The following is a 104,984-nucleotide window of genomic DNA, read 5'->3' on the forward strand; positions in this document are numbered from 1 at the left end:
ATATTACTTGTATAATTATGTATCATAGGAATCATCCTTTTTTGTACAGATTATACCAGAGATTCTAAACAGGTTCTAAGGCAATAGTTTTTCTGTCCTTTTCTTACATATACAAATTCTTGCAACATTAGACAGGGAAACGAAAATAATCAAAGAATATGTTATATAGAAAGAATAAGGAAAAGAGGGAAAAAGATGTGGAAAACTACCGATCTATGTGATGAGTTTGAAAAGGAATTACAAATATGTCGCCAGTTTTTTCGGTCGTTTGGGAAGAAAGAACAGTTTTACGGGAAAATTGCAACGGTAAAGGTGAAGGATGATAATGTACTAGTGAAGGAAGGATTGCAAACACTACCAGAAGGAACGGTATTAGTTGTTGATGGCGGAGCGTCTACGAATTGTGCGTTACTTGGTGATAACTTGGCAGCTATTGCGGAGGAAAGAAAGCTGGCAGGAATTATTGTAAATGGATATGTTCGAGATTCTAGTGAACTAAAGAATATTAATATTGGTATTTTAGCGTTAGGTACAATGCCAAATAGAAGTGTAAAAGAGGGAAAAGGCGAGCGGAATATTTCGTTGCAATTTGGACGAGTAGAATGGAAACCGAATGAATATGTGTATGCGGATGAAGATGGCGTCATTATTAGTGAAAAGAGTTTGCATCGTTAAAGGCTAGTAAGTTACTATTCTTAGAAAATAAATCCGATAAAGCATGGACAAAATTCTTTGTCAATAGTAAAATAATACAGAAATTTAAAATTAACAGAATGTATAGGTTTATCGTTTTACGATAACTGAAATGGAAGTAAGTAGTGCCTAGAAAAGTGAATGTTATCACAATGATACGTTCATAAACAAAATTATTTTTCCTATACAAATATAGCCGCGAATGATGCGGGTCGGAGGTGTTGCACAGTTTGTTCGACACTTACAAAAAAAGAGTGTCAATTGCACGCCCTTGAGGGGCCTTTTTTTGTGTAAATAGTAATAAGGGAGGAAATTTTGGGATGGCAATGTTGAAAAAATGGCTGCTTACGTCGTTAATGGCAGTTACACTTGTATTTGTTTCTTTTGCGAATACAGTACATATTACGTTTGCTGAAGGAAATACAGCAAAACTTGCAATTATTGGTGAATCACAAAAGGGCATTATGTTATGTCCGAAAGAAGAGCAGATTACAGATGGGGAAACAGCTTTAAGTTTGCTGCAAAAAGTCATGGGGGACAAAGTAACAGCAGAGACGATGTCTTTTGGAACGTATGTTAAAGGCATTGATGGTTTAATGGCCGGGGACACAAGTGGCTGGTTGTATGATGTAAATGATAAATCTGCAGAAGTTGGAGCAGATAGTTATAAATTAAATGCTGGAGATGTTGTTGTCTTTCGTTTTGTTGCAGACTGGAGCAATATGAGCCAGGAAACATTACAGCAAACATTAGATAAATTTGGTACGTGTAAAACTGTAGAAGAACCAAAGACAGATGATCCAAAACAAGAAAAACCAGAAGAACCAAAAACGGATGATCCAAAACAAGAAAAACCAGAAGAACCAAAAACAGATGATCCAAAACAAGAAAAACCAGAAGAACCAAAAACAGATGATCCAAAACAAGAAAAACCAGAACAACCAAAGCAAGAGAACGTTCAAATTCCAGCAGCGCAAGTAAATGAAGCGATCTCTAAGACGTCTGAAAAGATGTTACAAGATGGAATTGAAAGTGATTGGGTAGCTTTAGGACTTTCTCGTTCTGGAAAGAACATACCAATTGAGGCGAAATTAAATTATGTTAAGTCTGTAACTGAAAAAGTAGAAAAACGCATTAACCGTTTTTCAGCGACAGATTTAGCTAGAACGATTATTATGATGAATGCAATGCATGCAGACCCTACAAAGGTAGGCGAACATAATTTAGTTCAAAAATTGTACGAATCAGATAAAGTGAATTCTGTTACAGGTTATACATTTGCTTTACTTGCATTTGATACGAAGAAATATGAAGTTCCAGTGAATTCAAAATGGAATCGAGTTGCTTTAGTTGATGCGCTTTTAAACGCACAACATACAGATGGCGGCTGGACTTACGATAGCGCAAGCAGTAAAGACAGTGCTAGTAGCGTTGATGTAACAGGTATGGTTTTATCAGCATTAGCTCCTTATCAAGATCGACCAGATGTGAAGCCAGCTGTAGAAAAAGCTGTTGCCTATTTATATAACGAACAACTAGAAAATGGTGGTTTTTCTGCTGATGGACAAGAGAATTCTAATAGTGTTGCGCAAGCGATTATTGGATTATCACTTGTTAAAGATGCAGATCAACATCGTCTGCATAAGGCAATGCAAAATCTACTATCATACCAACTTCCAAATGGTGAATTCAAATGGTTACCAAGTGATCAAAACGGTAGCGGAATGGCTACAGAGCAAGCATTCTTAGCTTTACTTCAGTTTAAAGACCTTGGGAAATCGATTTATAACTGGTCAAATGTATCGGTTCCTGAAATCGATAAGAAACCAAATGTGGATTCAGAAAATGTTGTAGTAGAAAAAGAAGTTACTGAACAACCACAACCACAAGAACAAAAACAAGTACAAGAAGAAACGAAAGATGACACGCTAAAAGTTGTTGTCGATAATGAACCGGTTAAAAATAAAAAATCCGGAAACGGTAGCACGTTACCACAAACAGGAGCATCTTCTCATAGTGCAGCTACAGAAGTAGGTATGGGTGTATTATGTATTGCTTCTGCATATGTATTATGGAGACGTAAAGCAGCTTAACAAAAATTAGGAGCAATCATTTGCTCCTAATTTTTAATATGAAAGGTGAGAGACAACATGGGTAAGATGAAGTGGTTTATTTCTTTCATGCTTTCACTTGGGCTACTTGCCGGATGTGAAGAGGCAGCTGTAAAGCCTGAGAAGAAAGTAGAACCAAAGCAAGAAGAGGTAGCAAAGCAAGAAGAGAAAAAAGATGAAGTGAAACCGGAAGAAAAGCCGGAAGAAAAACCGGCTGAACAAGAGCAAAAGCAGAAAGAGAAGCAAGAACAAAAAGTAGAAGAGAAGCCAAAAGAAGAAAAGCCACAGGCACAACCGGAAGTAAAGAAAGAAGAGAAACCTCAGGAACAGCCTGCTGTTAATAAACAACCAGAACAACAAAAAGCACAAGAAGAGAAACAACAAGAGCAACTAAAAACGCAAGAAGTAAAAGAAGAAGCGAAGGTTGTGAATCAGCCGAAAGAAACACCGAAGCAGGAGCAGAAGGTTGATCCGAACAAAGAGCAACAAGCAACTGTACCAACGCCACCAACACCGGTACCAGATCCAGTACCGCCAGTGCCAGATCCAGTAATACCAAAACCAAAACAAGTTACTATCTCAGTAAAAGGTAATGAAGGATACTTATTAGGTGCGAAAAAGGTTGATGTACAAGAAGGCGATACAGTTTATAAAGTATTACAACGTACCGGATTAGATGTGGATGCGAGTGGCTCTAAAGGTGATATTTACGTAAAAGGGATTAATGATTTATATGAAAAAGATGTTACAGCTACTAGTGGATGGAAATATCGTGTGAACGGTTCGTTTCCAAATCATAGTGCAGGTGTAGTAACAATTAAACCAGGAGATACAATCGAGTGGGTGTATGTATTAAATTAAGAAAGGCATTCGGTAAAGGACTATGAAAATAAATTTTTCTTCTTTACATCCTTTTGTGAATTTTTTCTATTATATCGGGGTGATGATACTTTGTATGATGTGTCTTCATCCTCTTTTTTTAATTGGAGCAATACTATTAATCGTTATAATAAATATAATGCAAGGGAATAGCGAAAAGATTAGAAAGATGTTACCGAGCACAATCGTTTTCTTTTTTATGGTCATTTTATTTAATTCGTTATTAACGCATAGAGGTCGAACTACGTTATTTTGGTTAGGTGATAGCCGTATTAAGCTTGAGGCGATTATGTTTGGAGTAGTAATGGGGTTATTACTAGTTGCGATTATGTTTACGTTTGCTTCGTATAATGATATTATTTCAAGTCATAAATTTTTATATTTGTTTTCTAGAATTTCACCGAAAGTAGCATTGTTAACGATGATTACAGTGAGGTTTGTTCCTTTGTTTATGAGGCGATTACAGAAAATAACACTCGTCCAAAAAACGAAAGGTGTACAAGTAGATGCAGGTTCAATTGTGGAACGAGTGAAAAATGGTATGCAATTGCTGCAAGTATTATTAATTTGTTCGTTAGAAGATGCGCTGCAAACAGCAGATTCTATGCAAGCTCGTGGATTTGGTGTGACGAAGCGTACGACATATATTCGGTATAGAATGGAAAGACGAGATTGGTATACGCTCAGTTATTTAAGCATTCTACTTATCATTGCTATTGTATGTAGTACGTATGGCGGAGGAAAGTTAATCATTTATCCGAAAGTCGAATCTATTCTATTTCAGCAATACGATGGAATGATGTTCGGAGTATTTACGATGTTTATTAGTTTACCAATTATAATGGAAGGAAGGGAGTGGATATGGTGGCGCATGCAGAAATAAACAATTTATCATTTGTATATGCTGATGAAAACGAATATGCGTTACAGCATATTTCTCTTTCTATTCAAAAAGGAGAGTTTATTACACTTGCTGGAGGATCAGGTTCTGGGAAGACGACTTTATTAAAACATTTTAAAAAAGAGTTACTTCCGATCGGTACACGTTCAGGAGAAATTTTTTATGATGACGTTTTATTAGAGGAAGTACCAGATCTATTATCTGCACAAGAAATTGGTATGGTATTTCAAAATCCGGAAAATCAGCTCGTAATGGATACAGTGATTCAAGAATTAGCATTTTCTTTAGAGAATGTTGGATTACCATCACATATTATTCAAAAACGAATAGCAGAGCTCATTAGTTTCTTAGGATTTCAGGATTTATTGCACCAATCTGTTCATACGTTATCTGGCGGGCAAAAGCAGCTTGTCAATTTAGCGGCTGTACTAGTTATGCAGCCGAAATTATTATTATTGGATGAACCAACGGCGCAGTTAGATCCAATTGCAGCGAAAGAATTTTTAGGATTGTTAAAACGTATTAACGAAGAACTTGGCATTACGATCGTTTTAAGTGAACATCGTTTAGATGAAGTGATACCACTTGCTACGCGCGTTATTTGTATGAATAATGGCCAAATCGTGTATGATGGAAATCCTAAAATGGTTATTGCGAACATGTGGGAAGTTGAAAAGTTCCGTCCATTTATTCCGCAAATTCCAAGATTGTTTTTAGAGTGGAATGTAAGAGATATTCCATTTACAGTGCGAGAAGCGCAAATGAAACTGAATAACTTGTCAGCGATATCATATGTGAATGAGCCAATCAAACAAAGTGAAAAGCACGAAGTTATTTTAAGTGCAGAGCATATTTCGTTTCAATATGAAAAAAATAGTCCACTTATTTTACGAGATTTAACCGTATCGATTGAAAAAGGAAAATGGGTAGCTCTCGTTGGAAAAAATGGTACAGGTAAATCTACACTGTTAACGATTTTAGCGGGATTGCAAAAAGCGAGAAGAGGGAAAGTAAAGTGGAATGGGAAAGTGATACATAAAATTGATTCGAAAGAACGATTTAAAAGGATCGGGTATGTATCGCAGCATCCGTATTATCATTTTACATTTGATACCGTGTGGGAAGAAGTGTATGAACGTGCACGTGAATTATACGGAGAACAAGGAAGAGAAGTAGCAGAAGATATGCTAAAACGGTTTTGGTTGTATTCGCTTAAAGAACGCCATCCGCATGATTGTAGCGGGGGAGAGCAACAACTACTTGCGTTATGTACAACGTTATTATCAAAGCCGACTTTATTATTACTTGATGAACCGACAAAGGGACTAGATCCGTGGAAGAAGGAAAGAGTAGGAGAGCTATTTAGGAAATTGCAAAAAGAAGGTACAACAATTGTAATGGCAACGCATGATATTGAATTTGCAGCGAAATACGTTGATCAATGTATGATGTTATTTGACGGAGCAGTTATTATGAACGATGCACCGAAAGAGTTTTTTAGTGGAAACTTCTTTTATACAACATCTATCAATCGATTCATTCGAAAAGAATTGCCATATGCATTAACGTGGGAGGATGTGTACGAAGCGTGTCCAAGCGATATGTTGCATTCATAATAGGTATTTTTGCAGTTATTATAGGCACATTACTCTTTACTACACTTATCATGGATGGTTATTACATGTTAAGTAGTTTGTTTTTATTAGTTGTTATTATGTTACCTTTCTATATCCGCTTTGAAAGAAAGGTGTTTGTTTCACGTGAAATTGTTCTCGTTGCTGTGTTAGCGGCAATTGCAGCAGTTAGCCGCGTACCATTCTCTATTTTACCAAGCGTACAACCAACTTCTTTTGTCATTATCGTTTCTGCGATTGTGTTTGGGAGTGAAACGGGTTTTATGATCGGTGCAACTGCAGCTATCGTATCTAACATCTTTTTAGGGCAAGGTCCGTGGACGCCGTGGCAAATGTTTTCGTGGGGGATGATTGGTTTTATAGCTGGATTATTACGTAATACATTTTTAATGAAAAAGCTATGGGGAAGACTACTATACGGATTGTTTGTTGGATTTTTATTTGGTTGGATTATGAACTTCTGGGGACTTCTCGGTTTTATACAGGAAGCAACGTGGGAAACAGTTGTCGCATACTATGTTGCAAGTTTTTATTTCGATTTGAGCCATGCGATTTCAAATGTTATTTTCTTACTACTATTTAGTACGTCTTGGATTACAATTCTTACGAGATTCAAAAAGAAATATGGCATATTAGATAAGCATAACATGGCATAGAAAAGCATACTCATATAAGGTAGGGTCGCGACTTACATATTCGTTTGCCTCTTTCATGCTTCTTACATATTGTAAGGAGCATTTTTTATTGTCAAAAAATTGATTCAATATATGTCCGTTATTATATGAAATTATTTGTATAATAGTAGGTGAGAACTATTTTCAAAAGGGAGGTGTATAGTTAATGAAGTTAGTTATTCCGAAGCAACACGGTGCATGGGCCATGCTCGTTATACCATTTCTATTAAGTGTCATACTTGGGAAACCTACTATGTATCATATTCCATTGTTTTTAGCTTGGTTCTTTATCTATTTAGCTACGTATCCATTTCTCACGTACATAAAGCAAAGGCGAAAAAAAGAGTTTTTACATGCTGCAATTGTATACTTTATCATAGCTTTCGTATTTGGGATGATTTCTCTATTATATGAATGGCGTATTCTTTTATTCGTAGCAGTAATGATTCCATTATTTATAGTAAATATGTATTACGCTCGTCAAAAAAATGAAAGAGCATTACTAAATGACATGAGTGCGCTTATTGTTTTCTGTATTGGCGGTTTAGTTAGTTATTATTTTTCAATGAAACTTATAGATAAAACAGCATTATTTATTGCGCTTATTTCATTTTTATATTTTTTAGGAAGTACATTTTATGTGAAAACGATGATACGTGAGAAAAATAACCCAAAGTATCGTTTCATATCATGGGGGTATCATATTCTATTAACAATCATCGTATTTACTATCAATCCGTGGTGCTCTTTTATTTTTATACCGAGTGTCATTCGGGCAATTATGTTGTATGGTAAAAAGATTTCTATTATAAAAGTAGGTATTTTAGAAATTGCTAATTCTGTATATTTTTTAATTATAACGGTAATAATTATGAAGTATGCCATTTGAAAAAGCTTCCCACCTTAGGATGGGAAGCTTTTTCAATCTTGTTCTAAAATGTGAACCGTGTAATCACAACGTTGAATAGCTTGTTCGATCGCATAAAGGGATTGTTCAATACGTGCGCGATTAAAATCTTTTTCCACAGTCTGTAGTGCTGCTTCTAAACAATGTTTTGCTTCTTGTAATGATTGAAATGAATCTTGTACATATCCGCGAGCATTTTCGTGCATTTCATAATCCTCCTTGCATATTCATATATGTATAGTATGAGCAGTAAAGAAGAAAATATTATTTGTTATATTTGTTTGACAATTAAAATGAAATTACGTATAGTAAGAATTAAGTGAATATTTTCTTATCCAGAGAGGTGGAGGGACTGGCCCGATGAAACCCAGCAACCGCGATGCAGGTGCTAATTCCAGCAGAACATATTTGTTCTGGGAGATAAGACGAAGATATATACGTAACTTCTTCTTATCGGAGAGGTTTTTTTGTTGCAAAAAAACCGATTACGAAAATTTATATTAAGAAGAAAGGGGTTGCGAAGTACTGTGACACTCGAAAAATACGTAAAACTGCGTAGTACAGTTTATGAATATATGATAGAGCAAGATAAGCCAATATCATTGTTAGATATTCAAGAACATATCGTTTCGCATCATGAAGGAAAATTCACGAAAAAGATGTTACATCAATTTTACTTATCAAGACTATTAGATGAACTGAAACTGGATGGGAAAATTACATTAGCTGATGAATATCTCTATACTGAAAAAGGGGTATTTTATAAGGCGGGAAAAGGGAGCTAAGCTCTCTTTTTTTTGAAGTATGTAGAGTAAAAGACTGCTTAAGCAGCCTGATACAAGGGAATGGTGTTGAGTGTGTAGTGTCAAAGATTGAATGTGCCTGAAAGAGGCACTTCATATCGGCTGCAAATGAAAAGAGACACCTCCGCCGAATAGGTGTCAGTCGTTTTGTCATATAGACTTGCTATTTGACAGTTATTAGAATAACATGCGCAGGTTATGGAAGTCAAAAGGGAATTAAAGGAAGAGGTGTTGTTATGTACGCTTACTTATTACATGATATAACGAAATGGATTCCTAAGTACATTTTGGATAAAGGTTATGAATATTATGAAGAGGGACATGTAGAAGATGTTGAAATACAAGACAAGAAAATATTTGCTTTCGTTACTGGAAATGCAGGAAACTATGAAGTGATTATTGATCTTGAAGATTTTACAGAAAGTAGCTGCGAATGTCCATATGAAAACTATTGTAAGCATATGGCCGCAGTTGTTTATGATATTCAAGGTGCTGGTGAAAGTACGGTGAAAGAGAAACTGAAAGATTTAGACAAGGAAGAGTTACTTACCGTATTAAATCGTTTATTACAAAGTTCGAAAAACGTGCAAATTGTAGAGAAGATGTTAAAGAAGGAGAAACTTTAACTATAGAGGGAGTTGTTTTGTAGTGAATATACTAATTGTATACGCTCATCCTAGTCCTTCCAGTTTTAACGCGGCGATTTTAAAGCATGTGCAAAAAGGATTACAAGAAACTAATCATTCGGTTACGGTACTTGATTTATATAAGGAGCAATTTGATCCAGTCCTTGTATTTAATGAAGAGAAGAAAAGACGTGATTTAGTAAATGAAGAAGAAACAGCTCGGTACAGAATGTTAGTGGAAGAAGCAGATACGCTTCTCTTTATATATCCAGTATGGTGGTGGGGGATGCCTGCTATTTTAAAAGGGTTTATTGATCGCATTTTCGTTGCTGGTTTTGCTTATAAATATGAAGGGGCTCTGCCGAAAGGCTTATTGAAAGGTAAGAAGGCATGGGTAATTAATACGTTAGATTCACCGTTATGGTACGTCGCATTATTATATCGATCAGCAGATTGGATTATGATGAAAAGAGGGGTTTTACGTTTTTGCGGCATTCGTGATATAAAACGATCTGTTTTTCAATCTGTGAAAACGAGTAAACGAGAGAAGCGGGAAAAGTGGTTATTACAAATGGAAGAAAAGGCTCGTACGTTATGAATGAAATGGAACATATAATAAAGTGTTGCAATTATGATAACGAACTTTTTCGTACATATATTAATTGTTTAATCCAATTGAAGAAATGTAGTGAAATGTTTCAACAAATACAGATTCAATTAAGAAATGATTATTTAATAAGAGGAATCTGTGAAAGAGAAGTTGATGGGGTAATAAGAGGAAGTAAAGAATACGAAACGTATTTTCTTCCCAAAGCGTTACAGTGGAATTTCCTTAAAAACAATCCACATTTAATTGAAAAAGTATGTGTAGATTTTTTTTTCATTTGAGGTATTACATCTTACGGAGATAGGGGCAAGGGTTATAAATTGCATGGGAAATAAATAATTTATTATGTAAAAAAGCTAGTATAAAACTAGCTTTTCGTTTAAATAAATAAGAAACATAGACTAATGATGAATCCTGCATATAGTAAGTTAACAACGCAAAATCCCATAATATCACGAGCACCTAAACCAGCTATCGCTAATGCCGGTAATGCCCAGAAAGGCTGAATTAAATTTGTCCAAGCATCACCCCACGCAATTGCCATTGCTGTTTTTGCAGCAGGTACACCAAGTTCAGCGCCAGCTGGAATCATAATGGGTGCTTGTACAGCCCATTGGCCACCACCAGATGGAACGAAAATATTAACGATGCCAGCACTTAAAAAAGTAAAGAGCGGGAAAGTCGTTTCGTTTGAAATGCTAATAAAGAAATTCGAAATAGCTCCTCCAAGTGAAAGTCCTTCACTATTTGCTCCAATCATCATCCCCATAATTCCAGCATAAAACGGAAATTGAAGTAAAATGCCAGAAGCACTTTTCGTAGAGTCTGAAAAAGCACGAATATATTGAATCGGAGTACGGTGGAAAATAAGTCCAGCAATTAATAACATAAAAATAACGATGTCTAGCGTAAGGTTAAAGCCTTTTGTATAAAAGTAATTGAAAATATAAATGAGACCTAACAATCCAACACAAAGTGTAATAATGATGCTATTTTCCATTTTCTCAGCGAATGTATTGTTTCCTATTTCTTGAGCGGCAGCTTCTTCATGAAATACGCTAGGATCTACCGTTATCGTATGTTTTTCATCTGGGTGCATCGCTTTATTAATGAGAGGCATTGTAACGAGAAAAATAATAACTGGTACAAGTGCGTATGGTGAGAATAGCGTTTCTGTTATTGGAATCGCTTCTTTAATACTTCCTGCTGTCGTTTTAATTAACGTTTCGCCGCCAGTTGCTAACGTAAGCGGAATAGAAGCAGAAAGCCCCGCATGCCAAATGAGAAATCCAGAGTAAGAAGAAGCAATTGCAAGTCTATAATCTAATCCTTCCAGCTGCCTTGCCACTTCTTTTGCATATAAAACAGATACAACAATACCAAATCCCCAGTTTATGTATGCTCCTAGTAAACTTACGATTGAAATAGCAATAATACCTTGTCCATTCGTTTTCGGTAACCGTGCAGCTCTCGTTAATCCTTTTTTAATAAGAGGTGCGTTTGCTAAAGCAGAGCCTGTCACGAGTACAAGTGCCATTTGCATAGAAAAGGCGAGTAGTCCCCAAATTCCATTACCCCAGTGATTAATCATTTCCACAGGTGTTTGGTGCGTTGCAAACATGCCGAAGAAAATAACAAAAACAGTTAATAAACATGATAAAATAAACGGTTCTGGCAAGAAGCGTTGCACTAAGGCGACGCAACCATTTGTAAAAGAACGAAACAAAATAAACCAACCTCCTTATGTATATGTATTACAATTATTCGAGGTTGTTTTTTGGATCACCTTCAAAATATAGAAAATTCAGATATTTAAAGTGGTTTTCATTTGTAGATAGGTATTATACGAAGTTGGATAGAGGGAATAAGAGTTGTTACTAAAAAGGGTACTTTTGAACAATTGTGATGAGGCGAGGGGATTTTCAAATCTGGAGTAATATAATTGATTCAAATAAAACACCCCAACAAGAAAAAGCTTCCACTATTGTGGAAGCTTCTCTAAATGATGTGCAATATCAATATACATATTTGAGTAAACTGAATGGATTTCATTACTTGGTGTAGCGTTAGAAGAGAAGTGGACAATGATCAAATTTGCTGTCGGATCGATGTAAAGGGTTTGTCCGTAACTACCTAACACTTCAAAAGCATCTTGTTCATTGTGCGGAATCCACCATTGATTATGATAAGAAATGGAAGCTCCAGGGCCAACTGCAAGTTCACCTTCTTGAACATTTTTTATATCTTCAGAAATAGAAGAAGGGAGAATTTGTTTTCCGTTATATTCCCCGTTGTTTAATAGTAATTGCCCGAATCTCGCCATATCTCTAGCAGTTGCATTTAAGCCTGCGCTTGCTTGTTCTACTTTTGTTTCATCTGTAACGTAATACGCGTTTTCTTCCATACCAATTTGAGACCATATTCGTTCGCTAACATTTTCCGCCAATGATTTACCAGTGATCGATCGAATCACCCAAGCGAGTGTTTCAGCTGATCCGTTATCGTAAGAAAAATCGGAACCAGGCGGTGCAGTTTCTTCTACTTCTCGTAACATATCATAAATTTTCATCGGGCCGTCGTAGTTTTTACCTCGAGGCAAAATATTGCTCGCTAAATATAGTTGTGCATCTTGATTTTCTAACGCTGGATGTTCATATCCGTGAGTAGGATATTCTACAGAAACTTGCATGTCCATTAATTGCTGTAGTGTGGCATTACCGAACGGTGTATTTTTTAATTCTTTTATATATGTGTCAGCTGTTTTTTCTAAGTCAATACGTTTTTCTTCAGCGAGAGATTGTATCATTGCCCCGGTAAAGACCTTCGCTAATGATGCCATGCCATGAGGTTCGCTCTCTTTATATCCATTGAAATATCGTTCATATACAAGTTGTCCATTGTGTACAACGACAAAAGCATCCGTTTTATTATCGTCTAAAAGTTTTTTTAGAGGAGTCGTTCCAAATCTACGCTCTACAGCAAAATCGTCTAAGTTTTGCAATGCAGTAGAGAAGTGGGATACTTGATCCGGGTTATTTTTCACCTCGTTAATTAAAGTGAATTCTTTCATATGTGTATACGACCAACGTAAGTACGGGTCATCTAACCAATTTTTCTTCGTCACGTTATTTTTCGAGGGGATTGTTTTATTATGTTTGAAGTATGTAAAACCGAGCCCTGTAATTACAAATATAAATGTGATTATGAGTAAGAGTAGGGGAGATTTTTTAAGTTTCATAGAGGTCCCTCCTTTTTATTTCTACTATTAGTATACGCGTCTGTTGAAAGAAATACAAAATAAGGAAAGTAAACGGGGAAGTTTACTTTCCTTATTCATGTTAAGCGGAAACTTTTCCATCTGTATGTTGTTTCTTGTATTTTTGTTTTCGTCCGTGTAATCCATAATAGAGAAGTAAAGTGAATGCAACGATAATAGCTGCGATAAAATACATATTATGGTAACTTGATTTCGCTGCGACGATACCTAAAATGAAAGAACCAAAACCGAGACCACTATCAAAGAATGAGAAGTACGTAGCTGTCGCAGAACCACGTCGATGGTTTGCAGCGGCAGAGATCGCAATCGTTTGGAAACTTGGAATTAATGTTCCATAACCTAAACCGATTAACATACCTGCACCAAGGAACCAAAACGGAGTTTGCGCTTGGCTTAAAATGAACATCCCAATTGTGAAAATAATAATAGCTGGGTAAACAAGTACATTTTCACCGAAGCGATCAAAAATCTTTCCTGTAAATGGACGAGAAATTACAACAACGAGTGCATATAAAATAAAGAAGTAACTAGCAACTTCTCCTAAGCCGAGCTCTTTCGCATAAATAGGAATAAAGGATAAAATACCACTATAAGAAAAGGCTAAAACAAATCCTGTTAGAGCGATCGGAATAGAGGCTGGTTCAATTAAGTCCTTCCATTTCATTTTTTCTCGTTTTTGTTTGCTCACTGGTACTTCATGCGGAATATTTACAAGTAGTCCTAATAAAAATGCAAGCAATGAAAATACGGAACAAACGATAAATAGTACAGTAAATGAAAAATGTGAAATAATAGTTAAACCTAAAAAAGGACCAATTACCATCGGCAAACTCATAAATACGCCGAAATAGGCAAGTGCTTCGCCTCGTCTGTGAGCTGGTGCAACATCAGTTACAATTGTTCCTGTGGCTGTTGTCGCCATACCGAACCCAATACCATGTAAGAAGCGAAGGGCAAGTAATAAAAATAAACTTTGCGCACCGAAATACATAACGGTAGCAGCTAAAAATAATGAAAGTGAAATAAATAAAATTTTCTTTCTCCCTAATTCATCGAGCCATTTTCCTGTAAATGGTCTACATAAAACAGATGAAATAAGAAAAACAGTTGCAACTAAACCAATTTCCTCAGGTTTTCCTTTTAGGCCGTCTATTACATAGATAGGTAAAGTAGTCATAAGCATATAGAATGTTAAGAAGAGAAATAGACTACTAAAACAAGTTCCGAGGAAATCCTTCGTCCAAAGTTTCTCACTTTGCATCGTCATCCCTCCAATTTAATCTAAGTTTTTAATGATTTGTTGTAACACTTGAAATGCTTGATGTAACTCATCTTCGTTAATACTTTCTAGTGTCTTTTCTTCAAAAGTATCAACTTCTTCTTGCCATATCGGAATCATTTTTATCGCTGTTTCTGATAAAGAAATGAGCTTCTCACGGCGATCTTTTCCTTCAGTACGAATAATCCACCCCATCGTCTCCATACGTGTTAACGTACGAGTCATCGTTGGTGATTCAACATTTAAATACTGACATAATTCTGTTTGCGTACAAGAACCGGTTTGATTAATGCGGAAAATAACAGCCCATTGCGCACTAAATAGCCCAGTTGGAGATACGCGTTCATTAAATTTCTTTGTGAATTTTCGAGAAGTCTGGCTGACAATGTGAAAAAAATGTTGTTTTTCGTCCATATAGTTAGATCCTTTCAAATTAGTTACCTAGCTAACTATATACTTTTTTATTATAATTGTCTAGTAATAGACATGTTGATTTATGTAAAAATTTCGTATAAGCTTTATATTGAGAACATACATTCTATATGCTATTCTTTAAGTAAGTAAAGAATTTTCTTTCTATTAAAAAGAATGGGGGAACTTGTGATGATTAAGCCTGCAACAATGGAGTTTGTTTCACTATCAAACGGAGAAACGATTGCGTATCAGGAAGTTGGAAGGCAAAATACAGAAATTCTTGTACTCATTCACGGGAACATGACATCGTCACAACACTGGGATTTAGTTATTGAAAAGCTGCAAGATCAATACCATATTTACGCTCTTGATTTAAGAGGATTTGGCCAATCAACATATAATCAATCGATAGATTCATTACAAGATTTTGCAAGAGATGTAAAACTATTTATTGATCAATTAAAACTAGAGAAATTTTCATTAATGGGCTGGTCAATGGGCGGTGGCGTTGCGATGCAATTTACAGCGAATCATCCAACGTTTGTCGAAAAGTTAATTTTAGTAGAATCAGTAGGTATGAAGGGATATCCAATTTTTAAAAAAGATATTAACGGGCAGCCAATCGTATCAAGTTTAGTAAAGACGAAGGAAGAGGTTGCACAAGATCCCGTACAAATAGCTCCAGTGCTAGATGCGATAAGAAATATGAATAAATTATATTACCGTACAGTATGGAATTTATTAATATATACACATAATCAACCTGAACCGGATCGTTATGAAAAGTATTTAGACGACATGTTAACGCAGCGTAATTTCGTAGATGTAAATTATGCGCTCATTACATTTAATATTTCGGATGAACATAACGGGGTTATAGAGGGAAATAAACAAATTCATCATATTAAAGCTCCAACACTCGTCATACAAGGCGACAGAGATTACGTCGTACCACAAGTAGTCGGTGAGGAATTAGCAAAACATTTGCCAAATGCGGAGTTGAAGATATTAGAAGATTGCGGACACTCACCGTTTATAGATTGCTTAGATGTTTTTATAAAACATGTTGAGGATTGGTTAGAATAGAAATAATCCCCGAAAGTAAAAGTCTTGCATATACTATAACATTTGTATGCAAAAGGGGAGAATATCAATGCATCACCCATTTTTAGTCGCGTATTCGCCATATAATCATTATGCATATACAAAAATGGTGATAGATCCGCTGTATATGCAAGTTTCACCAGTTGTAGTTCCTTTACAAATGCAACATACGCAGCCACCAATTGCTAGTGCACAGCAATACTTATATGGATCATCATTTTATGGGAATCCATATTATAAGCACTTTCATCACAATGTGAAAGCACAAGTTTGGGAAGGATAAGAAGCTAAAAGATTCATTCTTTTAGCTTCTTTTTAATTGTGAATATTCGTACACGCATTTGAAGAAACAGTTTATAATGAAAAGGGGAAAGTGCGAGAAGGAGAGGGAAGAGGATGTCGATGCGTTTTACTTTTTGGATTATGGTTGGAATTGTAGCGATCTCAGGTTTGTCACAAGGGATGCTATTACCGGCCATTGCAATGATTTTTGAACAAGAAGGGGTTAGTTCAAGTATAAATGGTATTCATGCGACGGCATTATATATTGGGATATTAGTTATTTCACCGTTTCTTGAAAAACCGATGCAAAAGTTTGGAATGAAGCCAATTATCGTTATTGGTGGGTTTCTCGTTATTATTTCATTATTCTTCTTTACACAAACTTTTTCATTTTGGGTATGGTTTATTCTTAGATTTCTAGTTGGAGTCGGAGATCATATGCTTCATGTCGGAACACAAACATGGATTACGACAACATCAGACCCGAGTAAAATTGGTAGACAAGTATCGATATACGGTGTATTCTTCGGAATTGGTTTTGCTGTTGGCCCGTATTTAGCAAGCACTGTTCAGTACGGTCTTGCAACACCATTTATTATATCTACTATACTTTGCTTAATAGGTTGGCTTTTACTACTGCCAACGAAAAATGCATTCCCAGCGCAAGATGAAAGAGAAGTGAAGAGTGAATCATCATTTTCTCGTTATAAACAAGTTGTTGGATTAGGATGGATTGCGTTACTAGGACCACTTGCATATGGCGTACTGGAAGCGATGTTAAATAGTAACTTACCAGTATATGCGCTTCGTAAAGGATGGTCTGTTTCAGATGTATCCTTTTTATTACCAGCGTTTGCAGTTGGGGGCATTATTACACAAATTCCACTTGGTATATTAAGTGATAAATACGGAAGAGATCGTATTTTAACGTGGACGTTCAGCGTAAGTACGGGCATTTTCCTACTCGCAGCAGTATTTGATCAATATTACTGGATCGTCTTTGCTTGTATGCTGTTAGCTGGTATGGTCATTGGATCGTGCTTCTCATTAGGTCTTGGATTTATGACAGATTTATTACCGAGACACTTACTACCAGCGGGTAATATATTATCTGGAATCGCCTTTAGTTTAGGAAGTATACTGGGGCCTGTATTAGGAGGCGTATTTATAGAAAAAATACAGTATACAAGCTTTTTTATTGCGGTTATGATTATAATGGGAATTCTCGCAATGGTATATATGGTCTACATGAAGAATCAATTCGCATCAAGAAAAATAGAAAGTAGGTTAGGGCATGACAAAACAACCTAATAAAAAGAAATTTGAAGTACTCGAAAATGAAACAATTACAGACTGCTTAGCACGTATGGAACAAGAAGGCTACGCACCATCACGTCGCATGGAAGAGCCAATCTTTCATGAAGTGAAGAAAAACGGCAAAACAGAAGTTGAACCGTGCGGTAGAAAGATTGTTTTTGAGGGGAAATTGAAGTAATCTAATAAAAGTTCTTCTTTGTGGTATAGAGCCCTCCAAATCGTTTGAGTTGGAGGGTTTGTTTAAATTGGACGGAGAAAAGATTGCTACTTTTTCCGTATATTGCTAAAATAAGTTCTTGGGGCTTACTTGTTGTTAACGGTATAATAATTGTCGCTCAACTTAAAGAAATTAGTTACACAGATTTCGCACTAACTAAAGAGGGGACGGCAGCAATCCCTTATTTTTGGAACCACTCATAAACGTAAAGTAAGAGGGGAGGATACATGAACTATTCGCCTCTCTTGTTTAGATTAACCAGCTATTACAATTGGAACTGGTATATCAAATTCAACATCCTATTGGATAATGTTTTTATAGCTATCTATTCATGCTGATAGAAATAATAGATTGTTAGAAAGTGAAAAAGATTATCCGTATATTCCGAAGCAAATTTAATAGAGTGTTTTCAAAAATTAAGTGTAAAACCAAAATACGCTGTTTTAAAAGTTATTTGTTAGAATTGGTTATTAGTAATAAGACAGAAAAGAGGATTACATGTTAGATAATTTACAGAGAAATAAAAAGTTTTTTTTATTATGTTTTATTTTTTTATTGATTTTAACCGCTTGTGACAATACAGATATTAAGACATCTAAAGCTTCATTACCACCGGCTCAATCAAAGGCAGATAAATCATTAAAAACACCCAATTGGGTCGATAAAAGTCCTATTCAAAAATCCCCTAATTTTATTGAAGATAAAAAAGTAAAATCGGTAGTGAATTTAATAGCAACGGGTGATAATTTATATCATGACGCAGTAATTAAAGATGGCAAACAAAAAGATGGTTCATATGATTATAATTATATTTATAAAAATATAAAAAAAGCTGTTCAATCAAGTGATCTTGCTATTGTGAACCAGGAGACTCCAATTGCAGGAAATCATCTAAAAGTACAGGGATATCCTACTTTCAATACACCTGAAGAAGTAGGTCAATCTTTAGTGGACACTGGATTCAATATAGTGACTCAAGCGACAAATCACACTATGGATATGGGTATTAAAGGTGTGATGAATACAAGAGAATACTGGAAGAAATATCAGGATGTTATCCCAGTAGGCATTAATGAGAGTCAAAATGAACGCAATGAAATAAAAACGATTACCAAAAATGGTATTCGCTTTGGGCTACTTAATTATACATATGGTACGAATGGGAATAAAATTCCAGGTGATAAGTCTTGGGCATTAAATTTAATTGATAAAAAAGCGATACAAAATGATGTGGAAAAGGCAAAGAATAATTCTGATATGGTGATTGTTATGGTGCATTGGGGAGTAGAATATACCTTTACGCCTTCAAAGCAACAAAAAGAAATTGCTCAATATTTAACAGATTTAGGCGTAGATGTAGTAATTGGAAATCATCCACATGTAATCCAACCAATTGAGTGGAAAGAAAATAAAGATGGACATCAGACGCTAATCTATTATTCTCTTGGAAATCTTATTTCTGCTCAAGAAAAATTAGAAACATTGATTGGAGGACTATCATATATACAATTTGTTAAGTATGAAGATGAAACTTTTGGTATACGACAAGCTGCAGTTGTACCGACAGTAACCGACTATGCTGATGATAAGAAGCATTTTAAAATTCAATTTTTAAAAGATTATTCAGATGAAAATTCTAAAAAACATGGGGTTAAAGAATTTGTCGGTCCTGTTTCTTTGAAGGATTTTAAGGATATTCCTAAAGAAGTGTTGGGAAATTGGTATAAAGACTAATAAACAAAAAGGGAATGAGATACAATTAAAAAAATTATAATTTTAGCATTGGTATTGGCATTGGGATCGAGCTTTGCTGCTTGTAGTGGAAAACAAACATCTCAGGAAACTACTAATCATAATGATAAAAATAAAGTTGATATAAAAGCGAATAAAAAAGATGCTTTACCTATTTCTGATCTTAATGATTGGAGAATTATTCTTGTAAATAGAGAACATATGTTATCAAAGGAACTAGGGATTGAATTAACAAGTATCACCCAAAATGCTAAGCCAAATATGAAAATAGATAGCAGAATTGCAACTTCCTATCAGGATATGGTAACAGCTGCAAAAAAAGAGGGCATTAACCTTTATTTAAGGTCAGGTTATCGAGCTATAAAATTACAACAAACTTATTATGATGCTTCAGTTAAAAGCTATAAATCTCAAGGTTTGTCGGATACAGAGGCTAGTGCTAAGGCATTGGAATATCTTCAGTATCCTGGCGCAAGTGAACATCATACTGGATTAGCGTTAGACATTATTTCAGTTGAATGGCAGAATACTGTAGAAGACTTAAATGCAAAGTTTGAAACTACCGATGCATTTAAATGGTTAGATAAGAATGCTGCAGAGTATGGTTTTATTCTTCGCTATCCAAAAGATAAAGAGGGGATTACTGGAATTAAGTATGAGCCATGGCACTATCGTTATGTAGGAAAAGAAGTTGCTATATATCTAAAAGAAAAGAGATTAACTTTAGAAGAGTATTTCGAAAAAATTAAGTCCGACAAATAAAAGTACACTTTGATTCTATTAAAAAGTTAATAGACATATTTCTCTTCAGTAAAGGAGATAAATTATGCATTGTTACTGGAAAAGTTGGATCTGAAGGATGTCTCCATCTTCCTCTTAGTATTGCGAAAACTGTGTATGATAATGTAAGTACGTATGAACCTATGTATGTATCAAGAACTTAAAGTTATAAAAGAAGCAGTGAAAAAGGATCTGATATTCATATCAGATCCTTTTTCATTCGTAATATGGAATACTTGCTTACATGGGTTAGGTATCCCTAGTCTTACCTTCATAGAAGGAGCTGAAAAACTAAAAGACGAATACAGGTTTATTGTATTATATGCATCAGGTCATGGGAAAATGGATTCACTAGATTTAACTGAAGAATATGAGATGCCAAATATAATAGATTGGTTGAATGAAATAGTAGATATTCTTAAGATTGAACAATTTTCTCCTTGCTAGCATTCTTTTAGGAGTTTTACAATAGATATAAAGCATAAAAAATCCCTCAAGAAAAAGCATGTTCTTGAAGGATTTTTTATGCTTTATATATTTTATATTGCTTGTAACTTATTAATTAAATTTATTTTTAGATATTTCAGCGCGTTGAATATAACCATCAGAGAAGCTGAAATAAAGAGAATAGCTTCCTCGATTATATATGAAGCCTTCACTAGTCATATCTTCTCCGATTCCATCTGGTTCACCAAACCACTCTTTTAATTCGTTAATAGTGATATCCATTTTCACTGATATATATCTAGCGTCCAAAGGATACATGTCAATATTATAATTGCCGTATACCGCTATATTAGGTGCATCACATTCTGTACATGGTGCTTTCTTCCAAACATCAGGTGCTCCATATTCTTTTTTTACGTCAGATAGATCTTTACCTAATACATCTAATTTAAATGGACCAAACGTTCCATTATCTAAAGCTGTTGTTAACATTTGTTTTAATTCTTCTTTTGAATTGATGTTGAAATTATAATCTCTGTTTTTTGCTATTGCATTATAGAAAAATTGTGCATACTGCTCACGCTTCACAATCATATTTCCATTAAAATTACCTGACTCGTCACCTTGTGCTATACGGTTACTACGCACTGCATTTACAGATTTATAGGCCCAATGACCTTTTGGTACATCTTTAAAGTTCCCTTGTACTTTTGATTCTAAATGAAACGCTTTTTGTAATACTTCTGCCATTTCATACCGAGTTAATACGTCATCTGGACGAAATGTACCTGATCCATCACCTGTCATAATTCCAGCTTGTGCAATGGCTTTAATATCCTTTTCAAACATATGATTTGTAATGTCACTAAACATATTCGCCTGTTTATCGTCTGCTATTAAACCTAAATGTCGATTGACTAAAGAAGCTACCTGTCCTCTAGTAACATTGTCTCCAAAACCAAATTTTCCATTGCCATATCCTTTATAAATCCCTGCTGATGCTAAGTAATCAATAGCTTCTTTTGACCAGTGGTCCTTTGGTACATCTGTAAATACAGTGTCAGTATTGCTAACTACCTTATAGCTATTTGCATTACCGTTTGTTTTCGTATTTGTTTCTGCATTTACTGTGCCTACCATCGTTGTAGTTGCTAGTGCTGCGGTTAGTACGAATCCAAAAAACTTTTTAACTTTACTTGTTTTTCTGCTCATTTGTGAGCCCCCTTGTTATAGTAAATGTATTGCATAACCTTAGTAAACATTTAATATAATTAAATGTTTATATCGTGATTATAACATATAAATGATAAATTTTTACCGTGAATTTCCATGGAATAAATATCTATTTTTAAAATCTACATGAAACTTAACCATAATATCTATAAATATTCATCTCTATTTAAAAAATAGCAATCATAAATTCATTCGAAAAAATGATCTAAATACCTTTTCGTTATTTATGAACAGTAAAACGCTCCTTTTTTCAATCTACGATAGAAGATAGAATATATATTTGGTATAATCAAAACATACTATATGAAACGATGTACATGAGTTTGAGATTTATGTAATAAGGTAAGGAATACATAACAATAACTACGCTATAAGATTCAGTTCATGTTATACAAATCGATCGTTAGAAAGGAAAAGAAGTAATGAATCAAATTTCATTTGAAGATTTATTTGAAGAAGAAAACGAGAAAGAAAAGGTGGAGGTAGCTGAAATACCAGTACCTTTATCGCCATTGCAAAAAGATATATTGGAATTAATGGATTCTGAAGAAATAAGTGCTCTTGAGCTATGCGAACAATTAATACGATCTGGCAAAATATCAGATGAAAGATTCACAACGAATAAGCCTAAAGCATATGGAGAAGTATGCTTACTATTAGAAGGTTTTGTTAAAGAAGGAAAGCTTATTTTTGTCAAAAGTGATGAGAAAAGAGATAGGGTTTATAAATTGAATGAAGAAATGTTTAACGTATAAGGTGTACAGGGGGAAATGAAAAATTTCCTAGGGGAGTTCATTCATTTAGATTATCAAAAAGGTGTCAATCTTGCTTAGATTGACACCTTTTTTTGATAATCTAACATCTTACATACTTACGTTTGAAACCAAGTCTGCCTCTATCAAGTTCTTTCTGAATACTCTCTGTAGCATTTAACAAACTGCTTTTTTTATTATCACGTTTGATTTCAACTATACCAACTTCTTTTGCGATTTCGACTGCTTTTTCATGTAGTGGTACATATGAAATTGCTACCGTGTTTAGGAAATTATTCATAGCGGATTTTGTTCGTTCTGGCGAATCATGGATTGTATTTTTCACCATTTCAAGCATAGCGGCAATTTTGCTTTCGGCAAATTCGTTGTCTTTGCGATTTCCTAAAAGCCAACAGTAGCAACTCCAGCCTGCAGACATTTTAAGTTCGTCCCCACTTGCAATCCATGTATCAGCAACATCTTGTGCAATATTTGATTCGGATAAAGTTACTGCTACTACATAATCGGACAACATATAAAAATACGCTCCGTCTATCCAGCGATCAAAATCAGACTCATTCATAGCTTTTGGATCGGCAATAATGCCTGCAAAGTACATAGCATCGTAGTTGCCTGTGGCATAAAGTTCTTCAGCTAATTCTTGATTTATTTTTATTTTTTTCGCGATTGGTTTCATCGCACCTGTAGCTACGCCGAAAACTGGCTCGTGTGCACCGTTAGATATGTATATTTTTTTCGTTCTTTCTTTACCAAGGGCTTCAAGTTCTTGCATAACTGTTTTAAAATCCATAGCTGTGCACTTCCTTTCTTAATATAAAGACCATTTTAATTGTGAGTATCTAGCCTATGTTTTTTATCATGTCTTTCATATTTCTTAATTTTAAATCTTAAGTGAGTAGGATGTCTACTTTCTGTAATTTATCGATAACTCAGTTAGTTATTTTGAAAGTCTAGCTTTTTATAATTGTGAGGGTATTATATGAAAGTAAACGGGAAGAAAATACAGAGATATAGCTTTTTACATAGATTTTTGGGATGAGGAGATGATATCTTTGGCTCTTTTTTGGTATTATCATGTTATTATTTGGTAAGTTGATAAATGGAATTTAAATGTAAGTATGAGGAGTTGCTTATAAATGATAAAGAGATTTACTAGAGTGGTACTAATTACGGTGATGCCAATCAGTTTAATTATGGGTTGTGGGAATGCTGAAAAAACTAAAGCACAAGAGACAAAAGCGGTGCAATCTGAGAAAAAAGACTATATGGATTATTCATATGGTAGCAAAGGTATATTAGTAAGCAGCAAAGCGAAAGAACGTCAACAATACGAGGTTGGATTTATAGATGACAACAAGTTAATAGGGATTGATGAAAATATTGAGGACTGTATTATTTTAGATAATAAAGATGAAGCAGGTTACATTTGGAAACAAGTAGAGCGGGGAGCTATTATTGAAGTGCAATTTGGTAAGGACCGCAACGATATCGTAGGCGTACAACTAGTAGGAGATCGTGAGCCATATGAAATTAGTGATAAGTTTGATCGAAATACGATAAATGAGATTGTCGAAAATGTTAAAGTGAATTTGTAATAGACGTATTTCGATAGTATAGGATATATTATTAAAAAATGATAAATCGCATACATAAAAGCTTGGAATCAACTGCATTTTTAATATGAAAATGCAGTTGATTTATGTTGAGAAGTACATGCTATTCTATAGTCTTGTAGAAAAATACGTAACCATAAATGAATTATTCCTCTTTCAGCTGTTATGATCGCCGTAAGGTTATTATCCAAAATAAAAGAGCACAAGCACTAACAGATATACCTAATATGCATACTCCATCCCAACCATATTTTGCATACGTATTTGTTGAAAGAATTGCACCTGTTGCACTACCAATAGAATAAAAAATCATGTAACTGGCAGTGAGTCGACTTCTTGCTTCGGGACGCACTGTGAACAGCATACTTTGATTGGTGACATGTACAGCTTGCACAGCTAAATCTAAAAGGATAATGCCGAAAATTAGTAATAATAGAGAGTGGTTAATAGATTTAATTAGGAGCCATGAAAGTACTAATAATGATAAGGCTATGCCAGTTGTTCTTTGTCCTAATCCTTTATCAGCTAGTCGTCCAGCTTTAGTAGCAGCTAATGCACCCGCCACTCCAGCAAGACCGAACGCACCAATAGCTGTATGCGAAAGGTTATGTGGTGTAGCACTTAGAGGCAATACTAAAGAAGTCCATAAAATACTGAATGAAGTGAAAATAAGCAATGCTAATATTCCGCGAATGCGTAAAAGTCTTTCTTCTATAAATAATAAGAAAACAGAGTATATTAATTTTCGGTAAGACATAGTTGTTACTTTTTTATGTTCAAGAGTAGGCAAATTTCGGTGTAACAAAAAAGTTACGAAGAGTAAAAGGATAGCAGAGGTGAGATAAACGGACCGCCATCCAGCTAAATCCGTTAATATACCTGCAAATGTACGAGCAAGGAGTATACCTATTACAACGCCACTTGTAACGAAACCTACTATGCGTCCACGTTCTGCTGTATTAGCTAAAATTGATGCATATGCGACAAGTGTTTGCGTAACAGTTGCAAAAATTCCTACTAAGGCCATACCTATAAAAAGTACGATGGTTGAGGGAGCGACACCAATTATTATTAAAGCGATAACGGATAAAAGCATGTGAGCAATAATAAGTTTCTTTTGGTTTAATAAGTCACCAAGTGGAACGAATAAAAGTAATCCAAGTGCATAACAAACTTGAGTAATAGTAATTACAATACCGATAGTTGAATGGCTAATCTTAAATTCATTTGATAAAGAATCAAGTAGTGGATGAGCGAAGTATATATTTGCTACCGCCATCCCGCAAGCAATGGAGAACAATAGAGTCATATAGCGGGACATGATTGGACTAGCAGATGAATGTAACTGAGTATGATTGTCTTTTAGAGCGGCCATCATTTTTTCTTTACTATTCATAAAAAAACAGCTCCTTTTTGTATTATTAGAAATAACGTACCGAACGGTATGTTATTTTGTAAGTAAAATATAATCTCGAAGAAATATATATGTCAAGTTTATTTTGATTTAATTATGATTTTTTTGACACTTCGATTATAATCTAATACGATATATAATATACTGATTGGTACATAAACGGTGATATGTAATTTAAATAATTAGATGTAGAAAGGAGATGGTTTTAAATGGCACGACTACGCGAATTTGATGAAGAAAAAGCTTTGGATGCTGCAATGCAACTTTTTTGGGAGAAGGGATACGCAGCTACCTCATTAAGCGATTTAACTGCTAAAATGGAAATACAAAAGCCAAGTTTATATTCAGCTTTTGGTGATAAAGAGGGTTTATTTGAAGCGGCATTAAGGAGATACACAAATTTACATGCGGCTAATATACGAACAAAACTTCAAAACGAACAATCTGTAAAAGAAGCAATTCGGACGTTTTTTGAAAATATGGTGGAAGAGGAATATAAAAAAGAGTTCAGTAAAGGTTGTTTTTGTATTAACACAATGGTTGAACTTGCTCCTCATAATGAAAAATTTGAAGTACTGACTAGAGAACATCAAATGTATCTTACAGTTATTTTTCAAGAATTAATTACGAAAGGAATTCGATCAGGAGAACTCCAAAGTGATTTGAACGCTAAAGCAGTAGCACAAACATTAGTCACGTCTTTAATTGGATTAACAGTGTTAATGAAATCACGTCCAGAACGTTCCGTTATAGATAATTCGGTATCTATCATAGTGTCGTTACTAAAATGACTTTTGCAGAAATGTATTTCAATGTTAGTGAGTAAAATATGAGTGATCTTTTCCATATAATAACTCCTTTCAATGTGAAAATGTTGATATTTAAAAATGGGAAAGTATACAGAAATAGGATTGATTAATAGATACATAATAGTTATGAAAAATTATAAAGGTCCTTCTTGTTGAAGAATTAGTAAAAGGTATCCTAATTTATTTTTTGAGAAGTAGTGGAGTGTAAGGTGGATAAGTGCTTTTGACGGAAATTACAATTGGTTTTAAAATAATGTCTGTTAAGGAATTTTATAGAAACTATCATTCACCTGCTGAGGAAAGTATGTATAAAAGGGTGGAATAAACATAGTTTTATACATACATAGTAGATTTATAGTCTTTCACGAATGAGAAAATTAAGGGAGGTTAGGATACTTATACGAACTGTGTAGGTATTTCATACAGCAATGAATATTAAAAAACGAGTAATCACACTATCAACAAGTCTAGTAATGTTAGGGAGCGCACCTTTAGCGATATCAGCAGAAGAGAGTAAAAACCTTCAAACTGATCAACTTCGTATCGCGCAAGGGGAGAGTGGAACGAGCGGATTAAGTTATTCTGATTTCAATCTAGAAACTCCAGATCACATGCAAATTAACGAAGCGGAAGTATCAGAGAACGAGAAAATTCTTTTAGAAGAATATAAACATAAACATGATGAAACAGAAGAGTTACATAAAATGAAAGAAGCGAAAACAGGTCAAGTAGCGGAAGATGAAGCTATTTCAAACATTGAAAAGGCATTTGAACATGTAGACGGTCGAAATGATGGTTCTACTCGCGAAATGAAGCCGGTTGAAAAGCCAAGAGCTATTCAGTATAGTGCATCGATGACTACAAAGAAATATGGAACACTTGCAGGTGCCCCTTTTGTAGAGTGGATTGTTCCAGCAGGAAATCCTGATATTCGCCCAGCCAATCCGATGAAAGCACGTTATATTACAATTCATGAGACTGCAAACACAGCTCGCGGTGCGAATGCTGAAAATCATGCGAAATATTTGTATAAACAAGCAACGGAAGGTACGTTCCGAACAGCTTCATGGCATTTTACTGTAGACGATAAACAAATCTATCAGCACTTACCAACAAATGAAAACGGTTGGCATGCAGGAGATGGTGATGGTTCAGGAAATAGAGAATCTATCGGTATTGAAATTTCAGTTAACCAAGATGGAGATTATAATAAAGCGTTAGAGAATGCAAAACGACTTGCAGGATACTTAATGAATAAAGAAGGAATTAGCGCGGATCACATTTATAGGCATCAACAATGGAGCGGAAAAAACTGTCCTGATATTTTAATTTCTCGTGGGAATTGGACTGGCTTCGTACAAGGTATTCAATGGTATGCAAATGTTAACGCACAAATTGACTCGCCTTTACAAGAAAGAAACGAGCTATTTGATTCAAATGAATATAATCCAGCTGAACCTAACATGGAGCTTGTAGTGAATGGTGACGGTATAAACGTACGTAGTGGTGCGGACCTTGAGCATCATATTGTTCGTAAAGCTTCAAAAGGTGACCGTTACAAAGTGTTAGCAGTTAAAAACGGTTGGTACAAAGTAGGGAATGGAGAGTGGATTTTCTACAATCCAAGTTGGATTAAAATTAACTACAATGTACCAAAAGAAGAAGTACAAAAGCCAAAAGATGATATTACAGGTGGATGGTTTGAGGGACATATTCGTAAACTTCACAGTCTAGGTATTATGCACGGAGAAGGAAATGGTGTGTTTGCGCCTTATCGTAATGTAACGAGAGCTGAGTTTGCGACATTAATCTCAAATGCTCTTAAACTCCCAGAAGGAAATAAGTCATTTGTAGATATTAACAAAGCGCACCCATCACTTCATGACGGTATTAAACGTAGTGCAAGTGCAGGAATTATTAGCGGTCGTGGCGGAGGGATTTTTGACCCGAATGCGCCAATCACTCGTGAAGAAGCATCTATCATGATTGACAATGCATTACAGTATAAAGGTGTTACAGGTGAATTAGTCGCATTACCATTTAGGGATAAACATTTGATCACATATAAACAGCCTGTTCAACGATTATACAGCTTACAGGTAGTTACTGGTGTTGGAAATAATGAGTTTAACCCTAAAGGTACAACAACTCGTGGTGAGGCAGCTGCCTTTTTAGTGAAGATGTTAGATGCAAGTCAAAAATAGAAAGAATGGTAAAGGAGCTTTCCAAAATGAGAATTTGGAACAGCTCCTTTTTATTTTAGCCCCTATGAAGCCCCTTCCAAGCCCCTTATAAGCACCTACCAAGTAATAAATCACTAAGAAAAAACAAAACAAAAACAACTACAAGAACAAAAAAGCGCGAAAAAATAAAACCGGCGTTGTAGTAGTTAAAAAAATTTGGAATTCAAACGCAAAAACAAAGCCCTTATTCCTATATGTATATGGAAGGATTGAATTCTGCTTTTTTATCCCGCGTTAACGGACAGTATAACTCCCACCTCAAAATTTAGTTGGAGCAAAGAAGTTAGGTGGGAGTCGGGCTGTCCGTAAATGTCCGATTGGTTCAACTAATAATCAGTGGGGGATGAACAAAACCCCCACTGATTAAAGTTTCACTTTATGAATAAAAGGAGGAGGGAACTATATGGCGGTGTACCGTAATGTGCAGGTGAACTTTTGGCAAGATGAATTCATATTAGATTTAACGCCAGAGGAGCGTTATTTTTACATATATTTGTTAACTGGTACGAAAACGAAGCAATGTGGAATTTACGTATTACCGAAGCGTGTGGCAGAACTGGAAACAGGCTACAGTATGGAAACTGTTGAGAAGCTGTTAAATAGGTTTGTTGCATACGGCAAGATTTTATACAATGCGGAAACGAAAGAGTTATACATACTAAATTGGCTACACTATAACCCTATTGTAAATACGAATGTAGAAAAGTGTGTGTTACGTGAGTTGAAAACTGTAAAAAATAAAGAATTCATACATATGTTTTTACGTACATGTCTTGAAGAAGAATGGAATATTCCATTGTTATTGCAGCATTTTGGTATGCCGGCAGAAGAGGATAATAGTAGTTTACAAGAAGTTGCTGAGGAGAAGGAAGAAGGGATAGAAAAGGATACTTCGCATAGTAAAGTTTATAAGTTTTATGAACAACATATAAGTAGTCTATCCCCATATATCGTGAAGGAATTGAAAGAGTGGATACAAAAAGTTTCAGGAGAGACAGTACTAGGGGCACTTAAAATTGCGTTTGAACAGAATAAGCGAACATTTGCTTATATGAAGGGAATTTTGAGGAATTGGTGTAAGAAAGGGAGAGTAGATTTCATTGAAGGGAAGGGAGGCCTACATAAGAGTCAGGTATGTAGTTTGCATGATCCATAGTATGAGAAAGTATGGGTTTTTCAGCTTTTCTAAAAGGTTCTTCCGTAAATAAAAGCGAATTGTTTGAGAAAGGAGGGGTTATATGGAAGTCGTCATAAAGAAGAAACGAACTAGGGGTAAGAGAATTTTCATTTGGTGTAGTAGTATCGTTCTTTTGTTCGTTATTTGTACAGTGATTTTCTTGAACATATATACGCTTAGATCTGTACCAAAGATAGATGGAACGATTAAGCTAGAAGATTTAAAACATGCTGTTCAGGTAAAGCGGGATAGTAAAGGGGTACCGCATATTAAAGCGGAAAATGCACATGATTTATATTTTTCGCAAGGGTATGTACAAGCGCAAGATCGTTTGTTTCAAATGGATTTAAGTAGAAGGCAAGCTTCTGGGATGTTAAGTGAAGTGGTAGGGGAAGCAGCTCTTGATAGAGATAAATTGTTTCGAACGCTCGGTTTACGGCGAGCAGCCGAAGCGTCTGTTAGTCAATATGAAGGGGAAGCGAAGTATGCCCTGCAGTCATTTGCTGATGGGGTGAACGCTTTTATACGCGAGGCGAAAGAGGAAAAGAAATTGCCGGTTGAGTTTACTATATTAGGTTATGAGCCTACTGAGTGGTCAATCGTGGATTCTTTAACGATTGGAAAGTATATGGCGTTTGATTTAGGCGGACATTGGCACGGACAGGCATTTCGATATTGGGCGCTGAAAAATTTACCGAAAGAGCAAGCAAATGAGCTATTTCCTACATATCCGAAAGATGCACCTAGATTGCTAGCTGAACTGGAAAATACAAGTGTGGACGTAGCACAAAGTTTTGCAAAAACGATCATTCCACCTGAGTTTAACGGTAGTAATAACTGGGTCATAAGCGGAGAGAAGAGTGCGTCTGGTAAGCCGATTTTAGCGGATGATCCTCATTTATCTCTTGCGACGCCTTCTATTTGGTATCAATCGCAACTTGAAATGAAAGATTTACATGTGAGTGGCGTTATTTTCGCGGGTGTACCAGGTGTTATATTAGGTCACAATGACAAAATAGCATGGGGTGTTACGAATACTGGTCCTGATGTACAAGATTTATATATTGAGAAGAGAAATCCTAATAATGAAAATGAATTTTTGTATAACGATAAGTGGGAAAAAGCTACAGTTGTTGATGAATCGATTAAAGTAAAAGGCGGGAAAACAATTCCGTATAATGTGACGATTACGAGGCATGGTCCAGTCATTTCAGAGTTTGCGGATAAAGGAAAAGAGAAAACGAAAACAGTATTCGCGTTGAAATGGACTGCTTTGGAACCTTCCGCTGAATTAAAGGCTGTATTAAATATGAATAAGGCGAAAGATTGGAATGAGTTTGAAACGGCTCTTCAAGATTTTCATACACCAACTCAAAACTTTGTGTTTGCATCAAACGACGGCACAATTGCTTATAAAGCGAATGGAAATATACCAGTTCGTAAAAAAGGTGATGGTAGTTTGCCTGTACCAGGATGGACAGATGAATATGAATGGGAAGGGTATATCCCGTTCGATCAACTTCCAAAAGTAATTAATCCAAAACAAGGGTTTATTTCAACGGCGAATAATAAAATTGTGGATGATCATTATCCATACCATATTAGTAATACGTGGGCGCAGCCATATAGACAAATGCGTATTCAAGAGTTTTTACAAGAGAAGGAAAAATATACGGTGAAAGATTTAGAAGACTTACAGATGGATCAAAAAAATTTATACGGGAAAGAATTTGCTCCAATATTGTTAAAAGAGTTAAATAAAGTATCTTTAAATGAAGTAGAGAAAGAAGGCGTAAAACAATTAACAAAGTGGAATTTTTATGATAGTAAAGATGAAGCGGCACCATTACTATTCCATTTATTAATGAAAGAGATTTCGAATACGTTATTTTCAAAAGAAATACCGAAAGATGTGATGGAGTTATTTGAAGGGAAGTCACAAGTTGTTGATGAATTAATTCGAAAAGAAGTAGCAGGAGAAAATAGCGCTTGGTTTACGAAGTACGGAGGATTCACAAAAGTTGTGCATACATCGTATGAAAATGTAATGAAGAAATTACAGAAGGAATATGGACCCGATGTTGCGGAGTGGAAGTGGGGCGATTACCATCAGCTTGCGTTCACACATCCAATCTCCAAATCATCTAGTATGTTAGCACTACTTGCATTTAATCGCGAAAAACCAGTTCCGATTGGCGGCAGCCAAGTTACCGTTCAAGCAGCGAGTTACGGAGATAACGGTATTGTTAATCACGGAGCTTCTTGGCGATTCGTTATTGATACGAAAGATATGTCAAATGGTTATCATATTGTAGGGCCAGGACAATCGGGACATTTTAGAAGCGATTGGTACCATGATCAAATCGATGATTGGGTAAACGGAACGTATCATACGACTACATTGAATATGGATGGGATAGAGGGGAAAGTGTTAACTTTAGAGCCGAAGGGATAATATTTCCACTGATGAAAACTGTTAAATTAGAACATAACCAAGTTCTTAAATAATTTTAAAAGCCTACTATCAGTTAAATTGATAGTAGGCTATTGTATTTTAGAGAATAAGATTCAATGAGTTTATTATGGCGAAATAGTAAATGTTTTAACATTTACTTATACGATAATGGGCCTTATTTACTCTGTTACAAAAGAAACCACACAAAGCGTTCTGTTTCTTTGTTACTCATTTTTATATATCGCAAAACATTTTGTTATTCAATAATTCCAATTTCTAGAGCCTTTTGAATAGCTTCTTCTTTGTTACGAACGCCTAGCTTTGTATAAGCTGTGGAAGCATAATTTCTGACCGTACCATTCGATAAATATAACCTTGATGCTATGGTAGTGTATCGAAGTCCTTTTGCTACTAGTTGTAATATTTCTATCTCCCTAGCTGTTAGCTCATAAGCGGTTGCTTTTGATTGTGGTGTCTCTTTTTGCTCATCAAACTTCTCAAATATTTTGTGAGACATTCCTTGATCAATTAGTGTCCCACCTTTGTGAATAAGTCGGATCGTATTAGCTAGCTCCAACGTTTCAATAGATTTAAGTAAAAAACCATCCGCACCGTTGCGAAGCGATTCTAACGCTTGTTCGGTATCCTGAAACGTTGTAAAAATCAATACGCTTATATGTGGCCATTGTTGCTTAATCTTTTTGGTTGCTTCGACTCCATCCATGTGCTGCATATCTAAATCCATAAGTATAACATGGGGTTGAAGGCGCCCGCACAAATCGATGGCTTGATTGCCATCCTCAGCCAAACCGACTACATTTAAATCTTCATATCTATCGAGTAGTGTCCTCAAACTTTCCCGAACAAATGGCTGGTCGTCTACAATTAACAAACGAATAAGTCCATCTTTTATTTCAGTTTGTCGCGGTATGGTACATGTAACAAGCATTCCTTCCTCTGGCTTTGTATATACAGACAAATGACCTTGCAGGTTCATTGCCCGTTCTTTCATCGCATTCATACCGAAGCCTTCCTGCCATTCTACATTTCCTTTTCCATTATCTTGAACTTCTAACCTCGTATATTGTTCGTCAAACTGCAATGAAACTATAATTTCAGTCCCTTGACCATGACGCACTGCATTCGTAAGGGACTCTTGTAAGCAACGAATGAATGCGATCTTCGCTTGCCGAGATAGTTGATATTCCTCCCCGAATGTCTTAAAACTTACATTTACCTGAGCGTGCTCCTGAAATTCGGCTCCAAGATTTTGTAGAGATTGAATTAAGGAAGGCGATTGACACGGGGAATCCATTTGATGTAGGTAACCTCTCACGTCATCGATGCTTTTCCGTCCCATGTCAAGCAGAGAATCTAGCCTCTGTATACCCATCTCAGTAGCAAGTTCGGTACGCAACGTTTCCATCCCCATAATAATAGAAGTATAAGCATGACCAACTGTATCATGAAGCTCACTTGACAGTCTGTTCCGTTCTTCTGCCAGTGTAATATGTTCAATCTGAGACATATATTGCTCAAGTACCGCGTTTTGTTTACGAATCGCTTCATTTTGCTTATGATTGACGATTAATAAATGGAAAGCGAAGCCCATTACATAAGCAAGTCCATAGTTGGTAACCATAACCCAATAGCTATTACTTGGCGCAACCGCATAGAAAATTCCAGTTGTTATAAAAACTGTTGTTGGAGCTGTCCAATAATAGGACAAATGCTGACTATTCGCAGCAATCAGAAAAGCCGATATAAGAAATGTAACGTTAGCTCCCGGAAATAAAGAAGTTAAATATATACACAGTCCACCATATAGCAGTATTTCTGTGAACAAATAATATTTATAATTGAATAGTAAGGCTACCCATGGAACAGAGAAGGCAATAATTTCCCAAAGAATAATAATCCAAAGTGGCAATGTTAAACTATCCTGAAAATCGAATGTGGTTATGGCGATAGAGACACTAACAAGTATACGGACTCCTAACATAATCCAATCGTACCAAAACCAATACTTAACCATATCTAACAAGTCATTTACCCCCTAAGTAGCCTACCTTTTTACTTCATATATTATAATTTAATCCTTCATGCCTATTATACTTTTAAATTTAAAACTGCGATACTACTCACAGATTGCAAACTTCTATCGATTTAGTTGCCGAATCATGCTACGTGTATAGCCCCCAATTTTCTTTGTCAAACCATCTACTATTCTAATACTTATGGCGGTAAATACTATACCCATAAACATTACAAAGAGTGACTTGGCAAACGTATCTATCTGTACGAATATAATATTCATTTCAATGTAGAGATACAGTAGTGGTGCCAACAGCAACATAAGTGGCATTACATAAAAAATGATTGCACTAATGAGACTGAAAATCCCAATTACTAATTTCTGCATTAACCAAAAGACAGCGGACCAAGTGCGACGATCAGTAAGCACTAATTTCACCTGAGCCCAGTTCGATGTATCTATTGTTATACTTCTATCATAAGGGTCTGTTGAAATATCTGTATAAATTTTCGTCTGTATGCGCTCGAATTGGATAAAAGGTGTCGTAGTCTGTAGTACGCGTATAACTAATGGAATCCCAATTACCGTAAATGAAAGGGTGAAGCTGAATAGCAGAGCTATTAGATAAAAACAAAAATAAAACAATCCTGTAACGAAAGTTAGCAATAAAAAATAACCATTCTGGATGAATCTTGATTTCATAAAGTTCTCGCTCCTATCTATGTAATAACCGAATTGTACTGCTTTTTTTGTCATTCTCACTAGTGTAAAAGTGTCATATGACATTTTTAAATGATGCTAAAAAGGGGAGAGTAACCTACTTCTGGTTAAAAAAGATGCTTATATGAATCACCATAAAACAATCCCGTTCTTGCAGATGCAAGAACGGGATTGTTTTGTGCTTTTATTTAATATGAGATGGACTTGTTTTTCGAATATGAAACATAATATCAAATTGCTCAAGCAATGACGTATCAAAGTATGCCAATTGGTTCGGTAAGAGTCGTGCCCCTATACTTAGTAATGGTCTTTTTGCTTTAACCCATTTTTCTGCCGGTCCTTTAAGGTGACGGTTATCCAATAAAAACATTTTATATGGTACTTTTCCAAGGGTATAATTGAAACTATTTACATCTTGTGGAATCGGCTTTGTTATAATCTTATCTCCGGTGTCGTTGTATAAGGTGAAATTCCCCTCCGTAGTTGTACTGCCAATTGTGACATAATTATTGTCTAAACGTTCCTTCAAATTCTGCCCCGCAACATAAGGGTATAATTCCTCATCGAAAATTCCTTTAGCTATATGAATATTGTGTCCCCATACCATCGTTTTACCACCCAATGTCTCTTGTGCCCACATTACATGATCGGCCAAATATTGCTCATGTAGCTTTAACACACTTGGATAGTCGTTAGGAATTAGCATTGTGGTATATTTCTCTATTACACTTGCCGTTACTTTCGCCCAGATGTACTCGGATGAAGCCATTTCTGTGTTGGCTTGCCCATTCTCATCTTTTAGTAATTGGGCTACTCTCTCAGCGTTTGCTTTGAACTTTTCTTTTATTTCAGGAGCAAGGTCCATATATTCCTTTACACTGCCATTAAAAGCCGACAATTCTTTATAATTTTCTTCTACTTCTGCCAGCGAATCTGGTCGGTGTAGCCTTACATAATCAATTACTTTATTAAAGCAACCTTGGTCCAACTCCTTTAAGTCGAGCCCAATAAATTGGATCTTTTTTTTATTGGATGGATTAGCATTATAATCTTTCATCCAGTCAATCATGGCTATAATTTCATCAGTAGGATATAACAAGTTTAAAAATTCTCTAGGGTTTCCTTTTCCTGTTTGGATATATTCATTTAGTTTTAAGCCGTTTCCCCAATCTTCTTCCATTGTGAAATTTGTAAAACCCATCTCAGTAACCAAATATTTCACAAGGCGAAACTTCATAGTGAAAATTTCAGAGCTTCCATGAGTATTCTCTCCTAATCCTACATATTGTGCGCTCCCAATCATTTTCTTAAGTGGTTTTAAATCCTCAAATGATTTTGACGGCTCTATCGTTTTTAATGGGTAAGCCTGTGATTGTATGGATTTAACTATATTTTTCTGGATTGATTGACCTGAATTTTCGACTGCTACTGTTTGAGCCTTTCCTACTTCTACACATCCTGTGACTAATAAAGCTTAACCATTGCAATTATGCTTTTCTTATTCATTTTTTCCACCTCAATTGAATTATTTGTAAAAGCAAGATTGATTCATGTACTTGCACAAATCAATTGCCTTAATTCAATTGTTATCTATCCCATATCATATTTTCTAGTTACATATTGTCATAAGGTTAATTGACACAGGTCATAGACTAATCATTACACTTTTGTACTATCGGCTATGACAACTTATAAATAATAATTACATGGATGAGTCGTAAGTAAGACTAGACTATAAATTGGGGAGGGATTTTAAAGATGAATGAATCTGTATACAAAAATATTTTTATTCTAAGTTGTGTCTGTAGAAATGACAAGAAGTAAATTCGATAAACAAGTGAATTATAGGGGAAGGGCGGATTACAATGATATTACACGCAAAATCGTTCCACAATAAAGATAAAATCCAACGTGCTAAAATAGGACTTCAACTCTTTCTGAGTATCTTAATCATTACTTCTATTATTTTAAATGTAGGAGTAATAATTACGGAAAGTAGGGCGCTTATTGTGGTATATATGTTTACCCCAGCATTATCTTCTATTTTGACTCGCATAATACTGAAAGAAGGGTTTAAAGATGTATCTTTTAGTCTCGGTAACTTAAAGATATGGAAGGGGATCGGTTTTGCTCTGCTAATCCCTATGATTATTTGTGGAATTACTTATTCTATCGCCTGGTTGAGTGGAATTGCAGGGTTTCAGTATCCCGAAGGTGGTATGATGTTAGAACCGATCTACAATATGCTTGGGCTTGAGTATGTAACGGCACCATTCAGCTTCATTTATCTAGTAGTATTGAGCGGCATTTTCGGAAGTTTGCTTAACTTAATCCCAGTTTTGGGAGAAGAAATGGGTTGGCGAGGTTATATGCTCACAAGGCTAGTCGATGCAGAGTTTTCACGGCCCATCCTTATTAGTGGATTGATTTGGGCAACGTGGCATGTTCCAATAGTTATTGCTGGTCTATATGTAGCGGGACCATCTGTCGTTCTTTCAGTACTTGGTATCTATCTTTGTATTGTACCATTCGGTTATATTATAGCTTATTTACGACTTATCACAGGTAGCGTTTGGCCTTCGGTTATCATCCATGCTACTTGGAATGCCATTATTCAAGGACCTTTCGCACGTGCAAGTACAGGATATCAAACTGAGATTTGGATTGGAGAATCTGGCTTGATAACCGCTATTATTATATTAATTACTGCAATAATTACGTTTCGAATAGTAAATTTCACGAAATAGCATACTAATGAAGAAATTCAATTAGTTGAAATATGGCGAGGCTCAATTATGAATATTCAAATAATGGAAAGTCCTGAATTAGCTTTAAAATTTACGGATGAAGAAATTCAATTATTTAAAATGGGAAAAACTCCAGAGCATTATACATGGCATCATCATCAAGACACTGGAAGGATGCAACTTGTAGATTATCAGACTCATCATGATACTGGTCATACAGGTGGATATAAAATTTGGGGAAAAGATAGCGATAAATAGGGAGGTATTTAGCCATGAGTCACATTACATGGATTAATGTAAATGAAAAAAGAGTAACAGATGACCAAATTAAACAATTAGAACAATACTTAAATATTAAATTTCCTAATGATTTTATTGATTGTGTACAAAAATATGATGGTGGATATCCAACGCCAGATACATTTAACATTCCAAATCAAGATGAAAATTCACTTAATAATCTTTTAACCTTAGATTCTGATAGAAAATATTCAATTCTAGAAACATATAATAGTACGAAAGATAGATTACCTGACAAAATATATCCTTTTGCTAGAGATCCATTCGGCAATCTTCTATGCTTTGATTATCGAAACAACACTGATTCACCAATAATTGTATTCTGGGATCATGAGGAAGAAGACATAGAGGAAGCAATATATCCTGTTTGCTCAACATTTACAGAATTGCTTGCTAGTCTACGTGATTTCGAAGAAGAAGATTGAGGGAACTAAAAAACATCCTAGAATTTTAGGACGTTTTTTTATGATTTACTAATTTTCTAACCATCATCCGCTTTCTCAAGTTTAATTACGATTACTTCTTAAAGAAGTAATTAGTACTTTGCACACAATTAAGAATATATTTGTATGATGATGTGATTTTTGAAAGAAGAACAAAGGAGTTCTTAACTGCAAAGGTAAATAATGAAGTAAATGTAATACAAACAAAAAGCGAATATAGATAAAATTTTTTTGATACATTTATGAGTATAAAAATTTATTTATAAGAAAAATATGATTTAATTAGGCCGTTAGAAGGAAGGCGACAATTTCAATTGTATAAGGACAAAAAAGGAGCGGAAATAAGCTCCTTTTTTATTTACCTTACTATTTTTAGGAGGTTAGTATGAATAAGGTGTGAATAAAGGATGAATAGCATTTTTTTTGTATGGAAATCCCACTCTTTTTTGTATGGAATATATGTGAAACGTTGTATAAAATAAGCAAGTATGTCAAAAATAATAGGAGGAAAGATGTGAAGAGAAATAAGAGTTTAGTAAGTTTTTTAGGAGTGTGTATGATGTTGTTTTCTTTTTGTTTCCAAGGAAATGTACAGGCTGATGTAAATACTGTTCAATCTGGGAAAATCAAATCAGGAAATGTAACGGTTTGGGAAGTTGGAAATGTGGCGAAAGTGTTAGCTGATGTAGAGCGCTTAAATTTAAATACCGTAAATGTACCGATTCAGGTAGATATTCCGAACGTGACTTCTACGAACATGGTAATTAATCAAGCGCAAAAGCAACAGGCTATTCTTTTAATTCAAGAATTATTAAAGCGTAATATTCAAGTGATAGTGGAACCGTTCCCGTATATTCAGCAAGGAAATGTTGGGGAAACGGAATGGAATCCGAGTAATATTAATGATTTCTTCTGGAATTGGAAAACGGTTATTTTGCAAGATATCTTTACTTCCATTACAAGTAAATACAATGTGTACGGAAGCAAGATTGCCTCTAATTTCGTGAATATGGAATACGCAGAGGGATACTGGAACGATACGATTGATTTTGTTCGTAAGCAGTATAAAGGAAATGTATTGTATCAAATGAATTGGTGGTTAACAGCAAGCTTTGATCCTTCTTATGAAGCGAAGTTTAAAGAGAAAATCAATCGTCCGTATTTAAAAAAGGTGGATATTGTAAGTATTGATAGTTGGTTTGAAGTTTCAGGAAATAGAAATCCAACATACGAAGAAGTGAAGAAAAGTTTATTTGCGACGACAGTATATAATCGTGGACAAAACGTTGTGCAGCAATTGGAACAATTACATAAAGCAACAGGAAAGCCCGTTTATTTTGGTGGGTTTAACGTTCCAGCGCGTGAACTTGGACTACAAAATCCGTGGAATCCAGATGTTTCAAATGTGTTTTCAAAAGACATACAATTAAACGGATGGCGCGCTTACCGAGATGTATTAGAACCGAAACCATATTTTAAAGGTTTTTCAATTTGGTTTATTGGCTCACATAATAGTACGCATGCGTATCAAATACATAGTAAAGAAGCAGAAACGGTTATTAATGGTTGGTACCGAAAATAATTTTTATTAAATAGGTAAGTTTTGAATTTTACCGCATATATTTCTAGTGAAAGGCCTTTCACCATCTTATCACCTAGGGGGCAATCATAATGAAATTTTTGTCTTACCTTACAGTAATTTTGGTGATTCTTGGCGGTTTGAATTGGTTGTTTGTAGCGTTAGATTACAATGTAGTTGAGAAATGGTTTGGTTCAATGCCGGCGCTTGTGGACACTATTTATTGGCTCATTGGTCTTTCTGCTATTTATCAAATTTTTGATCGGTTCTTCACGGACAATTAGCAATTATACTTTATTACTAGAGTGTTAAGTACGATTATGTACTTAACACTTTTTTGTATGTTTATAAAAAATAGTTTGCACATGCAAGCGATTCCATTGCGTCTTACGCCTTAATAATAGAAAACAAATTGACCACGTATTATATTTTAGGTTATAATTCAGAAAGTTTAAAAATTAATAAAAATAAGAAATAGGGAGGTTATCAGGGTGATGGAGAGAGTATATAATTTTTCAGCTGGACCATCAATACTCCCTTTGCCAGTTTTAGAGAAAGTGCAAAAGGAGCTTGTAAATTATAACGGGACAGGCATGTCTATTATGGAAATGAGTCATCGATCTTCTTATTTTCAAAGTATTATAGATGAAGCGAGTAACTTGCTTCGTGAATTAATGAGCATTCCTGATGAGTATGAAGTACTGTTTTTACAAGGCGGTGCGTCATTACAATTCTCTATGATACCGTTAAATGTAATGAATACGTACAAAAAAGCAGGTTACGTATTAACTGGCTCATGGTCTAAAAAGGCGATGCAAGAAGCTGAAAAATTAGGAGAAGTACAAGTGCTTGCTTCCTCTGAACAAGAGAAGTTTACTACAACTCCTAAACTGGATGGTTTACTGATCGATGAAAAACTAGATTATGTACATATTACAACGAACAATACAATTGAGGGGACGAAATATGTGGACATTCCACATTTAGATAAAGTACCGCTCGTTGCGGATATGTCCTCAAATATTTTATCAGAACAATATGATGTTACGAAGTTTGGCCTTATATATGCGGGAGCGCAAAAGAATTTAGGGCCAGCGGGCTTAACGATTGTTATTATAAATAGAGATTTAATTGGGGGAGCAAATCGCTCTTGTCCTACGATGTTAAACTATGAAACTTACAGCAAAAATAACTCCTTATATAATACACCGCCGTCCTTTAGTATTTATGTAACGAAACTTGTACTAGAGTGGTTGAAAGAGCAAGGTGGGGTATCTGCGATTGAAGAACAGAATAGAATGAAATCTTCACTTCTTTACAATTTCTTAGATGAATCAAAATTGTTTACTTCACCAGTTGATCCTACGTATCGATCACTTATGAACATTCCGTTTACAACACCGTCAGAAGAGCTGAACAATGAGTTTTTACAAAAAGCGAAAGAACGCGGTCTTGTTACGTTAAAAGGACATCGCTCAGTCGGTGGTATGCGTGCAAGTATTTACAATGCGATGCCAGTACACGGTGTACAGCAATTAGTAAATTATATGAAGGAATTTGAGCTTGAGAATAGATAGGGAGATGGGGATATGTTTCGTGTTCAAACGTTAAATCAAATTGCGGAAAAGGGTTTGCAAGTTCTTGACGGAGAGCGTTATGAAGTAGGGGATAGAATGGACCACCCAGATGGCATTTTACTTCGCAGCTATTCTTTACACCAAGAAGAATTTTCAAAAGACTTAAAGGCGATTGCAAGAGCTGGTGCAGGTGTAAATAATATTCCTGTTGAGCGATGTACGGAAAAAGGGATTGTAGTATTTAATACACCAGGAGCGAATGCTAATGCAGTAAAGGAACTTATTATCGCCAGCCTGATCATGTCTTCACGTAACATTATTAATGGAGTAAGCTGGACGAAAAATTTAGAAGGTGAAGAAGTACCACAGCTTGTTGAATCTGGAAAGAAACAATTTGTTGGGTCAGAAATTGCAGGGAAGCGTCTAGGGGTTATCGGCCTTGGCGCAATCGGTGCTTTAGTTGCGAACGATGCGTTAGCTTTAGGAATGGACGTTGTCGGATATGATCCTTACATTTCAGTTGAAACGGCATGGCGCCTTTCTACACATGTGCAAAGGGCATTTAGTTTAGATGAAATTTTCGCAACGTGTGATTATATTACACTTCATATTCCACTTACGAATCAAACGAAGGGGATTATTGGTGAACACGCTGTAGAAAAGATGAAAAAAGGTATGCGTTTATTCAATTTCTCTAGAGGAGAACTTGTAGATGAAAAAGTTCTTCAAACAGCGTTAGAAGAAGATATTATTACACATTACGTAACAGACTTCCCGAATGAAAATGTGATAAAGATGAAAAATGTAACAGCGACGCCTCACCTTGGTGCCTCTACATCTGAATCGGAAGAAAATTGTGCAATCATGGCAGCACGCCAATTACGTGAATATTTAGAGACAGGAAATATTCGTAATTCAGTAAACTATCCAAACGTAGAATTACCGTATATCGGGAAAAAACGAATTACGATTATGCATCAAAACGTTCCGAACATGGTAGGACAAATTACAGGATGTTTAGCAGAGCATCATATTAATATTGCCGATATGATTAATCGTAGTAAACATTCTTGGGCGTACACAATGATTGATATTGATAACGGAATTGATGATATAATAAAAGAGAATATAGTGGAAAATATAAGCAAAATTACAGGTGTTGTAGCCGTTCGAATGATTGTGTAAAGGAGAGAGGGAAACTTGGCAAAAATCCGACCGTTTCGGGCCATTCGTCCAGTAGAGGAAAAAGCAGCGGAAGTTGCAGCTTTACCGTATGACGTATTAAATAGTGAAGAAGCAAGAGAGGTTGTAAAAGGGAATCCGTATTCTTTCTTACACGTTGATAAAGCAGAAATTGATTTAGACCCGGCACTTTCGCCGTATGATGAACGTGTATATGAAAAAGCGGGTGAAAATTTAAATCGATTTATACGAGAAGAAGTATTTATTCAAGACGAAGAGCCAGCACTATACATTTATGAACTGACGATGCAAGGAAGAACGCAGTCAGGCCTTGTCGTTTGTACATCTATTGATGAGTATGAAGATGATACAATTAAAAAACATGAAAGAACGCGTCATGAAAAAGAACTAGATCGCATTCGCCACGTAGATGTTTGTGATGCAAATACGGGTCCTATCTTTTTGACATATCGTACAAAAGAAGAGATAAAGCGTTTCATCGCAAGCTGGAAAGAAGAACATGCGCCAATCTATACATTTACAGCAGAAGACGGCGTTAGGCATGTTGCTTGGAAAATAGCTGATGAAGAAGTAGTTGCAAGTTTAGTAAACTTATTTGAAGATATTTCTAATCTGTACATTGCAGATGGGCATCACCGCTCAGCATCAGCGGCAAAAGTAGGGCTCATGCGAAGAGAACAATATCCGAATTACACAGGAGAAGAAGAGTTTAATTTCTTTCTATCTGTTTTATTCCCACACGATGAATTATCCATTTGGGACTACAACCGAGTTGTAAAAGATTTAAATGGCTTATCAGAAGAACAGTTTTTAAAGCAAATTGCACAATACTTTTATGTAGAAGAAGCATCACTTTCACCGTATAAACCAAATGAGCCAAAAACTTTTGGAATGTATGTAAATGAGAAGTGGTATAAGCTTACAGTGAAAGAGGAAACGTTTGATGCGAATGATCTTGTGAAAGGTTTAGATGTATCTATTCTGCAAGATCATTTATTAAGCCAAGTACTTGAAATACATGACCCGCGCTCTGATTCACGCATCGATTTTGTCGGAGGGATCCGCGGATTGGAAGAACTAGAACGCCTTGTAAAGAGCGGTGAATATAAAGCAGCATTCGCATTATATCCGACATCGATGGAATCTTTATTAGCAATCGCAGACGCCGGAGAAGTTATGCCGCCAAAATCAACGTGGTTTGAACCGAAACTGCGCAGTGGGTTGTTTGTACATTCTTTAAAATAATGATAGACTTCTTTAGTTTGGAAAACCGAAATGATTTTTAGTTTCGGTTTTTCTTATTTTGGCTCAGTAAACGTTTCATGTTGATTTTAATGTTAAGATTGAAATATGTAACAACAGGTCGCTACAAAAAAACGGAGGAAATACGATGAAAATACAGCTGCAAAAAAGTTTTTATGTTGAATTGAAAAATGCAATTCGTTGTCATTATAACGAACTTTTAACAAGATGCGGTGTTGACACAATATATGGGTACTCCATATTAACAGACGATTGTGTCAATAGCATTGGACCAGTGGCTAATGAAGAAAGACTAATCAAAGTTAATAAATCGGACCCTTTATACAATTATTATAGATACGGAGCTATTGAGTGGAGCGAATGGGACGATTTTGGAATGTTTGATGAAGTGAACAAAATTATTAAGAAATATCATAATATCGTCGAAGATGACTTTAACATACGAGTACATACACTGTTGAAAGAAACGTTAAATGTGTTAATGGAACTTGAATTAGAAGGATTGTTTGGAGACAGAAATGATAATCGATTTATTGTCATTTGTGTAACTGATTCATCGAACGAAATCATGATTGAATCAGCTCGATTGCTTAATACATTAAAGACATACGAAGAATATGCTTCAGAATTTGCATAAGAATGAATATAAGTAAAACTGCGCTCTATAAGAGGCGATTTTCATTTAATAGAAAGTCACCAATTAATAGTAACCATTCGTTGTGACGTAACCATCGAACAATTTGAGCCTGATGAAAAAAATCGCACAAAGATTATTGCGATGTTTACATGTAGGAATCAACTTGAAAAAGAAGTTATGAAGGGGAGATAAGGCTAGGTAGCATAAAATATATCACTATATGTGGAGTGGTTAATGCAAACATGTGGGTTCATTGGTTTTAAATGATGAATTTGCAGTGGTAGCGGTAGTGGAGGGGAAAGAATATGTTGAGTATAAAGATAAAAAGGTATTTTTGCTTTGTTGTTTTTCAAAAATAACGGATAAAATTTTCATATTTACGAACTTAGTGCATAATGATTGTTGGATAAATTGGAATACCACGTTCCTTTAGAATTTCAGACATATTATCTTTTTCAAACTACTTTTCTTTAACATATCTTATCTATTATGCTCCTTAGTTGGTTTTTCGGAGTTTATTATAGTTTAAAAAAGCTGCACGAGAACCTATATTTATATTGTTAAAATACACAACAATAAGGATAAAACCTACTTTGGAATTGCAAATGAAGCTTATGTATATGTGAAGTAAGGTGAAAGAGGGTCTGCACATAATCAATCACCCTTTTTTATAACATTTCTTTGCAGAGATACGTTATAAAAAAGGGTTTTTATTTGAAAGTTGAAAAATAAATTCTATTAATCATTCATATTTTATTAAATTACTTTGACCTAATTATAAGTCAGCTGAAACTGTACTTATTCCAACTTGGATAGTGTTAATAACAGTATATAAGTTGTGGTATTAGTTTATAGGAGTAGAACCTAATTTTCATTTGATGTATTTATTGAATGATTGGCTATAGTACTATACTTCTTATTCATAACTATATAAATCCAACCAATAACTGATAAGATAACTGGATAGAAAATAGCCCAACCACTAAATGAGTATACAATAATACATATAATTAGAGATAGGAAGGCCATCCACCAACCTATATCACGCACTTTTAATAATTTAAGAGCAGCTAGCATTGTAAAAATATATGAAGTAATAAATATTACACTAGGACCTTTAAGAAGCATTTCTAAATTTGGTCGTGCCATACCATAAAAAATTAAAATACAACTAAAAATGCCTCCTAGAACTAGTAATACCCTAGTTGGAGTTTGAAATTGAGAGTGTAACTTAGCAAAGAAGGAAGGGAAATGTCCTTCTCTAGCTTGAGCGTAAATCATTCTTGAAAAACCTGCAATGTTAGCATGTACAGCACTAAACGAAATGAAAATTGCTAAAATAGTTGTTATATATGTACCTATCGGTCCTAATCCTTTTGATATTAGAATACTAAGGGAAGCTATCTGATCTTTATCACCATATGAGTGGGTCCCTATTGTTACAAAAGATATTGCAATGTACATAATGGAGATACAAATTGCTCCTAAAAATAAACTAATCGAAATATCCTTAGCGGGCCTTTTAAATTCTTCAGCTAATGGGGTTATCATTTCCCACCCTACAAATGAGAAAAAGATAATTACAGAAGAAGCGCCAACGGAAGACCACCCGTTTGGTACAAATGGTGTAAAAGAACTTAATTTTACATATGGTATAGAAACGATAACAGCGACAACTATTAAAAGTGAAATAATACAAATTACAAACACACTAACTTTTGATGATAGCTCGATCCCTTTTATATGTAAGAGTAAAGAGGTAATTAAAATTAATGCTGCAATTCCTATAACACTAAGATTGCTTATTGGAAAAACATATCCAATATAATGGGCACCTGTTAAAGCAATAATAGGTACTCCAATAGGAATAGAACCTAACATAATCCAGCCTAGGATGGCACTTGTATTTGCATTAAATGCCATTTGAACATAAGCTGTAATTCCTCCAGCACTGGGAATCATTTTAGCAAGACGCGCTAGAGTCGCTACAATAGGAAAAGCTAATATAGACATGATAACCCAAGATAAAATTGAAGCTGGTCCAGCGCTATTCGCAGTAATTGAAGGTAAAATAAGGATTCCACAACCTAACACAGCTCCGATGGTTAATGCGGTCCCCTGTACCCAATTAATTGAACGTTTCAATGATTGTTGTGTCAAGATTCTCAGCCTCTCTTTCGTTAATTGATATTAATTATATAAAGTTTAAAAAAAAGATAACATGCTATAATTTATGTATTAATTATAATTTTCTTAAAGAATTTAAGAATTATTAAATGTTTTCTTAATTAATCAAGGGGAGGCCAAGCAATGGACGATACAGATTTAAAGATTCTTTCTCATCTTCAGGAAAATGCACGTTTAAGTATGGTTGAAATAGGAAAACTGGTAGGTTTGAGTTCTCCTTCTGTTACAGAGCGAGTTAGAAGACTAGAAGAACAAGAGGTAATTATAAGTTATCGCACGATTGTTAATCCGAAAGAATTAAAAAAACATATTACTGCGTTTGTTTTGATGGAACCAAGGGATTGCAATAAATATAAAAAGTTTGCAATGGAACATTCAGATGTGGTTGAATGTCACCGGATTGCCGGTATGTATAGTTATCTAACAAAGGTAGTCACGGAATCTGTACATACACTCGAAGACTATATTAATTTGTGCTTAGAGTATGGAAAGCCTACAACCTTAATAGTGCTTTCTTCTCCAGTAGAACATAAATCATTTTTTACAGAGAGTGAAAAACTTTAATTACATATGAGTGGTTATTCAAAATAAAAAGCGTTAAATTAATACCTAATAGGAAATAGAGTCCTATTAGGTATTAATTTTCAGAAAATTATTTAGAAAATTTAGATAAAAAATAATATTTGACATATTCTTACTACTGGTGGAATAATGAATATTGTATTTTAGAAAAATTAAATTCTCAGTTAATTGGAGGTAGAATTATTATGAAATATGCAGTGCTCACAAATGATTTACAGTACGATTTGGTTAATAAAAATGAGGATAGAATTGCAGCTGTGGAGGCGTTTACGCCTAAAATGGTGTCTTTCTTAGATACTATGAGAGAAAATGATGTTTCTATTATTCACCTGCAGTTAATTAACTTAGAAGATGATCCGAAAGCTGAACGATATGGTGATTTTTTACCAGTCACAAAGGGATCTAAAGGTGCAGAAATCTTACCTGAGTTTCTTCATGAAAAAGATATTATTATGGAGAAAAATAAGGATAGTGGCTTTTTTGAGACAAATCTTGATGAAACCTTAAAAAAATTAGGAGTAGATACAATTATTATTACGGGTATGCAAACTCAAATTTGTGTCCAAACAACTGCAGCGGATGGATTTTTTCGTGGTTATAATGTAATCGTACCAGAAGATGCAGTTGTTTCAGCAAAGGCTGAAGATAAGGAACGAGCTTTAAAATGGTTAGGTTCATATTGTGCAAAGATTATGAGTATCGAGGAAATCTGCAATTCAATTTCTAAAAATGAAGATATTTCTTTTGATGGAGTTGCAATTCCATAAGTAAATACGTTGTAATATCACTTGTTCTATGTAGCAAGTGATATTATTTTTCAAAAATAAAAATGAAAAGGAGTTTTAATAAATGAAATTAACTAAAGATTTAGAAAATATAATTTTAGACCATGGAACAGGAGGACTATTGAGTCAGGATTTAATTAGTTCAATTATTACTGCAAAACTAGAAGATGTTCACCTTGGAAAAATGGAGGATAGTGCCATTCTTGAGGTAAGTAGTAGAAGATTGGCGATGACAACAGACTCTTTTGTTATTGATCCTATCTTTTTTGGTGAAGGGAATATAGGTAAAGTAGCAGTTTGTGGAACGGTTAATGATTTAGCGGTTAGTGGTGCAAAACCACTTTATCTATCATTGGCATTAGTACTAGAAGAGGGTTTTCCAATTAAAGATTTGGAAGAAATATTAGATTCTATAAGAGAGACCGCGAAAGAAGCTGGAGTGTATATTGTTGCTGGTGATACAAAAGTTGTTAAAAAAGGTGAAGTAGACAAAATCTTTATTAATACAACTGGAATAGGAGTTTTTGAAGGAGATGTATCACCGTTTTCGGTAAACTCTATTCAAGAAGGTGACGATATCATTATAACAGGACAACTAGGAAACCATAGTATACATATCCTTTCTATCAGAGAAGGATTAGGGTTTGAACAGAGAATAAATAGTGATTGTGCACCATTAAATCATATGATATCAGAGTTGAAAAATCATTTTGGTGATTCTATACATTGTATGCGAGATATTACAAGAGGCGGGTTAGGTACAGTTTTAAATGAAGTCTCAGAAACAATTAATACTGGAATAAAAATACAAGAAAGAGATATTCCTATGTTAGCAGAAACTATTATGGCTGCCGACATGTTAGGTGTTAATCCAATGTATCTAGCTAATGAGGGCAATGTTTGTATGTTTGTGTCTCCAGAGGTAAGTGAGGAAGTCGTGAGGGTATTAAAAAATACTAAATATGGTAAAGAAGCTGCGGTAATTGGTAAAGTTACTCAAACAAAAGAAAGACAAGTGCTCATGGAAGCAAAATCAGGTGAATTGAAACTCATTGAGTTGTTATATGGGGCAGAATTACCTCGATTATGTTAGGAGACAATCTATGAAAAAAGTAATAAATATGTTTATAAAAAAGTATCAAGTTAAAGGCATTGTGCAAGGTGTTGGTTTTAGACCTTTCGTATATAGGATAGCAAAAAAGTATCATCTAAACGGATGGGTGTTAAATGATTCAAATGGAGTGCTTATAGAAGTAGAAGGGGAACAAAATAATATTACGCATTTTATTCATGATATTGAATTTAATTCCCCAGAATTGGCTTATGTGCAAGAGGTTAAATTAATAGAGGAACAAGAATCCAACAATCGTTATAGCTCTTTTGATATTTTGAGTAGCCAAAAACATAGTAGTAGGCAAACTTTAATATCTCCTGATACTTATGTATGTAATGAATGTTTAGACGAATTATTTGATCCAACGAATAGAAGGTTTCGTTATCCATTTATTAATTGTACAAATTGTGGACCTAGATATTCAATAATAAAAGATATTCCTTATGATAGACCATATACTACAATGGCCAAATTTCCTATGTGCAAAGAGTGTGATAAAGAATACAAAGACATATTGGATCGGAGATTCCATGCCCAACCAAATGCTTGCTGGAAATGTGGACCACAAGTTCAATTGAAAACAACAGATGGTACAAATGTCTCCACTGATAATCCAATAGAAAAAACAATTGATTTGTTGAAAAAGGGGAAAATCCTAGCTATTAAAGGGTTAGGTGGATATCACTTAGTTGTAGATCCAATGAATCATGAAGCTGTAAAAGAATTAAGAAAAAGAAAAAAACGGGATGAAAAACCTTTTGCTTTAATGTCATCTCAATTAGATGATGTGAAAAATTTTGCTGAAATAACAAAAAATGAAGAAACTTTATTAGTTTCTAAAGAACGACCAATTGTGTTATTGAACAAAAAGGATAATGAGTTTATTTCTTTAGATGTTGCACCAAATAATAATAATTATGGGGTAATGTTAGCATATACACCACTTCATCATCTTATTTTAAGAGGGAATTTTATTGCATTAATAGCTACGAGCGCCAATGTTTCTGATGAACCTATTGTATATAAAGATGGAGATGTAATTGAGCAGCTAAAGGGAATTGCAGATTATTATTTAGTACACAATAGGGAGATATTCACTAGAGTAGATGACTCTATTGTTAGGGGTATTGATTTAGATGATGAAGTAATAAAACTACAAATAATTCGTCGCGCTAGAGGTTATGTACCAAACCCAATTGATTTTAAAGAAGGATCAACTAATGTACTTGCTTTAGGAGCAGAATTAAAGAATACGATTTGCCTAACTAAAGACGAAAAAGCTTTTATTAGTCATCATATTGGTGATTTAAAAAACTATAAAATTTATGAATCGTTTAAAAATACTATAGCTCACTTACAAAAAATCTTTGAAATTAGTCCTTCTGTAATTGCAAGTGATCTTCATCCTGATTTTTATAGTACAAAATATGCATTTGATCAAAAAGTTTTACCAGTTGTACAGGTTCAGCATCATCATGCCCACATGGCTTCTTGTATGGTTGATAATCAATTAGATGGTCCTGTTTTAGGAGTTATTTTAGATGGTACGGGTTATGGTGATGATGGGAATATTTGGGGTGGAGAGTTTTTAATCGGTGATTTTCTTAATTATCAAAGAGCGGCATATATCGATTACTTTCAGCTGCCAGGCGGTGATAAAGCTGTTAAAGAACCGTATAGAATTGCTTTAGGAATATTGACGCAAATATATGGTGAACAAGTCAAAGAATTACCAATAAAGATAATTTCAGAGCGAAATAGTTTTGAACTAGATGTACTTATAAAAATGATTCAAAAAGGAATTAATTCTCCTCTTACTTCAAGTATGGGAAGGCTTTTTGATGCTGTTTCAGCACTATTGGGTGTCCGTGAAACAGTCCAATATGAAGGACAGGCTGCTATTGAGTTGGAGCAAGCGATTGATATCAATAATTCTTCCAATCCTTTATTATCATATGAAATAGTTGCTTCGAATGGAATTAGAAAAATCGATATAAAACCTATGTTTAAAGAGTTGGTATCTTTGATACTTAAAGATAAGTATACCAAGGGTGAATTGAGCTATCGTTTTCATTATACAATGGTTCAAATGATTACAGAAACCTGTAAACAAATTCGTCAAGAAACAGGGATTAATAAACTAGTTCTTAGTGGGGGAGTATTTTTAAATAAGTTTTTACTTGTAGAAACCTATAAGTCACTTAAGGCTTGTAAATTCGAGGTTTACATGCACAAACAAGTACCTACCAATGATGGGGGAATCTCTCTTGGTCAAGCAGCAATAGCAGCTCATCGCTATAAAGATATGCATTCGGTATAAATTTACAATAGCAATTATATAACTTTTCATTATTCTTTGTGAGTATAGTAAAAACGAAAAATTAGGAGGTGCTCTTTTATGGTAGTTAGTTCAAAAATGGATATATTTAATGAACTAGAATCCCAAGTTCGAAGTTATAGCAGAAGCTTTCCAACGATCTTCACTAAGTCTAAAGGATATAAATTATGGGATGTAGATGGAAAAGAGTATATTGACTTTTTCTCAGGTGCTGGTGCTCTTAATTATGGACATAATGATGATAAAATGAAACAGGTATTAATAGATTATCTTTTAGAAGATGGTATTATTCATAGTCTTGATATGGGAACAAGTGCTAAAGTGAATTTTTTAAAGCAATTTAACAAAATTATTTTGGAACCACGTGATTTAAACTATAAAATTATGTTTCCTGGTCCAACAGGTACAAATTCTGTTGAAAGTGCACTGAAAATTGCTCGAAAAGTGACTGGACGAACAAATATCATAAGTTTTTCAAATGCTTTTCATGGAATGAGTTTAGGATCACTTTCGATAACGAGTAATCATTTTAAGAGAAAGGGGGCTGGAGTACCACTAAATAATAGTATTATCATGCCGTATGAAAATTATTTAGATTCCCTTAATTCTTTATCCTATTTAGAAAAAGTATTAGACGATAGTGGAAGTGGAGTGGATTTACCTGCTGCAATTATTCTAGAAACAGTTCAAGGTGAGGGTGGTTTAAATACGGCTAGTTCCCAATGGTTAAAGGGAATTGACAGACTGTGTAAAAAATATAATATATTATTGATTGTCGATGATATTCAAGCAGGGTGCGGACGTACGGGGACATTTTTTAGCTTTGAACCTGCGAGCATTAAACCAGACATAATTTGTTTGTCAAAATCTATAAGTGGCATTGGCCTTCCGATGGCTATTACACTAATTAAACCGGAATATGATAAGTGGGAACCAGGAGAACATAATGGAACGTTTCGAGGGAATAATCTAGCATTTTTAGCAGCTACAGAAGCTTTGAGTTATTGGAAAGATATAGAGTTTATTAATGCTTTAAAATGGAAAAGTGAAAAAATCACTAGCTTTCTTAATGAGATTTGTTTGAAATACCCCCAACTTCAAGGAGAAGTACGAGGGAGAGGCTTTATGCAGGGCATAGCGTGTAATACTTTTGGAATAGCTAAAAAGATTTGCTCAGTTGCATTTGAAAATGGTCTAATTATTGAAACATCTGGACCTAATGATGAAGTTATTAAGTTGTTACCTTCTTTAACAATAGACTTAGAAGGATTAAGTAAAGGATTGGAAATGTTAGAGGATAGTATTTCTACTATTTTAAAAGAGGTAACTCACTAAGTTTGAACGACTCGCACTTAATAACCTTGCGAACCGTTTGCAGTAGTTGCGGTAGAAGAAGGAAAAGAAGCGGCCTACAAAGTGGATCTAACATTCTCATCTATTATGAGAGATTTAGATAAAATAATAAGTCAAATTCAAGAAGTTTCTGCATTAACAGAAGAGATATCTGCCGGCACAGAAGAAGTAAGTGCATCTCTTTCGCTAGTATATCATTCTAAATAATATATGATATTTTAAAATTCAAAACACCTTTCATTCACCATTAAAGAAAGGTGTTTTGAATTTGTTTTTTTAATTGTTTTTATAAATTGCACGTTGATGATGATATTATTTATATATAATCCCCTTATTTTACCTCAAATCGATAGGTGGGGAGAGAATTAATAAATGAGGGAATAATATATAAGGTAGTTGAATTGTAATGATCTATTCAACTATTAAAACAGCAAGTGAAATTTCTATTTATGAAGATAACACTTCTAAATATCCAATTTCATTAGGGTTTTGGGATAAATAATATATAACCTATATAGAAGAGTTAACATCCTATTTTATAGTAGTGGATAGTTATAAATTAGTACTTTAGGATTCATCAAGAAAAGTTCTTTTTTTCTGAATAATGCATATAAATTCGTGATATTTTATTATTAAACAAAATGGTTTTATATTTTATTAACTTATTACTTTCCATCTTCAATAATCATTTATTACAACAGCTTTAACGTCCAAAATAAGATGTTCCAACATAGGACAATATAAGTATCTTTATAATGATTTTTCAATATAATCAATGTGTTAATGAAAGTAATTCTGTGTTATTTTTACTTTTCTATTAACTAATACAGCTTCAAACAAAGGACATAATTGCTACATACTAAGTGAAATTTATTACCCATTCAAAATTCTGCCTATTCAATCTTTCTAAAAATAAAAAAAGATTGAACTCATAAATATACAAGTTATAATGAGGGCGTCGAGAGATAATATATGACCTTTAGCGAAAATATTAAACCTCGTTTTGGTTCGAAAATTCTAAAGAACTTGCCAGTAATTTTCTGAAATTTTACATACTGATATGATTACTATATGGAGGGTTGTGGAACAAAAGGAAAGTTTATTCAACTCAAGAAAGAAAGCGCTATCAAAAAAGGGTCTTATTTTAAATTGATTATGCTAATAACTTAGATTCAACAGCAATTAAAAATAATAAACCATGGGGGTGCTTATATGAACATAAATGTAGCATCTATTAAAGAAAAAAAGGTTGTTAAATACAAAAGTTGTTTTGATGTGATTGGGCCCATAATGATAGGTCCTTCAAGTTCACATACTGCAGGTGCTTTGTCTATTGGAACAGTTGCTAATAAATTATTTCAAGGTCTTCCAAAAAAAGTTGTGGTAACGTATTATGAATCATTTGCTGAAACCCATAAAGGTCACGGAACTGATTTTGCAATAATTGCTGGTATATTAGGCTTTGCTGCCGACGACAGCAAAGTGCCAGATGCTATTAAAATAGCAGAATCTAAAGGGATTGACATTACTTTTATTGAAAAATCAGGTGATAGTCCTGCCGGTCATCCAAATACGGCAGATGTATATGTAGAGGATGATAGTCGAAGTATTAGAACGGTGGGTATTTCAGTCGGTGGTGGATTGATCGAAGTCAAACATGTTGAAATTGACGGATTTAGCTTAGAACTGCAGGGGCCATTGCCAGTTGTTATTGCAATTTCAGAAAGAGCTGACTTTGAATTTGTCTTACGCAGGATCTTTAAACAATATGATGTTGAAATTAACAACTTTCATAGTTTGAAAGATAAAACAAAATATTTATATGCATTCGCTTTGGATTCGCTATTGCCTGGTAATGCTCAGAAGGAGTTAGGGAATTTAAGCAATATAGCTAATCTTATTATTCTTTAGTTACATTAAGGAGAGAAAAAATATGTATATGGCCATAAAAGAAATTGTGGATGCAGCTAATAAAAGTCAAAAGACAATTCATGAATTAGCAATTGAACAGGAAATCGAACAAACTAAAACTTCTTATGAAGAAGTTTGGAGTAAAATGGAACAAAATTTAGCGACTATGCAAAATGCTATAAATAAAAGTATCGAGGGCGACGGTGTATTTTCTCCAACCGGTTTAACCGGAGGTGATGCAGTTAAAATTAAAAACTATCGAGAAAATAGGAAAACTCTTTCTGGAGATTTGATGGTGTTAGGGATTCAAAGTGCTATCGGTGTTAATGAAGTAAATGCTGCATTAGGAGCTATTTGTGCAACTCCAACAGCGGGTGCGAGTGGGACGATTCCGGGAGTCCTATTTAGTATTAAGGATACGTTGCAGTTAAGTTATGAAGATATGATACATTTTCTATTCACATCAGCGTTATTTGGAACGATAGTAGCAAACAACGCTTGTATTTCAGGAGCGTATGGAGGATGTCAAGCTGAAGTAGGCAGTGCCTCAGCAATGGCGGCTGCAGCTGCGGTAGAAGCTGCAGGTGGAACGCCACAGCAATCTTCTGAAGCTTTTTCGATTGCATTACAAAATTTACTCGGTTTAGTTTGTGATCCGGTCGCTGGTTTGGTAGAAATTCCTTGTGTAAAGAGAAACGCCATTGGAGCGACAAATGCTTTAGCAGCAGCGGACATTGCATTAGCCGGCGTAAACAATATCATCAATGCTGACGAAGTTATTGAAGCGATGTATAGAGTTGGAAGACAGATTCCTCGCGAATTAAGAGAGACAGGTTTAGGTGGAATTGCGGCTACACCTACAGGGATTGCCATTAAAAATAAAATATTTGGGGAGAAACAATCAAATCAATGAACAGTTAACGTCTATATTGTGAAAAGGTTAACAATCTATTCTCTATTGTTCGCTTAAGGATTTCTGGATATTGGGGGAATTATCAATAAAATATCCTACTATATAATTGAAACATTTTGTAAGTGGTAACAAACTCGTCAGGTTGATGCTTCGTTAATTTTTTGAGTCTGATCAACTTAGAAGAAGGATATACGATGTGGCGCACTTTATAAACAAAAAGAACGGTCTATATTCCTATACCTTAAATAAAGACGTAAGAATAGGAAACAAGGAGGAATTAATATATGAATGGGAATACTGCAAAAAACATAGAATTTCAAGCTGATAATACGGCAGTAAAAAATGAAAAATACCTAGACCCTAAAAAATGGCATAAACAGGATACTACCTGGGCATTGAGCCTTTTTGGAACAGCAATTGGAGCAGGGGTACTCTTTTTACCGATTAATGCAGGTTCAGGTGGTTTATTATCATTGCTGTTAATTACCATACTTGCATATCCAGTTATGTACTACTCACATAGGGCGCTTGCTAAAATGATTTACGCTTCGAATTCTGCCGATGAGGGGATTACAGGTACAATAAGAGAATATTTCGGAAATAAAGCAAGTATCATTTTTAACATCGTATATTTCGTCTTCATTTATACGATCGTGCTGATGTACTCGGTCGCACTTACAAATACGGCAAGTAGTTTTATTGTACACCAATTGCACATGCCGGAGCCTCCAAGGGCTATTTTATCACTTGTATTAGTACTCGGTCTTATCACTATACTAAATTTGGGTCAGGATATTACTGTAAAGATAATGAGCATGCTAGTATATCCTTTCATTGCTTCTCTACTTTTTATTGCAATATCTTTAATTCCACAATGGAATACTTCAATGCTAAGTTTTTCAAGTGTTTCTACTGTTTCAGCTGGAACAGGGTATTTCGGAACGGTTTGGATGATACTACCAATCATCGTATTCTCGTTTAATCATTCTCCTATGATTTCGTCATTTGTTATGAAACAGAGAGCTACGTATGGAATAGACGCTACTGATGCCAAGTGTGCTCAAATACAAAAAGTTTGTTATATTATGACATTCGCTGTTGTTATGTTTTTTGTTTGGAGCAGTACTTTAAGTTTGACTCCAGATGATCTTAAGGTGGCAAAAGAACAGAACTTGTCAATCCTATCATATCTTGCTAATGAGCTTAATTCGCCAGTAATCACTATTGCAGCTCCTATGATTGCATTTGTGGCTATTACAAAGTCTTTCCTTGGCCATTATATAGGAGCGTATGAGGTAATGCGTGACATGATTATCAAGTCCAGTAAAAAACGTGGGAAAGATATAGGAGAAAAAACAGTTAAGACAATGATTCTTACTTTTGTTGTATTAACATGTTGGTATGTTGCTTATACAAATCCAAGTATTCTTGGAATCATTGATGCCCTTAGCGGTCCGTTAGTCGCTGCTATCTTATGTCTATTACCGATGTATGCGATTCGTAAAGTACCAGTACTAGCAAAATACAGAGGGAAAATGAGTAATGTATTTGTAATTGTTATAGGGATACTTACTGTTCTAGCAAGTATTAAGTCATTATTCTAATTTACTGTAGTTAGTTCTGATGCAAAAATAATAGGATATGAAATGAGAATGAAAGATTCCTAGCGGAACTAAATTATATAGTGTTAAACCAAAGAGATTCTGGTTTTGGACAAACTATTCATCTGGGATAGTTTGTCCTTTTTTAATTATATGCATAACTTCTATTACAGCAATCTTTTTTTAGCTGGTTGTTATGATTTTAATCCAAGCCTATTAGGGTGCTGATCCATGTGCATCAAGCTAATATTTTGAAGTATCCCACATTTGTTTTCTTAGGTTGATGGGAATGGGCCGGTACCCCATGTATGGCGGACAACTAAAATGGCTTTATTTCATCACATGTCCGAAGTCATTGTATCTCCCACTTACCCATTTCGCGTTCCTTGAGGAAGGAGAATTCTTTCGGGGAATAGGTTAAATTAAACTCGGTTTTTAGCACATCATAAATGGTCGGAAAATAAAGGTTGCATAATATATAGTTGCAAATTTCTCATTAATTCTGATGTTAAAGACTATATGAAAATAGTACATTTACAAATAATTAAAAACTGTATATTTAAATTAAACAATATTAAACGAGGTGTAATATTCCGATTATTCATATTGATTATACAAAAAAAAGAAAGAGAATAATAGGCTTGTTATTAATTTCTATTGACCTTAGTATTTAAAGGGTCATAAGAACTTTAACTTTACTACAAAATGTATGCCCTTTCATTTTAGGAGAAAAAATATTTGGGGACATACAAGATAAAGGAGTGATGTTTATAAAAAAAGTTTGTTCCATCAGTATAATTTGTCTCTTTTTTTTATGTTCTTGTTTTAGCTCAAACAGCAAACCCGCATCTAAAAAAGAGAAGAGCGACGAAGCAAAGATTACTAAACAAAAGAATTGGGGATTTAAAGCAATATATTCTGATGAGACTAAGATTAATGACTATAAGTCATTACCTAAAGTCAAAGTAGCAATATTGGATAGTGGGATTAATAAAAATCATCAAGATTTAAAAGGAAAAATTGTAAAAGATTATAATGCTATTAATCCAGGAAACGAAAATGTTGATAATTATGGACATGGGACTGCAGTTGCTGGAATCATAGCCGCCCATGATGATGATTTAGGTCTCACTGGAATATCCCCTAATGCAGAGATTTATGACGTTAAAGTTCTCGATGACAAAGGTTTAGCAGATATTGATACATTAATTAAAGGTATACAATGGTGCATTCAAGAAAATGTGCAAATAATGAATATTAGTTTCGGTGTACAATCAGATAATCCGAAATTAAAAGAAGCTATAGATGAAGCATTAGACAAGGGAATCATAATTGTTGCAGCTTCAGGAAATACATTAGGATTATCAGTTGATTATCCAGCTAAATATGAAAATGTAATATCTGTTTCAGCAATAAAAGAAAATTTAAAACGATCTGGTGTATCTGCAAAAGGGAAAATAGATTATGCAGCTCCCGGAATAAATATCTTAACTACTGATAATAAAGGTGACTATTCATATTATAGTGGTACCTCTTTTGCTACTGCGTATGTTACGGGTACTGTAGCAGTCCTATTAGCACAAAAAGATATAATTTTCAATGGTCAGAATATTAAATCTTATTTAAATGATAAAACTAAAGATCTAGGTGAAAAAGGATATGATTCCGAATATGGTTCTGGATTAATAATGATAGATTGAAAGAGGAGATCGATTAATGAAAAACGTAATTGTTAAAATATTAGTGTTTTCTATGTTACTTACTTTACTTCCTAATATACAATATGTAAAAGCAGATACAGGAATACAAGATAAAGTAACTTCCGTTGATGTAAGTAAAGTGGAATCTGAAGTAAATAAAGAATTAGGAATTGAAGTTTCAAATGAATTAAAGATTAATATAGAAAAAGAAACAGACGAAAAGGTCGTAGTTAATACAACTTTAGACACAACAGATTTGTCAGTTTCAACAGATATCGACATGAACCTTGAAACAGGGGGAATTACTGTATTCGGTAAGACGGTTGATGAAAATGGTGAAGAAACCCAACAAAACTTTGATGTTTATGTACAGGAAGTTGAAGGAAATGACTTTATAGCTACATTCGTTGATCAAGAAACAGGAAAAGAATATGAAGTTAATACCCTAAAAGCAAGTGCTTCTATTTGGCCTGTAGTAGTAGCGGCTGTGGCTAGATATGGTATACAATATGCAATAAAAAAGTATGGAAAACAAGCAGTAACTTCAGCAATGAAACAGGTTCCCAAGAGTATAAATAAGGTTGATGATAAATTCCTTAAAAGAAAAGGTATTGATGCTCACGAATTAAAAAGAGACTACTTGGGTAGAAGTGTTAGTATTTCAAAATATGATATCTATGTGGATAAGAAAACAGGAAGACTTTGGATTTACCTAAAAGGTGGAAAAGGAACTCCGATACCAACTGATTCATTTATAAAATAAAAAAATCTAAAGTCATTTGTGAAAAAATGACTTTAGATTTTTAGTTATAATGAATTATAAGTATGAAGTAAAGGATAAAATTTATTATCCTTTACTTCAAATATTAATAGGGATGTGTTAAATAATTTGAGTACATTAATAAATGTAGAACTAGCCATTTTCGGAGAAATATTTAATCCAGAAGAGCTAACTAAACAATTTAATTTAGAACCAACGATGACTTATAAAAAAGGTGACTTTATTAGAGGTAATTCGTTATTTATTCGGGAAGAAACAAACTGGAGTATTGAAACAGGGTATGAAGAATCTCTTAATGCAGAAGAGGTTGTAAAAAAGTTAATTTCCATATTGGAACATAAAAAAAATGAAATAATTAATATGCAAAGTAAACATAATCTAAAATGCAAATTATCTGTTGTTGTAAAAATAGAAAATAATGAAGTCCCTTCTTTATGTTTTGATCAACATACTATTGGTTTTATCAATAGTATTGGTGCGGAAATTGATATTTGTCTATACTTATTGTAAGTCTAGCGGTAGGATTAAAATATTTGTTAAATGATGCAATGTACCTTTGATAGTGTCTGCGATAAAATGTTTGCCCTAAGCATTAAATTGAATTCTACTTCTGATAAAAGATAGGGCCTTCCTTAAGAGGAGGGTTCTTACAAACTAACTGTATAGGTGAAGATGGACAACAGCAACCAGAAAGTAGCTTTTAATATTAATTGAAGATAGTCTCTATGAACGAAATGATTCTACTAGTATTAAAATAAAGAGTCTAACTTTATGGATAAGGAATTGAAGGCTAATACACCGTATAAATATGTAGTAACAGCGGTTGATTTAGCTGGAAATGAATCTAGTAGAAGTGATGTATTGGATGTAACAACAAAGGCAGAGGATTCCACATATGAAAAATGGGATGCGAGAAAAGCATATACTAAAGGTGATAGAGTAGTATATGAGGGGAAAGTGTATGAAGCAGTTCAAGGTTATCAAGGCAATGGTGACACAAATTGGATTTTTGCCCTATCGCTTTGGAATCCAGTTTTGAGTAAATGATAAGCAGGAAAATGTAGTTAATATTTTTGGATTTTTCTTTGGAAATAAACGGCCGTTCAAAATATAAATTCTCAAATGGTTTAAATGATTTGCAAATAAATTTAATCTCCATCTATTGTTTACGAAATGAAATCGAAAAAGAATCCCAATGGTACTCCATTGGGATTCTTTATTTTCTAATTTGTAATAGCATAAATTTGCACAGTGAATTTGCTAGTGGCACCAATTGGACTTGCGATATAATATTTGGTATTTGTGTAAGCTTCAGTCCTAGATTCATGTGAAATATTTTTCCAACGAATAGAATCAGTACCTAGGGGAACATCAATCATTACATTGAAAGAGATAGTAGAAGGATGATCTTTTTCTGAAGGTACAATAACCCATTTCAATTCTTTGGTACCTACAGGTAAACTATCAATTTTAAAGTTTTGACTGGATCGATTTTTTGTCCGGATAAAGGACTAGATATGGTTGCTTGTTTTATTTTATTGTAGGAATAATACATGTTTGCATAGGTAGTTTAATTCCTTCATTAAATACAATATTATGGAAGAGCCCCTGGTCAATTAGGTGTTTTAATATTTTTTCAATTTACGGGTTTTTTATTTGGTGTTCTAAGTTCACCCATACTAGTAAGAAAGTATCATTATTTTAAAACAATAACATTAGGTGTTTTAGTAATGTCCATCGTTCTAGGAGGTTTTATATATATTAAAGAATGGGCATATTTAACTGTTATTTGCTTTGTATTAGGCTATGGAGCAGGTTTGTTAGAAACTACGATGGGTTCCTTTATTATTTCAGCAGAAAGGAATAGTGCTGCTAAATTTAGCATTCTCGAAGTATGGTTTGGGGTTGGGGCGCTAGGGTTTCCGTTACTAGTTAATTATATTATAAAATTTTATGAATGGTATTTTATTCTTTATTTTTACACTATTTGTTTGGTACATGTTTGGACGTACAAAATTTCTAAATTTTTCTCCTCAAAATAATGAAAAGGGAGGAGCATCCCTTTCCTCATTTACTCTAAAATTTAAAAGTGAAAAGATTACAGTTATATTATTCATTTCACTTTTTGCATTGAGTCTAGGTTGTATTATTTTAAAAATGAGGAAAATTGCAACTTACGGTAACGAAAGTGCCAAAAAGGTAGAAGGTATGAAAAATTTATAGAAAAAATTTAATAATATGAAAAAGTTAATTTTATTTGGAATTCCTAAAAAAGTTGATAAAGTTAAAAATTCTGTATTTGGGCTTTGTTTTATATATTGTGCTGTGTAATATATAAAACAGAGATACTTCAAATATAAAAATGATATGCAACAGTGACCAGTTCGCAGGTAATAAAAAGTTATTTTAATTAGCTTTTCAGATTAATCTAAGAGGGGTTTGTTATCGAATGGAGATAAAAATTAGTAAAAAGGATAAGATTGATATCTCTAAAAAATTAAAGTCTTTTTTAGCTGAACAATATTCACTGGAATTGGGTGAATACATAAGCTATGAGTTACTTGAATTCATAATAAAGGAATTAAATCCACATTTTAATCAAGTTACTAGGGATAGGTTGGAAATGTTGTTAAAGAATATAGAGAAAGATATATACAGTCAATAGACTTTATATGAGAATTGAAAAACTATAATATCATTTTTAAAAATTATAAAAGGAAATATGTTACTGAAAAGTAAGGAGACAATCCATTACTTTTCTAAAAAGCAATTAGGTCCGTACAATGATGTATTAAAGTGATTCCGAAGGGATTTTGGATGCTGAAGAGAGTACAAGTGAGTTAAAAAAGAAAGGTGCGTAGGCGCCTTTCTTTTTTGAAGGAGATTTTTATATTTTGGGATAGCGCCACATCGCTATCAACTTAAGAAATTAATTGTTCCCTAAAACGAAAAAAATAAACTAAATGTCCTTGGTTACCTATGAAAAGAATAAATTTTTGTTTTGGGAGTACTTCAAAATGTTAGCTTGATAGCGATGTGAATGGCCCCCCACTGATTAAAGTTACACTTCATTCCACGCCACTCTCTAAAATAGAAAAAGATACATTTTCACAATCAATTTCTGCCAACGCGCCGTAAGGTAAAATAAACTTCGGTTCAGTATGGCCGAAATTTAAATTATAAAGAATCGGCAAATCTTCTAAGTTATATTCTTTCATAACTTTAAGTATTTCATGTTTATATTCTTCATAATACATTTCGTCTTTTGGTTTACCAAAAATAATCCCTTTTGCTTTTTGGAGAATGCCTTGCGCTGCGTAATTTCGTAAACAATACTTTATATAACTTGGTTCTGGGTGGTCTTCAGAAGTTTCAAAGAAAAAGATACTATCTTCCCAATGTTTTTTCTCAGGCCAAAGCTCCGTTCCTTTTGCAAATTCCAGTACTTCTATACAACCACCAATTAAGCGTCCTTGTACGGTAGTAGAGCCTTGAAGTACCTCATATCCATTATTTTGCTGCATCGTACGTCTTGTATCTTTATTTACCTCTATCCATTCTAAACGCTCACTCGTCCATTCATGAGCTGGTTGAATTTCGCCAATAACTTCATTTGAAAAGAGAGTTCGCTTTACCATTTCAACCGTATATGGATTCAACTCTATATTTTCAGCAAAATCCGTTAAAATGGCTGGACCGTAAAAGGAGGAAATTCCTGCTTTATAACAAAACAAGTGTGAAACGGTAACGTCAGAGTATCCCATAAAAATTTTCGGGTTTTCACGTATCACATTAAAATCTATATAGGGAAGTAAGCGAATGCTATCTTCACCGCCGATATTCGCAATAATTGCTTTCACGCGCGTATCTTGAAATGCTGTCATTAAATCTTCCGCACGAGCCTGTGGGTTGTTATAAATGAATTCGCTACCTTTTAAACTATTTGGCATGGGAACAACCGTAAGACCGAAAACTTCTTCTAACCTCTTTACCCCTTGCTCATATCGCCATCTTATCTCAGAATCGCCTGCGCCTCCCCATGAAGGGCTGACTGTTGCTACGATATCACCTGGCTGTAATCTGTTTGGTTTCTTTAACATGTTAACTCCTCTCCTACATAATGTAATGGACTACGACTATACATGTAGCTTTGAAAAAATATGATGCATCACATTGTTTTCTTCATCATCAATTCGTTTACCTGCTAGTATTCGAGAATTTAGCATTCGTGTTAAATATATTTAAAAGTTACAGTATGCAACATTGCATGAGAAAGATGGTTGCTATTTTCTACAACCTGTAACTATAATAGTTACAGGTTGGTCGTATCCAATCAAAAAATATAATCATCATGAATGGAGAGGTTACATATGGGTATGAAAAAATTAATTTTAGCAGGTGCTTTAGGTATCGCAGCATTATCAGGAACGAATTTACCAGGATTAGAACTGTCAAAAGCGAGTGCGGCTTCTATTGAATCTAATTTCTCGACGTTAGAAGGACGAGTAATAGAAGTAGATAAAGGTGTGATTGTTGTAAAATCTAAGCAATATGAAGAACCTGTTAGTGTGTATATGGACTCATTTTTAAATGTGAAAGTAGGAGATGAGGTTAAAGCTACTGGATCTATGATGCGCAATTTTACGGAATATATGATTGCAAATACAGTTGAAAATACGTCAAATAAATTAGGTATGCACATGAAAGAAGACGGCTCTCCTGATTATGTGATTGGGGAAGTATCAAAAGTAGGAATGATGGAAGGTGAGGGAGAAGGTTCTACTAAATATGTCGTAGTTGAGTATCCATCACTAAACGGGAAGAAAGTTATCATTGATGTTTTCTTAACGAAGGGACAAGTACTTCGTACGGGTGAGAAAGTAAAAATTGATATGAAGTATGTGGGCTGGGGCGGAAGTTCTATTAATTGGAACACAACGGATCATATTGAAAAAGTGTATGAGGTAAAGAGCAACGCTGAAAATAATGATGATGTTTGGATTTGGTCTTAATTAGACCTTTATAACAATGTATCATGCAGTACCCATTGAATGATCATATGTATGACAATTCGATGGGTACGTTTTGTTTTGTATTTTTTGAGAATAACGGATTTCCGATTAGAATATGATGTTAATATTAGAGAGAAGGTAAAAAAATACAATATGGAAAGAAGTGTTTAAGGGTGGAACGAGATGAGGTTTATTTACGAGCTAAAAAAAGGGTAGAGAATTTAAAAGCGTTTTATATTCATTTAACGGTCTATATACTAGTGAACGTAATGCTTTTTATTATAAATATAATCTCTGATTCAAGTAAATTATGGTTTTTATATCCACTTGCAGGTTGGGGGATCGGTATCGTTATACATGGTTTGACAACTTTTCCAGTTGGGATATTCGGAAAAGAGTGGGAAGAACGAAAGATTAAAGAATATATGGAAAAAGATAAGTAAATTTATTACTGGAATGTATGGATATAAAATTTCATTTAAATCTCTGTGATCAAATATTTGAGGCGAAGTTTATTCTATAACTTCGCCTATTTGCTTTGTATTCGAAGTTTGTACGAGTGAGTATTCATATTCATTTTTAAGCGTCAATTGCATGTGAAATCAAAACTTTATTTGTAGTACATAATAAATACAGTTGTTTTACTTTTTTAATTACTTGTGGATGTAGGATGAAGTTGATTTATTACCCTATATTAAAATAAAAATAAACCACTGTTCGATTTGAATATTCCACGATATAATGGTGAGAGTTTATGACAGAATAAATATTTACATAAGAAGTGAGGTACTGTATGAAAAAAAGAACGACAGACATTATTTTTATTATTATCGGTGCATTTCTTTTTGCGTTAGGTGTTAATTTGTTTGTTATCCCGAACGAATTTGGTGAGGGCGGGGTAACAGGTATCACGATTATTACGTACTATTTATTTGAATGGTCACCGGGCTTAGTTAACTTAATTTTAAATGCGATTTTGTTAATAGCTGGTTATAAGTTTTTAAATAAGATTACAACAATTTATACGATTATCGCTGTAGTTACAAACTCGCTATTTCTTCATTTGACAGAAGGCTGGACGATTGCTTCGGATGAAATGCTCGTAAATGCCATTTTCGGAGGAATATTTATTGGATGCGGGATTGGTCTTATTATTCGCGTTGGCGGAACAACTGCTGGTACTACCATCTTAGCAAGGATGACGCATAAATATTTAGGTTGGAGCATTAGCTATGGTTTACTGTTCTTCGATTTAATCGTTGCGTTTTCATCGTATTTCATCATTGGTGCAGAAAAACTGATGATAACAATTATTATGCTATATGTAGCAACGAAAGTGATGGAATTTGTAATTGAAGGTTTAAATCCGAAGAAGGCTATTACGATTATTTCTGATAACCCGAATGAAATTGCCGGGAAGGTCACTACCTTAATGGGCAGAGGGGTTACCGTGTACTCAGGTCATGGCTATTACACGAAAACACCGAAGGAAATTCTTTATGTTGTTATTAACAAGCAAGAAGTAGTGAAGCTAAAACGGATTGTTCAAACTACGGATCCAGCTGCGTTCATCGCTATACACGATGTTCGTGACGTATTTGGAGAAGGGTTCGTTGATATTTCTAAAGCTTAGAACTTATTTTTCATTAAAATAATCTTAATACTAAAACGTAAGAATCTATTTTGAATAATCTTTTTTCAAAATAGATTCTTTTTATTTATCTTAAAATGTTGGTTTGTTTTTCTTTTTCTTGCAAAAAAAACAATTGTTTCTTAATGTAAGAAATGTAGAAGGATGAACAAGAGAGGGTTTAATGAAGATGATACATATTTTATTAGCTGATGATGATAAGCATATTAGAGAGTTGTTACATTACCATTTACAAAAAGAGGGGTTTAAAGTTTTTGAAGCAGAAGATGGAAAGATAGCGCAAGGCGTATTAGAGAAAGAGAATATTCAACTTGCGATAGTAGACATTATGATGCCGTTTGTTGATGGCTATACGTTATGTGAGGAAATTAGGAAGTATCATGATATTCCTGTTATTTTATTAACTGCGAAAGATCAGTTAGTTGATAAAGAAAAAGGATTTATTTCTGGTACGGACGATTATATTGTAAAACCGTTTGAGCCAGCTGAAGTCATTTTCCGTATGAAAGCATTACTGCGTCGTTATCAAATGCTGAGTGCTGATATTATTACACTGCACGGTACAACAATTGACCGAAAAGGCTTTGAAGTGAAGTGTAACGGTCAAACGATTCTGCTTCCATTAAAGGAATTTGAATTGTTATCACAACTGGCTAGTTACCCGGGAAGAACATTTTCAAGAGAAGAATTAATTGAATTAGTATGGGGAATGGATTTTGAAGGGGATGAACGAACAGTTGACGTTCATGTGAAAAGGCTGCGAGATCGTTTTTCAAAACGAACGGATGATTTTCAAATTACGACAGTACGCGGACTCGGTTATAAGTTGGAGTTGAAATAGAATGAAATCACTATACTCTAGATTTGTTTTTATGACGGTTGGAATCATGCTACTTAGCAGTATTATCGGTTTTTTATTAACAAATGTGTACTATCAAGTGAAGTTAAAACCGTATAACAGTGAAAAGATTTTAATGTACGCGGAAGAAGTTAAAGCGTTATATGAAAAACAAAGTGAAGAAAATAAAGAGGCGTACTTACAGTCTATTGCGAAATTAGGATATGAAATTTACATTGTAGATGACAAAAAGAATGGAAAGCGTATCGGTAATGCGTTTCGTAAAACGTCTATTAGTGATGATACTGTTCATAAAGTGTTGCAAGGGGAAACGTTTAACGGCGTTTCCACATATCCAACGCGCCTCTTTATTACAGGGTTTTTCGATAATGAATTAATTAATAGTGTCGGTGTCCCGGTAAAACACAGTGATAAACAGTACGCTTTATTTATTCGTCCTGACATTCAGAACCAATTTGGCGAGATGCGAATCTTCTTAGCGGTATTACTTGGATTTATCGTACTATTAAGTATTATCTTTATAGCGATTGCAGCAGGTTATATCGTGCGTCCGATTCGTACATTTACGAAAGCGACGCAAAAGATTGCAAATGGTGAATATGATATCGAATTGGATGAAAATCGAAAAGATGAAATTGGTACATTGGCAACTAATTTTCAAAAGATGACGAAAAGTATTAAAGAATTAGATGAGATGAGACAAGAATTCGTTTCAAACGTTTCTCACGAATTCCAATCGCCGCTTTCTTCCATTCAAGGTTTCTCGAAAACATTACAAACAGAAGAGATGAGTGCGGAAGAAAGAAACCATTACTTACAAATTATTGAGGGTGAAAGTAAGCGAATGTCTAGTTTATGTAAACAGTTACTTACGCTTGCTTCACTAGATAAAGAAGAAAAAGTTCTACAAATAAAAGAATTCAATTTGCAAAAGCAAATTAAAGACGTCATTTTTATGCTCGAATGGAAATGGCGTGAAAAAGATATCGCCGTTGAATTTGATGTGCCGGATATTACAATACGAGGGGATGAAAACTTACTTCATCAAGTATGGAGTAACATCTTTACGAATAGCATTAAGTTTTCAAACGACGGTGGAACGATTGAATTTGTTGTAGAAGAATTAGAATCAAGTGTGATGATCTCTATATCAGACAACGGAATTGGTATGGAAAGAGAAGAAATGGACCGTATATTTGATCGTTTTTACAAAGTAGATACTGCAAGGGCAAGAAACGTAGAAGGTAGCGGTTTAGGGTTATCAATTGTGCAGAAAATTGTTGAACTACATAACGGAAACGTTTCTGTGTATAGTACGAAAGGGGAAGGGACTACTGTTCAGGTGGAGCTTCCGAAATAGATGGAAGAGGCTGTTTGGAAACGGCCTCTTCTTTTTTGTCATTTTGTTTCGGGAGATCGCTGATATTTTTTCGCTTATGTGTAAAGTGACAAAAAGTTGTTTGAAAATATGCGAGTCATTCTATTCCACAATTGGACCACATTCTTGAATGACAATTTGTGATTAATTTAGATATCCATGTGAATAAATAGGGGTTGTGAAGGAATGTACTTATGGTAATAAGTCAGATTAGTTTAGGAAGGAATATTATAAATAAAATGGAATAATAAATAAATTGAACAACAGAATTTATAGACGAATTATTTACCTAGGCATCGATTGTTTCAATACCAAAAACTATTAGAAATGAGGGACTTTAAGATGACACACCCCGCATTAATAATGTACAAATACCACGTATGGGCAAATGGAGTGATAATTGATCGTTTAAAAGAACTACCACAGGACATTTATCATAAGGAAATTCAGAGTGGTTTTTCTTCGGTATCAAAGGTGTTGTCGCACATTTACCTTACTGATTACGCATGGTTTGACATTATCTTAGGTAAAAGTATGAATGAAGCAATGGTGTCTACAAACCAATTGAGAGAACAGGTGGAAACAAAAAATATTGAGGAAATGAAAAAAATATTTCAAGACTTATCCGAACGAAACGAAGCCCTTTTAAACAGTCAAGAAGATATTGATAAGGTGATAGTGGTGAATAACCCATATGCTGGGGTGCTTGAAACTTCTATTTCTGAATCAGTACTTCACGTTGTCACCCATGGTTCTTATCACCGTGGCAATATAGCTACGATGTTGCGGCAAATGGGGCAAACCTCTGTTATGCAAGATTTTGGACTTTACCTATATTCAAAATAAAACAGAGTTACTCAAGTGTCGATTTTCTTTAAATGGTTCCGTTTTCAAACTAGTGCGTTAGTCAAAAAGAAAAGGAAACAGTCAAAATCATCATCTTGATTTTCCACAATTGGGCGCTTTTTTTAAATAACTTTATTGTTATATTTTTTAGTGAGTGAAGTATCTTACATACAAAATGAAATAACTATATTTTTAACCCCGTCCTATAGTTAGAACGGGGTTAAATTTGTTCCTGCTATAAAGCCGTACCTTTCCCGCGCTCTACTTTAAATCGAACTCCAAAAGTATCCGCTGTAATTTCATCAGCTTTCGGCAATGCTCGTAATTTTGGATGAAGCAGCCATACGAGAGAAATAAATAAAATACCGATGCTAGCGAGCGCGAAAATGAGTTGGCTACTAAATACATTTGCGGTGTATCCGCCAATTAAAGAGCCGAACGGCATAGCAATTTTGCCCATACTTCCTATGACTGTATTGATACGTCCGATATATTGATTTGGAATTACAATCTGACTAATTGTCGCGAATAATATGTTGGTCGCACCAATTGGAATCCAAGCTAGGCCGAATAAGAGAATAGATAGCCATTGAAACGGTACGATCGTAGAGAGAAACCAAAAGATAGCGCCAGTCGCAAAACCAAGAATAGAGACACGGCCAACATTACGTTTGCCAACCCATGAACTGAATAATGCACCGATGAGACTACCTGCTGATATAGCAGCTAGAAAAAAGCCATATGATTTCACGCCTCCTAAAGAATCAGCGAAAGAAGGGAGTATCGCCATCGTCATACCGATTGAAAAATTAGCGACTACTGAACCGATTAAGAATACGCCCATTAATGAACGAAAGACGATGGAAAAACCTTCTTTTAAATCAGAGAAATATTGTTTAGTTGATAGCGATGTATTGGTTTCTGCTTGCGTTGGCATTTTTAGTGAAAAGAACAAAAGGGCAGTAATCACGAATGTAAAAGAGTCGATTACATATAAAGTGATTGCGCCAAATAGTGCTACTAATATGCCAGAAAGAGTCGTACAAATTAAGTCAATGCCTTGATACGCAAATGAAAAGAGTGAATTTCCTTTTAATAATTGTGTTTTATGCAGTAGAAGTGGTAAAGCTTTTGATTGTGCGGGATAGGCGAATTGTTCGATAAAGGCTACGATGGGCATAATGATGAGTAGTAATTGAACTGTTAATAGATCGAAGTAGTGTGTAATAGGAATGATTAATATAAGAATGCATTGCAGAACTTGTGTGATGACGAGGGTGTTTTTGATTGACCATCTATCAACGAATGGCCCAGTAAGAAATTGAAGTGCAGAAGGTAATAATGTAAGGAAACCAGCCAATCCAGAATAAAAAGGATTACCACTAAGTTTATATACGAGCCACATCGCAGCTACATAATACAAGCTATCTCCTATGTTCGTAAAAATTCTCCCTAAAAACAGTAAGAAGAAATTCCGGTTTTTTAATATGTCCACTTTATCTACTCCTTTATAAAAAAATTATTCGGTAAAATAAATTTGACCGTTGGTGTAAAAAAAATCGTATTACGATTTTTCTTCTTTTTTAACGAATCGCTGCATTGCTCGTTCGTCGATTTGTAGTGCAGTAGTAGAAATGTAATAAGATTTACTATTTGGATCTTTATCCGCGTCTTTTGTGATATCGTTTAATTCACCCATTAATTCATGAAACTTTTTCACCCACACTTGAAATTGTTCTGGCGTGGCATCAAACTCCCAGCAAGATGAAACGTAATTCCACTCAGTAGGGTTTTCGCTTCCTGTTCGTAACATAAAAGCTTCTTCCGGTGCAGCAAGAATATGGCTTTTCGTCATTTCCGTCATTTGTAAAAAGATTTGGCGACCTGATTCGCTTAACATTTCTAAATGAGGTAATAGATTTGCGGCAGGGGTGAAGCCTTTAGCGACAGATTGATAAAACTTTTGAATGATACCATTCTTTTCTTCTGTATAAACAATTTCTATAAAACCATTCTTTTCTAATTCTTTTAAATGATAATGAATTTTAGCCCTTGGAATGCCGAATTTCTCAGATAGTAGTTGTCCTGTATAAGGACGTTCGCATAGACGCATCATCATTTCGACACGTAGTGGATCGCTTATTGCTTTTAGTTGGCTATAAGTAGTGAGTGTTAACATGGGCTTCAACATGATCAACTCCTTAAATGAAATTACTCGGTCAAGATTATTTGACTGAATTGTATCAAGGATTCTAATTATTTTCAATACTTTCTGAAAATTAAATCTTCCCCTCTGTAATCTTCTGTTCATATTCCGTTCATATTTCTTTTTTATGCTAAGTGCATAGAAAGAAAGAGGAAGGAGCGAGCGAAATGTTTTTAGCTCTGCGTGAATTAAAACAATCAAAATTAAGATACGGATTAATCGGATTGATTATGGTGTTATTATCATTTTTAGTCCTTGTTATTTCAGGATTAGCAAATGGACTATCATATGATAATGCTTCATCGATTCAAAATATGGAGGCAAATAAGTTCGTTTTAGCGGATGATGCGGAAAATAAATTACTTCGTTCACAAATTAAGAAAGACGATGTAGATAACGTAGTCAATCAAGTAGGCGAGAAAGAGGCCGTTCCGTTTCGCGTGAAAGTTTCAACGTATGAAAAGAAAGATAGTTCGAAAAAAGTGGATGTTGCTATTTTCTCAAGTGAACGTGATTCATTTTTAGAACCGAACATTGTAAAAGGTGAGAAATTAGGTACAGCAAACAACGAAATGGTTGCTGATGAATCAATTAAAGAAAAAGGAATCGATATCGGGGATACAATTATTGATCCTGTTTCAAAGAAAGAATTTACAATCGTTGGATTTACGAAAGATCAAATGTTTAGCCATACACCAGTCGTTTATGTAAATGAAGACGTATGGGGATCTATTTCACAACCAAATCAAAAAGATTATAGTGCAATTGCGCTGAATACAGATAAAGAAATCAAAAATGCACATGTTATCGACAAAAAAGAAGTACTGCAAAGTATTCCAGGATTTAAAGAAGAGCAAGGAACATTAACGATGATCATTGCATTCTTACTTGTTATCGCTGCGTTACTAATCGGTGTATTCTTCTACGTCATTACACTGCAAAAAACACAGCAATTAGGTGTATTAAAAGCAATCGGTACAAAGAACTCTTATTTAGCAAATAGCTTAGTCGTGCAGGCGTTATTCTTATCAGTCGTTGCGATGGTGATCAGTATTGTCCTTGTACAAGGATTAGAACAAATTTTACCAGCGGGTATGCCGTTCTTATTAACAACACCGATGATTGCACAATATGCAGCAATCTTTATCGTCATTAGTATTTTAGGAACACTGATTTCGTTATACCAAGTATTAAAAGTTGATGCATTAGAAGCAATTGGAGGCGGGATGTAATGACTTCATTATTGAAATTAGACAAAGTAAGTAAAGTGTACGGAGAAGGGAATACGGAAGTAACAGCCCTTCATCCGATGTCGCTTGATGTGAAAGCTGGAGAGTTTATCGGAATCGTCGGTCCTTCTGGATCAGGAAAAAGTACGTTATTATCAATCGCGGGTGCATTATTATCACCTTCAAAAGGGGATATTTACATTCGTGAGAAAAATATTACGAAGTTATCGGAAAAGGAAATGACAGACATTCGTTTGAAAAAAATCGGCTTCATTTTCCAATTCGCAAATCTTGTTCCATATTTAAATGTAAAAGAACAATTACTTTACATTGCAAAGCTTAAAAAAGACAATAAACAAGAATCAGAAAAGCGTGCGGATCATTTATTAGCGGCATTTGGATTAGGAGAAAGAAAAAATCATTATCCAAATCAACTGTCCGGCGGAGAAAAACAAAGGGTAGCAATCGCTCGCGCGTTTATGAACAATCCGGATTTAATATTAGCGGATGAACCAACGGCTAGCTTAGACTCGAAACGTGCACGTGAAGTTGTAGAAATGATGAAACGTGAAGTGAAAGAGAGCCAAAAAGCAGCAATTATGATTACGCATGATGAAAGAATGCTTGATGTATGTGATCGTATATTGACGCTTCGAGATGGGAAGTTAATATAAAGAAAAAAGACAATCGCACAAGTGTGCGGTTGTCTTTTGTATAAGTGCTTTATCCCACTTTAATGGGCAGTAAGACCCCCACCTCAAAATGCAGCGAAAGCAAAGAAGTTAGGTGGGGATCAACTGCCCATAAAAGTCCGATTGGTTCAACTAATAATCAGTGGGGGATGAAGAAAACCCCACTGATTAAAGTTTCACTTTATTTTGAGAATAACGCTTTAATTTTATTACGCGTAAGTAATAAAACGCCGCCTAATACAGATAACATACCTAAAGCCATATTATTTGATTGCTCACTACCAGCGTTAGGAAGTTCTTTAGCATTATTGTTTGTGTTTGTAGTACCAGTCTTTGTTTCAGTTTGTTTTGATTGAGATACTTCATTAATTTTGTTATCTACATTTTGCTTCGTTGTATGTACCTCAGCTAATTTGTCTTCAATTTTTTTCTCAGTATGTTTAAAGTCGTTGATTTTAATATCTAAGTCTTGTTTTTTCTTTGTTAAATCATCTGAAACAGTTTGTTTCGCTTGTTTTATCTCGTTAATTTTATTTAGTAATTCTTCTCTAGCTTTTTGTAATTCAGCAAGTTTGTTTTTTACATCTTGTTTAGCTAGTTCTAAGTTAGCGGAAAGACTATCTAAATTGCCTTTAATTTTCTTAAGTTCCTCTAACGTGTTACCAGTATTCGGCTTATTTTCTTTTAGCTCAGCAAGTTTGTCCTCAGCAGTTTGTTTCGCTTTCTTTAACTCAGCTAATTTTTCATCGACTTGTTTTTTAACTTCCTTAAGTTCATTAACCTTTTGGTCGATGTTCTCTTTATGTTGCTTAATTTCATTCACTTTTTCATCGACAGTTTGTTTATGTTCTTTAATCTCATTCACTTTGTTATCGATATTTTGCTTATGTTCTTTCACTTCAGCAACTTTATCTTCTACTTGTTTTTTATGCTCTTTCATTTCAGCGATTTTATCTTCGGCGATTTGTTTGTCTTGCTGAAGTTTTGAATCTAACTCTTCTTTACGTTGTTTCATTTCGTTAATTTTTTCATCTGCAACTTGTTTACGCTCGTGTAGTTCATTAACCTTCGTATCAACATTTTCCTTAACTTGGTTAAGTTCATTCAATGTTTGATCCACGTTTTCTTTGTGTTGCTGCAATTTCGCGTCTAACTCTTGTCTATGTTGCTTAATTTCAGCTAATCGATCTCCCGTACTTTGCTGAGGAGTAGCATCAGTTACTTCCGCATGAGCAGAGTTTGCGCCAGCAATCATTGCTAAAGCTAGTGTAGACGCAGCAATTGTTTGTTTTGTTTTCATATTTTTGTACCTCTTTCCTATGAATGCACTCTATTGTGTAAAATTGAGCATATAATAATAGATTATTACATCATTATATACCATGTACGATGTCTAGAGGAAGTATTTGCATGATAATCTATCATTATGTAATTCTCATAGTCTCCTATTTTGGAGTAGGGGACAAATCTTTAACAAGATGCACAATTTCTTCTATAGTAAGGTTTATATCCTTGCTATTGCGAATAACAAACAAATAATCAGCCTCGTTTTCTATAGGATCTACTACATCTTCTTGTAGTGATTCAGACTGTTGTCGATCGAGTACTTCTTTGAAACTAGAATAACTGCCTCTAAAAATATTCGTACTTCGCGTGCTTCGAGCTACTCTTTCGTAAAGTACATCATCTGGAATATCAAAATGAACGAGTATGCGTACATAGTCTTCTTTTGGAAACAATTCATTTAGTAAATACATCCGGCCATTTCGGCTTCTATTTGAGTTGCAAATAATAAGGTGTAAATTTGTATGTTCTTTTGCATAATCAACAATGAATTTCGAAAGACCGTGTTTAAAGGTATTGGCGCCTTCAGCCGGCTGTAATTTTTCATAATGCGAGTTAATAAATTCTGCTTGGTTATCTTGATCCATAACGAAAGAGTGGGGTAACTCTTTTTCTAGTTCTTGAGCAAATGTAGTTTTTCCGCTGTGTGTTTTTCCTACTGTAATAATGACGAATCGTTTCATAGTGACCTCCATATGTATTATTATAATTTGGAACATTCTGTGTGAATCAACAATTTTCCTGCTAGAGAATATACAAATTGTTGGAGTAATAGCAGGCTGAAAATTTGACAAAAAAACTTATTTATGCTATAATTTACCAATATAAAAATAAAGTGTATAATAGGGTTCTCCTGGCCAGGGGAACCCTATTTTTGTTGTGAAAATGAAGGAGTGTATGTGCGTGAAAAAAGGTGAAGCAAGTGTAACGTCGCTAGTATCAGCTTTCGGGAGGGCGTATCATAGTGATTTTGATCGTCCTAAAATTTTTGATGATTATGTAGCTAAAGATTTTATTTCACAAAAAGAGCGTAATGATATTGAAACAAATATGGTTCAAGGAATACAGTTTTTTAATACAGACATTGCACATCAGTTTCAAGACAATCCACAAGAAATATTAAAATGGATTACACAAGTTCAATTATCACCAACACCTTTGGCACGCGCGGCATATTGTGAAAGAGTATTACTACATGAAATTATATTAGGCGCAAAACAATACGTCATACTCGGTGCAGGCCTAGACACATTTAGTTTTAGACACCGAGAATTAGAAAATAAAATAGAAATATTTGAAGTGGATCATCCTTCTACGCAATCGTTTAAAATACAAAGAGTGAAAGAAGCAGAGTATGAAATTCCAAGCAATCTTCATTTTGTTTCGATGGATTTTACTAAGGATTTCTCGAAGCAAACATTAGTAAATGAAGGATTTGAAAACAAAAAGACTTTCTTTAGCCTATTAGGTGTTACGTACTATTTAACGAAAGAGGAGCTTTCTAGTTTAATAGAATACTTATTCGAGATGGTTCCAGAGGGAAGTTCTATCGTATTCGATTATCCGGATGAAAACTTATTTACGGAAAAAGGACTGTCCAACCGAGTTGAAAATATGGTGAAAATGGCTACAGTAGGCGGAGAACCGATGAAATCGTGTTTTTCTTATACCGAAATGGAAGCACTATTAGAGAAGGCGGGCTTACTCATTTATGAGCACGTATCACCAGAGGATATTCATACATTATATTTTGAAGGACGAAACGATTATTTAAAAGCTTTTGAGACGGTGCATTATGTGCATGCGGTGAAGAAGTAGAGGATTAGTAGTGTGAATTTAAAATAAAGTCATGATGTTTCGAATGGAATTTCGATGTTTCTGAAAAATATGAACCGAGATATCTTAATAATGAAGAGGTCTTGTTTTTTTATACACACGGATCAGTTTATTTTAATAGTTAGATTAAAATAAACTGTGATATGATTAGTATTGGATTTATCCCGCTTTAATGGGCAGTAAGACCCCCACCTCAAAATTTAGCGAAAGCACAGAATTTAGGTGGGGGATCAACTGCCCATAAAAGCCCGATTGGTTCAACTAATAATCAGTGGGGGTTTTCAAATGACGCCAGAACAAATTGTTAGAAAATTTTTTGAAGAAGTACGTTCAGGGAAGAATCCTGACTATTCAAATCAGTTGATGGCAGAAAAAGTATTGGCACATCAAATTGTATCTGAAGAAGAACAAACAGTTTGCAGAACACCTGAAGATTATGCTGAACATGTAAGAGAGATGATTGAAGTATATGGTGATTTTTCTTTAGAAATACAAGAGTTTTTAGTACAAGGAAGTAAAGTATATGTACGTTGGAAACAAGTAGGTAGACACTTAGGAGAAATCGATGGATATCAACCTACAGGACTCCCAATCATTCAAATGGCAAGTGCTGTGTATAGAATAGAAGATGGAAAAATAGCAGAGTATTGGATTCAAATTGATAGGTCAGGAATTCAAAATCAATTTGAGTGCAATAAAAATATGCAGTAGTTAATTGTTAAGAGTAATAGAAAAATAAAAGCAAGAAACAACATCTTGTTAAGCGAAAAGCTTTTGTTGTATAAGGTGTACAAAACAATTAAACTTTTTTCGGGAGAATTATTTGAATTATCACAAAAAAATCGTATTATGATTGACCGTTTTTAAAAATAAGCTCTTATCTTTTGTTTATTAAAGCTACAATTGGGCATGGGGAGAAATCTCTGTGTCTCTTTTTTATGAAAAAAGGAGATGGGGTGTAGTGGTGGAAAATATTAAGTACATTGCTATTGGAAGGTGGGGGATTATGAAAAATTATATAGGGGTAGCCGCTGCCATCAGTATCTTTATCCTTTCAATTATCTTTTTATATTTCAACCCGTATAGTAAGCAATTACTGGATAAAGATTTATATATCACCGTATTTTTTATGTTCTTATTTCCTTCTTTTCTAGCAGTAATTGCGACAGTGGCAAGGAAAAAAGCTTTTATGGTCGTTTGTTGCATGTGGATGTTACCAGGAACTCTTTATTTGAGTGTCGCTGCAATACCCTCGTTATGGAATTTATATATTATATTTTTAATGATTTATTTTCTATGTATCGTTTGGATGAAAGAGAGAAGTGCTTGAAGAGTAGTTCTCTTTTTTATTAAGTTTTTGAAACAGCGCATTATGTATATACAGTAAAGAAGTAGAAGATTAGTAGGCATGGGGAGAAATCTTTATGTCTTTTTTTATGAGGATTTTTAATTTTAAAAATATATTGTAAGAAATAATTTACAATTTGTAAAAAAAAATTACAATTATCTAAAGAGGTGTTGCTATTGTTGCATAATAAAATTGTAGTTTGTCGAGCAGAAAAAGGTTGGACCCAAGAAGAACTGGCAACAAGAGTGGGAGTTAGTCGTCAAACTATCGCTACTCTTGAAAAGAATAAATATAACCCTTCTCTAATTCTTGCCTTTAAAATCGCAAATGTATTTGAAAAGCCGTTAACCGACGTATTTGATTATCTAGAGGAGTGATACATATGTTGTTGTTAAAAATTTTGTTATTTGGTTTAATAGTGATAAGTAAGATGTATGTAATAAAATTTCAATCAAGTGATGAAGCAAACGACGAAAGAGGAAGAGAAATTCTATATAAAACAAATAATGCTTTGTACAATATTCTATATTTAGGTATCCTTGCCATTATTGTTTTACAATTAATTGATATTATTCCTTTGAAATTTCTACCTGATTTGTTGTTATATTTTGCACTTTCATTAAGTGTGTTAGGCAGTATTTTTATATTTATCAACAGAAACAGTAAAAATTACTAATACGAGTTAAGTGTTTAATCTTGTTCTGTTAGTTGATTAAACAAAATGTTTTTTTAGTAGGCTACATAAAATAATCAATCTTTTTTATAAAAACTTAAGGAAGCCAGAAGAACCCCACACATTTTAATCAAAATGTGTGGGGTTCTTCTTTTTATAGAATAAATATTTGCAGCAATATTTTGTTCAAATTCTAATTAAAACTAAAATCCACTTTTTCTATTATAAATTTTTGTAGTTTGGAATATATCTATTTGATTAACCTAACTAGTATTTTAGGGGCCTTAACTGAAACAATAAATATAACTTCATATCAATCTTGTTAATGAATTTCATTGCCCTCGGATAAAGGACAATAGTAGAACTTTGATTTTTATTACAATTTTGTAAGGTTAAGTAATAAAAATCGATAGAATGGGATATTAGAATGGGATACTCTGATTGATGGGTAGAATATTCTGAAAAAGGGGTAGAGCAAATGAAGAATAGGCAAAAAGCATCGATAATATGCAAAAGTATTTTATGTTTAATGATTTGTATATTCATTACGAATGAAGCATGGTTTACAAATGTGGTGAGGGCAGAATCGGGCACGTTAACTGATAGAAGTATAGAGGATTTCAAAAAAAAGCTGGATGAACAGGTACCAAAATGGCAGGAGAATTATGAGGTACCAGGGGTTGCAATAGGGATTGTACATGAGGGGCGTATTGCTTATACACTTAATTACGGTTATGTAGACAAAAAGACAAAAAAAGCGGTGAGTGATGATACATTGTTTCAAGCTGGTTCCATATCTAAAAACCTTACAGCGTGGGGAATCCTACATCTTGTAGATGAAGGTCGTTTATCACTAGATGATCCCGTTGGAAAATATCTGACCAAATGGAAATTACCTAATTCAGAGTTTAATAATAATGAAGTCACAATAAGAAGATTGTTAAGCCATACAGCAGGGCTGTCTGCACATAAAGGATACCTCGGGGTTGCACCAGGGAAACATCTTGACTCTATTGAGGAGTCTCTATCTGGAAAAGGATGGCTTAATGAACCAGTGGAGGTTACCAATAAACCAGGTTCAGAAACAATTTACTCTGGTGGTGGATATACAATTTTACAACTTGTAATGGAAGAGGTTACCGGAATACCGTTTGATCGTTATATGGAAGAACAAATTATGAAACCTTTAGGAATGAAATCTAGTTCATTCTTACAACGTCCTGAAAACCATAACCTGTCGAAAGCTTATGGATATTTTGGAGAGGAGCTCCCTAGTTACCAATTTACCGAACAGGCTGCTGCAGGTCTTAAGACAAATGTTACCGATATGATGACATTGATACTTGCAAGCATGGATGCAAATAATAAAGGGAATGGTGTCATCAAAAGTGAACGTGTTACGGAAATGCAAAAGCCGGTATTAGGGGAGAATGGTTTAGGTATATTTGAAAAAAAACTATCTAATCAATGGAAATTAATTTATCACTCTGGTGACAATCGAGGGTGGCATTCTTTTTATGGTTTCATTCCTAATACAAAGGATGGATTGGTAATCCTTACAAATGGTGAAGGTGGTATAGACTTACGACAGGATATTTACCATGCATGGATTGAACATGAAACTGGAAAATTACCTGAAAGTTACTTCTCTCTAGCTGAGCAGAGAAAAATTAATTCCATTACATCAATTGTTATTGGAGCCATACTTAGTGTATATTTGCTGCTATTCGTAATTAGATTGTACAAAGGTAGAAGAACTTTCATTTTTAAGCAAGAGAAGAAACCTTACATAAGATTAGTAGTTAGGGTATTTTTACTTAGTATTACTGCTATCCTCGTTTTTTGTGCTGCCTACTTGTGGAGGGTTTTCAGCTTGAATTCCGGTAATACAATAAATTTTATTCTAATAATGGTATGGATTATAACATTATTAATTAGTGGATTTTTCCCGAAAATTAGAAGTAATAAAAAACAACGTATGAAAATAAAAGATTTAACATCAAAATTTACATGTATGTAATGTAAAAGGCTAGAAAGCTAGATTGGCGTGAATCGCTAATTGTGGTTTGCAAAAAACGACAAAATCTCTTAAAAAACACTTAACTTTTAACTCCATCTACCTTTACAATCCCTCCCTATAATGTGAATTGGACAAGCACCTAAGAGAAAGCAGAACATGTCAGTTTGTACATTCTATTATTAGGGGGAGAATTTGTATGAAAAAGACAGTTGCTTCGTTAGCAGTTATGGCGGCATTATTGCCGACGTTTTCAGCACATGCGGAAGGGAAAGAGCAAGTTCGAAAATCAGCTACAACTTTTAATGTTATTAGTGATATTCAAGGGGATTTAGGGGATTTTGATCACGTATTAAAAGATATGAACAAAGTGACACCACTTTCTAGAGCGCTTATTATGAATGGGGATATAACGTCAACGGGACAACAGTCACAATATGATGATGTGAAGCGTGTGTTAAACAAAAATAAGCATCCAGAGAATGTATGGTCAACTGTTGGGAATCATGAGTTTTATGCTGGTAAATGGACAGTTGATGGGAAGCTCTCTCAAAGTACATGGCCCAATGGTGTAACGGAAGAAACGCTATTCAACCGTTACTTACAATTTAGCGGGCAAGAAAAGGTGTATCATAAAAAAGAATTAGACGGTTATCCGCTTTTATTTTTAGGAACTGAAAAATATATGAAATACCACGATTCAAAAATGTGGGATGAAGTATTTATGAGTGATGAGCAATTAGGTTGGTTAAAACAAAATTTAGAAGAATATAGCCAAAAAGATAAAAATAAGCCGATCTTCATTTTCTCTCATCACGTTTTACCTGATACAGTATCTGGATCAAGACAATCACCGTACTTACAAGATTATTTAAACGTCGATAAGTTGTACGATATATTAAAAGACTATCCGCAAGTTGTTTTCTTCACGAGTCATACGCATTGGGATTTAAACTTGCCAGATTGGGCTGGTAAAAAGAAGATTGCAGGCGGAGATAAAAAAGGATTTACGGTTGTAAATACGGGCGGAATTGAAACAGGATGGATGTCAGCTGGACCAAATGGCGGAGAGAAGACTGCTCCTGATGGTTATTCATTTAAACAAGGGCTACAAGTGAAAGCATATGGTAACGATGTAATTGTAACAGCTTACGACTATAAACGTGATAAGGATATAAAGAAGCTACTAATTAGTGATGCGAAGGTCGCACAAATGGCACCAAATGTAACCGCTGACGATAGTAAAAATGTAATTGTCGGTGCAACGGAGTATATGGAGTACTCTGTAGAAGGAACGAACGAGTGGCTGACGTATAATCCAGGAAATTCACCAAAATTTGATGGGGACAAAATTGTATACGTACGCCATAAAGGCGAAATGAATTTAGAACCAGGATTAACGCAGCTACTTCGATTTTCGGTAAATAAGTGATTAGAGAGGGCCTACTTTTTAATGAGTGGGCTCTTTATATTTTTTTCACTTTTTGTCGAATCGTCGATATATTGAAAAAATCGTTGGTATAAATTTCATGTACCGTAATGAAGTTAAAATTATTAATACAATTCCATTCATCAAAACCAAATTCCAATACATTTTTCCTCCAGAAAGGTGACTTCATCATTTTTACATGCAATAATAGTATCGTTACATACATTGTGAAAGAAGTACAAAAGGAGCGTTATTAATGAATTTAGCTAAATTCCCGAGAAAAAAATATACAGAATCATATACACCAATTGAAAAATTAAACAATTTTTCTGAAGTACTTGGTGGGCCGACTATTTATTTTAAACGAGATGATTTACTTGGTTTAACAGCTGGTGGTAATAAGACGAGAAAGTTAGAGTTTCTAGTTGCGGATGCGCAGGCAAAAGGAGCAGATACGTTAATTACGGCTGGTGGTATTCAGTCAAACCATTGCCGTTTAACCCTTGCAGCTGCGGTAAAAGAAAAAATGAAATGTATTCTTGTATTAGAAGAAGGGCTTGAGCCAGAAGAGAAGCCAGACTTTAATGGAAACTATTTCTTATATCATTTACTAGGTGCTGAAAATGTAATTGTTGTACCAAACGGAGCAGATCTTATGGAAGAGATGCATAAAGTCGCGAAAGAAGTAAGTGAGAAAGGTAGTACACCATATGTAATACCAGTTGGTGGATCAAATCCTACTGGTGCAATGGGATACGTTGCTTGCGCGCAAGAAATTATGGCACAATCATTCGATCAAGGAATTGATTTCAGCTCGGTTGTTTGTGTAAGTGGTAGCGCTGGTATGCACGCTGGTTTAATTACTGGTTTTGCTGGAACACAAAGTAACATTCCTGTAATCGGAATCAACGTAAGTAGAGGAAAAGCGGAACAAGAAGAGAAAGTAGCGAAACTTGTAGAGGAAACTTCAGCTCACGTTGGTATTCCGAATTTTATCTCGCGCGAAGCTGTTACATGCTTTGATGAATATGTAGGACCAGGTTACGCGTTACCAACGCCAGAAATGGTGGAAGCAGTTCGATTACTTGCGAAAACAGAAGGTATTTTACTTGATCCAGTGTATACAGGTAAAGCAGTAGCGGGACTAATCGATTTAATTAAAAAAGGTGCATTTAATAAAGAAGACAACATTTTATTCGTACATTCAGGTGGTTCACCAGCTTTATATGCGAATACGTCTTTATTTGCGTAAGTGTGAAAAAGCATTGGGTATCCAATGCTTTTTGCTATATACTGGAATTATTAGGGGTTGAGAGGAGGCAGTATATGAGTTCAAGTTTAAAATGGATTATATACACGGTGCTCAGCATTTCTATTTTACTAATTTTATTTGTGGCTTATGGAGTTTATTTATCTTTCACTTAAGTGAAATGGTAACCAAACCAAAGGAAAAATAAAATAATCGCTGTGTTACATAGAGTAAAACATAAACCGATAATGGCTAAAACTTTTTTCTCAGTCCGGCTACAAAAAGAGATGACTGCTAATAGGATTGCTATAACAGCGGAAACTAATATGAAGTAGGCGAAAGGCACGACATATTCTACTCCAACTCGGTCTAAAATAGGTGTGAAGAGAAAGAGATTAATAGTAACCAATATACTTACAATGAGAAACGTATAACTTTTCCAAGTGTATGTTTGTAACTGCATGGAACGATACTCCTTTCTCTTTATTATTTCTATTTTTAAGTTTAAATTAATTACCTTTATTTTACAAATTAAAATATTTTGTATTGAAAAGAGGGTATTAATATGAAATTTAGAAATTGGCCTCTAGTTATTATTAGTATCTGTATATTCATAATAACCGGCTGTTCAAATGTACTAGAAAATGAAGATCAAAGAATCGAAGTGCAAAAACGTATTGGTGCTAATGAATATGAAGATCTTAAGGTAGTGACAGATAATAATGAAGTGTTGCAAGTAAAGAAAATATTACAGGATACTACTTTTGAAAATAAAAAAGTGGAAATGTCTCGTCCACCGGATTATCAATTTGTTTTTCAATTTAAAAATCCGAAAATAGAGGCGAAAGCTGTGTTGTATCAAATTTGGGTAAGTGCTAACAAGGAGAAATTGGAAATTAAGGCGGGGGATAATCGGTACGCTCTATTAGAAGGGAAACATGCAACCACGTTGTTTCAAATCGTTACAGGGGAGAAGTTAGCTGAATAAACGTATATAGAATTATAGGAATCCAGTTCGTATTTTGCATTTTGAGAGATACTTAGTTTTCAATAAAAATAGTTATCTTTTGATATTGGAATAAATATTGAGAATCGGATAAAATGGAAATTGGACATTGACTTGATGAGCATAGGTTTCTACGCTTATAAGCAGATTACTGCACCTTAACGTGTGCAGTAATCTGCCAATGAATAATAAAATTAGGAAATATATTGTTTTTACAAAGATTCGATGTTATGTTTATTTTTCTTAATATAATATTTCCCTTATATAGGAGTGGCTATTTGAAGAAGTTAATATTATTAGTTTTATTGGCTACATGCTGCCTCACCATTGCAGGATGTTCTAATAATAGGATTACAACAAAGGATGAGTCTAAAACTTCAACACCTGTAAAGATTAAACGTATCAATAAAGCGTGGTACAAACATATATAATAGTTTAAAGAATCTTGAAATTGTTGATGATAAAGATTATAAGGTGAAATTAGTTAGGCCGATAGTAAATGTTGTGAAACATGGTGGAAAGCAGGGAGCATGATTTGCATTTAAATGTATATAATATGCGACATTAAAATATTCACAAAGAAGAGTCTACATGTAGTCCTTTTTTTGTGGATATTTTTCATAAATAATAAACACCCTATGGTGCCTTTCTCTGATTTGAACTATCCGAAAAGTATTTTATCAAGTTAAGTAGTATCGTTCTTTAAAATTTGGCGAATACGAGGGGCACGTAATAGCTCGATTGTTGTGATCCTTTTTCACTTTATCTATCATCTTTATATATCTTACTATTAAAAAATCTGACTTTAATCGATTAAATGAGATAAAAACTGGTTAAAAACAATGAAATTTTAGGAAAAATAAGGTACACTATTCAATGGTTTTGGTTTAAAATCGATTGACGTTAATGTATACGGGGGAAAGATTGATGAACAATAATACAGTAAATGAATCTGTTGAAGAAGTTGAGAAAAAACGGGTAAGATCAAAAAAACGTTTTACAAATTGGAAACTTATCGCAGCGGGTGGCGGTGTAATTGCACTTCTCGTTGGGGGAATGAGTTATTACCAGGCAACTCACTTCAATTCAAATGTTACGATTAATGATACAAAAGTCGGTGGTTTGAGCGCTGATCAGGCAATGCAAGAATTAAAAACATCTGGACTAGCAAACAAAGTCTATATTGATCAACAACAAATTTTAGATGAACAAGATACAAAAACGGAGCTAACGGAAAAAGACTTACCACAAGTTAAGAAACTATTAAAAAGCCAGTGGACATTTTTCCCTTCTGCAAAGGAAAAAGATTATTCATTGTTACCGAAAGAAGCGGATCAGTATCGTAGTGAAACGATGAAAAAACTTGTAGAAGAAAAGATTGTTTCTATGAATGAAAAGTTAAAAGCGCCTCAAGATGCTATGGCGAAGCTCGAACAAGGAAAAGTTGTAATTTCGAAGAGCGTTGATGGAAAACAATATGACGTTACGAATCTACTAAAAGATTACGACAAGCAGAAGCATAAAAGCGAAATTCATTTAAAGTCTGCATACATACAACCTATTAAAGAAGACGATCCAATCATTAAAAAAGAAGAGAAGGCATTACAGAATCTTCTTCAGCAGTCTGTTGATTATAAAGTGCAGGATGAAGTGTATTCATTAAAAGCGAAAGATCTAATTCAAAATGCGTCTATGTCAAAGGATATGAAAGTGACAATCGATGCGAGCGACATTAAGAATAAGATTACTGAAATTAATAAGGCTAAATCTACATTATATAAAGACTTTGCTTTTAAAACACATTCTGGTTCGGTTATTTCAGTAAAGGGGCAAGGATACGGCTGGGCACTAGATGTGGAAAAAGAAACAAAACAACTTCAACAAGCCTTTGAGAAAGGCGAAAAATCGCTTTCTGCTTCTAATATTCACGGGAATGGTTGGGAGAAGGAAGGGGTCGGCTATAAAACAACATCGAATAATGGCATTGGAGACACATATGCAGAAGTGTCCATTGCAGATCAATAAATTTGGATTTATAAAGATGGAAAACTAGTTCTCACAACAAATGTAGTAACGGGTAAACATAGCACGGGTGAAGATACATCACCAGGTGTATGGTACGTTTTATATAAACGAACTCCATACACGCTGAGAGGTAGCGCAGTAGGGAAAGCTGATTATGCAGTGAAAGTAGATTACTGGGTTCCATTCACAAATAGCGGTCAAGGATTCCATGATGCCGGCTGGCGAAAAGACTGGGGAAATAATGCTTATGTAACAGGGGGATCAGGTGGGTGTGTAAACCTTCTGCCTAACGTTGCAAAAACTGTGTATGATAGTTTGAACACATATGATCCAGTTATTGTGTACTAGAAAATAGGTACGTATTAAGAAATAAATAAAGCAGGAAATCTTACTTGATGGTACATGAAAAAACACCTCTTGAATTCGCATACGAAGTATGTAAATTTAATGGAGGTGTTTTTTGTTTGAAAACAAGGGTTCATTGCCTATAAGAAACAAATTGGACAGAGATTGAGATGAAAAATAGATATTCAAACAGTCAATAAAATTGACACTGAATATCATTTTCATTTATGATGGAATCGTCGTATGTAATTGGATATGATTTTTATGAAAAAAGTTTACTAATATAATAGATTTTTATTAAGGTGTCCCATTTAAGAATTAAAAAGTAGGAAAGGGTAATATAAAAATGAACTGGAAAAAAGGCGGATTATGGATTATTATTTTTTTCATTGTAAAAGGTACGATTTCTACACTTTTAATCGTTACAGGTGCTAAATATTTTGATTTATCATTTATGCAGATTTTCGTACTCATACTGATTTTATTACTGATTTCTCTCATAAGTCGAAAATTGCTACATAGACATAAACAAAACAAAAAGCAAAAAGAGCTAAATATATAATGAAGCCCCAGAGACCTTTTGATTTCTGGGGTTTTATTTTGATATTTTTCCATATGCATATCAACTTAACAGAACAGGTTGTCCAACATGATAAAATCGATGCTGTTTAAAATGCGTCGATTACTGTTATATAAGGATTGAAGAATCTTTATTCTGAAGTTACAAACATTCATACATTATGCTCGTTTTTCAATTGGTAGTTTAAAGGTAAAAGTACTACCTTCTCCTAATTTACTTTCAACCGTAATTTCTCCTCCATGTAGTTCGACAATCCATTTTACCATCGACAATCCTAAACCTGTGTTTCCGGTGCTTGAAGATGTTCTTGCTGCGTCAACTCGATAGAAGCGGTCCCATATTTTCATAATATGTTGCTCGCTGATGCCTATGCCATTATCGGAGACTTTACCTATTATGTTGGTTTCATCACGGAACAGTTGCATATGCACAGTGCCGTTCGCTTTGCTATAAGCAATCGCATTCGTTAGTAAATTCATTAATAAACGCATCATCAATGTTTGATCTGCTTTTATAAACAGGTTTTCCTCTATATGAGTTGTTATATTAATCGATGCTTCTTGATCCATTAACGAAAGCTCTTCTACAACGATTTCTGTTAATTCACTCATATTGATGCATTCAAATTGAAAAGTATTATGGTTTCCTTGATCAGCTCTTGCTAACAATAAGAGTTGAGATAGTAGCGCGGACATTTTACGTGATTGCTTTAAAATGACTTCTAACGATTCTTCCATTTCTTTCGGGTTATTTCTCTGCGATAAAGCGTATTCGCATTGTGAAATAATAACAGATGTTGGTGTTCTCAATTCATGAGATGCATCAGATGTAAATTGTTTTTCACTTTCAAATGATGTTTCCAATCGCGCAAACATTTTGTCAAAGGTTTGTGCTAAATGATACATTTCGTCTTTCGGTGAACCCTGTAAATGAATTCTCTTCGAAAGGTCTTTACCATCACTAATTTTACTAGCTGAATCACTCATTTGTTGCACAGGTCGAAACGCTCTTTGTGTAATAAAATATCCTCCCACTGCCGCAATGAGAATAAGCAATGGAAATGAGATGAGTGTTAATACAATAAGCGTATTCATTGTTGATGATAATTGGTTCATGGTCATTATTCCACGAATCCAGACTTGCTCATCGCCGCCTGCATTATGGAGAAAATCATATACAATCCATTCTTTATTCCCGTCTTTAATGGTTTGTATTTCATCGGATTTAAGCGATATCTTTTTATTAAAGCTTGTTGGACTATTTCCTGCCAGCAGCTCACCTTGTTTATTATAAATGATGATATTTACTCCATCTTCAAAGGGTTCAAAATCATCGTCCATCTTTAATTGTCCATGCTTATATTCGATATCTTCCATGCTTTCTTTTACGGTGCTTTTCAATTGATCTTTCATATTAAAAAGCAAAATTTTATCTGAAGAAGTTAAAATAAAAGCTAACACGAGTGCCATAATAATTACAATTAGCCCCGTATACCACAGGGTTACTTTCATTTTTATTGATAGTCTTTTCATGACTCTACTCGCAATACGTAACCAGTTCCTCGTACTGTATGAATTAACTTCGTTTCAAATTGGCTATCAATTTTTTTGCGAAGATAGCGGACGTAAACATCAATAATATTCGAGCCACCTTCATAGTCGTAATTCCACACATGTTGCTCTATTTTATCTCGTGTCAACACAACTTCTTTATTACGAATCATATATTCTAAAATAGAAAATTCTTTACTGGAAAGAGTGATAACTTGGTCTCCTCTTGTTACTTTATGCATATTGCAATCAACAACTAGGTCAGCGATTTCAAACACATTTGATGTGTTTCCTGTATTTCTTCGCATTAACACTCGAATTCTTGCTAGCAGTTCGTCAAAAGCAAACGGCTTTACTAAATAATCGTCCGCACCTAAGTCGAGTCCTGTTACGCGATCATCAATTGTATCTTTAGCTGTAAGAAGCAAGACAGGAGTTATATTATTATCTGCGCGTAATTTTTGTAATACTTGCAAACCATTTATTCCGGGAATCATAATGTCAAGCACAATCAAATCGTAGGTAGCCATGTTTATATAATCCAAGGCATCTTCTCCATTCCCACATGCGTCGACACTATAATGTTCTGCATTTAATCGTTTTACTAATATATTTTGTAAGTCTTGTTCATCTTCGACAATAAGAACTCGCATTAACATTCTCCTTTTTTCCTTATTTATCCCGCTTTAATGGGCAGTAAGACCCCGACCTCAAAATTCAGCGAAAGCAAAAAAGTTAGGTGGGGGATCAACTGCCCATAAAAGTCCGATTGGTTCAACTAATAATCAGTAGGGGGTGAAGAAAACCCCCACTGATTAAAGTTTCACTTTATATGTATCACTATAATTCCAAAACATTAAAGAAAGATTAGAAACGATTTAATTATATCATTTTATTTTTTTGTACATTAATCTTCCTTTAATGTTTGTTCAGTAATATAAAGGCAAGGATAAGGTGCACATGTAAAGGGAGGAAAACAGAATGGGAAAATGGATGTTGATTGGAGCAATGTCTTGTTTATTCTTAACAGCTTGTTCTACTCAAGCTGATAACAATACAGAAGTACAACAACTGAAAGTGGAAAATGATACATTGAAAAAAGAAAGTGCTCAACTACAACAAGAACCAAGCAAAACACAAGCTGCTGCGAATGATACGAAGCAAATACAAGATTTCAAAAACGAAGTCACAGCTATCGTTGAAAAGGCAAATAACACGAAACCAGTTGGAGCAAAAGAAGAAAACTTAAATACGTACTTTGCAGCAAAAAAAGAAATTGATCAATTGGATGACAAGATAGATCTATCCGATAATCAGCTTGAAGCAGATTATCGCGCTGGAACGATAACGATTGAACAATATAAAGCGCAAGAAAGAGAACACGATATACTGGAAGATCAATTAGAGCAAGTAGAAAATGCGCTGGAAGCAAGATTTGGAATAGATGATTAATCATGAAGGAGTGGATGAAAATGTTAAAACATAAAAAGAAAATAATGATAAGTGTAATTGCTATTTTAGTAAGTGGTATTGCTATTGTTGGTGGATATTATGGTATGGGTTACAACTATGCCAAAAAGAATGAAAACTATACAGAGAAACAAATTCGTGAAATTTCTTTAGCGCATACAAAGGGAGAAATTATGAATGTGAAAAAAGAATTCGAATTAGAAGATGACAACTTAGCACAATCTACATTTGAATATGAAGTGGAAATTAAGACACCTGATAATCTGTTAAATAGTTTAAAAGTTAGTGCTAGAACAGGTACAATAGAAATCGATAGTGAAGATTAAAAAAATATCGCGTATTTGAAAAAAACTCCTAACAAAATTTTGTTAGGAGTTTTTTCATGTTTATACTCTACTATTTTTAAAGGGGGACCGCTACATCACCATCAAGCTAACAAAACAAAATACCAATTAATATAAAAAAATACGCTATTCTTTCTGAATAATCATAGGAAAAGTATCGGTCCAATCCAAGTGTATATTTGTGATGAGTTGAATTCAAACTTGACCTTAGATTCAGAGATTTTTCTTTTTCTCTAAGCGTGCAAATTTGATTACGTATAATTACATAACAACTTGTTATTGTAACTTTGATATCTTGCGGTTACATTCCAAAATGCGTACAACAGCGCGGCTTCAAGGTTATACTGAGGCTGGAGGTGATTCAAAGTGACATACGATCGGAAAATGAATTTGAAACAAACGAATTAACAACTAAATTATTACCGGTCAACTCAAACTGTATATCGATTGGTTTATAAACGAATGCTGCGATATTTTTCGGGAGCTGATCTTTTCATTAGCCAGGAGAGTTTTAAACATCAAGTCTTCATTTTGAAACTAAAATCGCTTTTATATTAGGTTTCAAATTTTATGTGGCACAGACATTAATTGAAAGATAGGTTTTTCCTGCTCTGACTTACATCGTAAACTTGATAATTTATAAAGATGGATTTAACGGGGGGATATTATGAAAGATAGCAAACATTTAAATTTTCATAAGCTTTGGCTAGGACAGTCTATAAGTTTGTTAGGTACTCAGTTTACAATAGTAGCTTTGCCACTTTTTGCATTAGAGGTGTTACAAACAAGTGAAGAAAATGCTGCTATGCTTCGTGGGGTTATATTCGTCCCGTACCTAATTTTCGGGTTAGTAGCCGGTGCTTTAATAGACATTTTTCATAGGAAAAATGTCTTGCTAATTTGTAGTATATGTCAAGGAGTATTGTTTTTATCAGTATTCATACTGACTGTAACAAATAGTATTACGTTCCCTTTATTGGTATGTATCATGTTTTTTAATGGAATATTCACCACGTTTTACAACATCGCTATTCCTTCTTTCTTACCGGAAATAGTAACAGATAAAGATCAGTTAAAAAAAGGAAATGCTCAACTAGCACTTTCGGAGTCTCTTTCTATAGTAATTGGTCCTATGCTAGCTGGAATTGTCATTACTCTAGTTGGATTAACAGGTTCATTCACTGTTGACGCAGTGACGTATTTTGTTTGTTTTGTATTTGTATTGTTTATTTCAAAGTTTAAACCGCATACAGAGGGTACTTTAAAAGACGTAAATATAAAATCTATATACCAAAACATATATGAAGGGTTGATATATGTTAAAAAACACCCTGTATTAGAACCGATTGTAACGTGTGGTGCTGTTTACGGTTTTTTTAAATACATATTAAATAGCATTTTAGTAATATTCCTTTATAAAGTAATGGGGCTATCTGAAATTGAAATAGGGTTTGTTGTAGGTTCAGCAGCGGTGGGATTTTTAATAGGTAATACGGTTCTCATGAAAAAAAGTCAGCAAATTAATAATACAAAAATGCTTATTTATAGCGCTACTGTATCAGTTACCGGTTTGGCTTTTATACCGATAATGGGATATATGGGAACAGTTTACGGTATAGTAGCCGCAAGTATCATACATGGTATGGGGGAAGGGGTATTTGGCCCTTACGCTGCAACTATACGACAACTTGCCTCACCAAAGCACATGCTAGGCCGAGTAAATGCTGTACAGCGTACGCTTAATTGGGGAGCTTGGGCATTGGGAAGTTTTGCTAGTGCATTTTTAATTTCTATATTTGGGCTTCAAAATACGTTGTTTATAGGAGGTTTCGGAACAACATTGTGTTTAGTGGTGTTGTTAAGACGAGGTGTATCAAAAGGAACTGACATTGAATATACGAGTTCATTTTAGAGGGGATGATTATGATGAATAAGGTATTAAAAGGAACTGACATAGAAAATAAACCACACATTTTATTTATAGGAGGATGGACAAAGCCTATACAAGATGCGTTAGACAGTAGGTTTATTGTTTCGTATATAGGGTCTTATGCTAAATACATATATTTTGATGGAACTATTTTAGAAAAGTGTTTCTATAAAAAAGAAATAGATACAACAAACATCCCCTTGTCTATATACTATGCTGAAGAATTATTCAAAGAGAAACCTTTTGATGTGGTTGTATCTTTCAACGAAACAGCATTAGATACGGCTTGCATAATTGCAAAGATTTTTAATGTTAAAGGTCCTTCTTACAATGCTAATATGATAACACGTAATAAAGATATGATGCGTGAACTTCTAGCAGGTAAAGACTTTTCGATAGATTCGACAGTTTGCAATAACATTGAAGACATTAATGAATTTTTGAACAAAAAAGATAGTGTTATAATAAAGCCACCGATTGGGGCAGGTGGTAAAGGGGTATCTAAGCTAGACACAGGAACTGACGTAGGGAGATTTATTAAAGAAAACGGTATGCAACTACCTGTTTTAGTAGAAGGGTATATTGAAGGTGATATAGTTTATACAGTTGAAACCGTTTCTTATAACAAAAAGCATTCTATACTTGCTATATCAGCTGAAGTATTTAAAGAAGATACATTTATAATAAACTATACGATTATGCCAGCACCTTTAGGTGAATCTCAAAAACAGTTAATTATGGAAAAAGTAATACTATTTTTGGACGACGTGCAAATGGAAAACGGCATTACTCATACAGAAGTAAAAATAGACAAACACAATAAACCAATAATTATAGAATCTCAAGTTAGAATAGGTGGCGGAAACATTTGGAAGATGGTAGAACTATCAACCGGCATATCTCAATTTAGGTACTATTATGATGTGTTAGCTACTGAGACTATAGATGAATTTAGATGTGTACCTTCGAAATGTCAAGCTATGTCCTTAAGTTTGATTCCAAAATCAGGTTACTTAAAAGAAATTAAGTATAAAGAATTAGCTAACATATCCGAGGTCGTATTAATTGATCTATTAGTAAAAGAGGGCGACACTATACCAACTATTGTAGATAGCACTCAACGTAAAGGGAGTATATTATTTACGGCTAATGATATAAAACATATATATGAAGTTGCAGAGAGAATATGTAACAATATAACGTTTGTTTATCAAGATTTATCAGAATGGAAACCTTCTTTTAAAAAATATATGTAAAAAGAAATGTGGCAAATTTGATTTACGTTAATATTGAAGACGTTGATGATTCGCTAATTTTCGCAAGGAAAGTTAGAAGAGTGTTATGCAATTAACTAATTTATTTAGTTAAATGAGCAATGTAGTACATGAAAAAACACCTCTTGAATTTGCATACTAAGTATGTAAACTCAATGGAGGTGTTTTTCATTTGAAAGTAAAGTTTTATGATCTAGAAGAAATAAAATGAAAAAGGGTAGTTATTCAAATCAATAATCGCTTTTCTTAATGAATTACAATTCGGAGAGTTCTTTCTGGACTTTCAGACGATAGTCTTTATTACCGAGTAATTTTGATTCGAACGAATTCAAATTGTTTCGAATGAGCATTCCCTGCCATAAGTTTAGTTTATCTGTTAAGATAACCATTTCAATCTTATCGCTATTATGATTTTCTGAGTATAATGCGTCGTTTGCTATAAATGCAGTTGATCCACCTTTTGCACCAAGATGAACAAAACGCGCATGGTTGCCTTCGTTCATCTGCATTGGCCACTCAAGTAAATCCCTTGCTGTTTCAGCAGCTTTCACTGGAAGTTGATCATTTGATATAACAGCTAATAACTTCCCATAATCATTGGCTGATGCACCAATTAGACGATCGGACCATACTCTTTGTAAATCTAAGGACAAGTCAAATGAATAGTCTTCACTTTTGATCGTTCCTTTTTTCATTTGCTCACTTAAATCTTTCGCTAAGTTCCGGTATTTCTCAATCGGCATCGCTTCAAGCTCTTTTACTAATTGTTTGTTCTCCGTTGATCCACTTTTCAAGTGCTCTGAAATTAAGAGAGCACTTACAATCGGATAGACTTCTTCATGTTGCGTAAGTCCAAGGGATTTCGCCCGTTCATTGATAGCTGCTGCGCCAAGCACATCAATAAGATAATCTGTATTGGCATTAGAGCTATAGCTTATCATCCCTTTTGCAACGTCATGTAGCGTTACTGCATTATTTTTAACCTTTTTTTCACTATCTATCGATTTCAGCCACTCTTCATGTGCATTGCCATCCGTTCCTTTTAAATAATAACGGGTTAACTCATCAAGTGACACAGTGCTATCTTTATCTAACAAGCCTGCATCAACCTGCATCGCATATTCTACAGCTATTAGCATCTTCACGGTGCTTGCTAATGGTCGAACGACATCTGATTGATAAGTAATTAATTCAACACCATTTTCCGCCAAGTAAAAAGATGTTGTTTGCGGATTGTCTTTCAAATGGTTCAGAACGTAATCAGGATTGTCTCGGAATACAGAGTAGGCTGCAATTCCTAACATAAGAATAATCGAACCATAAATCAGTAATCTCTTCTTTGTATATGTTTTTTTATCGAATACAATCATTGCAATAAAACCAACCACAACTGCAAGTAAATAATTTACATTGAAAAATAAAACTGCAATGATAATTGTTAGCACAATAACTAATGTCACAATAACTTTTCTAATTTCCTCTTTTGTCCTGTTCTCTTTTTTTAGTAAAGGCAAAGGTGCGGTAATTAAAATTCCTAATATCCCAATCCAAGCCCAAATATTCATACTGCCAACCCCTTTCTTACGATAGATAGAAGTGACTTAATATTTTCTTCTTAGTACCGTTATGATGGTTGTATGAAGGATCATTAAACCTGAGATTAAAAACCAAATAACTAATTTGTATGTAGCATAATCCAGGTGACTAATGAATTGGTCATACAATTCAATCAAAAACCATCCTAAAGGCATTAAAGGAAATACAATACCATAGGATTTATTTGAAATGCTCTTCCCGCGCTCATCCTTATTCTCTTCGCCCATTTCGAATTTCAGTGAAATAAAGACTGCAATAAAGAAAATAATTACATAACTAATACGTAGAATAGCTAGAAAAATTTCCATATTTATTTCTCCTCCTCTATTTCATATTGAAAAACTTCATGTAAATCCACATTGAACATGAGTGCTATGTCATAAGCTAATTTTAAAGATGGATTATATCTGTTTTTTTCAAGTGAAATAATTGTTTGGCGACTTACACCGAGCTTATCAGCAAGATCTCTTTGTGATAATCCACGTTCAGCTCTTAATACAACAATCCTATTACGAATCTTTCTTTCGTTACTTAACGGCATCTCAGCTCACCTCTTATATTTAAAAAGGTAATATATTTTTGACCTAAAGTAAAGTTTTTTTACATTTAGTATGAAATATATTACTTGTATTAGTGTGGGTATTAAAAGTATGTATAGAATCTATAAAAGAACTAAACTAGGATGGAATTTTAGTATTAAAAAAGTAAAGTACATAAAAAACTGCTTTTTCCTATGTGGACATTTAGAAATGAAAAATCAATGGAAGTGAAAAAAGATGACTCGTTTTATGCTAAAATTCATTTAGTGTATATTTTCGTTAAAATGTGGGTGGGCCCCCTTTTAGCAAAACCGGAGTGGAAATGATGAGTATAAACAGTTTTGTGGGATTGATAAAGGACGACTTATTAAAAGAGGTAAGCATAAGAAGTGAGGATGAATTCGAGCCTGTAGTAGTTAAAGATATTCCTAGACTTTGGAAGTGTTTAGGGATAGGTAATTATGCCGCAGTATTCATGCACAAAGAATACAAAGATTGGGTAGTGAAGGTTTACGCACGAGAAGGAGAAGGAATTGAAAAAGAGTCAGAAGTATACCGAAGAATCGGAAACCATCCTTCTTATTCGAAGCTTATATATAAAGGAGAAAATTTCATAGTATTGAAACGTTTAAAAGAAATTACCTTATACGATGCTATTCATAAGGGGATTAAAATTCCTAAGCAGGTGATCCTTGATATCAATGAAGCATTAGAGTATGCAAGGGAACAGGGATTAACTCCTTGTGACGTTCACGGGAAAAATGTGATGATGGAGAACGGAAGAGGATATGTAGTCGATGTATCTGATTTCTTAAAAACAAAAGAAGATAGTAAGTGGAGAGACCTAGAAAAGGCATATTTTATATTTTATTTGCCTTTCATTTATAAATTTCCTTTCCCTATTAAAATACCATATTGGATGTTAAACATTGTTAGACGTTCGTATAGAAAATATAAGAAGTTTAAAAAGAAATTCAAATGGTAAAAGGGCCACATACTTATCTTTAGGTTAGATAAGTGAACCACTAGTAAACAAAAGGACCGTACATTTTAGATATGTCTAATATGTACGGTCCTAGTTTTATAACTTTATGAAGTAATCAGTAAGCTTTACATTTCCTTTTTCACGCAATTACTTATTTTTCCTCTATCTTTTCAATTCTTCTTTTAAGAGAAGCAATGAAGGCATCTTGATTGTTCTCGTTTTGTTTAAACCTAGGGTCCACAAATACTTTTTCTTGTTGATTTCGCAAGAATTGATGCGTTCTTTGAGCTCTGTATGGTTATACAGTGTGGTTTTACTAAGTAGGATTCTTTTTGCCACACTCCAGAAGTTAATTATATTTTTCGACGTACGAAATAAAAAGCTAAGGACCCCATAATTACAGGTACAACGAAATCAAAGAAATGGGAAACATTAAATGGAAAAAGAGAAAGAAATGGTATAAGTGCATAGATAACTGCTTGTCCTATAAATATAGGAATTCCAAATTTAAATTCTCTACATCGCTTGATTTTCCTGTATAGCACTTCTCCAATTAGACAAGCTACAAGAGCCGGTATACTACCATAAGTGACAATCGTTTTAATGAATCCTAATACAACGTTCGGATGAATAAAGCTAGGATGAGAAATATATGAAATCAAGAACCATCCAAAAATAAAAGCAAACAGACTTGCAGCATAACTAATTACAAATTTTATCAACGTAATCATCCTCACAGTTTTCTAATAGTAACTCCATTGTATGACATAACGTCCTATTAACAGTAGTCAATGATGCATATAATTTTGTTTTTGGGGGTAGGTGCATTTCTTAGCTTGATAACGATGGGATGAGTCCTCAATAGTGACAAATATCCATACTGCTATTAACTGGTTAATTAAAGAAAAATTTGTTCCACAACTCTTAAGTTATTATAATATGAAAAAATGAAATTCTCCTTCTGTAATTCATCCAAATGGTTCAATCTTCGCATCTTTTGAATTCCCTGAAGTGCTAAACATAAGAAAAATAATTAACTATCCTATGCAAGAAAGTTTAGATAGCTAAAAGCATATGTTTTATTGAAAGGATGTGATTGAATTATGGAAAAGCCGAATTGGGGAATTGGAGGATTAGTATTCGTTGGTTGCATGTTTCTTGGCGGAGGAGTGGGATCTATATTAGGCGATACTCATGCTGGATGGCTAGTAGGGATGGGGGCTGGATTTATTGGGATGGCTTTAACGAGACTGATCAGAAAGTAATATAATGGGATTCCTCTTATGGTGAATAATGTAATTAATGGCATAAGAGCTCTATAAATTATAGTTAGAACCTTATCTTTAGTATTTGTCATTTCTAAATTTCTCCATACATAGATATGATTCTCAAGTCGGAGGATGGCACCTTAGGGTGTTTTTTTTGTGCTCTCTAAAAATGCCTTACCATATAATAGACTTCGTTAGATTTCGATAATATTTTTTGTAATAGAATAGATTCATTACCGTTTCAGACCTAAGTATTCATTCATAACCTAACAGTAAAAGGGGGGATGATTAGAGGTATGGCGTGTAATGATGAATTAATTTGTCAACAGTTTGCAAGGATTATCGGTGGCCAAGAAGGGTTCGCCGGTGGAAAATGCGTGGCTACAATAAATCGGGATGAAATACAAGCAACTATCTTAGGAAAACGTTTTAGAGTAACAACTTCCATTTCATTCGAATCACGAGATAATAAAACAGGACGAGCATTATGTTTAGGCCGGATAGCGCTATTGCAAAGAGAAGTCAATGGGTTTGTTGCTACAATTATTAAACAAGGAATAATCGTTTCGTCTATACACAATGAGTGGTTATGTGATGAGCCGAATTTAATTTACGTTAATATCGAAGACGTTGATGATCCGCTAAGCTTCGCAAGGAAAGTTAGAAGAGCTTTATGCAACTAACCAATTTATCCCGCTTTAATGGGCAGTAAGACCCCCACCTCAAAATGCAGCGAAAGCAAAGAAGTTAGGTGGGGGTCGGGCTGCCCATAAAAGTCCGATTGGTGAGGGCTAATAATCAGTGGGTGATGAAGAAAACCCCCACTGATTAAAGTTTCACTTTATTTAGTTAAATGAGTGAGTATGTGGGTTAGAATATTTCAGATTGTTGACTCGTTTTATAAAGTGAAAGAAGACGTTCCATAATTGGAATGTCTTTTCTTGATGTTTTTATAATTTGGAAAACGAGGAAACGAACCTGGAGGAAGTATGTTTGAGGAGATTAAAAGGAAATGGTTTTTAAGTCTTGGCTATGGATCTATCCTCCTGTTCTAATTAACTAAAAGAAGAACTTTCCCATACCGATTAGACTACTAAGCATTCCGATTCCATTCATGGTGCCTTTTCCTACTGACAGTAAGTTTCCAAGCATTCCTGGCTGACCGTTATTCCCCCATCCCATGGGACTTACCTGTCCTCCCCATCCTGGATGGTTTCCAAAAATACCCCAGTTATTATTGGTATTAAAATGAAAAGGCTTGACTGGCGGTGATAGTAAAGCGGCAATATGGCCTGGTGCGAACATCCCTGTATGATTGAATGGTTGGGGCCATGCAGGTTTTTGAAAATTAAAACCTGCATGGCCTTGTAATGGAGCCCAATTAGCAGCATGTCCTTGGGGTATCATCCCTGCATAATGGATTGGCTGACCTAAAGGGAAGGGAGGGGGCCCGGGATTGAAACCCGTATAATTGGCTGGTGAATCCCAACCAAATGGATAGACTCGACAACTCCAAATTTCAGGAACTTTCAAATCATTCATTCCCTCAGTTTTCGCTATTTGTTGCTGTAAATATAATGATGACATTGCAATTTGGTTATTATATTGCTCTCCGTTTCCATTTGAATTCAAATACCAATATTGGTACATAAGCGCATTCCCCTCACTTTAAAAATGTAATGTTAGACTTAGCTTATGTAATATTCCTTTTTATGGATGGTTACATAACTAGATTTACAAGCCTGTATTTAAAGGAATAGGTGTGTGGTCATATTTATCCAGCTATTTGTGGGCAGCAAGACATCTCCAGCTCAAAATTCAGCGAAAGCGGCTGCTTGTAAAAATCCGACTGTTTAAAGTGTCACTTTATTTTAGAAGGGGATTTTCAGTCGCTCCTTTTGTTTATTTCAGCATAATTTAATTTTGGATAACAAACGTGTTTATCAAGGTTTAATCAACAAAAAAAATTAAAATGTTATGTTGAGCAAGTAGAATTACTAAAAAGAGAATATCCATTCGAAGAGTTTGGCAAAATACTGCAAGGACAATGTATCCTTATGCAGATATACAAACGATTTAAACTGATCAATGGAATTTATAATGAAGGGGCAAATGAATATATGAGTGAAACATTACATAAAAGAAAACCACCATATTTAATGCTTGTAATTCTTTTTATTGGGGCATTTGTTTCATTTCTAAATAACTCGCTTTTAAATGTAGCTTTGCCATCCATAATGAAGGATTTAGACATTAATGATTATTCAACGATCCAGTGGCTTTCTACAGGGTATATGCTTGTAAGTGGTATATTAATTCCGGCATCAGCATTTTTAATAACTCGCTTCTCCAATAGGAGCTTATTTATTACATCTATGGTGATTTTTATTTTTGGTACGGCCTTAGCGGCTTTAGCACCAAACTTTAGTTTATTACTTACTGGCCGGATGGTTCAAGCAGCAGGTTCTTCAGTCATGGGGCCTTTGTTAATGAATATTATGCTAGTAAGCTTTCCAAGAGAAAAAAGGGGAACAGCAATGGGGATTTTTGGGCTAGTTATGATTACCGCTCCAGCAATTGGACCGACACTATCGGGTTATATTGTAGAGTATTATGACTGGCGTTTGCTTTTTGAAATGATTTTACCGTTAGCGATCATTAGCTTACTGTTAGGGATTTGGAAATCGGAGAATGTCATGAAACAAAACAAAAATGCAAAACTTGATTATCTCTCATTACTATTATCTTCTATCGGTTTTGGCGGTTTGTTATATGGATTCAGTTCTGCAAGCTCCGACGGTTGGACGAATAAAGTTGTTTTAACAACCTTAACCATAGGCGCTATTGCCCTAATTGCTTTCATTGTCCGCCAATTAAAAATGAATGAACCGTTATTGGATTTACGTGTTTACAAGTACCCAATGTTTGCACTTGCGTCTGTAATTGCGATTGTTAACGCAGTGGCCATGTTTTCGGGTATGATTTTAACACCAGCTTATGTACAAAACGTCCGCGGTATTTCGCCGCTGAGCTCTGGGCTGATGATGCTTCCAGGTGCGGTAATAATGGGGATTATGTCACCAATTACAGGTAAACTATTTGATAAATATGGCCCGCGTATTCTTGGTATAGTAGGACTTTCTATTACAGCTGTTTCAACTTATATGCTGGCCAACCTGCAACTCGACTCTAGTCACACACATATTATTCTTATTTACACACTGCGGATGTTTGGGATGGCTATGGTGATGATGCCACTTATGACAAACGGACTTAATCAATTACCAACTCGTTTAAATCCGCATGGTACAGCTGTTAATAATACAGCTCAACAAGTGTCCGGTTCGATTGGTACTGCTATTCTTGTTACGATTATGAATTCTGTAACAAAAACAAAAGCTGAAAGTCTAATGGCGGATGTAGATCCAACAATCTTCACCGAAGCTACGAAGGCAATGTTAACTCAGAAGGCTTTATTATCCGGAATTCAATATTCATTCTATGTAGCGCTTGGCATGAATGTTGTTGCACTACTATTAGTTTTTTTCGTTAAACGTGTAGATACAAGTGCGGAAGCTGTCGAGAGGTTAAATCGGTAGAGCAAAATAAAACTTTAGATCATGATTCATATAAGTTCTTACTGTTTAGTTAGATTATGAAGAAATGCAAATGTCTGCTGCTATGGCGCTAGTATTTAAATTTGGAAATGAACCAGTGAAATAATTATATATAGTAAAAAGGATCTGATATTCATATCAGATCCTTTTTCATTAGCAACACAGTATAGTTATTTATCGTATTTGTTTGAATTGACATGAGAAGCTACTGGTTTTCCTAATACTACAATCTTTAGCTCTCAATTTCTTATAAACATTATAATAATATACTTCATTTTCATTTAGTATTTTTTCTGCAAGTTATACATGTAATAGCAACAAACAACTTAGATTACGAACTTTATAAGCAATATCATAATCGTGAATAGTTAGGGAAAAGATAAAATAAGGTAATCAATTACATATCTTTATCCCAGGCGATTCATTGCTATCTTCTTTTTATTGAATGGGATATTTTATCCCGCTTTAATGGGCAGTAAGACCCCCACCTCAAAATGCAGCGAAAGCAAAGAATTTAGGTGGGGGTCGGGCTGCCCATAAAAGTCCGATTGGTGAGAGCTAATAATCAGTGGGGGATGAAGAAAACCCCCACTGATTAAAGTTTCACTTTATTTCATGTTTTTTGAAAGGGTGTTTTTAATGGATAAAAAAGTATCTGCCATTCCTCAACCGAAAACATATGGATTGCTGGGGAATCTCCCATTAATCGATAAAGATAAACCGACCCTATCCTTTATCAAGATAGCGGAAGAGTATGGTCCCATTTTTCAAATTCAAACTTTAAGTGATACCATCATTGTCGTTTCTGGACATGAACTGGTAGCAGAAGTCTGTGACGAAACACGATTTGATAAAAGTATAGAGGGTGCTTTAGCGAAAGTTCGCGCCTTTGCTGGAGACGGATTATTTACAAGTGAGACTCATGAGCCTAACTGGAAAAAGGCTCATAATATTTTGATGCCTACATTTAGCCAACGGGCAATGAAAGATTATCATGCTATGATGGTCGATCTTGCCGTACAACTCGTTCAAAAATGGGCAAGGCTTAATCCGAATGAAAGCGTAGATGTACCGGAGGATATGACCCGCCTTACATTGGATACAATTGGTCTATGTGGTTTTAATTATCGATTTAATAGCTTTTATCGTGAGACCCCTCATCCTTTTATTACTAGCATGAGCCGTGCTCTAGATGAGGCGATGCACCAATTACAGCGGCTGGATATAGAAGACAAACTCATGTGGAGAACGAAACGTCAATTTCAGCATGATATTCAATCTATGTTTTCTTTAGTAGATAATATTATTGCTGAACGTAAAAGTAGTGGAAATCAGGAAGAGAATGATTTACTTTCCCGTATGTTAAATGTGCAGGATCCGGAAACTGGTGAAAAATTAGATGATGAAAATATTCGTTTCCAAATTATCACTTTTTTAATAGCTGGGCATGAAACAACAAGTGGATTATTATCTTTTGCAATCTATTTTTTATTAAAGAATCCAGATAAATTGAAAAAAGCCTATGAAGAAGTAGAAAGGGTTTTGACAGATCCTACTCCAACATACCAACAAGTTATGAAACTTAAGTATATCCGGATGATTTTAAATGAATCGCTACGTCTATGGCCTACTGCTCCAGCATTCAGTCTCTATGCAAAAGAAGATACAGTGATTGGTGGGAAATATCCAATTAAGAAAGGAGAAGATCGTATTTCTGTTCTTATTCCACAGTTACATAGGGATAAAGACGCGTGGGGAGAAAACGTGGAAGAATTCCAACCTGAACGATTTGAAGATCTGGATAAGGTTCCTCATCATGCTTATAAGCCATTTGGAAATGGTCAACGGGCATGTATCGGTATGCAGTTTGCACTTCATGAAGCCACACTTGTAATGGGCATGCTTCTTCAACATTTTGAATTCATTGATTATCAAGACTATCAGCTGGACGTAAAACAAACATTAACGTTAAAGCCTGGTGATTTTAAAATTAGGATTCTACCCCGAAATCAAACTATTAGCCATACTACTGTTCTTGCGCCTATAGAGGAGAAACTGAAAAACCATGAAACCAAGCAGCAAGTTCAGAAGAATCCTGCTATTATTGGAGCCGATAATCTTTCGCTGCTTGTTCTGTATGGCTCGGATACAGGGGTAGCAGAAGGTATTGCAAGAGAACTAGCAGATACAGCTAGTTTAGAAGGTGTTCAAACGGAAGTGGTAGCTCTTAACGATCGAATTGGAAGTCTGCCAAAAGAAGGGGCGGTTCTTATTGTAACTTCTTCTTATAATGGAAAACCGCCAAGTAATGCAGGACGGTTTGTGCAGTGGTTGGAGCAATTAAAACCAGATGAGCTAAAAGGTGTTCAATACGCAGTTTTTGGTTGTGGAGATCATAGTTGGGCGAGTACCTATCAACGAATTCCAAGTGCGCCCATAAGGGCATTTAGAAAATCTCCTTAGGCAAGAGATGGGAAGTTTACACCTAAACCAATC

The 104,984-nt window shown here is 34.5% G+C and carries 93 protein-coding genes, 12 pseudogenes and 1 riboswitch; of the genes and pseudogenes, 79 read left to right on the forward strand and 26 right to left on the reverse strand.

Annotated elements, in window-relative coordinates; genetic code table 11:
• Positions 1-195 precede the first annotated feature (195 nt).
• From rraA to PDL00_RS26715, 7 genes are all read left to right on the forward strand, one after another.
• Positions 196-675 carry a ribonuclease E activity regulator RraA gene (gene rraA / locus PDL00_RS26685; RefSeq protein WP_270732340.1) on the forward strand — a complete coding sequence of 160 codons (480 nt, stop codon included), beginning with the start codon at positions 196-198 and terminating at the stop codon, positions 673-675.
• A 338-nt stretch (positions 676-1,013) separates the two neighbouring features.
• Entirely contained in the window at positions 1,014-2,786 is a 1,773-nt protein-coding gene (locus PDL00_RS26690) for a DUF4430 domain-containing protein (protein ID WP_270732343.1), read from the forward strand.
• 57 nt (positions 2,787-2,843) lie between these two features.
• Entirely contained in the window at positions 2,844-3,665 is an 822-nt protein-coding gene (locus PDL00_RS26695) for a DUF4430 domain-containing protein (RefSeq protein WP_242254215.1), read from the forward strand.
• A 22-nt stretch (positions 3,666-3,687) separates the two neighbouring features.
• A complete protein-coding gene (locus PDL00_RS26700; protein ID WP_242254216.1) occupies positions 3,688-4,566 on the forward strand; it encodes an energy-coupling factor transporter transmembrane component T in 879 nt (292 codons plus the stop codon).
• Positions 4,539-6,200: an ABC transporter ATP-binding protein gene (locus tag PDL00_RS26705; RefSeq protein WP_270732346.1), complete on the forward strand. Its 1,662-nt coding sequence runs from the start codon at positions 4,539-4,541 to the stop codon at positions 6,198-6,200. Before PDL00_RS26700 ends, PDL00_RS26705 begins: the two co-directional genes overlap by 28 nt.
• Complete coding sequence (locus PDL00_RS26710) at positions 6,173-6,874, forward strand: ECF transporter S component (protein ID WP_270732348.1); 702 nt, start codon at positions 6,173-6,175, stop codon at positions 6,872-6,874. Before PDL00_RS26705 ends, PDL00_RS26710 begins: the two co-directional genes overlap by 28 nt.
• A gap of 184 nt (positions 6,875-7,058) precedes the next feature.
• Entirely contained in the window at positions 7,059-7,781 is a 723-nt protein-coding gene (locus PDL00_RS26715; RefSeq protein ID WP_270732350.1) for a YwiC-like family protein, read from the forward strand.
• A 32-nt stretch (positions 7,782-7,813) separates the two neighbouring features.
• Here the strand turns inward: PDL00_RS26715 and PDL00_RS26720 are convergent, their stop codons facing one another.
• Positions 7,814-8,005: a hypothetical protein gene (locus PDL00_RS26720; RefSeq protein WP_000544998.1), complete on the reverse strand. Its 192-nt coding sequence runs from the start codon at positions 8,003-8,005 to the stop codon at positions 7,814-7,816.
• A gap of 122 nt (positions 8,006-8,127) precedes the next feature.
• A riboswitch (SAM riboswitch) is annotated at positions 8,128-8,226 on the forward strand.
• A gap of 40 nt (positions 8,227-8,266) precedes the next feature.
• On the opposite strand from PDL00_RS26720, the gene PDL00_RS26725 reads away from it, so the two are divergent.
• The 4 genes and pseudogenes from PDL00_RS26725 to PDL00_RS26740 all read left to right on the forward strand — a co-directional run bounded on the left by PDL00_RS26725 (position 8,267) and on the right by PDL00_RS26740 (position 10,174).
• The gene (locus PDL00_RS26725; RefSeq protein WP_002096439.1) at positions 8,267-8,584 is read left to right on the forward strand and encodes a hypothetical protein; all 318 of its coding nucleotides are present in this window, start codon (positions 8,267-8,269) and stop codon (positions 8,582-8,584) included.
• Between the two features lie 254 nt (positions 8,585-8,838).
• Positions 8,839-9,228, forward strand: coding sequence for an SWIM zinc finger family protein (locus PDL00_RS26730; protein WP_242254220.1), 390 nt, complete (start codon positions 8,839-8,841; stop codon positions 9,226-9,228).
• Between the two features lie 22 nt (positions 9,229-9,250).
• The gene (locus tag PDL00_RS26735; protein ID WP_270732360.1) at positions 9,251-9,826 is read left to right on the forward strand and encodes an NAD(P)H-dependent oxidoreductase; all 576 of its coding nucleotides are present in this window, start codon (positions 9,251-9,253) and stop codon (positions 9,824-9,826) included.
• Positions 9,823-10,174: pseudogene (locus PDL00_RS26740) on the forward strand (group-specific protein). Before PDL00_RS26735 ends, PDL00_RS26740 begins: the two are co-directional and overlap by 4 nt.
• Positions 10,175-10,214: 40 nt before the next feature.
• Here PDL00_RS26740 and PDL00_RS26745 read toward each other — a convergent pair.
• The 4 genes from PDL00_RS26745 to PDL00_RS26760 form a co-directional block, all read right to left on the reverse strand.
• On the reverse strand, positions 10,215-11,561 hold the full coding sequence (locus PDL00_RS26745; RefSeq protein ID WP_270732362.1) for a short-chain fatty acid transporter: 1,347 nt from the start codon (positions 11,559-11,561) through the stop codon (positions 10,215-10,217).
• 255 nt (positions 11,562-11,816) lie between these two features.
• Complete coding sequence (locus tag PDL00_RS26750) at positions 11,817-13,073, reverse strand: serine hydrolase domain-containing protein (RefSeq protein WP_242254225.1); 1,257 nt, start codon at positions 13,071-13,073, stop codon at positions 11,817-11,819.
• A gap of 100 nt (positions 13,074-13,173) precedes the next feature.
• Positions 13,174-14,373: an MFS transporter gene (locus tag PDL00_RS26755; protein WP_270732365.1), complete on the reverse strand. Its 1,200-nt coding sequence runs from the start codon at positions 14,371-14,373 to the stop codon at positions 13,174-13,176.
• Positions 14,374-14,388: 15 nt separating this feature from the next.
• Positions 14,389-14,805 (reverse strand): MarR family winged helix-turn-helix transcriptional regulator, encoded by a 417-nt coding sequence (locus tag PDL00_RS26760; protein ID WP_242254229.1) that lies wholly within the window; start codon positions 14,803-14,805, stop codon positions 14,389-14,391.
• 174 nt (positions 14,806-14,979) lie between these two features.
• Between PDL00_RS26760 and phaZ the strand changes: the two genes are divergently transcribed.
• From phaZ to PDL00_RS26795, 7 genes and pseudogenes are all read left to right on the forward strand, one after another.
• Positions 14,980-15,891, forward strand: a complete 912-nt coding sequence (gene phaZ / locus PDL00_RS26765) for an intracellular short-chain-length polyhydroxyalkanoate depolymerase (RefSeq protein ID WP_270732368.1) — start codon at positions 14,980-14,982, stop codon at positions 15,889-15,891.
• Between the two features lie 67 nt (positions 15,892-15,958).
• Complete coding sequence (locus PDL00_RS26770) at positions 15,959-16,192, forward strand: hypothetical protein (protein ID WP_242254233.1); 234 nt, start codon at positions 15,959-15,961, stop codon at positions 16,190-16,192.
• A gap of 113 nt (positions 16,193-16,305) precedes the next feature.
• The gene (locus PDL00_RS26775) at positions 16,306-17,502 is read left to right on the forward strand and encodes an MFS transporter (RefSeq protein WP_242254235.1); all 1,197 of its coding nucleotides are present in this window, start codon (positions 16,306-16,308) and stop codon (positions 17,500-17,502) included.
• The gene (locus tag PDL00_RS26780) at positions 17,486-17,686 is read left to right on the forward strand and encodes an NETI motif-containing protein (protein WP_000166305.1); all 201 of its coding nucleotides are present in this window, start codon (positions 17,486-17,488) and stop codon (positions 17,684-17,686) included. Before PDL00_RS26775 ends, PDL00_RS26780 begins: the two co-directional genes overlap by 17 nt.
• A 537-nt stretch (positions 17,687-18,223) precedes the next feature.
• Positions 18,224-19,459 (forward strand): CapA family protein, encoded by a 1,236-nt coding sequence (locus PDL00_RS26785; protein WP_242254236.1) that lies wholly within the window; start codon positions 18,224-18,226, stop codon positions 19,457-19,459.
• A 48-nt stretch (positions 19,460-19,507) separates the two neighbouring features.
• On the forward strand, positions 19,508-20,239 hold the full coding sequence (locus PDL00_RS26790; RefSeq protein ID WP_270732371.1) for a M15 family metallopeptidase: 732 nt from the start codon (positions 19,508-19,510) through the stop codon (positions 20,237-20,239).
• Between the two features lie 255 nt (positions 20,240-20,494).
• A pseudogene (locus PDL00_RS26795) lies at positions 20,495-20,692 on the forward strand (alpha/beta fold hydrolase); the annotation flags it as partial.
• A 123-nt stretch (positions 20,693-20,815) separates the two neighbouring features.
• On the opposite strand, the gene PDL00_RS26800 reads toward PDL00_RS26795, so the two are convergent.
• Complete coding sequence (locus tag PDL00_RS26800) at positions 20,816-21,916, reverse strand: S-layer homology domain-containing protein (RefSeq protein WP_270732374.1); 1,101 nt, start codon at positions 21,914-21,916, stop codon at positions 20,816-20,818.
• 443 nt (positions 21,917-22,359) lie between these two features.
• Here PDL00_RS26800 and PDL00_RS26805 point away from each other — a divergent pair, with 443 nt between their 5' ends.
• Positions 22,360-22,692 carry a DUF3895 domain-containing protein gene (locus tag PDL00_RS26805; protein WP_270732377.1) on the forward strand — a complete coding sequence of 111 codons (333 nt, stop codon included), beginning with the start codon at positions 22,360-22,362 and terminating at the stop codon, positions 22,690-22,692.
• 100 nt (positions 22,693-22,792) lie between these two features.
• On the opposite strand, the gene PDL00_RS26810 is transcribed toward PDL00_RS26805, so the two are convergent.
• Positions 22,793-23,500 (reverse strand): DNA alkylation repair protein, encoded by a 708-nt coding sequence (locus tag PDL00_RS26810; RefSeq protein WP_270732380.1) that lies wholly within the window; start codon positions 23,498-23,500, stop codon positions 22,793-22,795.
• A gap of 346 nt (positions 23,501-23,846) precedes the next feature.
• Here PDL00_RS26810 and PDL00_RS26815 point away from each other — a divergent pair, with 346 nt between their 5' ends.
• Complete coding sequence (locus PDL00_RS26815; RefSeq protein ID WP_242254248.1) at positions 23,847-24,305, forward strand: hypothetical protein; 459 nt, start codon at positions 23,847-23,849, stop codon at positions 24,303-24,305.
• 181 nt (positions 24,306-24,486) lie between these two features.
• On the opposite strand, the gene PDL00_RS26820 is transcribed toward PDL00_RS26815, so the two are convergent.
• Complete coding sequence (locus PDL00_RS26820; protein WP_270732383.1) at positions 24,487-25,719, reverse strand: MFS transporter; 1,233 nt, start codon at positions 25,717-25,719, stop codon at positions 24,487-24,489.
• A 227-nt stretch (positions 25,720-25,946) separates the two neighbouring features.
• On the opposite strand from PDL00_RS26820, the gene PDL00_RS26825 reads away from it, so the two are divergent.
• The 4 genes from PDL00_RS26825 to PDL00_RS26840 all read left to right on the forward strand — a co-directional run bounded on the left by PDL00_RS26825 (position 25,947) and on the right by PDL00_RS26840 (position 32,421).
• Entirely contained in the window at positions 25,947-26,528 is a 582-nt protein-coding gene (locus PDL00_RS26825) for a TetR/AcrR family transcriptional regulator (RefSeq protein WP_242254252.1), read from the forward strand.
• A gap of 446 nt (positions 26,529-26,974) precedes the next feature.
• Positions 26,975-28,750: an S-layer homology domain-containing protein gene (locus PDL00_RS26830; RefSeq protein ID WP_242254254.1), complete on the forward strand. Its 1,776-nt coding sequence runs from the start codon at positions 26,975-26,977 to the stop codon at positions 28,748-28,750.
• Between the two features lie 442 nt (positions 28,751-29,192).
• A complete protein-coding gene (locus tag PDL00_RS26835; RefSeq protein ID WP_270732388.1) occupies positions 29,193-29,945 on the forward strand; it encodes a DnaD domain-containing protein in 753 nt (250 codons plus the stop codon).
• Positions 29,946-30,027: 82 nt separating this feature from the next.
• Entirely contained in the window at positions 30,028-32,421 is a 2,394-nt protein-coding gene (locus tag PDL00_RS26840) for a penicillin acylase family protein (protein WP_270732390.1), read from the forward strand.
• Positions 32,422-32,677: 256 nt separating this feature from the next.
• Here PDL00_RS26840 and PDL00_RS26845 read toward each other — a convergent pair whose 3' ends face one another.
• The 3 genes and pseudogenes from PDL00_RS26845 to PDL00_RS26855 form a co-directional block, all read right to left on the reverse strand.
• The gene (locus tag PDL00_RS26845; protein ID WP_270732391.1) at positions 32,678-34,465 is read right to left on the reverse strand and encodes a helix-turn-helix transcriptional regulator; all 1,788 of its coding nucleotides are present in this window, start codon (positions 34,463-34,465) and stop codon (positions 32,678-32,680) included.
• Between the two features lie 114 nt (positions 34,466-34,579).
• A complete protein-coding gene (locus PDL00_RS26850; RefSeq protein WP_242254263.1) occupies positions 34,580-35,158 on the reverse strand; it encodes a sensor domain-containing protein in 579 nt (192 codons plus the stop codon).
• 202 nt (positions 35,159-35,360) lie between these two features.
• Positions 35,361-36,682, reverse strand: a pseudogene (locus tag PDL00_RS26855) (erythromycin esterase family protein).
• A 359-nt stretch (positions 36,683-37,041) separates the two neighbouring features.
• Here PDL00_RS26855 and PDL00_RS26860 point away from each other — a divergent pair.
• From PDL00_RS26860 to PDL00_RS26905, 10 genes and pseudogenes are all read left to right on the forward strand, one after another.
• Positions 37,042-37,923 (forward strand): CPBP family intramembrane glutamic endopeptidase, encoded by an 882-nt coding sequence (locus tag PDL00_RS26860; RefSeq protein ID WP_270732393.1) that lies wholly within the window; start codon positions 37,042-37,044, stop codon positions 37,921-37,923.
• Between the two features lie 57 nt (positions 37,924-37,980).
• Positions 37,981-38,181: pseudogene (locus PDL00_RS26865) on the forward strand (HNH endonuclease); the annotation flags it as partial.
• A 14-nt stretch (positions 38,182-38,195) separates the two neighbouring features.
• On the forward strand, positions 38,196-38,648 hold the full coding sequence (locus tag PDL00_RS26870; RefSeq protein ID WP_000018399.1) for an SMI1/KNR4 family protein: 453 nt from the start codon (positions 38,196-38,198) through the stop codon (positions 38,646-38,648).
• 532 nt (positions 38,649-39,180) lie between these two features.
• Positions 39,181-40,248: a glycoside hydrolase family 113 gene (locus PDL00_RS26875; protein ID WP_270732398.1), complete on the forward strand. Its 1,068-nt coding sequence runs from the start codon at positions 39,181-39,183 to the stop codon at positions 40,246-40,248.
• Between the two features lie 89 nt (positions 40,249-40,337).
• Positions 40,338-40,529, forward strand: coding sequence for a DUF378 domain-containing protein (locus PDL00_RS26880; RefSeq protein ID WP_000670803.1), 192 nt, complete (start codon positions 40,338-40,340; stop codon positions 40,527-40,529).
• Positions 40,530-40,739: 210 nt separating this feature from the next.
• Complete coding sequence (serC, locus tag PDL00_RS26885) at positions 40,740-41,822, forward strand: 3-phosphoserine/phosphohydroxythreonine transaminase (protein ID WP_270732401.1); 1,083 nt, start codon at positions 40,740-40,742, stop codon at positions 41,820-41,822.
• A 12-nt stretch (positions 41,823-41,834) separates the two neighbouring features.
• The gene (locus tag PDL00_RS26890; RefSeq protein WP_242254273.1) at positions 41,835-43,007 is read left to right on the forward strand and encodes a 3-phosphoglycerate dehydrogenase family protein; all 1,173 of its coding nucleotides are present in this window, start codon (positions 41,835-41,837) and stop codon (positions 43,005-43,007) included.
• 15 nt (positions 43,008-43,022) lie between these two features.
• On the forward strand, positions 43,023-44,270 hold the full coding sequence (locus tag PDL00_RS26895) for a DUF1015 domain-containing protein (protein ID WP_270732404.1): 1,248 nt from the start codon (positions 43,023-43,025) through the stop codon (positions 44,268-44,270).
• Positions 44,271-44,415: 145 nt separating this feature from the next.
• Positions 44,416-44,925, forward strand: coding sequence for a DUF4303 domain-containing protein (locus PDL00_RS26900; protein ID WP_000701635.1), 510 nt, complete (start codon positions 44,416-44,418; stop codon positions 44,923-44,925).
• A 72-nt stretch (positions 44,926-44,997) separates the two neighbouring features.
• Positions 44,998-45,117, forward strand: a pseudogene (locus PDL00_RS26905) (enoyl-CoA hydratase); the annotation flags it as partial.
• A 672-nt stretch (positions 45,118-45,789) separates the two neighbouring features.
• Here PDL00_RS26905 and PDL00_RS26910 read toward each other — a convergent pair.
• Positions 45,790-47,085 carry an APC family permease gene (locus PDL00_RS26910; RefSeq protein ID WP_098320634.1) on the reverse strand — a complete coding sequence of 432 codons (1,296 nt, stop codon included), beginning with the start codon at positions 47,083-47,085 and terminating at the stop codon, positions 45,790-45,792.
• 150 nt (positions 47,086-47,235) lie between these two features.
• Here PDL00_RS26910 and PDL00_RS26915 point away from each other — a divergent pair, with 150 nt between their 5' ends.
• The 13 genes and pseudogenes from PDL00_RS26915 to PDL00_RS26975 all read left to right on the forward strand — a co-directional run.
• A complete protein-coding gene (locus PDL00_RS26915; protein ID WP_000342842.1) occupies positions 47,236-47,676 on the forward strand; it encodes an Lrp/AsnC family transcriptional regulator in 441 nt (146 codons plus the stop codon).
• A gap of 203 nt (positions 47,677-47,879) precedes the next feature.
• Positions 47,880-48,461, forward strand: a complete 582-nt coding sequence (locus tag PDL00_RS26920) for an isochorismatase family cysteine hydrolase (RefSeq protein WP_000872526.1) — start codon at positions 47,880-47,882, stop codon at positions 48,459-48,461.
• 82 nt (positions 48,462-48,543) lie between these two features.
• Complete coding sequence (gene hypE / locus PDL00_RS26925) at positions 48,544-49,572, forward strand: hydrogenase expression/formation protein HypE (protein WP_087967751.1); 1,029 nt, start codon at positions 48,544-48,546, stop codon at positions 49,570-49,572.
• Positions 49,573-49,582: 10 nt separating this feature from the next.
• Positions 49,583-51,913: a carbamoyltransferase HypF gene (hypF, locus tag PDL00_RS26930; RefSeq protein WP_242254280.1), complete on the forward strand. Its 2,331-nt coding sequence runs from the start codon at positions 49,583-49,585 to the stop codon at positions 51,911-51,913.
• Positions 51,914-51,991: 78 nt separating this feature from the next.
• The gene (gene ectB, locus PDL00_RS26935; RefSeq protein WP_098320635.1) at positions 51,992-53,266 is read left to right on the forward strand and encodes a diaminobutyrate--2-oxoglutarate transaminase; all 1,275 of its coding nucleotides are present in this window, start codon (positions 51,992-51,994) and stop codon (positions 53,264-53,266) included.
• 81 nt (positions 53,267-53,347) lie between these two features.
• The gene (locus tag PDL00_RS26940) at positions 53,348-53,491 is read left to right on the forward strand and encodes a hypothetical protein (protein ID WP_000366276.1); all 144 of its coding nucleotides are present in this window, start codon (positions 53,348-53,350) and stop codon (positions 53,489-53,491) included.
• A 1,005-nt stretch (positions 53,492-54,496) separates the two neighbouring features.
• The gene (sdaAB, locus tag PDL00_RS26945) at positions 54,497-55,195 is read left to right on the forward strand and encodes an L-serine ammonia-lyase, iron-sulfur-dependent subunit beta (protein WP_098320637.1); all 699 of its coding nucleotides are present in this window, start codon (positions 54,497-54,499) and stop codon (positions 55,193-55,195) included.
• 22 nt (positions 55,196-55,217) lie between these two features.
• Complete coding sequence (gene sdaAA, locus PDL00_RS26950) at positions 55,218-56,108, forward strand: L-serine ammonia-lyase, iron-sulfur-dependent, subunit alpha (protein ID WP_270732412.1); 891 nt, start codon at positions 55,218-55,220, stop codon at positions 56,106-56,108.
• Positions 56,109-56,392: 284 nt separating this feature from the next.
• Positions 56,393-57,712, forward strand: coding sequence for an aromatic amino acid transport family protein (locus tag PDL00_RS26955; protein WP_270732415.1), 1,320 nt, complete (start codon positions 56,393-56,395; stop codon positions 57,710-57,712).
• 761 nt (positions 57,713-58,473) lie between these two features.
• Positions 58,474-59,409 (forward strand): S8 family peptidase, encoded by a 936-nt coding sequence (locus PDL00_RS26960; protein WP_242254284.1) that lies wholly within the window; start codon positions 58,474-58,476, stop codon positions 59,407-59,409.
• Positions 59,410-59,425: 16 nt separating this feature from the next.
• Positions 59,426-60,172, forward strand: a complete 747-nt coding sequence (locus tag PDL00_RS26965) for an SAR2788 family putative toxin (RefSeq protein ID WP_000800054.1) — start codon at positions 59,426-59,428, stop codon at positions 60,170-60,172.
• A 126-nt stretch (positions 60,173-60,298) separates the two neighbouring features.
• Positions 60,299-60,700 carry a DUF4279 domain-containing protein gene (locus PDL00_RS26970; protein ID WP_000105602.1) on the forward strand — a complete coding sequence of 134 codons (402 nt, stop codon included), beginning with the start codon at positions 60,299-60,301 and terminating at the stop codon, positions 60,698-60,700.
• 252 nt (positions 60,701-60,952) lie between these two features.
• Positions 60,953-61,237, forward strand: a pseudogene (locus PDL00_RS26975) (carbohydrate-binding protein); the annotation flags it as partial.
• 176 nt (positions 61,238-61,413) lie between these two features.
• Here PDL00_RS26975 and PDL00_RS26980 read toward each other — a convergent pair.
• A pseudogene (locus tag PDL00_RS26980) lies at positions 61,414-61,715 on the reverse strand (hypothetical protein); the annotation flags it as partial.
• Between the two features lie 36 nt (positions 61,716-61,751).
• On the opposite strand from PDL00_RS26980, the pseudogene PDL00_RS26985 reads away from it, so the two are divergent.
• The 3 genes and pseudogenes from PDL00_RS26985 to PDL00_RS26995 form a co-directional block, all read left to right on the forward strand.
• Positions 61,752-62,320 (forward strand): annotated as a pseudogene (locus PDL00_RS26985) (MFS transporter); the annotation flags it as partial.
• A gap of 319 nt (positions 62,321-62,639) precedes the next feature.
• Complete coding sequence (locus tag PDL00_RS26990; RefSeq protein ID WP_000403244.1) at positions 62,640-62,855, forward strand: DUF2164 family protein; 216 nt, start codon at positions 62,640-62,642, stop codon at positions 62,853-62,855.
• A gap of 39 nt (positions 62,856-62,894) precedes the next feature.
• A pseudogene (locus PDL00_RS26995) lies at positions 62,895-62,990 on the forward strand (HXXEE domain-containing protein); the annotation flags it as partial.
• Positions 62,991-63,258: 268 nt separating this feature from the next.
• Here PDL00_RS26995 and PDL00_RS27000 read toward each other — a convergent pair.
• Positions 63,259-64,290, reverse strand: a complete 1,032-nt coding sequence (locus PDL00_RS27000) for a S66 family peptidase (protein WP_270732418.1) — start codon at positions 64,288-64,290, stop codon at positions 63,259-63,261.
• 270 nt (positions 64,291-64,560) lie between these two features.
• Here PDL00_RS27000 and PDL00_RS27005 point away from each other — a divergent pair, with 270 nt between their 5' ends.
• The 6 genes from PDL00_RS27005 (at position 64,561) to PDL00_RS27030 (ending at position 69,936) form a co-directional block, all read left to right on the forward strand.
• A complete protein-coding gene (locus tag PDL00_RS27005; RefSeq protein ID WP_270732421.1) occupies positions 64,561-65,202 on the forward strand; it encodes a hypothetical protein in 642 nt (213 codons plus the stop codon).
• A 173-nt stretch (positions 65,203-65,375) separates the two neighbouring features.
• A complete protein-coding gene (locus tag PDL00_RS27010; protein ID WP_061677771.1) occupies positions 65,376-65,645 on the forward strand; it encodes a 2TM domain-containing protein in 270 nt (89 codons plus the stop codon).
• Between the two features lie 350 nt (positions 65,646-65,995).
• Positions 65,996-66,835, forward strand: a complete 840-nt coding sequence (locus tag PDL00_RS27015; RefSeq protein ID WP_000747488.1) for a YitT family protein — start codon at positions 65,996-65,998, stop codon at positions 66,833-66,835.
• A gap of 181 nt (positions 66,836-67,016) precedes the next feature.
• Positions 67,017-67,694, forward strand: a complete 678-nt coding sequence (locus tag PDL00_RS27020) for a response regulator transcription factor (protein WP_242254286.1) — start codon at positions 67,017-67,019, stop codon at positions 67,692-67,694.
• A gap of 1 nt (position 67,695) precedes the next feature.
• Entirely contained in the window at positions 67,696-69,072 is a 1,377-nt protein-coding gene (locus PDL00_RS27025) for a sensor histidine kinase (RefSeq protein ID WP_270732424.1), read from the forward strand.
• A gap of 360 nt (positions 69,073-69,432) precedes the next feature.
• Positions 69,433-69,936: a DinB family protein gene (locus tag PDL00_RS27030; RefSeq protein WP_242254290.1), complete on the forward strand. Its 504-nt coding sequence runs from the start codon at positions 69,433-69,435 to the stop codon at positions 69,934-69,936.
• A gap of 235 nt (positions 69,937-70,171) precedes the next feature.
• Here PDL00_RS27030 and PDL00_RS27035 read toward each other — a convergent pair whose 3' ends face one another.
• Both PDL00_RS27035 and PDL00_RS27040 read right to left on the reverse strand, forming a co-directional pair.
• Entirely contained in the window at positions 70,172-71,431 is a 1,260-nt protein-coding gene (locus PDL00_RS27035) for an MFS transporter (protein ID WP_270732426.1), read from the reverse strand.
• 69 nt (positions 71,432-71,500) lie between these two features.
• Positions 71,501-72,127, reverse strand: a complete 627-nt coding sequence (locus PDL00_RS27040; RefSeq protein WP_270732428.1) for an ArsR/SmtB family transcription factor — start codon at positions 72,125-72,127, stop codon at positions 71,501-71,503.
• A gap of 182 nt (positions 72,128-72,309) precedes the next feature.
• Here PDL00_RS27040 and PDL00_RS27045 point away from each other — a divergent pair, with 182 nt between their 5' ends.
• A complete protein-coding gene (locus PDL00_RS27045; RefSeq protein ID WP_000477765.1) occupies positions 72,310-73,374 on the forward strand; it encodes an ABC transporter permease in 1,065 nt (354 codons plus the stop codon).
• Positions 73,374-74,045: an ABC transporter ATP-binding protein gene (locus PDL00_RS27050; RefSeq protein WP_061677765.1), complete on the forward strand. Its 672-nt coding sequence runs from the start codon at positions 73,374-73,376 to the stop codon at positions 74,043-74,045. The genes PDL00_RS27045 and PDL00_RS27050 overlap by 1 nt, the downstream gene beginning before the upstream one ends.
• 199 nt (positions 74,046-74,244) lie before the next feature.
• Here the strand turns inward: PDL00_RS27050 and PDL00_RS27055 are convergent, their stop codons facing one another.
• Positions 74,245-75,363, reverse strand: coding sequence for an LPXTG cell wall anchor domain-containing protein (locus PDL00_RS27055; RefSeq protein WP_270732433.1), 1,119 nt, complete (start codon positions 75,361-75,363; stop codon positions 74,245-74,247).
• Between the two features lie 145 nt (positions 75,364-75,508).
• Positions 75,509-76,090: an ATP-binding protein gene (locus PDL00_RS27060; protein ID WP_242251142.1), complete on the reverse strand. Its 582-nt coding sequence runs from the start codon at positions 76,088-76,090 to the stop codon at positions 75,509-75,511.
• Between the two features lie 220 nt (positions 76,091-76,310).
• On the opposite strand from PDL00_RS27060, the gene PDL00_RS27065 reads away from it, so the two are divergent.
• The 8 genes from PDL00_RS27065 (at position 76,311) to PDL00_RS27100 (ending at position 83,962) form a co-directional block, all read left to right on the forward strand.
• Positions 76,311-77,225 (forward strand): class I SAM-dependent methyltransferase, encoded by a 915-nt coding sequence (locus tag PDL00_RS27065; protein WP_242251144.1) that lies wholly within the window; start codon positions 76,311-76,313, stop codon positions 77,223-77,225.
• Between the two features lie 303 nt (positions 77,226-77,528).
• A complete protein-coding gene (locus PDL00_RS27070; protein WP_242251146.1) occupies positions 77,529-77,954 on the forward strand; it encodes an ester cyclase in 426 nt (141 codons plus the stop codon).
• A 295-nt stretch (positions 77,955-78,249) separates the two neighbouring features.
• Positions 78,250-78,573 carry a hypothetical protein gene (locus tag PDL00_RS27075; protein ID WP_270732437.1) on the forward strand — a complete coding sequence of 108 codons (324 nt, stop codon included), beginning with the start codon at positions 78,250-78,252 and terminating at the stop codon, positions 78,571-78,573.
• Positions 78,574-78,767: 194 nt separating this feature from the next.
• A complete protein-coding gene (locus tag PDL00_RS27080) occupies positions 78,768-78,968 on the forward strand; it encodes a helix-turn-helix transcriptional regulator (RefSeq protein WP_000903049.1) in 201 nt (66 codons plus the stop codon).
• A 5-nt stretch (positions 78,969-78,973) separates the two neighbouring features.
• Positions 78,974-79,267, forward strand: coding sequence for a hypothetical protein (locus PDL00_RS27085; protein WP_033691900.1), 294 nt, complete (start codon positions 78,974-78,976; stop codon positions 79,265-79,267).
• Between the two features lie 475 nt (positions 79,268-79,742).
• Positions 79,743-81,284 (forward strand): serine hydrolase domain-containing protein, encoded by a 1,542-nt coding sequence (locus PDL00_RS27090; protein ID WP_242251150.1) that lies wholly within the window; start codon positions 79,743-79,745, stop codon positions 81,282-81,284.
• A gap of 196 nt (positions 81,285-81,480) precedes the next feature.
• Complete coding sequence (locus tag PDL00_RS27095) at positions 81,481-82,713, forward strand: DUF4073 domain-containing protein (RefSeq protein ID WP_270732441.1); 1,233 nt, start codon at positions 81,481-81,483, stop codon at positions 82,711-82,713.
• Positions 82,714-82,966: 253 nt separating this feature from the next.
• Positions 82,967-83,962, forward strand: coding sequence for a D-cysteine desulfhydrase (locus PDL00_RS27100; protein WP_270732444.1), 996 nt, complete (start codon positions 82,967-82,969; stop codon positions 83,960-83,962).
• Positions 83,963-84,131: 169 nt separating this feature from the next.
• Here the strand turns inward: PDL00_RS27100 and PDL00_RS27105 are convergent, their stop codons facing one another.
• Positions 84,132-84,422 (reverse strand): hypothetical protein, encoded by a 291-nt coding sequence (locus tag PDL00_RS27105; protein WP_242251156.1) that lies wholly within the window; start codon positions 84,420-84,422, stop codon positions 84,132-84,134.
• A gap of 102 nt (positions 84,423-84,524) precedes the next feature.
• Between PDL00_RS27105 and PDL00_RS27110 the strand changes: the two genes are divergently transcribed.
• The 3 genes and pseudogenes from PDL00_RS27110 (at position 84,525) to PDL00_RS27120 (ending at position 87,897) form a co-directional block, all read left to right on the forward strand.
• Entirely contained in the window at positions 84,525-84,947 is a 423-nt protein-coding gene (locus PDL00_RS27110; RefSeq protein ID WP_242251158.1) for a hypothetical protein, read from the forward strand.
• 945 nt (positions 84,948-85,892) lie between these two features.
• Positions 85,893-87,338 (forward strand): annotated as a pseudogene (locus tag PDL00_RS27115) (L,D-transpeptidase family protein).
• A gap of 343 nt (positions 87,339-87,681) precedes the next feature.
• Positions 87,682-87,897, forward strand: coding sequence for a hypothetical protein (locus tag PDL00_RS27120; RefSeq protein WP_046954849.1), 216 nt, complete (start codon positions 87,682-87,684; stop codon positions 87,895-87,897).
• 176 nt (positions 87,898-88,073) lie between these two features.
• Here the strand turns inward: PDL00_RS27120 and PDL00_RS27125 are convergent, their stop codons facing one another.
• Positions 88,074-89,447, reverse strand: a complete 1,374-nt coding sequence (locus tag PDL00_RS27125) for a sensor histidine kinase (RefSeq protein ID WP_242251171.1) — start codon at positions 89,445-89,447, stop codon at positions 88,074-88,076.
• Entirely contained in the window at positions 89,444-90,118 is a 675-nt protein-coding gene (locus tag PDL00_RS27130) for a response regulator transcription factor (protein WP_242251179.1), read from the reverse strand. Before PDL00_RS27130 ends, PDL00_RS27125 begins: the two co-directional genes overlap by 4 nt.
• 328 nt (positions 90,119-90,446) lie before the next feature.
• On the opposite strand from PDL00_RS27130, the gene PDL00_RS27135 reads away from it, so the two are divergent.
• The 5 genes and pseudogenes from PDL00_RS27135 to PDL00_RS27155 form a co-directional block, all read left to right on the forward strand.
• Positions 90,447-90,917, forward strand: a complete 471-nt coding sequence (locus tag PDL00_RS27135) for a hypothetical protein (RefSeq protein ID WP_270732450.1) — start codon at positions 90,447-90,449, stop codon at positions 90,915-90,917.
• A gap of 20 nt (positions 90,918-90,937) precedes the next feature.
• A complete protein-coding gene (locus PDL00_RS27140; RefSeq protein WP_270732453.1) occupies positions 90,938-91,261 on the forward strand; it encodes a PepSY domain-containing protein in 324 nt (107 codons plus the stop codon).
• Positions 91,262-91,946: 685 nt separating this feature from the next.
• Positions 91,947-93,191, forward strand: coding sequence for an MFS transporter (locus tag PDL00_RS27145; RefSeq protein WP_270732456.1), 1,245 nt, complete (start codon positions 91,947-91,949; stop codon positions 93,189-93,191).
• Between the two features lie 14 nt (positions 93,192-93,205).
• Positions 93,206-94,465, forward strand: coding sequence for an ATP-grasp domain-containing protein (locus tag PDL00_RS27150; protein WP_270732460.1), 1,260 nt, complete (start codon positions 93,206-93,208; stop codon positions 94,463-94,465).
• Positions 94,466-94,479: 14 nt separating this feature from the next.
• Positions 94,480-94,560, forward strand: a pseudogene (locus PDL00_RS27155) (DUF1259 domain-containing protein); the annotation flags it as partial.
• A gap of 177 nt (positions 94,561-94,737) precedes the next feature.
• Here PDL00_RS27155 and PDL00_RS27160 read toward each other — a convergent pair.
• The 3 genes from PDL00_RS27160 to PDL00_RS27170 all read right to left on the reverse strand — a co-directional run bounded on the left by PDL00_RS27160 (position 94,738) and on the right by PDL00_RS27170 (position 96,620).
• A complete protein-coding gene (locus PDL00_RS27160; RefSeq protein WP_270732462.1) occupies positions 94,738-95,943 on the reverse strand; it encodes a serine hydrolase in 1,206 nt (401 codons plus the stop codon).
• Between the two features lie 141 nt (positions 95,944-96,084).
• Positions 96,085-96,387, reverse strand: a complete 303-nt coding sequence (locus PDL00_RS27165) for a hypothetical protein (protein ID WP_061677752.1) — start codon at positions 96,385-96,387, stop codon at positions 96,085-96,087.
• A gap of 2 nt (positions 96,388-96,389) precedes the next feature.
• The gene (locus tag PDL00_RS27170; RefSeq protein WP_270732465.1) at positions 96,390-96,620 is read right to left on the reverse strand and encodes a helix-turn-helix transcriptional regulator; all 231 of its coding nucleotides are present in this window, start codon (positions 96,618-96,620) and stop codon (positions 96,390-96,392) included.
• A gap of 323 nt (positions 96,621-96,943) precedes the next feature.
• Between PDL00_RS27170 and PDL00_RS27175 the strand changes: the two genes are divergently transcribed.
• Positions 96,944-97,603, forward strand: coding sequence for a serine/threonine protein kinase (locus PDL00_RS27175; RefSeq protein WP_270732468.1), 660 nt, complete (start codon positions 96,944-96,946; stop codon positions 97,601-97,603).
• A 353-nt stretch (positions 97,604-97,956) separates the two neighbouring features.
• On the opposite strand, the gene PDL00_RS27180 is transcribed toward PDL00_RS27175, so the two are convergent.
• Positions 97,957-98,334 (reverse strand): hypothetical protein, encoded by a 378-nt coding sequence (locus PDL00_RS27180; protein ID WP_242251198.1) that lies wholly within the window; start codon positions 98,332-98,334, stop codon positions 97,957-97,959.
• A 372-nt stretch (positions 98,335-98,706) separates the two neighbouring features.
• Here PDL00_RS27180 and PDL00_RS27185 point away from each other — a divergent pair, with 372 nt between their 5' ends.
• Both PDL00_RS27185 and PDL00_RS27190 read left to right on the forward strand, forming a co-directional pair.
• Positions 98,707-98,868 carry a hypothetical protein gene (locus tag PDL00_RS27185; protein WP_242251200.1) on the forward strand — a complete coding sequence of 54 codons (162 nt, stop codon included), beginning with the start codon at positions 98,707-98,709 and terminating at the stop codon, positions 98,866-98,868.
• Positions 98,869-99,167: 299 nt separating this feature from the next.
• Positions 99,168-99,554: a DUF1259 domain-containing protein gene (locus PDL00_RS27190; protein WP_242251202.1), complete on the forward strand. Its 387-nt coding sequence runs from the start codon at positions 99,168-99,170 to the stop codon at positions 99,552-99,554.
• Positions 99,555-99,930: 376 nt separating this feature from the next.
• Here PDL00_RS27190 and PDL00_RS27195 read toward each other — a convergent pair whose 3' ends face one another.
• The gene (locus PDL00_RS27195) at positions 99,931-100,521 is read right to left on the reverse strand and encodes a hypothetical protein (protein ID WP_242251204.1); all 591 of its coding nucleotides are present in this window, start codon (positions 100,519-100,521) and stop codon (positions 99,931-99,933) included.
• Between the two features lie 470 nt (positions 100,522-100,991).
• On the opposite strand from PDL00_RS27195, the gene PDL00_RS27200 reads away from it, so the two are divergent.
• Together PDL00_RS27200 and PDL00_RS27205 are read left to right on the forward strand one after the other, a co-directional pair.
• The gene (locus PDL00_RS27200; protein WP_242251213.1) at positions 100,992-102,470 is read left to right on the forward strand and encodes an MDR family MFS transporter; all 1,479 of its coding nucleotides are present in this window, start codon (positions 100,992-100,994) and stop codon (positions 102,468-102,470) included.
• Between the two features lie 657 nt (positions 102,471-103,127).
• Positions 103,128-104,915 (forward strand): annotated as a pseudogene (locus PDL00_RS27205) (cytochrome P450); the annotation flags it as partial.
• Between the last annotated feature and the right edge of the window lie 69 nt (positions 104,916-104,984).

The organism is Bacillus cereus group sp. TH152-1LC, from assembly GCF_027710505.1.
Taxonomy (GTDB): Bacteria; Bacillota; Bacilli; order Bacillales; family Bacillaceae_G; genus Bacillus_A; species Bacillus_A mobilis.

Bases quoted from the DNA above. Each gene is read 5' to 3' on its own strand.
- PDL00_RS26960 (WP_242254284.1), top strand. From the start codon at position 58,474: ATGTTTATAAAAAAAGTTTGTTCCATCAGTATAATTTGTCTCTTTTTT.
- PDL00_RS26870 (WP_000018399.1), top strand. From the start codon at position 38,196: ATGAGTCACATTACATGGATTAATGTAAATGAAAAAAGAGTAACAGAT.
- PDL00_RS26690 (WP_270732343.1), top strand. From the start codon at position 1,014: ATGGCAATGTTGAAAAAATGGCTGCTTACGTCGTTAATGGCAGTTACA.
- PDL00_RS26955 (WP_270732415.1), top strand. From the start codon at position 56,393: ATGAATGGGAATACTGCAAAAAACATAGAATTTCAAGCTGATAATACG.
- PDL00_RS26770 (WP_242254233.1), top strand. From the start codon at position 15,959: ATGCATCACCCATTTTTAGTCGCGTATTCGCCATATAATCATTATGCA.
- PDL00_RS26730 (WP_242254220.1), top strand. From the start codon at position 8,839: ATGTACGCTTACTTATTACATGATATAACGAAATGGATTCCTAAGTAC.
- PDL00_RS26920 (WP_000872526.1), top strand. From the start codon at position 47,880: ATGAAATATGCAGTGCTCACAAATGATTTACAGTACGATTTGGTTAAT.
- PDL00_RS26820 (WP_270732383.1), bottom strand. From the start codon at position 25,719: ATGAATAGTAAAGAAAAAATGATGGCCGCTCTAAAAGACAATCATACT.
- hypF (WP_242254280.1), top strand. From the start codon at position 49,583: ATGAAAAAAGTAATAAATATGTTTATAAAAAAGTATCAAGTTAAAGGC.
- PDL00_RS26785 (WP_242254236.1), top strand. From the start codon at position 18,224: ATGTTAGATAATTTACAGAGAAATAAAAAGTTTTTTTTATTATGTTTT.
- PDL00_RS26830 (WP_242254254.1), top strand. From the start codon at position 26,975: ATGAATATTAAAAAACGAGTAATCACACTATCAACAAGTCTAGTAATG.
- PDL00_RS27190 (WP_242251202.1), top strand. From the start codon at position 99,168: ATGGCGTGTAATGATGAATTAATTTGTCAACAGTTTGCAAGGATTATC.
- PDL00_RS27090 (WP_242251150.1), top strand. From the start codon at position 79,743: ATGAAGAATAGGCAAAAAGCATCGATAATATGCAAAAGTATTTTATGT.
- PDL00_RS26890 (WP_242254273.1), top strand. From the start codon at position 41,835: ATGTTTCGTGTTCAAACGTTAAATCAAATTGCGGAAAAGGGTTTGCAA.
- PDL00_RS27165 (WP_061677752.1), bottom strand. From the start codon at position 96,387: ATGGAAATTTTTCTAGCTATTCTACGTATTAGTTATGTAATTATTTTC.
- PDL00_RS27145 (WP_270732456.1), top strand. From the start codon at position 91,947: ATGAAAGATAGCAAACATTTAAATTTTCATAAGCTTTGGCTAGGACAG.
- PDL00_RS27135 (WP_270732450.1), top strand. From the start codon at position 90,447: ATGGGAAAATGGATGTTGATTGGAGCAATGTCTTGTTTATTCTTAACA.
- PDL00_RS27200 (WP_242251213.1), top strand. From the start codon at position 100,992: ATGAGTGAAACATTACATAAAAGAAAACCACCATATTTAATGCTTGTA.
- PDL00_RS27150 (WP_270732460.1), top strand. From the start codon at position 93,206: ATGAATAAGGTATTAAAAGGAACTGACATAGAAAATAAACCACACATT.
- PDL00_RS27055 (WP_270732433.1), bottom strand. From the start codon at position 75,363: ATGAAAACAAAACAAACAATTGCTGCGTCTACACTAGCTTTAGCAATG.
- PDL00_RS27185 (WP_242251200.1), top strand. From the start codon at position 98,707: ATGGAAAAGCCGAATTGGGGAATTGGAGGATTAGTATTCGTTGGTTGC.
- PDL00_RS26760 (WP_242254229.1), bottom strand. From the start codon at position 14,805: ATGGACGAAAAACAACATTTTTTTCACATTGTCAGCCAGACTTCTCGA.
- PDL00_RS26775 (WP_242254235.1), top strand. From the start codon at position 16,306: ATGTCGATGCGTTTTACTTTTTGGATTATGGTTGGAATTGTAGCGATC.
- PDL00_RS27105 (WP_242251156.1), bottom strand. From the start codon at position 84,422: ATGCAGTTACAAACATACACTTGGAAAAGTTATACGTTTCTCATTGTA.
- PDL00_RS26810 (WP_270732380.1), bottom strand. From the start codon at position 23,500: ATGGATTTTAAAACAGTTATGCAAGAACTTGAAGCCCTTGGTAAAGAA.
- PDL00_RS26900 (WP_000701635.1), top strand. From the start codon at position 44,416: ATGAAAATACAGCTGCAAAAAAGTTTTTATGTTGAATTGAAAAATGCA.
- PDL00_RS27095 (WP_270732441.1), top strand. From the start codon at position 81,481: ATGAAAAAGACAGTTGCTTCGTTAGCAGTTATGGCGGCATTATTGCCG.
- PDL00_RS26815 (WP_242254248.1), top strand. From the start codon at position 23,847: ATGATAAAGAGATTTACTAGAGTGGTACTAATTACGGTGATGCCAATC.
- PDL00_RS27125 (WP_242251171.1), bottom strand. From the start codon at position 89,447: ATGAAAAGACTATCAATAAAAATGAAAGTAACCCTGTGGTATACGGGG.
- PDL00_RS26990 (WP_000403244.1), top strand. From the start codon at position 62,640: ATGGAGATAAAAATTAGTAAAAAGGATAAGATTGATATCTCTAAAAAA.
- PDL00_RS27020 (WP_242254286.1), top strand. From the start codon at position 67,017: ATGAAGATGATACATATTTTATTAGCTGATGATGATAAGCATATTAGA.
- PDL00_RS26825 (WP_242254252.1), top strand. From the start codon at position 25,947: ATGGCACGACTACGCGAATTTGATGAAGAAAAAGCTTTGGATGCTGCA.
- PDL00_RS27130 (WP_242251179.1), bottom strand. From the start codon at position 90,118: ATGCGAGTTCTTATTGTCGAAGATGAACAAGACTTACAAAATATATTA.
- hypE (WP_087967751.1), top strand. From the start codon at position 48,544: ATGAAATTAACTAAAGATTTAGAAAATATAATTTTAGACCATGGAACA.
- PDL00_RS27120 (WP_046954849.1), top strand. From the start codon at position 87,682: ATGAACTGGAAAAAAGGCGGATTATGGATTATTATTTTTTTCATTGTA.
- PDL00_RS27005 (WP_270732421.1), top strand. From the start codon at position 64,561: ATGGGTATGAAAAAATTAATTTTAGCAGGTGCTTTAGGTATCGCAGCA.
- PDL00_RS26835 (WP_270732388.1), top strand. From the start codon at position 29,193: ATGGCGGTGTACCGTAATGTGCAGGTGAACTTTTGGCAAGATGAATTC.
- PDL00_RS26720 (WP_000544998.1), bottom strand. From the start codon at position 8,005: ATGCACGAAAATGCTCGCGGATATGTACAAGATTCATTTCAATCATTA.
- PDL00_RS26715 (WP_270732350.1), top strand. From the start codon at position 7,059: ATGAAGTTAGTTATTCCGAAGCAACACGGTGCATGGGCCATGCTCGTT.
- PDL00_RS26965 (WP_000800054.1), top strand. From the start codon at position 59,426: ATGAAAAACGTAATTGTTAAAATATTAGTGTTTTCTATGTTACTTACT.
- PDL00_RS27110 (WP_242251158.1), top strand. From the start codon at position 84,525: ATGAAATTTAGAAATTGGCCTCTAGTTATTATTAGTATCTGTATATTC.
- PDL00_RS27100 (WP_270732444.1), top strand. From the start codon at position 82,967: ATGAATTTAGCTAAATTCCCGAGAAAAAAATATACAGAATCATATACA.
- PDL00_RS26880 (WP_000670803.1), top strand. From the start codon at position 40,338: ATGAAATTTTTGTCTTACCTTACAGTAATTTTGGTGATTCTTGGCGGT.
- PDL00_RS26750 (WP_242254225.1), bottom strand. From the start codon at position 13,073: ATGAAACTTAAAAAATCTCCCCTACTCTTACTCATAATCACATTTATA.
- PDL00_RS26695 (WP_242254215.1), top strand. From the start codon at position 2,844: ATGGGTAAGATGAAGTGGTTTATTTCTTTCATGCTTTCACTTGGGCTA.
- PDL00_RS27180 (WP_242251198.1), bottom strand. From the start codon at position 98,334: ATGATTACGTTGATAAAATTTGTAATTAGTTATGCTGCAAGTCTGTTT.
- PDL00_RS26700 (WP_242254216.1), top strand. From the start codon at position 3,688: ATGAAAATAAATTTTTCTTCTTTACATCCTTTTGTGAATTTTTTCTAT.
- PDL00_RS26755 (WP_270732365.1), bottom strand. From the start codon at position 14,373: ATGCAAAGTGAGAAACTTTGGACGAAGGATTTCCTCGGAACTTGTTTT.
- PDL00_RS27060 (WP_242251142.1), bottom strand. From the start codon at position 76,090: ATGAAACGATTCGTCATTATTACAGTAGGAAAAACACACAGCGGAAAA.
- PDL00_RS26780 (WP_000166305.1), top strand. From the start codon at position 17,486: ATGACAAAACAACCTAATAAAAAGAAATTTGAAGTACTCGAAAATGAA.
- PDL00_RS27085 (WP_033691900.1), top strand. From the start codon at position 78,974: ATGTTGTTGTTAAAAATTTTGTTATTTGGTTTAATAGTGATAAGTAAG.
- PDL00_RS27000 (WP_270732418.1), bottom strand. From the start codon at position 64,290: ATGTTAAAGAAACCAAACAGATTACAGCCAGGTGATATCGTAGCAACA.
- PDL00_RS27195 (WP_242251204.1), bottom strand. From the start codon at position 100,521: ATGTACCAATATTGGTATTTGAATTCAAATGGAAACGGAGAGCAATAT.
- PDL00_RS26800 (WP_270732374.1), bottom strand. From the start codon at position 21,916: ATGAGCAGAAAAACAAGTAAAGTTAAAAAGTTTTTTGGATTCGTACTA.
- PDL00_RS27045 (WP_000477765.1), top strand. From the start codon at position 72,310: ATGTTTTTAGCTCTGCGTGAATTAAAACAATCAAAATTAAGATACGGA.
- PDL00_RS27015 (WP_000747488.1), top strand. From the start codon at position 65,996: ATGAAAAAAAGAACGACAGACATTATTTTTATTATTATCGGTGCATTT.
- PDL00_RS26805 (WP_270732377.1), top strand. From the start codon at position 22,360: ATGAATCAAATTTCATTTGAAGATTTATTTGAAGAAGAAAACGAGAAA.
- PDL00_RS27070 (WP_242251146.1), top strand. From the start codon at position 77,529: ATGACGCCAGAACAAATTGTTAGAAAATTTTTTGAAGAAGTACGTTCA.
- PDL00_RS27040 (WP_270732428.1), bottom strand. From the start codon at position 72,127: ATGTTGAAGCCCATGTTAACACTCACTACTTATAGCCAACTAAAAGCA.
- serC (WP_270732401.1), top strand. From the start codon at position 40,740: ATGGAGAGAGTATATAATTTTTCAGCTGGACCATCAATACTCCCTTTG.
- sdaAA (WP_270732412.1), top strand. From the start codon at position 55,218: ATGTATATGGCCATAAAAGAAATTGTGGATGCAGCTAATAAAAGTCAA.
- phaZ (WP_270732368.1), top strand. From the start codon at position 14,980: ATGGGGGAACTTGTGATGATTAAGCCTGCAACAATGGAGTTTGTTTCA.
- PDL00_RS27075 (WP_270732437.1), top strand. From the start codon at position 78,250: ATGAAAAATTATATAGGGGTAGCCGCTGCCATCAGTATCTTTATCCTT.
- PDL00_RS27030 (WP_242254290.1), top strand. From the start codon at position 69,433: ATGACACACCCCGCATTAATAATGTACAAATACCACGTATGGGCAAAT.
- PDL00_RS26840 (WP_270732390.1), top strand. From the start codon at position 30,028: ATGGAAGTCGTCATAAAGAAGAAACGAACTAGGGGTAAGAGAATTTTC.
- PDL00_RS26860 (WP_270732393.1), top strand. From the start codon at position 37,042: ATGATATTACACGCAAAATCGTTCCACAATAAAGATAAAATCCAACGT.
- PDL00_RS26915 (WP_000342842.1), top strand. From the start codon at position 47,236: ATGGACGATACAGATTTAAAGATTCTTTCTCATCTTCAGGAAAATGCA.
- PDL00_RS27025 (WP_270732424.1), top strand. From the start codon at position 67,696: ATGAAATCACTATACTCTAGATTTGTTTTTATGACGGTTGGAATCATG.
- PDL00_RS27170 (WP_270732465.1), bottom strand. From the start codon at position 96,620: ATGCCGTTAAGTAACGAAAGAAAGATTCGTAATAGGATTGTTGTATTA.
- PDL00_RS26850 (WP_242254263.1), bottom strand. From the start codon at position 35,158: ATGAAATCAAGATTCATCCAGAATGGTTATTTTTTATTGCTAACTTTC.
- rraA (WP_270732340.1), top strand. From the start codon at position 196: ATGTGGAAAACTACCGATCTATGTGATGAGTTTGAAAAGGAATTACAA.
- sdaAB (WP_098320637.1), top strand. From the start codon at position 54,497: ATGAACATAAATGTAGCATCTATTAAAGAAAAAAAGGTTGTTAAATAC.
- PDL00_RS27140 (WP_270732453.1), top strand. From the start codon at position 90,938: ATGTTAAAACATAAAAAGAAAATAATGATAAGTGTAATTGCTATTTTA.
- ectB (WP_098320635.1), top strand. From the start codon at position 51,992: ATGGTAGTTAGTTCAAAAATGGATATATTTAATGAACTAGAATCCCAA.
- PDL00_RS27050 (WP_061677765.1), top strand. From the start codon at position 73,374: ATGACTTCATTATTGAAATTAGACAAAGTAAGTAAAGTGTACGGAGAA.
- PDL00_RS27175 (WP_270732468.1), top strand. From the start codon at position 96,944: ATGAGTATAAACAGTTTTGTGGGATTGATAAAGGACGACTTATTAAAA.